General features: G+C 68.3%; 106 protein-coding genes and 2 pseudogenes (1 of these 108 only partly in view). 48 read left to right on the top strand and 60 right to left on the bottom strand.

Translation table 11 applies throughout. The features are described from left to right. Window positions 1–608, bottom strand: the 5' portion of a protein-coding gene (locus BAU06_RS04000; RefSeq protein ID WP_066357934.1) for an MFS transporter. Its footprint begins 562 nt before the window's first position; only the first 608 of its 1,170 coding nucleotides appear in the window; it begins with the start codon at window positions 606–608; the stop codon falls past the left edge of the window. A 76-nt stretch (window positions 609–684) separates the two neighbouring features. Here BAU06_RS04000 and BAU06_RS03995 point away from each other — a divergent pair, with 76 nt between their 5' ends. Then, window positions 685–1,566 (top strand): LysR substrate-binding domain-containing protein, encoded by an 882-nt coding sequence (locus BAU06_RS03995; protein WP_066344570.1) that lies wholly within the window; start codon window positions 685–687, stop codon window positions 1,564–1,566. A 50-nt stretch (window positions 1,567–1,616) separates the two neighbouring features. Beyond that, window positions 1,617–2,918, top strand: a complete 1,302-nt coding sequence (locus BAU06_RS03990) for a UDP-N-acetylglucosamine 1-carboxyvinyltransferase (RefSeq protein WP_066344569.1) — start codon at window positions 1,617–1,619, stop codon at window positions 2,916–2,918. A gap of 82 nt (window positions 2,919–3,000) precedes the next feature. On the opposite strand, the gene BAU06_RS03985 is transcribed toward BAU06_RS03990, so the two are convergent. Then, a complete protein-coding gene (locus BAU06_RS03985) occupies window positions 3,001–3,321 on the bottom strand; it encodes a DUF4148 domain-containing protein (RefSeq protein WP_066344564.1) in 321 nt (106 codons plus the stop codon). Window positions 3,322–3,644: 323 nt separating this feature from the next. Between BAU06_RS03985 and BAU06_RS03980 the strand changes: the two genes are divergently transcribed. The 3 genes from BAU06_RS03980 (at window position 3,645) to BAU06_RS03970 (ending at window position 8,677) form a co-directional block, all read left to right on the top strand. Then, window positions 3,645–4,868, top strand: a complete 1,224-nt coding sequence (locus tag BAU06_RS03980; protein ID WP_066344563.1) for a putative DNA modification/repair radical SAM protein — start codon at window positions 3,645–3,647, stop codon at window positions 4,866–4,868. Continuing rightward, the gene (locus tag BAU06_RS03975; RefSeq protein ID WP_066344561.1) at window positions 4,865–6,427 is read left to right on the top strand and encodes a UdgX family uracil-DNA binding protein; all 1,563 of its coding nucleotides are present in this window, start codon (window positions 4,865–4,867) and stop codon (window positions 6,425–6,427) included. The genes BAU06_RS03980 and BAU06_RS03975 overlap by 4 nt, the downstream gene beginning before the upstream one ends. Before the next feature lie 132 nt (window positions 6,428–6,559). Further along, window positions 6,560–8,677: a protein-L-isoaspartate(D-aspartate) O-methyltransferase gene (locus BAU06_RS03970; RefSeq protein WP_066344559.1), complete on the top strand. Its 2,118-nt coding sequence runs from the start codon at window positions 6,560–6,562 to the stop codon at window positions 8,675–8,677. Window positions 8,678–8,715: 38 nt separating this feature from the next. Here BAU06_RS03970 and BAU06_RS03965 read toward each other — a convergent pair whose 3' ends face one another. Continuing rightward, window positions 8,716–9,636, bottom strand: a complete 921-nt coding sequence (locus BAU06_RS03965; protein ID WP_066344554.1) for a LysR family transcriptional regulator — start codon at window positions 9,634–9,636, stop codon at window positions 8,716–8,718. Between the two features lie 123 nt (window positions 9,637–9,759). On the opposite strand from BAU06_RS03965, the gene BAU06_RS03960 reads away from it, so the two are divergent. The 4 genes from BAU06_RS03960 (at window position 9,760) to BAU06_RS26470 (ending at window position 11,428) form a co-directional block, all read left to right on the top strand. Beyond that, window positions 9,760–10,377 (top strand): FMN-dependent NADH-azoreductase, encoded by a 618-nt coding sequence (locus BAU06_RS03960; protein WP_066344553.1) that lies wholly within the window; start codon window positions 9,760–9,762, stop codon window positions 10,375–10,377. A 75-nt stretch (window positions 10,378–10,452) separates the two neighbouring features. Next, complete coding sequence (locus tag BAU06_RS03955; protein ID WP_066344552.1) at window positions 10,453–10,797, top strand: DUF2322 family protein; 345 nt, start codon at window positions 10,453–10,455, stop codon at window positions 10,795–10,797. Window positions 10,798–10,879: 82 nt separating this feature from the next. After that, a complete protein-coding gene (locus BAU06_RS03950) occupies window positions 10,880–11,140 on the top strand; it encodes a hypothetical protein (RefSeq protein ID WP_156770140.1) in 261 nt (86 codons plus the stop codon). Between the two features lie 99 nt (window positions 11,141–11,239). After that, a complete protein-coding gene (locus BAU06_RS26470; protein WP_156770139.1) occupies window positions 11,240–11,428 on the top strand; it encodes a hypothetical protein in 189 nt (62 codons plus the stop codon). A gap of 51 nt (window positions 11,429–11,479) precedes the next feature. Here the strand turns inward: BAU06_RS26470 and BAU06_RS03945 are convergent, their stop codons facing one another. After that, complete coding sequence (locus BAU06_RS03945; protein WP_066344550.1) at window positions 11,480–12,367, bottom strand: EamA family transporter; 888 nt, start codon at window positions 12,365–12,367, stop codon at window positions 11,480–11,482. Between the two features lie 306 nt (window positions 12,368–12,673). Between BAU06_RS03945 and hpxZ the strand changes: the two genes are divergently transcribed. After that, window positions 12,674–13,048: an oxalurate catabolism protein HpxZ gene (gene hpxZ / locus BAU06_RS03940; RefSeq protein WP_066344548.1), complete on the top strand. Its 375-nt coding sequence runs from the start codon at window positions 12,674–12,676 to the stop codon at window positions 13,046–13,048. Between the two features lie 283 nt (window positions 13,049–13,331). Beyond that, the gene (locus BAU06_RS03935; protein WP_066344546.1) at window positions 13,332–13,694 is read left to right on the top strand and encodes a nuclear transport factor 2 family protein; all 363 of its coding nucleotides are present in this window, start codon (window positions 13,332–13,334) and stop codon (window positions 13,692–13,694) included. Here the strand turns inward: BAU06_RS03935 and BAU06_RS03930 are convergent. The 5 genes from BAU06_RS03930 to BAU06_RS03910 are packed head-to-tail and all read right to left on the bottom strand — an operon-like array spanning window position 13,691 to window position 18,898. After that, on the bottom strand, window positions 13,691–14,833 hold the full coding sequence (locus tag BAU06_RS03930) for a mandelate racemase/muconate lactonizing enzyme family protein (RefSeq protein ID WP_066344542.1): 1,143 nt from the start codon (window positions 14,831–14,833) through the stop codon (window positions 13,691–13,693). The genes BAU06_RS03935 and BAU06_RS03930 overlap by 4 nt on opposite strands. Window positions 14,834–14,852: 19 nt before the next feature. After that, the gene (locus BAU06_RS03925; protein ID WP_082993512.1) at window positions 14,853–15,869 is read right to left on the bottom strand and encodes an NAD(P)-dependent oxidoreductase; all 1,017 of its coding nucleotides are present in this window, start codon (window positions 15,867–15,869) and stop codon (window positions 14,853–14,855) included. Window positions 15,870–15,873: 4 nt separating this feature from the next. Further along, a complete protein-coding gene (locus BAU06_RS03920) occupies window positions 15,874–16,758 on the bottom strand; it encodes a fumarylacetoacetate hydrolase family protein (RefSeq protein ID WP_066344539.1) in 885 nt (294 codons plus the stop codon). A 21-nt stretch (window positions 16,759–16,779) separates the two neighbouring features. Then, window positions 16,780–17,748 carry a tripartite tricarboxylate transporter substrate binding protein gene (locus BAU06_RS03915; RefSeq protein WP_066344535.1) on the bottom strand — a complete coding sequence of 323 codons (969 nt, stop codon included), beginning with the start codon at window positions 17,746–17,748 and terminating at the stop codon, window positions 16,780–16,782. Between the two features lie 40 nt (window positions 17,749–17,788). Then, window positions 17,789–18,898 carry an enolase C-terminal domain-like protein gene (locus tag BAU06_RS03910; protein ID WP_066344531.1) on the bottom strand — a complete coding sequence of 370 codons (1,110 nt, stop codon included), beginning with the start codon at window positions 18,896–18,898 and terminating at the stop codon, window positions 17,789–17,791. A 219-nt stretch (window positions 18,899–19,117) separates the two neighbouring features. On the opposite strand from BAU06_RS03910, the gene BAU06_RS03905 reads away from it, so the two are divergent. Next, entirely contained in the window at window positions 19,118–19,882 is a 765-nt protein-coding gene (locus BAU06_RS03905) for a GntR family transcriptional regulator (protein ID WP_066344529.1), read from the top strand. Between the two features lie 76 nt (window positions 19,883–19,958). Here the strand turns inward: BAU06_RS03905 and BAU06_RS03900 are convergent, their stop codons facing one another. Further along, window positions 19,959–20,714, bottom strand: a complete 756-nt coding sequence (locus BAU06_RS03900) for an SDR family NAD(P)-dependent oxidoreductase (RefSeq protein ID WP_066344528.1) — start codon at window positions 20,712–20,714, stop codon at window positions 19,959–19,961. A gap of 185 nt (window positions 20,715–20,899) precedes the next feature. Between BAU06_RS03900 and BAU06_RS03895 the strand changes: the two genes are divergently transcribed. Beyond that, the gene (locus BAU06_RS03895) at window positions 20,900–21,823 is read left to right on the top strand and encodes an AraC family transcriptional regulator (RefSeq protein ID WP_066344525.1); all 924 of its coding nucleotides are present in this window, start codon (window positions 20,900–20,902) and stop codon (window positions 21,821–21,823) included. Window positions 21,824–21,966: 143 nt separating this feature from the next. Continuing rightward, window positions 21,967–23,067 (top strand): annotated as a pseudogene (locus tag BAU06_RS03890) (NADH:flavin oxidoreductase/NADH oxidase); the annotation flags it as partial. A 138-nt stretch (window positions 23,068–23,205) separates the two neighbouring features. Here the strand turns inward: BAU06_RS03890 and BAU06_RS03885 are convergent. The 4 genes from BAU06_RS03885 to BAU06_RS03870 all read right to left on the bottom strand — a co-directional run bounded on the left by BAU06_RS03885 (window position 23,206) and on the right by BAU06_RS03870 (window position 26,462). Then, the gene (locus BAU06_RS03885; RefSeq protein WP_156770138.1) at window positions 23,206–23,520 is read right to left on the bottom strand and encodes a hypothetical protein; all 315 of its coding nucleotides are present in this window, start codon (window positions 23,518–23,520) and stop codon (window positions 23,206–23,208) included. Between the two features lie 95 nt (window positions 23,521–23,615). Continuing rightward, window positions 23,616–24,215, bottom strand: coding sequence for an Hsp20/alpha crystallin family protein (locus BAU06_RS03880; protein ID WP_082987958.1), 600 nt, complete (start codon window positions 24,213–24,215; stop codon window positions 23,616–23,618). Window positions 24,216–24,299: 84 nt separating this feature from the next. Further along, a complete protein-coding gene (locus BAU06_RS03875) occupies window positions 24,300–26,042 on the bottom strand; it encodes a sensor histidine kinase (protein WP_066668204.1) in 1,743 nt (580 codons plus the stop codon). A 42-nt stretch (window positions 26,043–26,084) separates the two neighbouring features. Then, complete coding sequence (locus tag BAU06_RS03870; protein WP_197509428.1) at window positions 26,085–26,462, bottom strand: response regulator; 378 nt, start codon at window positions 26,460–26,462, stop codon at window positions 26,085–26,087. Between the two features lie 201 nt (window positions 26,463–26,663). On the opposite strand from BAU06_RS03870, the gene BAU06_RS03865 reads away from it, so the two are divergent. The 9 genes from BAU06_RS03865 (at window position 26,664) to BAU06_RS03825 (ending at window position 35,103) form a co-directional block, all read left to right on the top strand. Next, a complete protein-coding gene (locus BAU06_RS03865) occupies window positions 26,664–27,503 on the top strand; it encodes a MurR/RpiR family transcriptional regulator (protein ID WP_066344514.1) in 840 nt (279 codons plus the stop codon). A 52-nt stretch (window positions 27,504–27,555) separates the two neighbouring features. Next, a complete protein-coding gene (locus tag BAU06_RS03860) occupies window positions 27,556–29,181 on the top strand; it encodes an ABC transporter substrate-binding protein (protein ID WP_082993511.1) in 1,626 nt (541 codons plus the stop codon). Continuing rightward, the gene (locus BAU06_RS03855; protein WP_197509426.1) at window positions 29,182–30,009 is read left to right on the top strand and encodes an ATP-binding cassette domain-containing protein; all 828 of its coding nucleotides are present in this window, start codon (window positions 29,182–29,184) and stop codon (window positions 30,007–30,009) included. Beyond that, window positions 30,006–31,007: an ABC transporter ATP-binding protein gene (locus BAU06_RS03850; protein ID WP_066344509.1), complete on the top strand. Its 1,002-nt coding sequence runs from the start codon at window positions 30,006–30,008 to the stop codon at window positions 31,005–31,007. The genes BAU06_RS03855 and BAU06_RS03850 overlap by 4 nt, the downstream gene beginning before the upstream one ends. Before the next feature lies 1 nt (window position 31,008). Further along, window positions 31,009–31,749, top strand: a complete 741-nt coding sequence (locus BAU06_RS03845; protein WP_066344507.1) for a glycerophosphodiester phosphodiesterase — start codon at window positions 31,009–31,011, stop codon at window positions 31,747–31,749. Beyond that, window positions 31,746–32,678, top strand: a complete 933-nt coding sequence (locus tag BAU06_RS03840) for an ABC transporter permease (protein ID WP_066344504.1) — start codon at window positions 31,746–31,748, stop codon at window positions 32,676–32,678. Before BAU06_RS03845 ends, BAU06_RS03840 begins: the two co-directional genes overlap by 4 nt. Window positions 32,679–32,682: 4 nt before the next feature. Next, window positions 32,683–33,567: an ABC transporter permease gene (locus BAU06_RS03835; RefSeq protein WP_066344502.1), complete on the top strand. Its 885-nt coding sequence runs from the start codon at window positions 32,683–32,685 to the stop codon at window positions 33,565–33,567. Window positions 33,568–33,749: 182 nt separating this feature from the next. Beyond that, window positions 33,750–34,769 (top strand): dicarboxylate transporter/tellurite-resistance protein TehA, encoded by a 1,020-nt coding sequence (gene tehA / locus BAU06_RS03830; protein WP_082987956.1) that lies wholly within the window; start codon window positions 33,750–33,752, stop codon window positions 34,767–34,769. 103 nt (window positions 34,770–34,872) lie between these two features. Then, a complete protein-coding gene (locus BAU06_RS03825; protein WP_066344501.1) occupies window positions 34,873–35,103 on the top strand; it encodes a hypothetical protein in 231 nt (76 codons plus the stop codon). A 127-nt stretch (window positions 35,104–35,230) separates the two neighbouring features. Here the strand turns inward: BAU06_RS03825 and BAU06_RS03820 are convergent, their stop codons facing one another. Continuing rightward, on the bottom strand, window positions 35,231–36,163 hold the full coding sequence (locus tag BAU06_RS03820) for a LysR substrate-binding domain-containing protein (protein WP_066344496.1): 933 nt from the start codon (window positions 36,161–36,163) through the stop codon (window positions 35,231–35,233). 102 nt (window positions 36,164–36,265) lie between these two features. Here BAU06_RS03820 and pcaH point away from each other — a divergent pair, with 102 nt between their 5' ends. Genes pcaH through pcaDC form a run of 4 tightly spaced genes read left to right on the top strand, consistent with a single transcriptional unit; the run spans window position 36,266 to window position 40,183 of the window. Then, a complete protein-coding gene (gene pcaH, locus BAU06_RS03815; protein ID WP_066344492.1) occupies window positions 36,266–36,976 on the top strand; it encodes a protocatechuate 3,4-dioxygenase subunit beta in 711 nt (236 codons plus the stop codon). Further along, window positions 36,973–37,509, top strand: a complete 537-nt coding sequence (locus BAU06_RS03810) for a peptidase associated/transthyretin-like domain-containing protein (RefSeq protein ID WP_066344491.1) — start codon at window positions 36,973–36,975, stop codon at window positions 37,507–37,509. Before pcaH ends, BAU06_RS03810 begins: the two co-directional genes overlap by 4 nt. A 55-nt stretch (window positions 37,510–37,564) precedes the next feature. Continuing rightward, window positions 37,565–38,938 (top strand): lyase family protein, encoded by a 1,374-nt coding sequence (locus BAU06_RS03805; protein ID WP_197509424.1) that lies wholly within the window; start codon window positions 37,565–37,567, stop codon window positions 38,936–38,938. A gap of 18 nt (window positions 38,939–38,956) precedes the next feature. After that, the gene (pcaDC, locus tag BAU06_RS03800; RefSeq protein ID WP_066344489.1) at window positions 38,957–40,183 is read left to right on the top strand and encodes a bifunctional 3-oxoadipate enol-lactonase/4-carboxymuconolactone decarboxylase PcaDC; all 1,227 of its coding nucleotides are present in this window, start codon (window positions 38,957–38,959) and stop codon (window positions 40,181–40,183) included. Here pcaDC and BAU06_RS03795 read toward each other — a convergent pair. From BAU06_RS03795 to BAU06_RS03780, 4 genes are all read right to left on the bottom strand, one after another. Next, entirely contained in the window at window positions 40,131–41,093 is a 963-nt protein-coding gene (locus BAU06_RS03795; RefSeq protein WP_066344488.1) for a PDR/VanB family oxidoreductase, read from the bottom strand. The genes pcaDC and BAU06_RS03795 overlap by 53 nt on opposite strands. A 14-nt stretch (window positions 41,094–41,107) precedes the next feature. Continuing rightward, window positions 41,108–41,890: an SDR family NAD(P)-dependent oxidoreductase gene (locus BAU06_RS03790; protein WP_066344486.1), complete on the bottom strand. Its 783-nt coding sequence runs from the start codon at window positions 41,888–41,890 to the stop codon at window positions 41,108–41,110. Between the two features lie 64 nt (window positions 41,891–41,954). Then, complete coding sequence (locus BAU06_RS03785; protein WP_066344485.1) at window positions 41,955–42,929, bottom strand: Bug family tripartite tricarboxylate transporter substrate binding protein; 975 nt, start codon at window positions 42,927–42,929, stop codon at window positions 41,955–41,957. A 59-nt stretch (window positions 42,930–42,988) separates the two neighbouring features. Further along, window positions 42,989–44,278: an aromatic ring-hydroxylating dioxygenase subunit alpha gene (locus tag BAU06_RS03780; protein WP_066344484.1), complete on the bottom strand. Its 1,290-nt coding sequence runs from the start codon at window positions 44,276–44,278 to the stop codon at window positions 42,989–42,991. A gap of 148 nt (window positions 44,279–44,426) precedes the next feature. On the opposite strand from BAU06_RS03780, the gene BAU06_RS03775 reads away from it, so the two are divergent. After that, on the top strand, window positions 44,427–45,185 hold the full coding sequence (locus BAU06_RS03775) for an IclR family transcriptional regulator (protein ID WP_066344480.1): 759 nt from the start codon (window positions 44,427–44,429) through the stop codon (window positions 45,183–45,185). A 57-nt stretch (window positions 45,186–45,242) separates the two neighbouring features. Here BAU06_RS03775 and BAU06_RS03770 read toward each other — a convergent pair whose 3' ends face one another. The 10 genes from BAU06_RS03770 to BAU06_RS03725 all read right to left on the bottom strand — a co-directional run bounded on the left by BAU06_RS03770 (window position 45,243) and on the right by BAU06_RS03725 (window position 57,195). Next, the gene (locus tag BAU06_RS03770) at window positions 45,243–45,788 is read right to left on the bottom strand and encodes a MarR family winged helix-turn-helix transcriptional regulator (protein ID WP_066344474.1); all 546 of its coding nucleotides are present in this window, start codon (window positions 45,786–45,788) and stop codon (window positions 45,243–45,245) included. A 138-nt stretch (window positions 45,789–45,926) separates the two neighbouring features. Then, window positions 45,927–47,108 carry a Gfo/Idh/MocA family protein gene (locus BAU06_RS03765; protein WP_066344472.1) on the bottom strand — a complete coding sequence of 394 codons (1,182 nt, stop codon included), beginning with the start codon at window positions 47,106–47,108 and terminating at the stop codon, window positions 45,927–45,929. Window positions 47,109–47,112: 4 nt separating this feature from the next. Further along, a complete protein-coding gene (locus tag BAU06_RS03760) occupies window positions 47,113–48,078 on the bottom strand; it encodes a PDR/VanB family oxidoreductase (RefSeq protein WP_066344471.1) in 966 nt (321 codons plus the stop codon). A 48-nt stretch (window positions 48,079–48,126) separates the two neighbouring features. Beyond that, window positions 48,127–49,116, bottom strand: a complete 990-nt coding sequence (locus BAU06_RS03755; protein WP_066344469.1) for an ABC transporter substrate-binding protein — start codon at window positions 49,114–49,116, stop codon at window positions 48,127–48,129. 9 nt (window positions 49,117–49,125) lie between these two features. Further along, on the bottom strand, window positions 49,126–50,445 hold the full coding sequence (locus BAU06_RS03750) for a Rieske 2Fe-2S domain-containing protein (protein WP_066344466.1): 1,320 nt from the start codon (window positions 50,443–50,445) through the stop codon (window positions 49,126–49,128). Between the two features lie 69 nt (window positions 50,446–50,514). After that, the gene (locus BAU06_RS03745) at window positions 50,515–51,534 is read right to left on the bottom strand and encodes a Bug family tripartite tricarboxylate transporter substrate binding protein (protein ID WP_082987954.1); all 1,020 of its coding nucleotides are present in this window, start codon (window positions 51,532–51,534) and stop codon (window positions 50,515–50,517) included. Window positions 51,535–51,764: 230 nt separating this feature from the next. Next, window positions 51,765–53,243: a carotenoid oxygenase family protein gene (locus tag BAU06_RS03740; protein WP_082993509.1), complete on the bottom strand. Its 1,479-nt coding sequence runs from the start codon at window positions 53,241–53,243 to the stop codon at window positions 51,765–51,767. A gap of 153 nt (window positions 53,244–53,396) precedes the next feature. Continuing rightward, window positions 53,397–55,121: a RecQ family ATP-dependent DNA helicase gene (locus tag BAU06_RS03735; protein ID WP_082993508.1), complete on the bottom strand. Its 1,725-nt coding sequence runs from the start codon at window positions 55,119–55,121 to the stop codon at window positions 53,397–53,399. 112 nt (window positions 55,122–55,233) lie between these two features. Then, window positions 55,234–56,061 carry an alpha/beta fold hydrolase gene (locus BAU06_RS03730; RefSeq protein WP_066344459.1) on the bottom strand — a complete coding sequence of 276 codons (828 nt, stop codon included), beginning with the start codon at window positions 56,059–56,061 and terminating at the stop codon, window positions 55,234–55,236. A 90-nt stretch (window positions 56,062–56,151) separates the two neighbouring features. After that, on the bottom strand, window positions 56,152–57,195 hold the full coding sequence (locus BAU06_RS03725; protein WP_066344458.1) for a LysR substrate-binding domain-containing protein: 1,044 nt from the start codon (window positions 57,193–57,195) through the stop codon (window positions 56,152–56,154). Between the two features lie 133 nt (window positions 57,196–57,328). Here BAU06_RS03725 and BAU06_RS03720 point away from each other — a divergent pair, with 133 nt between their 5' ends. From BAU06_RS03720 to BAU06_RS03705, 4 genes are all read left to right on the top strand, one after another. Continuing rightward, window positions 57,329–58,330, top strand: coding sequence for a tripartite tricarboxylate transporter substrate binding protein (locus tag BAU06_RS03720; RefSeq protein ID WP_066344457.1), 1,002 nt, complete (start codon window positions 57,329–57,331; stop codon window positions 58,328–58,330). Between the two features lie 3 nt (window positions 58,331–58,333). Beyond that, entirely contained in the window at window positions 58,334–59,857 is a 1,524-nt protein-coding gene (locus BAU06_RS03715) for a UxaA family hydrolase (RefSeq protein ID WP_066344455.1), read from the top strand. Window positions 59,858–59,948: 91 nt separating this feature from the next. Continuing rightward, entirely contained in the window at window positions 59,949–60,713 is a 765-nt protein-coding gene (locus BAU06_RS03710) for an aldolase/citrate lyase family protein (protein WP_066344453.1), read from the top strand. 150 nt (window positions 60,714–60,863) lie between these two features. Then, complete coding sequence (locus BAU06_RS03705; protein ID WP_066344451.1) at window positions 60,864–62,336, top strand: NAD-dependent succinate-semialdehyde dehydrogenase; 1,473 nt, start codon at window positions 60,864–60,866, stop codon at window positions 62,334–62,336. A gap of 151 nt (window positions 62,337–62,487) precedes the next feature. On the opposite strand, the gene BAU06_RS03700 is transcribed toward BAU06_RS03705, so the two are convergent. The 10 genes from BAU06_RS03700 to BAU06_RS03655 form a co-directional block, all read right to left on the bottom strand. Further along, window positions 62,488–63,507: an alcohol dehydrogenase gene (locus BAU06_RS03700; RefSeq protein WP_066344448.1), complete on the bottom strand. Its 1,020-nt coding sequence runs from the start codon at window positions 63,505–63,507 to the stop codon at window positions 62,488–62,490. A 168-nt stretch (window positions 63,508–63,675) separates the two neighbouring features. After that, window positions 63,676–64,245 carry a M23 family metallopeptidase gene (locus BAU06_RS03695; protein WP_066344445.1) on the bottom strand — a complete coding sequence of 190 codons (570 nt, stop codon included), beginning with the start codon at window positions 64,243–64,245 and terminating at the stop codon, window positions 63,676–63,678. A gap of 126 nt (window positions 64,246–64,371) precedes the next feature. Continuing rightward, on the bottom strand, window positions 64,372–66,039 hold the full coding sequence (locus BAU06_RS03690; RefSeq protein ID WP_066344442.1) for a TRAP transporter large permease: 1,668 nt from the start codon (window positions 66,037–66,039) through the stop codon (window positions 64,372–64,374). A 1-nt stretch (window position 66,040) separates the two neighbouring features. Beyond that, a complete protein-coding gene (locus tag BAU06_RS03685; protein ID WP_066344441.1) occupies window positions 66,041–66,676 on the bottom strand; it encodes a TRAP transporter small permease subunit in 636 nt (211 codons plus the stop codon). Window positions 66,677–66,686: 10 nt separating this feature from the next. Continuing rightward, the gene (locus BAU06_RS03680; RefSeq protein ID WP_066344439.1) at window positions 66,687–67,787 is read right to left on the bottom strand and encodes a TRAP transporter substrate-binding protein; all 1,101 of its coding nucleotides are present in this window, start codon (window positions 67,785–67,787) and stop codon (window positions 66,687–66,689) included. Window positions 67,788–68,036: 249 nt separating this feature from the next. Then, on the bottom strand, window positions 68,037–68,819 hold the full coding sequence (gene hpaH, locus BAU06_RS03675; RefSeq protein WP_066344437.1) for a 2-oxo-hept-4-ene-1,7-dioate hydratase: 783 nt from the start codon (window positions 68,817–68,819) through the stop codon (window positions 68,037–68,039). Continuing rightward, complete coding sequence (locus tag BAU06_RS03670; RefSeq protein ID WP_066344435.1) at window positions 68,813–69,691, bottom strand: fumarylacetoacetate hydrolase family protein; 879 nt, start codon at window positions 69,689–69,691, stop codon at window positions 68,813–68,815. The genes hpaH and BAU06_RS03670 overlap by 7 nt, the downstream gene beginning before the upstream one ends. Then, the gene (locus BAU06_RS03665; RefSeq protein ID WP_066344428.1) at window positions 69,688–70,560 is read right to left on the bottom strand and encodes an amidohydrolase family protein; all 873 of its coding nucleotides are present in this window, start codon (window positions 70,558–70,560) and stop codon (window positions 69,688–69,690) included. The genes BAU06_RS03670 and BAU06_RS03665 overlap by 4 nt, the downstream gene beginning before the upstream one ends. Further along, entirely contained in the window at window positions 70,557–70,952 is a 396-nt protein-coding gene (locus BAU06_RS03660; RefSeq protein ID WP_066344426.1) for a RidA family protein, read from the bottom strand. Before BAU06_RS03660 ends, BAU06_RS03665 begins: the two co-directional genes overlap by 4 nt. A gap of 20 nt (window positions 70,953–70,972) precedes the next feature. Next, on the bottom strand, window positions 70,973–71,944 hold the full coding sequence (locus BAU06_RS03655; RefSeq protein ID WP_066344423.1) for a Bug family tripartite tricarboxylate transporter substrate binding protein: 972 nt from the start codon (window positions 71,942–71,944) through the stop codon (window positions 70,973–70,975). 245 nt (window positions 71,945–72,189) lie between these two features. Here BAU06_RS03655 and BAU06_RS03650 point away from each other — a divergent pair. Together BAU06_RS03650 and BAU06_RS03645 are read left to right on the top strand one after the other, a co-directional pair. Then, window positions 72,190–72,816: pseudogene (locus BAU06_RS03650) on the top strand (flavin reductase family protein); the annotation flags it as partial. Between the two features lie 104 nt (window positions 72,817–72,920). Beyond that, the gene (locus BAU06_RS03645; protein ID WP_231933993.1) at window positions 72,921–73,880 is read left to right on the top strand and encodes an IclR family transcriptional regulator; all 960 of its coding nucleotides are present in this window, start codon (window positions 72,921–72,923) and stop codon (window positions 73,878–73,880) included. A 28-nt stretch (window positions 73,881–73,908) separates the two neighbouring features. Here the strand turns inward: BAU06_RS03645 and BAU06_RS03640 are convergent, their stop codons facing one another. Then, complete coding sequence (locus BAU06_RS03640) at window positions 73,909–74,763, bottom strand: fumarylacetoacetate hydrolase family protein (RefSeq protein ID WP_066344420.1); 855 nt, start codon at window positions 74,761–74,763, stop codon at window positions 73,909–73,911. Window positions 74,764–74,851: 88 nt separating this feature from the next. On the opposite strand from BAU06_RS03640, the gene BAU06_RS03635 reads away from it, so the two are divergent. Further along, window positions 74,852–75,748, top strand: a complete 897-nt coding sequence (locus BAU06_RS03635) for a LysR family transcriptional regulator (RefSeq protein ID WP_066344415.1) — start codon at window positions 74,852–74,854, stop codon at window positions 75,746–75,748. Window positions 75,749–75,758: 10 nt separating this feature from the next. Here the strand turns inward: BAU06_RS03635 and BAU06_RS03630 are convergent, their stop codons facing one another. The 11 genes from BAU06_RS03630 to urtA form a co-directional block, all read right to left on the bottom strand. Next, complete coding sequence (locus BAU06_RS03630; RefSeq protein WP_335617492.1) at window positions 75,759–76,703, bottom strand: PDR/VanB family oxidoreductase; 945 nt, start codon at window positions 76,701–76,703, stop codon at window positions 75,759–75,761. Between the two features lie 33 nt (window positions 76,704–76,736). Then, window positions 76,737–77,705: a tripartite tricarboxylate transporter substrate binding protein gene (locus tag BAU06_RS03625; protein ID WP_066344407.1), complete on the bottom strand. Its 969-nt coding sequence runs from the start codon at window positions 77,703–77,705 to the stop codon at window positions 76,737–76,739. 58 nt (window positions 77,706–77,763) lie between these two features. Continuing rightward, entirely contained in the window at window positions 77,764–79,074 is a 1,311-nt protein-coding gene (locus BAU06_RS03620; protein ID WP_066344405.1) for a Rieske 2Fe-2S domain-containing protein, read from the bottom strand. 33 nt (window positions 79,075–79,107) lie between these two features. After that, window positions 79,108–79,896, bottom strand: a complete 789-nt coding sequence (locus BAU06_RS03615) for a hydroxypyruvate isomerase family protein (protein WP_066344404.1) — start codon at window positions 79,894–79,896, stop codon at window positions 79,108–79,110. 131 nt (window positions 79,897–80,027) lie between these two features. Further along, window positions 80,028–80,363: a zinc ribbon domain-containing protein gene (locus tag BAU06_RS03610; protein ID WP_066344401.1), complete on the bottom strand. Its 336-nt coding sequence runs from the start codon at window positions 80,361–80,363 to the stop codon at window positions 80,028–80,030. A 33-nt stretch (window positions 80,364–80,396) separates the two neighbouring features. Then, window positions 80,397–81,626 carry a formamidase gene (gene fmdA, locus BAU06_RS03605; protein WP_066344399.1) on the bottom strand — a complete coding sequence of 410 codons (1,230 nt, stop codon included), beginning with the start codon at window positions 81,624–81,626 and terminating at the stop codon, window positions 80,397–80,399. A gap of 44 nt (window positions 81,627–81,670) precedes the next feature. Continuing rightward, complete coding sequence (gene urtE / locus BAU06_RS03600) at window positions 81,671–82,363, bottom strand: urea ABC transporter ATP-binding subunit UrtE (RefSeq protein WP_066344394.1); 693 nt, start codon at window positions 82,361–82,363, stop codon at window positions 81,671–81,673. A 23-nt stretch (window positions 82,364–82,386) separates the two neighbouring features. Then, window positions 82,387–83,160, bottom strand: coding sequence for an urea ABC transporter ATP-binding protein UrtD (gene urtD, locus BAU06_RS03595; RefSeq protein ID WP_231933992.1), 774 nt, complete (start codon window positions 83,158–83,160; stop codon window positions 82,387–82,389). Beyond that, a complete protein-coding gene (gene urtC / locus BAU06_RS03590; protein WP_066344389.1) occupies window positions 83,157–84,290 on the bottom strand; it encodes an urea ABC transporter permease subunit UrtC in 1,134 nt (377 codons plus the stop codon). Before urtC ends, urtD begins: the two co-directional genes overlap by 4 nt. A gap of 17 nt (window positions 84,291–84,307) precedes the next feature. After that, a complete protein-coding gene (urtB, locus tag BAU06_RS03585; RefSeq protein ID WP_066344387.1) occupies window positions 84,308–85,225 on the bottom strand; it encodes an urea ABC transporter permease subunit UrtB in 918 nt (305 codons plus the stop codon). 115 nt (window positions 85,226–85,340) lie between these two features. Next, window positions 85,341–86,603: an urea ABC transporter substrate-binding protein gene (gene urtA, locus BAU06_RS03580; protein WP_066344383.1), complete on the bottom strand. Its 1,263-nt coding sequence runs from the start codon at window positions 86,601–86,603 to the stop codon at window positions 85,341–85,343. Window positions 86,604–86,805: 202 nt separating this feature from the next. Here urtA and BAU06_RS03575 point away from each other — a divergent pair, with 202 nt between their 5' ends. After that, the gene (locus BAU06_RS03575) at window positions 86,806–90,195 is read left to right on the top strand and encodes an ATP-binding protein (protein WP_066344378.1); all 3,390 of its coding nucleotides are present in this window, start codon (window positions 86,806–86,808) and stop codon (window positions 90,193–90,195) included. Continuing rightward, window positions 90,176–91,102: a response regulator transcription factor gene (locus BAU06_RS03570; protein ID WP_066344373.1), complete on the top strand. Its 927-nt coding sequence runs from the start codon at window positions 90,176–90,178 to the stop codon at window positions 91,100–91,102. The genes BAU06_RS03575 and BAU06_RS03570 overlap by 20 nt, the downstream gene beginning before the upstream one ends. On the opposite strand, the gene BAU06_RS03565 is transcribed toward BAU06_RS03570, so the two are convergent. Then, window positions 91,099–92,031: an AraC family transcriptional regulator gene (locus BAU06_RS03565; RefSeq protein WP_066344368.1), complete on the bottom strand. Its 933-nt coding sequence runs from the start codon at window positions 92,029–92,031 to the stop codon at window positions 91,099–91,101. The two genes, BAU06_RS03570 and BAU06_RS03565, sit on opposite strands and share 4 nt — an antisense overlap. A 247-nt stretch (window positions 92,032–92,278) precedes the next feature. Here BAU06_RS03565 and BAU06_RS03560 point away from each other — a divergent pair, with 247 nt between their 5' ends. After that, a complete protein-coding gene (locus tag BAU06_RS03560; protein WP_066344367.1) occupies window positions 92,279–93,040 on the top strand; it encodes an SDR family NAD(P)-dependent oxidoreductase in 762 nt (253 codons plus the stop codon). 62 nt (window positions 93,041–93,102) lie between these two features. Here BAU06_RS03560 and BAU06_RS03555 read toward each other — a convergent pair whose 3' ends face one another. Both BAU06_RS03555 and BAU06_RS03550 read right to left on the bottom strand, forming a co-directional pair. Continuing rightward, a complete protein-coding gene (locus BAU06_RS03555) occupies window positions 93,103–94,368 on the bottom strand; it encodes an MFS transporter (protein ID WP_066357896.1) in 1,266 nt (421 codons plus the stop codon). 253 nt (window positions 94,369–94,621) lie between these two features. Further along, window positions 94,622–95,224: an ArsR/SmtB family transcription factor gene (locus tag BAU06_RS03550; protein ID WP_066357892.1), complete on the bottom strand. Its 603-nt coding sequence runs from the start codon at window positions 95,222–95,224 to the stop codon at window positions 94,622–94,624. Between the two features lie 171 nt (window positions 95,225–95,395). Here BAU06_RS03550 and BAU06_RS03545 point away from each other — a divergent pair, with 171 nt between their 5' ends. The 3 genes from BAU06_RS03545 (at window position 95,396) to BAU06_RS03535 (ending at window position 99,932) form a co-directional block, all read left to right on the top strand. After that, window positions 95,396–96,772, top strand: a complete 1,377-nt coding sequence (locus BAU06_RS03545) for an MFS transporter (RefSeq protein ID WP_066344365.1) — start codon at window positions 95,396–95,398, stop codon at window positions 96,770–96,772. A gap of 94 nt (window positions 96,773–96,866) precedes the next feature. Continuing rightward, window positions 96,867–97,433 carry an HdeD family acid-resistance protein gene (locus BAU06_RS03540; protein ID WP_066344360.1) on the top strand — a complete coding sequence of 189 codons (567 nt, stop codon included), beginning with the start codon at window positions 96,867–96,869 and terminating at the stop codon, window positions 97,431–97,433. Between the two features lie 225 nt (window positions 97,434–97,658). Beyond that, window positions 97,659–99,932: a response regulator gene (locus BAU06_RS03535; RefSeq protein WP_231933991.1), complete on the top strand. Its 2,274-nt coding sequence runs from the start codon at window positions 97,659–97,661 to the stop codon at window positions 99,930–99,932. Window positions 99,933–99,994: 62 nt separating this feature from the next. Here BAU06_RS03535 and BAU06_RS03530 read toward each other — a convergent pair whose 3' ends face one another. Continuing rightward, the gene (locus tag BAU06_RS03530; RefSeq protein ID WP_066357885.1) at window positions 99,995–100,345 is read right to left on the bottom strand and encodes a hypothetical protein; all 351 of its coding nucleotides are present in this window, start codon (window positions 100,343–100,345) and stop codon (window positions 99,995–99,997) included. A 319-nt stretch (window positions 100,346–100,664) separates the two neighbouring features. Between BAU06_RS03530 and BAU06_RS03525 the strand changes: the two genes are divergently transcribed. Beyond that, on the top strand, window positions 100,665–101,249 hold the full coding sequence (locus tag BAU06_RS03525; protein ID WP_066357881.1) for a TetR/AcrR family transcriptional regulator: 585 nt from the start codon (window positions 100,665–100,667) through the stop codon (window positions 101,247–101,249). A 123-nt stretch (window positions 101,250–101,372) separates the two neighbouring features. After that, window positions 101,373–102,413, top strand: a complete 1,041-nt coding sequence (locus tag BAU06_RS03520; RefSeq protein WP_066344356.1) for an alpha/beta hydrolase — start codon at window positions 101,373–101,375, stop codon at window positions 102,411–102,413. Window positions 102,414–102,482: 69 nt separating this feature from the next. Here BAU06_RS03520 and BAU06_RS03515 read toward each other — a convergent pair whose 3' ends face one another. The 5 genes from BAU06_RS03515 to BAU06_RS03495 form a co-directional block, all read right to left on the bottom strand. After that, complete coding sequence (locus tag BAU06_RS03515; protein WP_197509422.1) at window positions 102,483–102,986, bottom strand: TspO/MBR family protein; 504 nt, start codon at window positions 102,984–102,986, stop codon at window positions 102,483–102,485. A gap of 72 nt (window positions 102,987–103,058) precedes the next feature. Next, window positions 103,059–103,964 carry an SMP-30/gluconolactonase/LRE family protein gene (locus BAU06_RS03510; RefSeq protein WP_197509420.1) on the bottom strand — a complete coding sequence of 302 codons (906 nt, stop codon included), beginning with the start codon at window positions 103,962–103,964 and terminating at the stop codon, window positions 103,059–103,061. Window positions 103,965–104,101: 137 nt separating this feature from the next. Beyond that, window positions 104,102–104,602: a nuclear transport factor 2 family protein gene (locus BAU06_RS03505; protein WP_231933990.1), complete on the bottom strand. Its 501-nt coding sequence runs from the start codon at window positions 104,600–104,602 to the stop codon at window positions 104,102–104,104. A gap of 77 nt (window positions 104,603–104,679) precedes the next feature. Beyond that, window positions 104,680–105,117 (bottom strand): MarR family winged helix-turn-helix transcriptional regulator, encoded by a 438-nt coding sequence (locus BAU06_RS03500; protein ID WP_066344351.1) that lies wholly within the window; start codon window positions 105,115–105,117, stop codon window positions 104,680–104,682. A 53-nt stretch (window positions 105,118–105,170) separates the two neighbouring features. Beyond that, a complete protein-coding gene (locus tag BAU06_RS03495) occupies window positions 105,171–106,133 on the bottom strand; it encodes a DMT family transporter (RefSeq protein ID WP_231933989.1) in 963 nt (320 codons plus the stop codon). 83 nt (window positions 106,134–106,216) lie between these two features. On the opposite strand from BAU06_RS03495, the gene BAU06_RS03490 reads away from it, so the two are divergent. From BAU06_RS03490 to BAU06_RS03470, 5 genes are all read left to right on the top strand, one after another. After that, the gene (locus BAU06_RS03490) at window positions 106,217–107,068 is read left to right on the top strand and encodes a LysR substrate-binding domain-containing protein (protein WP_066344350.1); all 852 of its coding nucleotides are present in this window, start codon (window positions 106,217–106,219) and stop codon (window positions 107,066–107,068) included. A gap of 262 nt (window positions 107,069–107,330) precedes the next feature. Then, window positions 107,331–108,779: an aldehyde dehydrogenase family protein gene (locus BAU06_RS03485; RefSeq protein WP_066344346.1), complete on the top strand. Its 1,449-nt coding sequence runs from the start codon at window positions 107,331–107,333 to the stop codon at window positions 108,777–108,779. A gap of 53 nt (window positions 108,780–108,832) precedes the next feature. Beyond that, entirely contained in the window at window positions 108,833–109,828 is a 996-nt protein-coding gene (locus tag BAU06_RS03480; RefSeq protein WP_231933988.1) for a Bug family tripartite tricarboxylate transporter substrate binding protein, read from the top strand. Between the two features lie 32 nt (window positions 109,829–109,860). Beyond that, a complete protein-coding gene (locus BAU06_RS03475) occupies window positions 109,861–110,847 on the top strand; it encodes a Bug family tripartite tricarboxylate transporter substrate binding protein (protein WP_066344343.1) in 987 nt (328 codons plus the stop codon). Between the two features lie 36 nt (window positions 110,848–110,883). Beyond that, window positions 110,884–112,047 carry an iron-containing alcohol dehydrogenase gene (locus BAU06_RS03470; RefSeq protein ID WP_066344338.1) on the top strand — a complete coding sequence of 388 codons (1,164 nt, stop codon included), beginning with the start codon at window positions 110,884–110,886 and terminating at the stop codon, window positions 112,045–112,047. Window positions 112,048–112,068 lie beyond the last annotated feature (21 nt).

Raw genomic sequence — 112,068 nt, 5'->3', positions numbered from 1 at the left:
GGCGACGCGGGCGCGGGATGCGGCCGGCTGGGCAGGCCGCGCGCCACGGCGATCCCGGCCAGGGCGGCCACGGCCAGCACCAGGAAGATAAGCCGCGGCCCGAATTGGTCCGCCAGCCACGCGCCGGTCGGCAAGGCCAGCACGGGTCCCATGGCGATGACGGCGCGCGACCGCCCATTGCGGCGCGCCGCCGACCGCGGATCCGCGGTCGCCATGGCCTGGGTCGACAGGTTCAGCGCCGCGAAGGCGAGTCCCCACAATAGCCGCAGGGGGACCAGGGCCCAGAAGCCGGACAACGTCGCATAGCCCAGCGCGCTGGCGGCGGCCGCCGCCGCGGCCAGCATGCAGGTGGGCCGGTCGCCATGCCGGGCGTAGAACCGGGCGACCGCGCCGTAGCCCGCGATGCGCACCAGCCGGTTGGCCGCCAGCAGCACACCGGCTTCCGCCAGCGTGACGCCGAACTGCGACGCGTACATGGGCAAGAGCAGGTACAGCACGGTATCGCCGGGCAGGCTCAGGGCCAGCGTGGCCGCGGCACGGCGCGAGTGCAGATCGGTGGCGGACAGGGAAGCGGCCGCGTCGGCGCGCGCCGCATCGGGCGATGTCATGATGGCGCATCGTGCACGCATGGCCGGCGCGTGACAAACGAAATTCGTGCGCGCCATGGGTGATAAAATCTCACGCATGTCCTCTTCCCTGCCGCCCCTGAATGCCGTCCGCGCGTTTCTGGCGGCGGCGCGCCGCCAGAGCTTCACCCTGGCCGCCCAGGACCTTCACGTCACCCACGGCGCGATCAGCCGCCAGGTAAAAAGCCTGGAGGACTATCTTGGCGTGCCGCTGTTCGAACGCCGGGTGCGGCAGGTGCGGCTGACCGCGGCCGGACAACGGTTCCTGGCCGAAGCGGGCCCCGCGCTGGACCAGATCGCGACGGCGGCCCGCCAGCTCATGGCGCGCGCGCCGGTGCGCGCCGTCCGCATCAATGTGCGGCCGTCGTTCGCCGTGCGCTGGCTCATCCCGCGCCTGTCGGATTTCGTCGCGCGACACCCCGGCATAGACCCGCAGATCGTCACCAGCACGGCTCAACCCGATGCGCCGGGCGCGCCCTACGACATCGCCATCCGGCGCGGGCTGGAGGGCTGGCCCGCTTCGCTGCCAACGCATCCCTTCCTGGAGGACGAAGGCCTGCTGGTCGGCGCGCCGCGCCTGATGCGTGGCGTCGACGAGCCCGAAGCGCTGGCCTCGCTGGCGCTGCTGCTATCCAGGACACGCAAGGCCGACTGGGACGACTGGAAGCAGCACGCCGGCATCCCGCGCCTGCGGCCCAAGCGGCAGATTCTGTTCGACCATTTGCATTTCGTGCTGCAGGCCGCGGTGGACGGGCTCGGTTTCACCATCGCGCCGCGATCGCTGCTGTCGAACGATCTGGACACGGGCCGCCTGGCCTGCGCGCTGCCCGCGCTGCGCCTGCCGCTGACGCGCTATTACTACGGCATGTCGCCATCGGCCAGCCGCGAGACGCAATTATTCAGCCGCTGGCTGGACGCACAGGCACACTGCGCACCGTGACGCGTGGCATGATAGGCGCCTTGCATTCCACTGCGCCACCTTACGCGAACATGTCTAATTTGATCGTCCATGGCGGGATCCCGCTGCGCGGCAAGATCGTGCCGTCCGCCAACAAGAACGCCGTGCTGCCCATTCTGTGCGCCACGCTGCTGACGGACCGCCCGCTGCGCCTGGTGGGCGTGCCGGAAATCACCGACGTCAAGAAAATCCTGGATATCTTCCGCACCCTGGGCAGCGACGTGTCGATGGACTTCGACACCGGCGTCCTGGAGCTCCACCACCGCGCCACCGCCTTCGATCCCGCCGTCCACAAGCTGCCGGAAGAGATGCGCTCCTCCATCATGCTGGTGCCCCCGCTGCTGGCGCGCTTTGGCGTCGCGCGGCTGGAAAACGATGTAAAGGGCTGCACGCTGGGGGTGCGTGAGATCGATCCGCACGTCGAGGTCCTGGAGCGTTTCGGCGCGGCCATCGAGCGCACGCCCGACTCGCTCATCGTGCGCGCGGCGGACCGCATGGCCGGCAATCACCATTGGCTGGACTATGCGTCGGTGACGACCACGGAAAACTTCGTGCTGTGCGCGGTGTCGGCAACCGGCACGTCGACGCTGGTCAATGCCGCCTCGGAACCGCACGTGCAGGAGTTCTGCCGCTTCCTGGCGATGCTGGGCGCGGACATCGACGGCATCGGCACCTCGCGCCTGGCGGTGCAAGGCGGAAAGCCGCTGGGCGGCGGGGAATTCCGCTTCAGCGAAGACTTCCACGAGATCGCCACCTTCCTGGCGCTGGGCGCCATCACCGGTGGCGACATCGCGGTCAAGAACAGCGCGCCGGAACAGTTTCCGCTGATCGACCGCACCTTCGCCAAGTTCGGCGTAGAGGTCCTGCATCGCGACGGCTGGTCGCGTGCGGTCAAGGACGGGCCCTTGCGCGTGCGGCGCCCCTTCACGCAAAACATCCTGACCAAGGTGGAAGCCGCGCCCTGGCCCTATCTGCCGGTGGACCTGCTGCCTATCTTCATCGCGCTGGGCGTGCAGGCCGAAGGCAGCGCGATGTTCTGGAACAAGGTGTATGACGGCGCGATGGGCTGGTCGGTGGAATTGTCCAAGTTCGGCGCCCATGTATTCCTGTCGGATCCGCACCGCCTGATCACATTCGGCGGCCTGGCCCTGAGCCCGGCCCGGGTCGAAAGCCCCTACATCATCCGCGTCGCCATCGCGTTGCTGATGGTGGCGGCCAGCATAAAGGGCCGATCGGAAATCATGAACGCGCTGCCGATCCGCCGCGCGCACCCCAACTTCGTGGAGAACCTGCGGTCGGTGGGCGCGCGCGTCGAATGGACCAGCGGCGAATGACCGCCACGCCGGCCGGCTATCCGGCCGCCGGGGTCAACCCGGGAAGGGCATGTCCCGGGCGGGTTTCGCCGGACTCCCCGGATCAACCCTGGAAGGGCATGTTGTCGGTATCGCCGAACTTCAAGTGCGCCATGCCGCTGTAGTCGTGCTCATTGGAGTTGGCGGCGACGCTGGACTGCCCGGCGCTGCTTTCCTTCTGCGGGGTGAAGGGCTGGTTGTCCATGTCGCCGTTGCCGGTCTGGCCGGCGGCACGGGCGGCATGGTATTCCTGCATGACCTGGTCACGCGTCATGGTGCTGTATTGCTTGCCGTAGACGCCTTGGAACGGCGTGGTCTGCGCCTGGGCGGTGCCGATCGCGGCGGCGGAAAGGATAAGGGCGGAAACGATGGTGGCGGCTTTCATGGCGGATCTCCTCGCTGTTGGGTCGGGACGAGCCCCGCGCGCGCCACATCCGGCGCCACCGAGCCCATCCGTATGGCGAGGATTCTGCGCTGCCGCATCCTCCGGATAAACCCTTGGTCGCGAGAATCAATTTTTCAAAAAAATGGGTAATCGGGCGACATGACAGACAAGGGCTGCCGTCCCGTGCTGATTCGCGCGCGGCCAGGACGGCGGCACGCAGCGGAAGGCGCTCGGCACCGGACCACACGCGGCCCTCCGCGCGCGTGGCGGAGGCGCCTGACCGCCGCGCACAATACTGGATAAACATCCAGTATTATTACCCCATGGAACTGTTGACCAAGCTCGAGATCCTGGCGGACGCGGCCAAATACGACGCCTCTTGCGCCAGTAGCGGCGCACCGAAGCGGGATTCGCGCGGCCGCGAGGGCCTGGGCGCCAGCACGGGCGCCGGCATCTGCCACAGCTTCACGCCGGATGGGCGCTGCGTCTCCCTGCTGAAGATCCTGCTGACGAATTTCTGCCAGTACGACTGCCAGTATTGCGTGAACCGGCGTTCCAGCAATGTCCCGCGCGCGCGTTTTTCGCCGCGCGAGGTCATCGACCTGACGCTGGACTTCTACCGCCGCAACTACATCGATGGGCTGTTCCTGAGTTCCGGCATCATCCGCAGCGCCGACTACACGATGGAACAGCTGGTCCAGGTGGCGCGCACCCTGCGCGAAGAACACCAATTCCGCGGCTATATCCACCTGAAGACCATTCCCGACGCCGATGCGCGCCTGATCGCGCAGGCGGGCCAGTATGCGGATCGTCTCAGCGTCAACATCGAATTGCCCACGGACGGCGCCCTTCGGCGGCTGGCGCCGGAAAAGAACGCGCACACCATCAAGCGCGCCATGGGGTCCATCCGCCTGGCCCAGGAAGAAGCGCGGGAAGAGGCGCGCGGCGCCAGGCGGCCGCCGCGCCATGCGCCCGCGGGCCAGAGCACCCAGATGATCGTCGGCGCCGACGACGCCGATGACCGCACCATCCTGCGAACCGCGCAAACGCTTTATGGCTCGTACAAGCTGAAGCGCGTGTATTACTCGGCCTTCAGCCCCATCCCCGACAGTCCGTCCGGCCTGCCCGCCGCCGCGCCACCCTTGCTGCGCGAACACCGCCTGTACCAGGCGGATTTTCTTCTGCGCGGCTACGGTTTCCAGGCCGACGAATTGTTCGCGGCGGCCGGCGACCTGCCGCTGGATATCGATCCCAAGCTGGCCTGGGCGCTATCGCATCGCGAGTCGTTTCCCGTGGACTTGAACCGGGCGCCGCAGGACCTGATCGCGCGGGTGCCCGGCATCGGGATGCGGAATGCCAAGCGCCTGGCGGAGCTGCGCCGCCTGCGCGCCATCCGCTACCAGGACCTGATCCGCCTGCGCTGCGCCATGGACAAGATCAAACCCTTTATCGTCGTGCAGGACTACCGGCCCGGTCTCGCCGAACCGCCGTCCGAACAGCTGCGCCAATCGCTGTCACGCGCGCCGCGGCAATTGGCCTTGCTATGAATGGCACGGACCATCCGACACTGGTGGTCAGCAAGGGCTACGACGGCTGGCGCGAACAGGCCTTGCGCGCGCTGGCCGCCGGCTGGCCGCCGGAGACACTGACCTGGGCGGAACACGCCACCGCGCAGGACGCCACGGCGGAACAAATGGCGCTGGACTATATGCCAAGCTCCGCGCCCGGCGGGGGCCCCGCCGCGACGAAGCTCGCGGAACCGGGGCCCGATAAGTCCCGGCCAGGCGCGGATGACCCGGTGCGCCCCCGTGCCGACGCCAGCGGCGACGCGTCGGTGCGCATCTCGCGGACCCTGGCCGCCTTGCTTCAGGACGCGGCGCTGTATCGTTCGCCGCAGCGCTGGGCCTTCCTGTACCGCGTGCTGTGGCGCTGGCGGCAGGGCGATCGCAGCGTGGAATCCGCCGCGGACGAAGACGGCGCGCGCCTGCATGCCATGGTGAAGGCGGTACGGCGCGCCAAGCACGACATGATCGCCTATGTGCGCTTTCACCGGCGCCCGGCGGATGCCGTGCCGGAATACATGGCATGGTACGAACCGGAACACGACGTCCTGGCCTATGCGGCGGATCACTTCGCGGCGCGCATGGGGGCGTCCTCGTGGCTGATCGGCACGCCGCGCGGCGCGGCCCTGTGGGACGGCCGCACGCTGCGGCTGTCCGATGCGCCGGCCGATGCGGCATCGATACGCGCCGCCGCCGCGGGCGACCAGGCCGAGCCGCTGTGGCTGGCCTATTACAAAAGCATCTTCAATCCGGCGCGGCTGAATGAAAACGCCCTGCAGCGGCAGATGCCGGTGCGCTTCTGGAAGGGGCTACCCGAAGGCCCGCTCATCCCGGGCATGATCGCCGCCGCGCGCAACGGCGCGCGCCGCGTGGCCCAGGCCGATGCGGTCGGCGCCATGGATGGCCGGCGGATCGCCGTCGATGCCCGGCAGGCGCAACCGCGGCGGACCGCGCCGTCCTCCCTGGACGCATGCCGCCGCTGCGAGCTCTGGCGCCATGCCACCCAGGCCGTTCCCGGGCAGGGCCCGGCGACGGCGCGGGTGATGCTGGTGGGCGAACAACCGGGCGACCAGGAAGACCTGGCGGGCCGCGTCTTCGTGGGGCCCGCGGGCCAGGTCCTGGACGAGGCCCTCGTCCGCGCCGGCGTGCCGCGCGACGCGGTCTTCCTGACCAATGCCGTCAAGCACTTCAAGTGGCTGCCCCGCGGCAAGCGGCGGCTGCACAAGACCCCGGCGCAGCAGGAAGTCGAGGCCTGCGCGCATTGGCTGGACGAGGAACTCGCCCGCGTGCGGCCCGCGGTCATCGTCACATTGGGCGCCACGGCCCTGGGCGCCATCCTGCGGCACAAGGCCAGCATGAAAGACTATCTGGATACGCCCGTGCGCTTGGGGGATGCCTGGCTGGTGGCCACCTGGCACCCCTCGTATGCGCTGCGCGTGAACGACGCGGCGGCGCGCGGGAAAATCGTCGAAGGCATCGCCGCCGCCATCGAACGCGGCTGGCAACTGGCCGCCGCCACGCCCGGGCAACCGCCGTCTCATTGATCAGCACGAAGCGCCACCCGGGGCAAGGCCGTTCCGCCGCGCCCGCGCCACCGGGCGCCCGGCACGGCCGTTGCGGCCCGCGATCCAGCGCACACCCGCGCGCCAACACGGATCGCACCGCGAGGAAACATCATGAGCGACAGCACGGCAAAGCAGCGCAACATGGTCGAACGCCAGTTGCGCGCGCGCGGCATCCGGGACGAACGCGTCCTGGCGGCGATGGAAAAGGTGCCGCGCCACGCCTTCGTTCCGCCCCCGCTGGTCGAGTTCGCCTATGACGACGCCCCATTGCCGCTGCAGTCGGGGCAGACCATCTCGCAGCCCTACATCGTGGCCATGATGGCGCAAGCCGCCCGGCTGCAACGCTCCGACCGCGTCCTGGATATCGGCACCGGCTCCGGCTATGCGGCCGCCGTGCTCGCCGAGCTGGCGGACCGGATCGACAGCGTGGAACGCCTGCCCGAGCTGGCGGAGCAGGCCCGGGCGACCCTGGGTTCGCTCGGCTACGAACGCATTTGCGTCCATATCGGCGACGGAACGCTGGGCTGGCCCGATGCCGCGCCCTTCGACGCCATCCTGGCGGCCGCCGCGGGCCCGGACGTGCCGGAGGCCTGGCGCCAGCAGCTCGCGATAGGCGGGCGCATCGTGATGCCGGTCGGCCGCAGCCGCGCGGGACAGCGGCTGGTCCGCGTCACGCGCGTGGGGCGCGACGAGTTCGACGAGGAAGACCTGGGCGGCGTGGCCTTCGTCCCGCTGGTGGGCGAGCAAGGGTGGCCCGACCCTTCGGCGGGCGACGAGACGGCGGCGCGCAAGAACGATACGCCGGCACATCCGGACGACGATACGGACGGCCCCGCGCCGCCCGCCGCCGCTGCCGCATCGGCCGGTTCCCCGCCGTCGCGCGCAGGCCGGAAACGCCGCCCCGCGGCGTCGGGCGGCGACATCCCGCCGGACGCCCTGTCCGATGCCATATGGGAAGCGGCCGAAGCCCTGCCCGACATCGACGACGCCTTGTTCGCGCCCTTGTTCGACCGCTTCGCCGACAAGCGGGTGGTGCTGCTGGGCGAGGCCAGCCATGGCACCACGGATTTCTATCGCGCCCGCGCGGCCATCACGCGCAGGCTGGTCGAAGCCCATGGCTTCGACATCGTGGCGGTAGAGGCCGACTGGCCCGACGCGGCGGCGATCGACCGCCACGTCCGCCATCGTCCCCATGCCCCGCGCGAGGAAGCGCCCTTCCGCCGCTTCCCCACCTGGATGTGGCGCAATACCGATGTCGACGCCTTCGTCGAATGGCTGCATGCCTACAACGGCGTGCTGGAGCCCGGCGAGCGCGCCGGCTTCTACGGCCTGGACCTGTACAGCATGTCCGCATCGATCGCGGCGGTGTTGTCCTATCTGGACCGCACGGATCCCGAAGCGGCCAGCGTGGCCCGGGAACGCTATGGTTGCCTGATGCCGTGGCAAAAGGATCCGCGCGTCTATGCGCGTGCCGTGGCCAGCCAGGGATTTCGCCGCTGCGAAGAGGCCGTGCTCGGCCAGTTGCGCGATTTGCTGGACAAGCGGCTGGATTACGCCCTGCGGGATGGCGACAACTTTCTGGACGCCGCGCAGAATGCCCGCCTGGTCGCCTCGGCCGAACGCTATTACCGCACGCTTTACCAGGGGCCCGCGCAAAGCTGGAACCTGCGCGACACGCATATGTTCGAAACCCTGGCCCATCTGCTGGAGGCGCGAGGCCCCGCTTCGCGGGCCGTCGTGTGGGCGCACAACTCCCATATCGGCGATGCGTCGGCCACGGAGATGGGCCGCGTGCGCGACGAGATCAACATCGGCCAGCTGTGCCGCGAACGATACGGCAGCGAGGCCGCGCTGGTCGGCTTCGGCACCTACGCCGGCACGGTCGCCGCCGCGGAGGACTGGGACGGCCCCATGCGCCTGATGCGCGTGCGGCCGGCGCGGCCCGACAGCTACGAACACATCATGCACCGCACGGGCCAGCCGTGCTTCCTGCTCGACCTGCGTCCCGGCGTGCACGATACGCTGCGCGCGCTGCTGGAGGAACCGCGGCTGCAACGCTATATCGGCGTGACCTACCGTCCGGACACCGAGCTCTACAGCCACTATGCGGAGGCCTCGCTGTCCCGGCAATACGACGCGTACGTGTGGTTCGACGAGACCGCCGCCGTCACGCCGCTGCCCACGCAGCCGCGCGCCGGCATGCCGGAAACCTATCCTTTCGCGGTGTAGCGGGGGACGCCCCTAGGGCCTGTTAACGCTAGAAGGCCCTAGGCCTGCGCCAGCACCTGCTGCTGGGACGCCTTCAGTCGCTCCGACAGGAAATCCAGCAGCACGCGCACCGCCGGCGTCATTCCATGGCGCGAGGGATAGATGCAGTGCAGGATGCCGCTGGGCGAACGCCACTGCGGCAGCACCGGCACCAGCCGGCCGTCGCGGCGTTCCGCGTGGGTGGCCGTGGTCGGCAGCAAGGCGATGCCGCGGCCGCGCAGCGCGGCTTCCACCAGCACGGTGAAGTCGTTGCACACCAGCGCCGGCTTGATCGGGACTTCCAGCCGTTGCCCATGCTCGTCCAGCAGGGTCCATTGCGAGGGCTCGCCCGGCGCGGCGAAATGCAGCGCTACGTGCTCCGCCAGTTCTTGCGGCGTGGCGGGCTGGCCCCACCGCTGCAGATAGCCGGGACTGGCGACCAGGGCCACCGCCGTCTGGCCCAGGTGCCGGACGACGAAGTCCGCATCCGTGTTCAGTTGCTCGCGCACCCGGATGGCCACGTCCACGCCCTCGGCGATCAGGTCGACGCGGCGATTGGTGACCATCAGCTCCACCGTGATGTCCGGCCAGGCATCCAGGAATTCGGGCAATACCGGCGCCACCATCCACTGCGCGATGGCGACGGGACAACTGACGCGCACCGGCCCCGACGGCGCGGCTTTCAGGTGCTGCATGGCCTCGTGCGCGGCGCGGGCGGCAGCGGAGACCTCGCGGCAATACTGCAGGTAGCGTTCGCCGGCCGTGCTCAGCCGCAAACGGCGCGTGCTGCGCTGTAGCAGGCGCACCCCCAAGGACGATTCCAGTTCGGCGATCCGCCGGGAAAGCCGCGATTTGGGGATGTTCAGGGCACGGGCGGCGGCGCTGAAACCGCCGTGTTCCACCACCTGGGAGAAGTAATAGAGATCGTTCAGGTCCTGCATGGCGGCCCTATTGTTCTATGGATGGAACGAGCCGTTCATCTTAACCCCCTTTTTGGGTCGAATCATCCTGCGTAAAGTTTGCCCATCGCAGGACACCACCCCATTCCATTCAGGAGATCCGCCATGAACATGCTCGTCATCCATTCCTCCATCCTGGGCAGCAACTCCAAGTCGCGCCTGGTCGCCGATCAGCTGGTCAGCCGCCTGGCGGAGGCCGATCCCGGCATGACGATCCGCACCCGCGACCTGGGCGAAAACCCGCTGCCCTATGTGGATGCCGGCCACATCGGCGCCTTGTTTACGCCGGCCGAGCAGCGTAACGACGAGCAGGCCCGGGCCGTGGCCCTGTCGGACGAGCTGGTCGCCGAGATCGCCCAGGCCGACCGCGTCGTGATCGCCGCCCCGATCTACAACTTCAACGTGCCGGCCCAGTTGAAGACCTATATCGACTACATCGCCCGCGCCGGCGTGACCTTCAAGTACGGCGCCGACGGCAAGCCGCAAGGGCTGTTGACGGGCAAGAAGGTGTACGTCGTGACCGCGCGCGGCGGCAAGGCGGTGGGCACCGAGTTCGACCAGGCCACCTCGTATCTGCGCGTCGTCCTGGGCTTCCTGGGCATGACCGACATCGCCTTCATCCACGCCGAAGGCCTGAACATGGGCGCCGATGCGGCGGCGGCCGGCCTGGAGAGCGCGCGCAACCAGATCGACCAGCACGTCGGCGAACTGGCCATGGCCTGAGCGCGGGCGGGACGCGGGGCCGGGCGGGCATCGTCGGATAAGATGTCGGTCCGCCAGCCATACAGGGAAAGAAGCATGCTTTCGACGATCCAGCCGGGCCCCGTGTTCAAGGACAACCTGCGGCAATTGCCGCCCGTCGACGGCATCGAACGCATCGATCTCATCGATGCCGCGGGCACGGTCGTGGCCAGCATCGAGAACCAGCCGGGCAAGCAAGGCTCGCTGGCGGTCTACAACTACCTGTCGCGCGCCTTCGGCGCCCTGGACGCCAAGGCCGCCCGGCACGGGCTGGAGGTTTTCGGCGAGCACACGCCCGATGCCCGTGCGCGGCCGGGGGCGCATCCCAACGTGGACCGCCTGTTCGCCATCGTCGACGGAGCCGACGCCTTGCGCATCGACGTCAAGGCCGCCGGCCGCTGAGCCCCTTTTCCCCGGCACAGCGATTGCGGCCTGTCCGTGCAAGGGGCGGTATCCACCCGCCCGGCACAGACAGGAGTCCGCAATGCTTCCTCAACCAGACCCCAACCGGCAGGCGCCGCGGCCTTCCAGGAAGACCGACCTTTCCGACCCGCGGCCGGACATGGACCATCCCCCCGCCGCGCAAGCCCAGGACCAGCCGGCCTTCGACCGCGCCACCGCGGCTGCCGAGGATGACGCGCGCGACGGCGCGCCCAACGCCAGGCAGAACCCCACGCCGCCGGAAACCGGCCGCCACAACAAACGCGGCACGCTGCGCCGTTCCGGCGACGACGAAACGGGCTGATCGGGGATCGGCCCATCCGCGCACAGCCATCCGCGGCAGGACGCCGTATCGAAACACGGCGCCTTCCGCGCCTTGCTACCCCAGCAACAGGAGGAAACCATGGCACCTCAACAAGGCGGCAATCCCATGGCGCCGCATATCGTGGACAAGCTCAAGGAAGACCGGCACCAGATACCGCGCGACGCGCCGCCCCGCGACGAATACAACCCCAGCGACGGGCACACCGGCTCGCGCGATGAAGGCGATGAAGAAGACCAGAAGCCCATCGACACCAAGGACGAGCTGTAGCGGCTGAAGCGCGGGCCGGCATGGCCCGCGCGGGCCTGCCCTGGCGCCGCATTACGATCCCAGGCAGACGGCGCCCGCCGCGACGACCGCGCAGGTCAGCCACCGGCGCGCGCTGACCGCCTCGCCCAGGAAGACCCGCCCCAGCAGCACCGCGAACACCACGCTGGTTTCGCGCAGCGCGGACACCGCGCCCATGGCGCCCCACTGCATGGCCCATATCACGATGCCGTAAGCCGCGATGGACACCAGCCCGCCGGCCAGCGAGGAAGCGACCGCCATGGGCGCGCCGCGTACCGGCAGCCACAGCGCGGCGGCGCCGCGCATCGCCACGAACAGCACCGGCATCAGCCAATAGAAAAGGAACATCCAGGCCGTGTACGACCACGCCTGCCCGCCTGACACGCGCACGCCGATGCCATCGATGACCGTGTAGAGCGCGATCGTGGCCCCCGTCGCGAGCGCGGCCAGCGCGACGTGCACCGAGGCATGCCGCGACGCCGCGTTGCTTGCATCGGCGCCGCGGCGCGGGCCGGCCGGGCCCGCCATCGCGAGCGCGACGATGCCGCCCGATATCATCGCGATGCCAAGCAGATGTAGGGGCCCGATGCTTTCCCGCGCGAAGACCGCCGCGCCCAGGGTAACGAGCAAGGGCGACGATCCGCGCGCGATGGGATAAGCCTGCGTCAAATCCCCGCTGCGATACGCATACACCAGGCTGATGTTGTAAAGAATGTGCGTCAGGCCGGAGGCGGCCAGGTACGGCCAGGCCGCCGGCGCCGGCAAGGGCGCGTACACGGCCACGACGGTGGCCACCGCCGCGATGGCGACGCTCATCCAGGTCATGGACAGGAAGCGGTCGCGGTTGCCGTGCAACAGCGCGTTCCAGCTGGCATGGAGCAGGGCCGCGAACAGGACGGCGGCGCCGGTATAGCTGAACATAGTCGGTCCGAAGGTCGGCAGGCATCGGGGAAGCAAAGCGAGGCACGCCAGCCAGTTGCGCCATCTTCGCGACAGGATATCCAGCGGGCGCGGCGGGGGACAACCGATATAAATTGCCCACGCAGGTCAGTTTTTCTAGCGCGAAACCCCGCGCCGCCACGCCGGCATCCTCCCTGCCTGTTGCCAGGCGTGCGCGGCACAGGCGGGCCGAATCGGTGTACAACTGGGCCGCCGCGCCACGAAGGGCCGCGGTGCCGGCCCAGGCCGGCAAGGCGCCCCCGTCACCCGATCTTCTGGAAACACCCGATGGACATCAACCTTCCCGACGTACTCGCGGAAATCCAGGCGCAGTTTGCGCGCTACGAGCAGGCATTGACGCACAACGATGTGGCGGTGCTAGACGAGCTGTTCTGGGACAGCCCGCACACCCTGCGCTACGGCGCCACGGAAAACCTGTATGGCTACGAGGCAATCCGCGCCTTCCGCGCGGCCCGCCCCGGCCAGGGCCTGGAGCGCGAAGTCCTGCGCACGGCCATCACGACCTACGGCCGCGATTTCGCCACCGCGAACATCGAGTTCCGCCGCGCCGGCTCGCCCCGCATCGGGCGCCAGAGCCAGACCTGGATGCGCACGCCGGCCGGCTGGCGCGTGGTGGCGGCACATGTCAGCCTGATGGCCTGAGGCGACCGCGCCCGGCATCGCGGTGGCGGCGCATGGCATGCCCCGGGACGCAGCCCCGGCGGTCACAGAACACTTCGGCGGGCCCGGTCAGGTCCAGCTGCGTCAGCCGCGGATACAGCACCAGGCCTATGGATAGTGCGGGCGCGTCCATTTCTTTTCCCCAAGCAGGTATGACCGCCCGAGTGTATCCGGGCGGCCGGTGCGCGAGCGTGTCGCGCCCGGCTTCCGGCGAACGAGGCGGATCCCTTAAGCTAACGGCCTTTCAACCCCAGGGTACCGCGACATGACGCAAGACTCCCCCGCCGCCGTCGTCCAGAAGCAGCTGGATGCCTACAACGCCAAGGACCTGGATGCGCTGCTGCAGGCCTATGCGCCGGACGCCGAGCAATATGCGCTGCACGGCCCCCTGCTGGCCAAGGGCCACGAGGCCATGCGCGCGCGGTTTGCCGCGCGATTGGCCGAACCGGACCTGCATGCGCGCCTGCTGGCCCGCACCGTCATGGACAACATCGTCACGGACCTGGAGGTGGTCACGCGCAACTTCCCGGAGGGCGTGGGGACCATGGAAATGCTATGCGTGTACGAGGTGGTGGACGGGCGCATCCAGCGCGCGTCCTTTGCCCTCGGCAAGCCGCGCCTGTCCTAGACGTAGCACGGTCCTTCGATCAGGGGATGGGCGGCGATGAAGGCCGGATCGATGCGCAGGCCTATGCCCACCCCTTCCAGCGCCCGCACGCAGCCGTCGGCATCCAGGACATAGGGCGGCTGGTCCGTCATGTCGTCCCGGAAAGGGTTGTACGGCGTCAGGTCGGCCTCGAAATAGCCGGGGTTGTCGATGCCGCACAGGAAGCCGATGGACGTCGCCATGTTGATGGCGGTGGCGGACGTATGCGGATGGATGGCGATGCGCCGCGCGCCCGCGATGGCCGCGATCTTCAGGCACTCCGTGATGCCGCCGGCCTTGGACAGGTCCGGCTGCGCGAACCCTATCGCTTCCGACGCCAGCAGCGGATCGAATTCGTAGCGGGTGTAGTGGTTTTCCCCCGCCGCCAGCGGGGTGCGGCCCAGCCCGGCGGCGCGGCGGTACAGGGCCAGGTCGTCGGCGGGAAAAGGTTCTTCCAGCCAACCCACGCGCAGCTCGTCGTAGGCCGGCATGACGCGCCTGACGTCGTCCAGCGTGTAGCTGGTGTTGGCGTCCACCAGGATATCGATATCGTCGCCCAGCGCCTGGCGCACGGCCGCGACCCGGGCGATATCGCGGCCCACCGTGTCGCCGACGCGCAGCTTCACGGCCCGGTAGCCCTGCTCCACATAGCGACGGGCCTCTTCGGCCAGGGACTCGGGGGCCTGCCATCCCAGCGATATGCCGCCGGCGTAGGCCTTGACGGGCCGGTTCCTGCCGCCCAGCAGGGCATACAGCGGCAAGCCGGCCGCCTGGCAGCGCAGGTCCCATAGGGCCAGGTCCAGGCCGCTGAGCGCCAGCGCGGCGGCGGTGCCCATGCCATGGCTGCCGATCTGCATCTTGTACACGCGCGCCCACACGCCGGAAACGTCCATGGCATCCATGCCCAGGACCAGTTCGCGCATCGTGGTATCGATCAGCCTGGCGATGGCGCCGGGGCAGCGGCCATGGTGCGCCTCGCCCCAACCCACCCGGCCGTCGTCGGTGTCGACGCGCACCAGCACGGCGTCGCGCTTGACGCTGCGGCCTATGCCCAGGGTGACGGATTTGTCGGGGGGCACGGGAACGGAAACGGGATAGGCACGGATCTGCGTAATCTTCATGGCGGTCTGCGTGTGGCGATTATTCGTATACCTGCGGGTTGACGGGGTTGGCGTAGCGTTCGCCACGCAGCAGGCGCAGCACCTCGTCCACAGTGCCGCGGCTCATGCGGCGCATGCTCGATCGGGTGATGCCCGCCACATGGGGCGTCAACAGCAGCCTGGGCAGCGCGCGCGGATAGAGATCCGCAGGTATCGGCTGCACGTCGTGCACGTCCAGCGCGGCGCCGCCCAGGCGGCCGGCCTGCAAGGCCTGCATCAAGGCCGCGGTGTCCACCACGGCGCCGCGCGACACGTTGATCAGCAAGGCGTCGGGCTTCATCGCGGCCAGCGTCGCGGCGTCGACCATGCCGCGCGTTTCCGGCGTCAGCGGGCAGGCCAGGACGACCACGTCGGCGCGGCCGAAGAGCGTGGGCTTGTCCACCGCGCCGACGCCGTCCGGCAGTGTTTCCGGCCGGCGGGTCAGGCCGCATACCTTCATGCCCAGGGCCAGCGCCACGCGCGCCAGCGCGCCGCCTATCGTGCCCACGCCCACGATGCCCAAGGTGCGCTCATTCAGCTCCAGCGTGCCGTCGGCGGCCGCGCGCCGTCCCGCCCAGTCGGCAACCGGATCCCGCAGCGCGAGCGCCTGCATGTCGCGCGACAGGTGGAACATGGCGTTGATGCAATACTCGACCACGGACGCCGTGTTCGAGCCGGGCATGTTGGCGACCGGAATCTTCAGCGCATCGGCACGCTGCATGGGAATCAGGTCCACGCCCACGCCATGGCGGACCACGCCCTTCAGGCGCTTCGCATGGTCGAAGATGTCGTCCGGCAAGCGGGAGCGCACGACCAGGACGTCGGCCTCGGCCACCAGCGCGCGCAGGGTATCCGGCCGGCTGTCGGGCGCCACGATGACGCGCGCATGCCGGGACAGGCGGGCATATTCATCGGCGTGGATGGGGTCGGTCAGCAGGACGATGGCGGTGCCGCCCCGCGGCGGGGTTCCGTCGCGTGTCGGCGCATCGTCGCGCGGGCCTGGCGTATCGGCGGCCATGCCTTTATATCTCCACGATAGGGTTGCTGAGTTCTCCCAGGCCGCTGATGCGCAGGGTGGCGCGCTGGCCATGCCGCAGCCAGGCCGGAGGAACGTGGTTCACGGCCACGCCCGCCGGCGTGCCGGTGGCGATGATGTCGCCCACGTCCAGCGGCATGCGGGCCGACGCATGCGCCACCAGCTCGTCGATGCGGAACAGCATCTGCGATGTATTGGAGGCTTGCAGCGCGACGCCGTCGACATCCAGTTCCACGGCCAGATCGTGCGGGTCCGCGATGTCGTCGGCGGAAACGATCCACGGCCCCAGCGGCCCGGAAGTCGCCTGGTTCTTGCCGCGCACGAAACCGCAATCCTCGCGCACCATATTCGTATAGCTCACGTCGTTGAAGATGGCATAGCCGCAGACATGGGCCGTGGCATCATCGCGATGGACGCGCAATGCCGGCTTGCCGATGACGGCCGCCAGTTCGGCCTCGTAGGTCACCTGGTTGCCGGGGATGAGCCGGATGGGCGCATCGGGACCGACGACCGTCGCGCGCGACTTGACGAAAAGCACGGGCTCCTCCGGCAGCGGCCGGTTGCCGGCCGCCAGCGCATCCAGGTAATTGAACGCCGCGCCGACGATCTTGCCGGGGCTGGGCAAGGGCGCCAGCAGGCGCACCCCCGACAAGGGCAACAGGCAGGATGCCGCGGGCGGCGACGCTTTCAGCGCCCGGGAAAGCGCCACCAGGCCGGCCTCGATCCACGCCTGCATCGAGGCCGCCAGCGGCTGCAGCGGGGCGGGGCGGGCCGGGTGCGCGCCGTCGATGACGTGCTCCGGCTGGCCGGCCGGCGGCCACAGCGCGCCGGCGCGGACCTGGCCCTGGTGTTCGAAGGTAACGAAACGCATGGCTATCGAGCTCCGCCGCGGTCAATCGGCGGAAGCGCCGGAGGACTGGACCAGGTCTTTCCACAGCACGACTTCGCGATCCAGGAAAGTCTTGAATTCCTGCGGCGTGCTGCCCACCGCCTCCGACCCCTGGTTTTCGATGGCCTGCCGCATTTCCGGGCTGCGGGTGACGGTGACGATGTGCCGGGAAAGCGCGTCCACCACCGCGGGCGGCGTCTTGGCCGGGACGAACACCGCGTTCCAGGTCGATATGTCGAAACCCGGCAGCGTCTTGGCGATGGGCGGCACGTCGGGTATCTGGGGGGCCGGCTTGCTGGTGGTAATACCCAGGGCCTTCACCTTGCCGCTGCGTATGAACGTCAGCGCGTCGATCAGCGGCGCGAACATGATCTGGATGTTCCCGCCGATGACGTCCGACATGGCCGGCGCAGCGCCCTTGTAGGGCACATGGGTCATTTCCACCTTGGCGAGCTTGGCGAACATGACGCCGCCCAGGTGCTGGGAGGTGCCCGGACCGCCGGAACCGTAGTTCAACTGGCCCGGCCGTTCCTTGGCCAGCTTGATCAGGTCCGACACGTCGTTGGCCGGCAGGTTGTTGTTGGCCACCAGCACCAGCGGCGTATTGGCGATCTGCGAGACCGGAATGAAATCCTTCAGGATGTCGAAGGGCAGCTTCTTGAACAGCGCGATATTGGCGATGGACGTGCTGGTGCCCATGAACAGCGTGTAGCCGTCCGGGGCGGACCGGGCCACATAGTCGCCCGCGATATTGCCGCTGGCGCCCGGCTTGTTCTCCACGACCACGGGCTGCCCCAGCGCCTTGCCCAGGTCGCGCGCCAATATGCGCGCGACGATATCCGTGCTGCCTCCGGCGGCGAACGGGACCACGATGTTGATATTGTGCTCGGGCCAGGCGGCCCTGGCGGCCGCCGGGCAGATCGCCAGTGCCGCCAGCAGCGCCGCGGCCATGCCCTGTTTGAACGTGCGCATGTCTTCCTCCTTGTTTTGTTATCTCGTGGCGGCGGATCGCCTATGACAGGACGGCGACCCGTTTCCGCTCGATCAGGTCGAAGTCGATATCCGCGCCCAGGCCGGGGCCGGTGGGCGCGTACACATAACCGTCGGCATCGGCCTGGATGTCCGTCGCCAGGCCGTACTTCTGCGCGCCGTCCGGCAGCAATACCTCGAAGAACTCGGTGTTCTTCAAGGCCATGATCACATGCAGGCCCGCCACATTGTTCAGCGAATTCCCGCCGTGATGCACTTCGTAGTTCATGCGGAAGGATTCCGCCAGGTGCGCCGTCTTCATCATGGTCGTGATGCCGCCTTTCAGGGCGACGTCGCCGCGCAGGAAATCCGTGGCCTGCTGCAGCACCCACGGCGCGTAGGAGTCCAGGCCCGCCGCCGGGAATTCCGTTGCCATGATGGGGATGTGCAGCTGCTGCTTCAGCTTCACATAGTTGTACACATCGGCGTCGTGCAGGGGGTCTTCGTACCAGTAGTAATTCAGCTCCTGCAGCGCGCGGCCCACGCGCACGGCCTCCGGATACTGATAGCTCCAGGCCGCGTCCAGCATGACCAGGTAGTCGTCTCCCACCGCCTCGCGCACGGCCTTGCATACCTTGATGTCCTGCTGCCAGGGATGGGGCGGATGGATTTTGTAGGCCGCCCAGTTCAGCGACTTGTAGTGCAGGGCTTCCTCCGCATAGGCCTGCGGGCTGTCCAGGATCATGGAGCTGGCATAGGCCTTGACGCGATCGCGGTAGGAGCCGAGCAGGCGGTGGATGGGCATGCCCGCCGCCTTTCCGCAGATGTCCCACAGGGCCACGTCGCAGGCGCCTATGGTGCGCACGGTGGTGGTGCGCGAACGGCGCCACAGGGCCTGGTTCAGGCGCTCCCGGTCCAGCGGATCCTCGCCCATCAGGATGGGTTTCAGGTACTTGATCAGGTTGGGGCCGTCCAGGTCCCCGCCGTAGTAGGCGGATCCCAGGAAGGCATGGCCCGTGATGCCTTCGTCGGTCTCGATCTTGAGCAGGCCGATCTTGCTGGACCCGGCGAACTTGCCCGTATGCGCGGCATAGCTGGTGGGCGGGATGTCGTCCCAGGCGAACAGGGTGAGCGTGACGTCGACGATCTTCATTGCGCGTTCCGTTGGTGGGGGAAATTTGAATTACTATAGTCCTATATAGGACTAAGTGTCTTGCAAAGCTTCCGCGCTGTCAACGGGCGCCGATGAAAAAACCGCGGCAAGCGAGCTGGCCGCCCGACGACCGGTGGGCGCGGCGCCCTGGCCGTAGGCGCACGATCACGCGGCGGCTGCCCCCCGGTCCATGTAACGGCTTGGAGATAAACTGTCGCGATGCCAAAAAATGCTGCTTCCCGCTCCCTGCCTCGCATCCGCCTTGCCGGTCCGGAGGGACTGCCCAAATATCTGCAACTGAAGAATGCGCTCGCCCAGGAGATCTCCGGCGGGCAATGGGAACCCGGCCAGCAACTGCCGCCGGAGGACATGCTGGTGGAAGCGACGGGGCTGAGCCTGGGAACGGTGCAGCGGGCGCTGCGTATGCTGGTGGACGAAGGCGTGCTGGTGCGGCGCCACGGCGCGGGCACCTACGTGGCCAAGCGCCGGTATCCCATGGGCGGGCCGTTCCAGCATTTCCGTTTCATCGACGACACGGGCGAAGGCATATTGCCTATCTACACCAACGTGCTGAAACGCTACGCGGTGGAGGACTACGGCCCGTGGACCGAGCTGCTGAAGACCGAGAACATCACCTGTATCGACCGCGAATTCTCGATCAATAACGAGTTCTCGCTGTACGTGCGGATCTACTTCAACAGCAGCCGCTTTCCCGAACTGACGTCGGTCAATCTTGCCGAACTGAACGGCGTCAGCTTCAAGGACCTGCTGGCGCGCAAGTATGGCCAGCCGACGGCGTCATATACGGAGCGCATGAGCGTGGCCAAGCTGCCGCCCTTCGTCGTCCAGGCCTTGAAGCTGCCGCGCAACACCGTGGGCGTGCGGCTCGACATCGTGGCCGCGGACCAGAACGGCGAGGCCATCTACTTCCAGCACGCCTACATACCGCCCAACGCGCGGCAATTGCTGATGCAGGATCACTGAAGGGACGCCCGGTCAGGGACGCCCGGTCAGGGTCCTCCCGTCAGGGTCCTCCCGGTCAGGGACCCGCGGGGGAACCCTAGATCCCCTGGCCGCCGGACACTTCGATACGCTGCGCGTTGATCCAGCGGTTGTCCTCGGACAGCAGGCTGGCGATCATCGGGCCGATGTCGTCGGGCACGCCCACGCGGCCCAGCGCCGTCATGCCGGCGAACAGGCGGTTGAAGTCCGGCGTGTCACGCACGGCGCCGCCGAAGAAGTCGGTCTCGATCGCGCCGGGCGCGACCGCGTTGACCGTAATCCCGCGGCGGCCCAGTTCCTTGGCCATGTACACCGTCAGGACCTCGACCGCCCCTTTGGCGGCGGCATAGGCGGACCAGCCTTCGGCCGAGACGCGCGTCAGGCCGCTGGACAGATTGACGATGCGGCCGCCGTCCGCCAGGAGCGGCAGCAGTTTCTGCGTCAGGAAGAACACGCCCTTGAAATGCACGTCGACCAGTTTGTCGAAGGCTTGCTCGCTCATCTCGGCCAGGGGCGCCATGTCGCCATGGCCCGCATTGTTGACGAGATGATCGAAAGTGTCGCGCCCCCAGGCCTGCCCCAGGGTGTCCTTCAGGCGCGCCGCGAAATCGGCGAATGTGGCGGCGTTGCCGGCATCCAGCTGCAGCGCGGCCGCCTTGCGGCCCAGCTTGCCGATTTCGGCGACGACGGCCTCGGCCTCGGCCGCGCGGCTGTGGTAGGTGACGATGACGTCGCCGCCCTTGCGGGCGATGTTCAGGGCGGTGTTGCGGCCCAGGCCGCGGCTGCCGCCGGTCACGAGGGAAATCGTGGTCATGGAATGGCTCCTTGGTTGACGATGCGAACAGGGAGCATTCTGCGGCCGATGGCGGCGCCGGGCTTTGCCTGAATCTAGACCTTATTGGCCTATTCCTGCACCGACGATATGCTTGGCGCCGGGAGCCGCTACGATGCAGGCCTGGACCGCTCTCGTGAACTCCTGGACATTCCCGGCACGCCACCATGAACCCTGCCTTGCTCGATACCGTGCGCCGCTACGCCGAGGCCTGCGCCGATCCCGCCGGCGTGGCCCGCACGCCCGTGCCGGGACTGGCGCTGATCCGGGCCACGTCGCCCAGCAGCATCGAATACGCCATCTCGCGGCCCCTGGCCTGCCTGGTGCTGCAGGGAAGCAAACGCGTCACGACAGGCGCGGAAACCTTTTCCTTCACCGCCGGCGATTCGCTGCTGATCGCCGCGGACGTGCCCACCGTCAGCCAGATCACGCGGGCCAGTCCGGCGCAGCCTTATTTTTCGCTGGTGCTGGACCTGGACCTGGCCATCCTGGGCGAGCTCGCGGTGGAGATGAAGCTGGACCGGGCGGCGCCAGGCGCCGCCGTCACGGTGGAGCCCACGGACGGCGAAGTCGCCGACGCGGCGCTGCGCCTGATGCGCCTGGTGGAGCGCCCGGCCGCGCTGCCCGTGCTGCAGGCCCAGTTGCTGCGCGAGATGCACTATTGGCTGCTGGCCGGCCGGCATGGCGCCGCCATCCGGCAACTGGGCGGGGCCGGGAACCACACCCGGCGGGTGGCGCGCGCGGTGGCGTTGCTCAGGAAGGAATACGCGCAAGCGCTGCCCGTGGCGCGGCTTGCCGAGGCCGCGGGCATGAGTCCCTCCGCTTTCCACAAGCATTTTCGCGGGGCCACGTCGCTGACGCCGCTACAGTTCCAGAAGCAGCTGCGGCTGATCGAGGCGCGGCGGCTGATGACCGCCGAAGGCCTGTCGGCCAGCAGCGCCGCCTTCGCGGTCGGCTACGAGAGCGTGCAGCAATTCACCCGGGAGTATCGCCGCATGTTCGGCCTGCCGCCGGCCAGGGACGCCGAGGCGGTGCGCGACGCGGCGCGGCCGGCGCCCGCCACCGTGGCCGCGTCCGGCATGCCCGGCTGAGCGGGCCGTTTCACGCCAAGCAGGACCGCCGGTCTCACGGCATCGCGGGACGGCCGCGCGCGGATGCGAGCGGCACGGTTCTTGTGACCACGGGCCGGATGCGGGCGCGCGGGCGCCTGCCCCGCGGCGCCAGGAGACCCACCATGCCCAATCCCGTTCTGTTCCAGCCCATTCGCGTGCGCAACCTGCGCCTGCCCAATCGCATCGTCATCGCGCCCATGTGCCAGTACTCGGCACAGGACGGCTGCATGAACGATTGGCATCTGATCCACCTGGGCCATCTCGCCCTGTCCGGCGCGGCGCTGCTGACCATCGAGGCCACCGCCGTGACGCCGGAAGGCCGCATCACCTGGGCGGACGTAGGGCTGTGGAACGATGAAACCGAGGCCGCGATGAGCAAGGTATTGCAATCGCTGCGGCGTTGGTCGGATATGCCCATCGCCATCCAGCTGGCGCACGCGGGCCGCAAGGCCTCCACCGAAGTGCCCTGGGCGGGCGGCGCCCAGCTGCCGCCCGGCGATCCGCACGGATGGCAGACCGTGGCGCCCTCGGCCATCCCGGGCGGCGAAGGAGAACACCCGCCCACCGCCCTGGATCGCGACGGCCTGCAAAGGCTGAGGCTCGCCTTCGTGGAGGCCGCCCAGCGCGCCCATCGCCTGGGCATCGACGCGGTGCAGATCCACGCCGCCCACGGCTACCTGCTGCATCAGTTCCTGTCGCCGCTGTCCAACCGGCGCGACGACGAGTACGGCGGCTCGCTGGAGAACCGCATGCGCTTTCCGCTGGAAGTCTTCGATGCCGTGCGCGCCGCCTTCCCGGCCGACAAGTCGGTAACGGTACGGGTGTCCGGCACCGATTGGGTGGAAGGCGGATGGGACATTGGGCAGACCATCGCCTTCGCGCGCGCCCTGGAATCGAACGGATGCGACGCGATCCACGTCTCCAGCGGCGGCCTGGACCCGCGCCAGCGGATCCCCGTCGGCCCCGGCTACCAGGTACCGCTGGCGCGGGCCGTGAAGGCAGCGGTCGGTATTCCGGTGGTGACGGTAGGCCTGATCACCAGTCCGGAACAGGCCGAAACCGTGGTCGCCACCGGTGACGCCGACATGATCGCGCTGGCCCGCACGGTGCTCTACGACCCGCGCTGGCCCTGGCATGCGGCGGCGGAGCTGGGCGCCCACGTGCGCGCGCCCAAGCAGTACCTGCGTTCGCAGCCTTCCCGGCACAAGGCCCTGTTCGGCGAATCGGGGCCGGTCAGCCCCGAGCCGCGCTGGACGCAGGGCGACAACAGCCGCATCAGCCTGGAAGAGGACGTGGACGCGTCTTCGGCGGCGGCGCCGCGCCGGCGCTGACAGGCGGCACGGCGGATGCGGCGCCGCCGGTCAGGCGCCCTTGGCGCCTTCCTCGAATTCGCGCCGCAAGGCGCGCAGTTCTTCGGCCTCTTCATCGGAATCGACGCCCAGCCGCAGCAGCATGTCCAGCTCGTCCACGCCCTGCGAGCGGGCGTAGTCGGCGATCTCGCGCTCGATTTCCGCTTCGTAGAAGGCGATGCGCTGGTCCTGGGCGGCCCCGGCCTTCTCGGTCGCCCGCGCATCGGCATTGCGCGCGAGCTCGGGCTCGGCCCCCAGCAGCCGCTCCCTGCCCTTGGCGATCGCCACTTCTATCCGTCGTTGAGCCGTATTCCGGTTATCAGCCATGTCGTTTCCTTGCGCGTTACCCGTCCACCCCCGGGGGCCCGCCAACACGGCGCACCCGCGGGATCCTGTCCTGCCCCGATCCTGCCCGATCCCCGTCATGGCGGGGTCTGACCGCCGTCTTCGCTGCCCGCGCTGCCCGTGCTGCCCGCCGCGCTGGCGGCGCCCGCGCCGCCGGCCGGCGTGGCCGCGCCCTGGCCTTGCATCGGCACGGCGGACTGCCCGGCGCCCTGGCCCGCCCCGCGGACCTCGATGCGCCGGCTGCCGGCGTTTTCCGGCATGCGGCCCAGGCGTACCGTCAGCACCCCGTTTTCCAGCGCGGCCTGGGTGCGCTCCGGATCCGGGGTGAAGGGCAGGGTCACTTGGCGCTGGAAGCGCCCGTAGCTGCGTTCCGAGACATGCATACCGCCTTCCCGCTGCGCATTACTGCTCTTCTTTTCACCGCTGATGACCAGGGTGTCGCCCATCAGCCGCACGTCCAGGTCTTCCTGCCGCACGCCGGGCAGCTCCACCGAAACGCACAGCTCCGCGCCTTCTTCGCAGACCTCCATCTGCGGCATGGCGCCCATCGCGGCAGGACCGCCCGTCCCCCATCCACCCAACATACTGCCAAAAAGCCGATCCAGTTCCTGGTGCAGCTCCATGATCGGCGAAGCGGGCCACTGACGGCCCGATAAAGCGACGTTGCGTGTTGCCATGGTTGCCTCCGTAAGGGTGCAAGAGCCCGGAGGGCGCCGCAATCGATGTTCCCGTCCGGCGGCCGCCGGCGCGGCGGGCGGACGTCACGGCGTGCTGGCCGACACGGGAATCGACAAGGTGCAGTGCAGGCCGTCCCCGCCGAAGTCGCAGGAAGTCCTGGCTCCCAACTGGTAGGGCAATGCCTGCTCGATCAGCTCGCGCCCATGTCCCATGCGGGTGGCGGCCTGCGGCGGCATCCGGACGCCCGTCTCGCGCCAGTCGACGTGCAGCCACGGCCCGCCGTCCGGCCCGGCGCGCTCCAGGGACCACTGCACGGCCAGGCGGCCCGACGGCTGGGCGAGCGCCCCGTATTTCATCGCATTGATCGCCAGCTCGTGCAGGGCCATCGCCAGCGTCTGCACCGTGGAAGAACGCAGGCGCACGCCGGCCGGGCCGCGCCGGGTCACCCGCCCGGCATCCGCCGCCAAGGCGGCGATCTCGGTATCGAGCAGTTCGTCGAAGGTCACCCGGTCATACTCGTCCAGCCGGGACAACAGGCCCTGGACGCGGCTCAAGGCGGCCAGGCGGTCGTCCAGGCGGGCCCTGAAATCGTCCAGGCTGGTACTGGCCCGGGCGGTGCGGTCGGCCAGCACGCGGACCACGCCCATCAGGTTGCGGGTGCGGTGCTGCAGCTCCGCGATCAGCACCTTCTGCCTTTCCTCGCTCTCGCGCACGGCCGCGTACATGCGCTTGGACTCGGTAACGTCGATGTGTGCGCCGACCAGCCGTACCGCCCTGCCGTCGGCATCGCGCTCGATATCGGCGCGGGCATGGATCCAGCGCACCTCGCCATCGGACGGCCGCACGATCCGGTACTCGCTGTCGTAGCCGCCGGATTCGCCGTTCAAGGCGTCCATCAGGGTGCGCTCCGCCTGGTCGCGGTCCTCGGGATGCACGCGGGCGCGCCACTGGGCGTGGGTTTCCTCGCGCGCGTCGGGCGGCAGGCCGTGCAGCCGCAGGTACTCCGGCGACCGCCAGGCGCGCATCCCGTCGGCCACGTCGATGTCTATGCCGCCGACGCCGCCTATGCGCTGCACGCGCGCGAGATCGGCCTCGCGCTCGCGCAGCCGGGCTGCCGCCAGCCGGTGCTCGTCGCGATCCAGCGCCGCCTGCATGGCCTCGCTGCCATCCAGCATCAAGGCCGCCAGCGCCGGATCGCGGCCCATGCAGGCGATCGCGTCCGGCTCGTAGTTCAGTTGCGGATACATCTCCGTCCACCAATGCGCCGCCCGCACAAAGGCCAGGAAGCCGGTCAGCAGCTCGAGATTGGCCGCGCCGACCAGCTTCGCCACGCCCTCGCGGACGCGGCCGGCCTGCGAGGGCGCCAGGAACAGGACGGTCAGCGCATCGAAAAGCCGGGCTTCGTCGGCGGTGTCCGGTTCCGGCAGGCCCGCCGGCCCGGTGCGGGCTTCCATCTCGCGTATCGCGCGGTCCAGCTGCGCCGCGACGGGCACCGGCCGGCGCAGCAGCCGCATTACCTGCTGCACAGTCAGCGGCGGAACATGCGCGTCGCCCGCCGGGCGGCCCGCCCCGATCAGGAAGCCGACATGGCGCACGATGCAATAGCGGACCTCGCAGAAGCGCGATAAATGCACGAACAGCCGTTCCTTCAGCAGCGAAGGCAGGGGGATATCCAGGTACGCGGCTTTGGCGAAGGCCCATAGCGCGGCGGCCGGACCGGCCGGCAGCGCGGCCGAGCCGTAGAAGTCCGGCAGCAGGCCGAGACGGCTGGCCACTTGCGCATGCAAATCGTCATTGTCGGGCGGCATCATGTCGCTTGAAGTCATACGGGTCACCTTGCAGGCAGCCGGCGCATGGGCATGCGCCGATCAGGCCGGCATGGGAGCGACGCCGTGGATGGCGTGCAAGAGCTGCCGCATATCGATCGGCTTGCCGCAGCGGGGGGCGCTTCGGTATCGCGGCGGAATCGCCGATTCGTCATAGCCGGTGGCGAACACGAAGGGAACGCCGCGCGCCAGCAGGGCATCGGCCACCGGCAGCACGGATTCCCCGCCCAGATTGATATCGAGTACCGCGCAATGCGGAGAGCGGGCCGATTCCACCATGGCAAGCGCATCCCGCACATTACCCGCCAGCCCGATGACGACCGCGCCGGCGTCTTCGAGCTCGCTGCGCAAATGGCTGGCAAGCAGGTACTCGTCCTCGACGATCAATATGCGCCGGTCATGCAGGATCTGCTCGCCCATGGTTCCCTCCTGGATGCCCAAAGCCTAAGCAATTTCTCCGCCTTGCGGTGCAACTTTGGGTAATACGGTTCAGCGCGCCGGCCCACCCCGGCCACGCAATTTTTGCTGCACTGCAAGTTTTCTTGCAACTGTAAAGATGCTGCAATATGGCTTGCATACCATCCCATCCATCGCTCGCCCCGCCCTTCCCGGAACACCAGGATGCGCTTCGAAGACCTCATCGCCGAAAAACACGACGCCCTGACCGGGTCCGACCGCAAGCTGGTGGACGTGTTGCTGTCCGACACCACCATCGGCAGTTTCATGCCGGCCCACAGGATCGCCGAACGCGCGGGCGTGCATCCGTCCACCGCCGGGCGTCTGGCCCGCAAGCTGGGTTTCGACTCCTACCGCGCCATGCGCGAGGCCATGGTGTTCGAGCTGGACGCTTCGGCCCGCGTGCGCAAGCGCATCGACAACGCCACCGGGCGCACGCTGCTGGAATCCCTGGTCGCCGGAGAGATCGCGGCGCTGGCCCGCCTGGCCGAGCAGGTCAGCCAGAAGGAGATCGTGGCCGCGACCGATCTGCTGCGCCGGGCCCGCCGCATCGTCGTCATGGGCGAAAGCCACGCCGGCAGCCTGGCGGAACTCTTCGCCCGCCGGCTGAAGCGGTCCGGCTATCACGCCGTGGGCCTGTCGCACGCCGACTGGCAGGCGGCCGATGAGCTGATCAGCGTGACCGGCAAGGATCTGGTGTTCGGCATGATCTTCCGCCACGAAAGCCCGGGCGTGGCGCGGGCCCTGGCGCTGGCGCGGGAAGCCGGGGCCGGCACGGTGCTGCTGACGGACCTGACCTTGCCCGCCATGGCGAAGCTGGTCATCGCCGCCCGGCGCGGCGAACCGGGCGAGTTCCAGTCGCTGACGGTGCCCATGGCCATCTGCAACACGCTGATCCTGGAGCTGACACGGGTGGACCACGGCCGCTCGCTGGAGGCCCTGGGCAAGCTGGAAGACCTTCGGCTGAGTTTCGAAAAGGCCGGCAGCCGGCCGCGGCGGGGTTGACCCGCCATTCCTGGCATCCATCCTGTCACCCATATACCGCGCGGGGAATCGTATGTTCAAACTAAACCGGTATGCCGCCCAGGGCATTCTCCTGTGCCTGCCCGTCCTGGGCATGGCGATGGCCGCGGGCAGCGCCGCGCGGGCCCAGTCCGCGCCCGACACCCGCCCCACGCTGACGGTGGCGGTCAACGAACTGGCGCGCACCCTGGACCCGGCCACGGGCAACGGCAACGTCGACGTCCGCATTTATTACTCGATCTACGACACGCTGATCCGGCGCGACTTCGACCATCCGCAGGCCAATGGCGGCGCCAGGCTGGTGCCGGGGCTGGCAAGCAGCTGGGCGTGGACCACGCCCACCACCTTCGAGGTCAAGCTGCGGGCCGGGGTGACCTGCCATGACGGCAATCCCTTCAATGCGGACGACGTGCTGGCGACTTTCTCGGCCGAACGGCTGTGGGGGCCCGATGCCTATTACGCGGAAGGCCCCGCCTATTTCGGCAACCTCAGAAAGGTCGAAAAACTGGACGACATGACGGTGCGCTTCACGACGGCCGAGCACGACGCCGCCATCGAGCAGCGGCTGTCCAGCTATATGTCCTTCGTGATCTGCGACGAGGCCTGGAACAAGTACCGGAAGGACGGCGTCCCTGCCAAGACCTGGATGGACGAGGCCGCCAAGGCGCTGCGCTTCAATCCCGTCGGCACCGGTCCCTACAAGTTCGCCGGCTACCAGAAGAACGACCACATCACGCTGCGGGCCTTCGACGCGTACTACGAAGGCAAGCCGGCGGCCAAGGCCGTTGTATTCAAGTCGGTGCCGGAGGTGGCGGCGCGCATCGCCGGGCTGGTGTCCGGTGAGTACGACATCGCCGCCGAAATTCCGCCCGACCAGTGGCAGGGCCTGGCCTCGTACAAGGACCTGGCGCTGAAGACCGTACCGCTGGAAAACAGCCATGTCGTGGTCTTCAATACCAACGACCCGGTGCTCTCGGACAAGAACCTGCGCCATGCGCTCAGCCTGGCCATCGACCGCAAGGCCTTGATCGACGCCTTGTGGAAGGGCAGGACCTACGCGCCCAACGGCTACCAGCTGCCCAGCTTCGGCGCGCTGTACGACAAGGAGCGCGCCGGCTATCGCTACGATCCCGAACAGGCGAAGAAACTGCTCAAGCAGAGCCGCTACAAGGGGCAGGAGATCTCCTACCGGCTGATCCCCAATTACTACCTGTACAACGTCGAGGCCGCGCAGATCCTGCAGGAAATGTGGCGCGCGGTCGGGATCAACGTGCGCATCGATTTCGTCGACAGCTTCAAGGAAGTGCGCAAGCCCGGCGTGCAGATGTATGCCTGGTCCAACACCTACCGCATCCCGGATCCCACCGGCTCGCTGCTGATCCTGTGGGGGCCGAACTCCGAGGTGCAGAAGTCGCAGAAGATCTATACGCCCAATCCCGAGTTCAACACGCTGTCGCAAGGGCTTTACACCGCCACCGATGTGGCGCGTCGCGCGGCGACCTACCGCAAGGTGCTCGATATCTTCGAGGACGATATGCCCATGACCATGCTGTATAACCCGGTCACCGGCTACGCGATGAAGAAAAACGTCCAGTGGCAGCCGTACTCGCAGTACTACATGGACTTCCGGCCCGACAACTTCTCCTTCGGGACGCGCTGATTGGACACGATTCTTCACGTCGAGGATCTGCGCGTGGGCTTTCGCACGTCGGCGGGCTTCGCCGACGTATTGCACGGCGTCGGCTTCCAGGTGAGCCAGGGCCGCACGCTATGCATCGTCGGCGAAAGCGGCAGCGGCAAGAGCATCACCTGCCAGGCGATCCTGGGCCTGCTCGCGCGCAATGGCCGCCAGACCGGCGGGCGCATCCTGTTCCAGGGCCGCGACCTGGCGGCGCTGTCCGAGCGCGAGCTGCGGCAGGTGCGCGGCGGCGGCATCGGCATGGTGTTCCAGGATCCGCTGGGATCGCTCAATCCCGTGCACACCGTGGGCAGGCTGCTGGACGAAACGCTGGCCCTGCACACGCCGCTGGACCGGACGCGCCGCGCCGCGCGCTCCATCGAGCTGCTGGAAATGGTGGGCATAGCGGAGCCCCGCCAGCGGCTGGCCTCGTATGCGCATCAGTTTTCCGGCGGCATGGCGCAGCGCGTGATGATCGCCATGGCGCTGGCGTGCCGCCCGCAATTGCTGATCGCCGACGAACCGACCACCGCGCTGGATGTGACCATCCAGGCGCAGATACTGGAATTGCTGAACCGCCTGAAGGCCGAACTTGGCATGGCCATGCTATTCATTACGCACGACCTGGGCGTGGTCGCGGAAATGGCCGACGACGTGGTGGTGATGCGCCATGGCCGCGTCGTGGAAAGCGCGCCCGCCAGGCAGTTGTTCGACGCGCCGCGCGACGCCTATACGCGCGAACTGCTGGCGGCGATGCCGCGCCTGGATGCGCGCGCGCCCGTCTACCGCTGGCGCGAGGAATGGGCATGACCCCGCGCGCATCCATACCGCCCCTGCTGGAAGTCAGCGGCCTGCGGCGCTATTTCGACGGCGCGCGCACACTGTTCGGCACGGGCGCCGGCATACGCGCCGTGGAAGACGTGTCCTTCTACGTGCGGACCGGCGAAACCCTGGGCCTGGTGGGCGAGAGCGGTTGCGGCAAATCCACCACCGGCCGCCTGATCGTGGGCCTGGACCGTCCCACGCGCGGCGCCATCCGGTTCAAGGGCCAGGACCTGGCATCCCTGGGCGCCGCGCAATGGCGCGCCAAGCGGCGCGAGGTCCAGATCGTTTTCCAGAACCCCTTGTCCGCGCTGGACCCGCGCCTGTCCATCGGCCGGCAATTGCGCGAGCCGCTGGACCTGCACGGCATCGGCCCGGCCGCCGGACGCGACGCCGCCGTCGACGGGCTGATGCAGGCGGTCTCGCTACCCGCGGCATTGAAGGACCGCTTCCCGCACCAGATCAGCGGCGGCCAGGCCCAGCGCGCGGTCATCGCCCGCGCCCTGGCGCTACAGCCCAGCCTGATCGTCTGCGACGAACCGGTTTCAGCCCTGGACGTGTCCGTGCAGGAAACGGTCGTCACGCTGCTGGAACGGCTGCAGCGCGAGCGCGGCATCGCCTACCTGTTCATTTCGCACGACCTGCGTGTGGTGCGCCGGCTGTCGCATCGCGTCGCCGTCATGTACCTGGGCCAGATCGTGGAGGAAGCGGACACCGACGATCTCTATGAAACGCCGCGGCACCCCTACACGCAGGCCCTGCTGTCCGCCATCCCGGACATCTCGGCGGCGTCCCGGCGCGGCGGGACGCGGCGCATCGTGCTCAAGGGCGACCCGCCCAGTCCCGCGCGGCCGCCTGGCGGCTGCCATTTCCACACCCGCTGCCCTTATGCCCGGGAACGCTGCACGAAAGAGATGCCCACCCTGCGGCCCTTGGCCATGGGGCACGCGGCGCGCTGCCATTTCGCGGAAGAGATAGGCGCCTGATATGAACACGAACCGCCCCCTGGTCATCGCCCACCGCGGCGACTCCGCCCACCATGTCGAAAACACGCTGACCGCGTATCGCGGCGCTGTCGACATCGGCGCGGACGTCGTCGAAAGCGACGCCCGCCTGAGCCGGGACGGCAGCGTGTTCGCCTGCCACGACGCGACCCTGCAGCGTATCGCCGGCGACGCGCGCGCGGTGGCCGACATGACGGCGGCCGAACTGCGGGCGGTCGCCCTGGCGGGCGGCGAGCGGCTTGCGCCCTTGCCACGGACACTGATGGAAATCGCGCCGCGCCGACCGGTGCTGATCGATGTGAAGACCCCGGACCTGCCGCTGATCGAGGCCATCGCGCGCGACGTGAAGGGCAGCGATGCCGCGGCCAGGGTATGGATAGGCGTGCGCGATCCGGCGCAGATGGCGCTGGCCCGGGTCTTGTTGCCCGGCGCGCGCCTGCTTGCCTTCCTGCCCGATTACGGCCGCGCGCAAGAATTCGAGCGTGCCGGCGCCCATGCCTACCGGGTGTGGGAGGGCGACATCGACGACCCCGTCGCGCGCCGTGTGCTGGCCGAACGGCCCGCCTGGATCACGCTGGGGGGCAAGGGCACGCCGTGCGCGGTGGGCGACACGAGCACCGCCCGGCTGTCCCGGATCCTGGCGCTGCGCCCGCGCGCCGTGCTGTTGAACGATCCCGGCTTGCTGACACGCGCGGCGGCGCCATCCCTGCCGGAGGCCACATGAACGGGCGCCTGCTGGCACGCAAGCTGGTGCGCGCCGTGCTCACCGTATGGGTCGTCGTCACCTTTACCTTTGTGGCGCTGAATCTGTCGGGCGACCCCATCGAGGCCCTGGTCGGCGACCAGGCCTCGCCCGAGGTCATCCAGCAGTATCGCGCCCGGTTCGGGCTGGACCGGCCGCTCTGGGAACAATACGTCTCGTATCTCGCCAATCTGGCGCGCGGGGATTTCGGCCTGTCGCTGTCGGACCAGAAGCCCGCCACGCAATTGATCGAGGCCGCCCTGCCCTACACCCTGCGCCTGGGCCTGACCGCCTTCGGCATCGGCCTGGCGCTGGGCCTGGCACTGGGCATCGTCGCGGCGCTGAACCGCAACCGCGCGGTGGACCGTTTCGTCATGAGCTTCGCGGTGCTGGGCTTCAGCCTGCCCAATTTCTTTTTAGGCATCCTGTTGATCCTGCTGTTCTCGCTGAAGCTTCGCCTGCTGCCCAGCGCCGGGGCGGACACGCCCTGGCACCTGGTCCTGCCGGCGATCACGCTGGGCACGCACTTCGCGGGGGTATTCGCCCGGTTCACCCGCTCGGCGATGCTGGAGGTCCTGAATCGCCAATACATGGTGGCGGCCCGCGCCAGGGGCACGCCGCGGATGCGCCGGGTGCTGTGGCACGCGCTGCCCAATGCCGCCATCCCCATCGTCACCATCGCCGGCCTGAAGCTGGGCGACCTGGTCGCGGGATCCATCATCGTCGAGACGGTGTTCGGCTGGCCAGGGGTGGGACGGTTGCTGGTCGGTTCGGTCACGTCACGGGACTTCGCCGTGGTCCAGGCCATTCTGATCCTGACCGCCGTCACGATGGTCCTGACCAACCTGGCCGTCGACTTCATCTACACGCTGCTCGATCCGCGCATGCGCGCGGCGCGCAAGGACGGTTAGCCCCATGCTGTTCGCATTGCCCTGGCGCAGAAAAAAAGCCGCCGCCGTTCCGCTCGGCAAGCGCTACCCCGCGCTGGTCGTCGCGGCCCTGGTCTTTGTCGTGGTCCTGCTGGCCGTCGCCTGCCTGGCCGATGTCCTGGCGCCCTACGACTACCGCACGCAGGCGCTGCGCCTGCGGCTGGCACCCCCGGTTTTCCTGGGCGGCACAGACGCGCATTGGCTGGGCACCGACGAACTGGGCCGCGACCTGTTCAGCCGCCTGCTGTATGCCATCCGCTTCAGCGTGCTGGTGGCCCTGGGCGGCACCGCCATCGGCGCGCTGGCCGGCACCCTGCTGGGTTTCCTGGCCGCGCATTTCCGCGGCTGGGTGGAAGAACTGGTCATGATGCTGGCCGATGTACAGGCCTCCCTGCCCTTCATCCTGATCGCGCTGGCGCTGATCGCCGTCTTCGGCGGCAGCTTCGTCCTGTTCATCGCGATCATGGGCTTCTACGGCTGGGAAGTGTTCGCGCGCCTGACCCGCGGCGTGGTCATCGCCGCCAACGGCCAGGGCTATGCCATGGCCGTCAAGGCCCTGGGCGCGCCGCCGTGGCACATCTATGCCCGCCATATCCTGCCCAATATCCTGAGCGTGCTGATCGTGCAGTTCACGCTGAACTTCCCGCAGGTCATCCTGCTGGAGACCTCGCTGAGCTTCCTGGGCCTGGGGATACGCCCGCCGCTGACCAGCCTGGGCCAGATGCTGGGCGCGGGACGGGCCTTCCTGACCACGGCCTGGTGGATCGCCATCTTTCCCGGCAGCGTCATTTTCCTGACGACGATGTCCATTTCCATCCTGGGCGACTGGCTGCGCGACCGGCTGGATCCCGCGCTGCGCGACGCGGGATAAATGGCGGGCCGCCGGCGTCCGGCGCCCCACCGGCCATGCCCACGGTCACCGGCCAGCCGCGACTCCGCCCGCGGTCATCGGCATCCGCCGTGCGCCTTCCGCCGTTCGCGGTAGTCGATGTCATCCTGGACGGGTACGATTGCGGCCACGAACGTGTGCGCAATCATCCACGGAGGAAAAAAATGGCTCAAGACCCCGCATCGCGCGCGCTGCCGCTGGTGCCTCCCTCGTTTTTCGGCATCGTCCTGGGACTGGCCGGCCTGGCCGGCAACTGGCGTGCGGCGCATGCCGTCTGGTCGCTGCCCGCGGCCGTGGGCGAAGCGCTCTATGCCGCCGCCTTCCTGGCCTGGCTGGCCATCGCGCTCCTTTACGCACTGAAGTGGTTGGCGGCGCCCGCCGTCGCCCGGGAAGAGGCCGAACACGCGGTGCAATGCTGCTTCATCGGCCTGGCCGGCGTGGCGACCATGCTGGTCGCGCAGGGCGCCTTGCCTTATTCGCGGCCGCTGGCCATCGGCCTGTTCCTGCTGGGCGCCATCTTCACCATCGGCTTCGGCCTGTGGCGCACCGGCATCCTGTGGCGCGGCGGACGCGACGCCACCGCGACCACGCCGGTGCTCTATCTGCCGCTGGTGGCGGGCGGTTTCGTGACCGGGACGGTATCGGCATCCCTGGGCTGGGCGGAATGGGGGCAGCTGGCATTCGGCGCGGCGTTCTTCGCCTGGCTGGCCATCGAATCCGTGCTGCTGCATCGCCTGTATACGGCCGCCCCCCTGGCGCTGCCCCTGCGGCCCACGCTGGGCATCCAGCTGGCGCCGCCCGCGGTCGGCGCGGTGTGCTATCTGTCGGTGGGCAACGGCCACGCCGACCTGTTCGTCCATATGCTGATCGGCTACGCGCTGGTGCAGGCGCTGCTGCTTGCGCGCATGGCGCGCTGGCTGGGCCAGCAGCCTTTCGGCGCGTCGTACTGGGCCTACACCTTCGGCGCCACCGCGCTGGCCGGGGCAAGCATCCGGGTGTCAGGCGATGCCCAGGCCGCCGCGCTGGCGACGCTGGCGCCCGCCCTGTTCGTGCTGGTGAACATCCTGGTGCTGGGCATCGCCGCGGGCACGGTCGTGCTGCTATTGCGCGGAAAGCTGCTGCCCGCGCCGCAGCCCGCCGCCTCCATGCCGGCCGCGGTTCCGCCCGCTGCCAAGACGCCCTGAAGCCGCCGTCCCCGCCGGCGGACGCAGGCAAACGCCACGCCGCCGGTACGGCCCTTGCTGCGCTGTGGCCTCTTCCAACGGACCACCCAGCAAGGAGATCCCGATGAGCGACCGATCGACCCCAGGCCCCAAGGATCTGCCGCCCGCGCGGCCGGGCGCGCACGAAAAGGCCCCCGGCGAACAGATACGCAGCCGCAGCGCCGACCCCGGCCAGAGCAGCTATGGCGGCTTCAAGGGCGAAGACCCGGGACGCCAGGCGCAGGACCTGGCGGACACGCCCGACGCCGACGTCAACCGGACGGACAGGGACCCGGCCGGCAAAGCGCGGGAATAGGTCTCGCGGGCGCCGGCCCCGATGCGCGGCCTGCCGCGGGGCCGGGCGCCCACTCGACGCGACGGGCACACCATCGAGGGAGCCCGACCATCCCGGCGCCGCCGCCCCGCGAGCCGGGCCGCCCGGATCAAAGCTTCCGCGCCGCCGCCTCCCGCAGGTGCTCCATCAGCGATCGCGACGCCGGGGCCAGCGCGGCGCCCCGCCGCGTGGTGATGCCGACCCGCTCCTCGCTTCCGGGTACCGAGCCGGGCACGACCGCCAGCGAATTGCTGGCGATATCGCGGGCCACCGCGCTGCGTGGCACCAGCCAGATGGCATCGTGTTCCAGCGTCATCGCGCGTGACATGGACATCGACAGCGTCTGCAGCAGCATCCGCGGTTTGCCGGCGCCTGCCTCGTCCAGCAAGCGGTCCGCGGACTGGCGGATCAGGGTGCCGGCGGGCGGCAGCAGTACCGGGAACACCCCGCTGGACGCGGCTTCCCGCAGCCCGGCGCGCGAGGCCGGATGGCCGGGCCGCGCCACGACCACCAGCGGATCGGCAAACAGGTATTCGAAGCGCAGCCCTTCGGACAGCTCCGGGTCCGCCGCCCGGTTCACAGCGAAGTCCAGCTCCCCGCCGCGCACGCCCGCCAACAGCTCGGAATTGGAGGCCGTCACCGCTTCCAATTCCACGTCGCGCCATGCCTGGCGCATAGTGGCGTAGGCCGGCGGCACCAGGATCGCCGCCAGCGTGGGCAATACGCCGAAGCGCACCTCCGCGCGCTGGGGGTTGTCGGCGACGGCCATCATCCGCAGGCCCTCGCGCAGGGTCTCCAGCATTTGCGTGGCGTAGGGCAGCAGGCGCTGGCCCTCGCGGGTGAGCTTCGCGCCCTGCCGGCCGCGCGTGAACAGCGCCGTGCCGACGATGTCTTCCAGCTCCACCAGCCGCTTCGAGATCGCCGGTTGCGAGATCGCCAGCTTTTCGGCCGCGCGCAGCAAGGAGCCGCTTTGCGCGATGGCGACGAAGCAGTGCAGGTGGCGCAGGTTGACGCGGCCGCCCGCCAGGTCATGTATATCCATAGGTTATGGAAACAATCCAAAAAATTCACTTTTCATAATCTTAGAGAAATTCCAGAATCCCTGTCACCACAATCGAGAACAGCAGGGCAAGGAGACACCGCCATGGCGCACAGCCGGGTCGAAGCGTTCGACTGGGGATCGCACCCCCCCTACGATTACCCACCCTATCGCTCCACCGCCAAGCGTTCGCCGCGCGAAGCGCTGCAGCCCATGCCCGAGCGCATGCGCAACATGCGGGCGCCCGTCTATGGCGCGCACCAGCTGGGCGCCCTGGACCACGACCTGACCCGCAACGCCGTGCGGAACGGCGCGCCGCTGGGCGAGCGCATCATCGTGACGGGCCGCGTGCTGGACGACCGCAACAAGCCGGTCGCCAATACGCTGGTGGAGATCTGGCAGGCCAATGCGGCGGGCCGCTACGTACACAAGGGCGACCAGCACGACGCGCCGCTGGACCCCAACTTCCTGGGCGCCGGCCGCTGCCTGACCGACGCCAACGGGGTGTACCGCTTCCTGACCATCAAGCCGGGCGCCTATCCCTGGGGCAATCATCCCAACGCCTGGCGCCCCAACCACATCCACTTCTCGCTATTCGGGGAATGGTTCGCGTCGCGGCTGGTCACGCAGATGTACTTCCCGGGCGACCCGCTGCTGGCATTCGATCCCATGGTGCTGGGCGTGCCCGAGCATGCCCGCGACAGGCTGATATCGCGGTTCTCGCCCGACGTGACGGAGGATGGCTACGCCCTGGGCTACGTCTTCGACATCGTCCTGCGAGGCGCGGACGAGACGCCGATGGAGCAACGCCGATGAGCCGCCAGACCCCTTCGCAGACCGTGGGCCCCTACTTCGCCTATGGCCTGGTGCCCGAACAGTACGGTTTCGACCTGAAGAGCGCCTTTCCCGCGCGCCTGATCGAGCCGGACGATCCCGCGCCGCGCGTGACGCTGACCGGCCGGGTGCTGGACGGCGACGGCGAGCCGATACACGACGCCTTGCTGGAGTTCTGGCTGGAGCGCGATGGCGAGCCGCCCGCCATGTGCCGCATAGGCACGGGGACCGACCCACGGTTCCGCTACGTCGTGGACCTGCCGCGGCCGCGGGCCGGGGCCGGCGGGGACGCCCCGCATGCGGACATCGTCGTCACGGCGCGCGGCATGCTGCTGCACGCCATCACGCGGGTTTACTTCGGCGACGAAGAAAAGGCCAATGCCGCCGACCCGACCCTGGCCGCCATAGCGCCGGCGCGGCGCGCCACGCTCATCGCGCGGCCCCTGTCGGCCCGGCATTATGTTTTCGACATACGGCTGCAAGGCAAGGACGAGACCGTCTTTTTCGAGCTGTAGCGTCCGCGCCTTGCGCGCGCAACCGGAGCCGCAACCGATGTTATCGATACGCGCCATGTTCTCCACGGACGCCATGCGCGCCCTGTGGACCGACGCATCGGTATACGCCGCCATGCTGCGCTTCGAGGCGGCGCTGGCGCACACGCAGGCGGGCCTCGGCATGATTCCGCCCGCGGCGGCGGAGAGCATCCAGGCGGTTTGCGCGCGCCCGCAAGCCTTCGACTGGGCCGCCATTTCCGCCGAGGCGCGCAAGGCCGGCACGGCCGCCATACCCTTCATCAAGGCGCTGAAGCAGGAAGTCGCCCGCCTGGCGCCGGCGCATGCGGCCTGCGTGCATTACGGCTCCACCAGCCAGGACGTGTGCGAGACGGCCCTGGCCCTGCAGACCCGCGCGGCCTTGCGCCTGGTCCATGCCCAGCTGCTGGACCTGGGCGACGCCCTGGCAGCCCTGGCCGCGGCGCACCGCCGCACCCCAATGCTGGCGCGCACCCTGATGCAGCCGGCCGCGCCGGTCTCGTTCGGCTGGAAGGCCGCGGGCTGGCTCGATGCGCTGGCACGCTGCGCCGCCGCCTTGCGGGATGCCGGCGAGGCATCCCGCGTCATCCAGTTCGGCGGGTCGAACGGCGCCTGCTCGGCCCTGGGCCCGCAGGGCCAGGACCTGGCCGCCGGCGTGGCCGCCATGCTGGGCCTGCGCGCCACCGCCATCGCATGGCAAAGCGCCCGGGACCGGCTGGCCCGCCTGGGCAACGAGCTGGCGCTCTGCTGCGCCATGCTGGGCAAGATAGGGCGCGACATTTCGCTGCTGATGCAAAGCGAAGTCGGAGAGGCCTTCGAACCGGAGGGCGCCGGCCGTGGCGGATCTTCCGCCATGCCGCATAAGCGCAATCCCATGGCCAGCATGCATATGATCGACGCCGCCCTGCGGGCGCCGCCCCTGGCCCTGGCCCTGGTCTCGGACATGAACGCCGAACAGGAGCGGGGACTGGGCAGTTGGCCCAACGCGCTGCCCCTGCTGGCCGACTTGTTCATGCTGCTGGACAATTCCCTGTCCATGGCGGTGGAAACCCTGCGCGGACTGCGGGTCAGTCCGGCCGCGATGCGCGCGAACCTGGCACGGCAGCACGGCGTCATCCACTCGGAGAGCCTGGGCATGCTGCTGGGCCGCGAGCTGGGGGCCGACACCGGCCGGCGCATCGTCGATGCCCTGTGCCGGCAGGCACTGGAGACCGGTGTCGATCTGGACGAACTGGTGCTGCGTCATCCCGAAGTAAACGGCCGGATTTCCGCGGCGCGGATCGCCCAGGCCTGCAGCGTGGAACGCTGCCTGGATGCCGCCGATACGCAGTGCGCCGCCGTGCTGGCGCAGTGGAGCGTCCGCCGCGCGGACTTGCGCGCGCACACCCTGGGCGCCGATGATTCCCTTCCCTGAGTCTTCCAAAGGAACACCATGCCCTTTGCCCTGAACGGCACCACGCGCATCTATTGGCGCGGCGATGGTTCCCGCTCCCTGCCCGCCCTGGTGCTCGGCAATTCGCTGGGAACGGACTTTACGTTGTGGGACCCCATCCTGCCGCGCCTGATGCGGCATTTCCGCGTGATCCGCTTCGATATGCGCGGCCACGGCGCCTCAGACGCGCCGGACGGCGACTACACGATGGCGCAGCTGGCCGGCGACCTCGCCGCTGTCGTCCAGGCCGCCGGCCTGGACGGATTCCACTACTGCGGCGTCTCGCTGGGCGGCATGGTGGGTATGGCCTACGCACAGCGCCCGGACCATCGCCTTCGCAAACTGGTCCTGTCCAACACCGCGGTGCGGTTTCCGCAAGGCGTTTGGGAGGGCCGCATCGCCGACGTCATGCGCGGCGGCATGGCGTCCATCGCCGATGCCGCCCTGGGCCGTTTCTTCACGCCCGGCTTCCTGGCGCTGGGCGACCCGCGCGTGGAGCGGGTAAGGGAAACCTTGCTCTCGCTCGAACCGCATGGCTATGCAGGCTGTTGCGCGGCCATCCGCGACATGGACATCGCCGGGGGCCTGCCCGCCATCGGCGTCCCGACCCTGGTGCTGACCGGAGCCCAGGATGCATCCACCCCGCCGGTCCGGGGGACTGAAATCGCGGCCGCCATTCCCGGCGCTACCGTGTCCGCCCTGCCGGGCGCCCACATCCCGATGATCGAACTGCCGGTGCAATGGGGCGATGCCGTCCTGGATTTCCTGCTGCCCCGGGAAGACCTGGCGGAGAGCGCGCGCTACGCGCTGGGGCTGGAACGGCGCCGCGAGATCCTGGGCCGCGCCTATGTCGACGAACGGCTGGCCGCGCGCACCGAGTTCAACACCGCATTCCAGGAAATGATCACGCAGCTCGCGTGGGGCAGGATCTGGACTTCCAGCCGCATCGACGACGTGACGCGGCGCATCGTGGTCATCGCCATGACCGCCGCCCTGGGCCGCTGGGAAGAATACGAACTCCACGTGGGCGCGGCGCTGCGCGCCGGCGTGGAGCCCCGCATCATCGAGGAAAGCCTGTTCATGGTCAGCGTCTATGCGGGCGTGCCCGCCGCCAATACGGGCTTCGCCATCGCCGGCAAAGTGCTCAAGGCCGTGCGGGAAGACGCCGCCGCGGCTACAGATCCAGCACCAGCAACGGCGTCCTCGCCCGCGAACAGCAAGGGGTGAACTGGTCGTTCCTGGCGTGCTCCTCGGGCGTCAGGAACAGGTCGCGGTGGTCGGGCTCGCCCTCCAGCACGCGCGTCACGCATGTGCCGCAGATGCCTTGCTCGCAGGCGACGGGTATTTCCACACCGGCGTCGTACAGGGCGTGGACCACCGAGCGATCCGCCGGGACTTCGACAAGCCGGCCGGTGCGGGCCAGCTTCACGGCAAAGCCGCCGTCGTCGCGCACGGGCGTCTGTCCGGCCGTGAAGAACTCGTAATGCAGGCGCTCCTGGGGCCACCCGCGCTCGCGCGCGGCGCCCAGGACCGCATCCATGAAGCCTTTGGGGCCGCACACATACAGGTGCGTACCCGACGCCGGCCTACACACGGCGTCCAGGTCCAGCCTTTGTTCGGCGGCGCCGGCGTCCAGGTGGAAGTGAACACGGCCGGCATAGGCGGACGCCATCAGCTCCTGGCGAAACGCCGTGCGCGCGACGCTGCGCGTGCAATAGTGCAGCGCGAAGTCCGCGCCGATCGCAGCCAGCCGCTGCGCCATGGACAATAGCGGCGTCACGCCGATACCGCCGGCCAGCAGCAGGTGGCGCGTGGCGCTTTCTTCCAGCGCGAACAGATTGCGCGGCGCGCCGATGCGCAGCAGGTCGCCCTCCCGCACCTGGTCGTGCATGGCGTGGGAGCCGCCGCGCGACTCCGCCTCGCGCAGCACCGCGATGCGATAGCGGTGGCGTTCCGCCTGGTCATTGCACAAGGAGTACTGCCGGGTCATGCCGTCGGGCAAATGGACGTCGATGTGCGCGCCCGCCGCGAACGGCGGCAGCTCGCCGCCTTGCGGATCCACCAGTTCGAAGCTGCGGATATCGTCGGCTTCCAGCTGCTTGCGGGCCACCCGCACGGTCAGGCTATTCATGCTCATACCGCTACCTCTTGCTACATGGCGGACAGGCCGCCGTCCACCATCAGCGTCGTGCCCGTGATGTAGGAAGCCTCGTCGCTGGCCAGCCACAGGATGGGCCAGGCGATCTCGGCGGGATCGGCCCACCGGCCCAGCAGGGATGTGTCCTGGCGCTGGGTCTTCAACTGCGCCACGCTCTTGCCGGCCGCCTCGGCCCGGCCGACGTGGAAATCCGTCAGCGTCGAGCCGGGACACACGGCGTTGGCCCGTATTCCATGCCGGGTTTCCTCGAAGGCCAGCGTGCGCGTCATGGCCAGGATGCCCGCCTTGGTTGCGTCATACAGCGCCATGCCCTTGCGGCCGGTCTCCGCATAGCAGGACGACACATTGACGACGGCCCCCTTGCCGGCGCGGCGCAGGGCCGGCAGCGCCGCCTTGCAATAGTTCGACGTACCGATCAGGTTGACCGCCACCACGGCCTGCCATTCTTCCGGGGTGACGTCGGCCAAGGCCGAATAGTTGCGCATGGCGGCGTTGTTGACCAGGATGTCCAGCCCGCCATGCGCCCGCGTTGCCGCCTCCACGGCCTGCACCGCGCGCCCCGGATCCGATACGTCCGCCACGAAAGTGGCCAGCCGGGCGGCGGGCTGCTCCCGCGCGATCCGTTCCGCCGTGCGGGACAGCGCCGGTTCGCTGGCGTCCACCAGCATGACCGCCGCGCCCTCGGCGCAGAACAATGCCGCGACTGCCGCGCCTATGCCCCCGCCGCCGCCCGTGATCAGGGCGGATTTGTTCGATAGCCTGGGTTTTCCTTGCATAAGGGATTCCTGTCGGCCACGCCGCCGCCGCGATACGCGGCGACCGCCATGGCCAGCGATTGAGTCAATTGGCTTTGATGTCGGCGGCCTTGATGACCTTGGCCCAGCGCTCGGTGTCTTCCTTGATCCAGTCGGAGAACTCCCGCGGACTGCTGGCGACCACTTCGAACTCCATGTCCTCCAGTTGCTTGCGCACCTTGGGGGACTTCAGGATGCGCACCATTTCCGCATTCAGGCGATCCATCACCGGCTTGGGCGTGCCGGCCGGCGCCAGGAATCCTATCCATGACGTGGCGTTGAACCCCGGGTAGCCGCTTTCCGCGACGGTGGGCACGTCCGGCGTGGACGGAAAGCGCTTCAGTCCCGACGATGCGATCAGCCGCGCCCTTCCGTCCTTGGCGTAGTCCTGTATGTTGCCGGGGACCAGGAAGGCGGCGTCGACCTGTCCGCCGATCAGGTCCACGACGGCCGGACCCGCGCCGCGATAAGGCACGTGGGTAACGTCGATATGCGCCGCCTGTTTCAGCATCTCCATGGTCAGGTGCGAAGAGCTGCCGACGGACACGGACGCATAGCTCATGCGATGGGTTTTGGCGTAGTCGACGAACTCCCCAAGGGTCTTGACGGGAACCTTGGGATTGACGACCAGGTATTGCGAGGCTTTCACCGCCAAGGTGATGGGCGCCAGGTCCTTGACCGGATCGTAGGGCGTCTGCGGAAGCAGCGTCGGATTGATGGAAATGGGCCCGTTGTAGCCCACCAGCAAGGTATATCCGTCCGGAGCGGACTTGACTACATCCATCGTGCCGATCAGGCCGCCTCCGCCCCCCTTGTTTTCGACCACGACGGGCTGGCCCAGCGCCGCGCCCAGTCCCGGGGCGACCAGGCGCGCCAGCACGTCATTGGTGCTGCCCACGATGGGCACGACGATGCGTATGGGCTTGACCGGATTCCATTGCTCGGCCTGTGCGGCCGGGAACGTACAGCATGCCGCCAGCGCGGCGGCGATCAGGGCCGCGCGCCCTTTGTTCTTGATCATGGGTATGTCTCCTTTGGTGGGGCGTGGGGATGATCCGCGCGCCGGCCGCTCCGTGCCGGCTAGATGGAATACACCTTCTGGTCCTTGGCGTCTGCAAGATGCACGACCGCCCATTCCTGCGGTTTCTGGTCGCGCGGAAGCAGGACGCCGGCCGCGCGCACCCGCTGCTGATCGGCCCCGATGGCGGGCGGGTCGGTCTCCGGCCGCAGGGAGGTGGCGGCTTCGAAAAGCATGCGCCTGGCCATGACGATGGCCCGATCGGTGGGCAGGAGTTTTTCGTTGGCGTGGTCCTGGATGGGACCCATGCTTTCCTGCAGCGAGGCGTCCTGCATGGCGAAGCCGAAGACGCCCGAATACGCGCGCTTTTCCTTTTGCGCCTGGCGGTCGATCAGGTAGTCGTTGTCCTTGTTGGCCTTGGGCCGGAACGTTCCGCCCGGCACGTTGGTGCCGGGTTCATAGGCGCAGTGCACGCCCTTGCCTTCGTTCAGGTCGCGCAGTTCTTCTTCGTTCAGCGGGCGATCGACCCGGAAGTTGATGCTCCAGGCCCAGCAGTTATGGTCGTCGATGGGAACCCAGACATGGCCGCCCAGGGCGTGGTCGCCGAATGGCGGGATCAAGGTGAACCATGGGAACAGCCATTGGGTTACCCGCCAGTAATAGGAGTCCGGCTCGCCGTTGCGGCGTCCGAACAGCGTCAGCCCGAAGGGGGTTTTCTCGATCTCGAAGATGACGTTGCCGTCCGCCTTGATGTAGTCCAGCGCCTTGGTGCCCTGGTGCAGCGGATCCTGGTCGACTTCGTAGCGGTGCACGTAGGAAACGTGGCTGGTATCGATGCCGCCTTCCATCGCCTGCAGGTAGTTGCACTCCTGCAGGCGCTTGGACACAAAGACATGGTCGGCCGGCAGGGTGCACCACTCGACGTCCGGCAGCTCCGGCTTCTTGTCTTTCGGGCCCATGTAGGCCCATACCATCCCGGCCATTTCCACACAGGGATAGGCCGTGATGCCCATGTGCTTGCATGCCTGCGGCGCGGACGGCACGTCCACGCAGTTGCCGTCACGGTCGAACTTCAGGCCGTGGTAGGCGCAGCGGATGCCGTTTTCTTCGTTGCGGCCGAAGTACAGGGAAACGCCGCGATGCGAACAGAACTCGGCGATCAGGGCCGCCTTGCCTTCCGTGTCGCGGAATGCCAGCAGTTTTTCTCCCATGATCTGCACACGCACCGGCGGGCAATCGGGCTCGGCGATTTCGCTGGCCAGCAGCACCGGAACCCAATAGCGGCGCAGCAGGTTGCCCATCGGCGTGCCGGGCCCGGTCCTTACCAGGGTTTCGGCCATGTTCTTTTCCATGCGTTTCCTCCATCCGCCCGATCCAGGCGCGTCTCGAATGTTGTCCGTACCGTAATACTTGAGTCCATTGTACGGACTGAATTCGGCGGGGGTCAAGCGGGTTTTGAATACAATCCGCACAACGAAACAGAGGCGATATCGAGCACGAATGGAAAACGACAAGCGCCAGGAAGGGGTCCGCGCGGTGGACCGAGCGCTGGACATCCTGCTGGCCTTCCGGCCAGGCGACGACGGGCTGACCGCCGCGGAACTGCTCAAGCGTGTCGATCTGAGCCGCCCTACCCTGTACCGGTTGCTGGCCACCCTGGAACACAACGGCTTCCTGGTCTCGTCGGGCGATCCCCAGCAATTCCGCCTGGGCGCCTCGGTGGCGCGGCTGGCGCACGTCTGGACGTCCAGCCACAACATTGCCGATCTCGCCCACCCGTCCTTGCAGCGCCTGTGGGAAGCCACGGGCGAAACCGTGGCGCTTTTCGTGCGGGAAGGCATCTACCGTGTCTGCGTCTCGGAGCTCGCGAGCGCGCAGCCCCTGAGCTTTCGCCGCGGCGTGGGCTATCGGGAAAAACTGGTGCTGGGCGCCAGCGGACGCACCATCCTGGCCCGCATGGACCTCACGGAAAAAGACCTGAAAGCGTATGCCACCGATACCAGGCTGGATATCGCGGCGTACATGGCCGAACTGGAACGCGTGCGCAAGCAGGGCTACGCCATGAGCCGCCACGAGCTGATAGAGGGGGCCGTCGCGGTGGCGGCGCCCTACTTCAACGGGGCGGACATGGTGATGGGATCCCTTTGCATATTCGGCCCCAGCGTGCGCATGACGGCGGAACGGGTCAAGGCCTGCGGCGCGCTGCTGCTGGAAGAAGCCAGGGTTTTGTCGGCCGCCCTGGGACAAGCCCAGGACTGAACGCCACGCGATACGCCTTGCCCGCGAGCCCGGGCAGGGAGCGGCAGCCGGCCGCGGTCAGGCGGCCTTGTTGATACGGCGCGAGAGCTCGCGCGTGGACGGCACACGCCGCTCGGCGTTTTCCACCGAGGTCTCGTCGTCGGCCATATTGGCGATGATGGTCAGCAGCACCTTGCGCGCCACCTTGATTTCGGCGTCGGTCAGGCCCCGGGTACCGATGGCGTTGACCTCTTCGGCCAGCGGCACCAGCTTTTTCTTCAGGGCGCGGCCATTGCGGGTAAGAAAGACGTGGACGTTCTTGTTATTGCCGGGCAAATGGCGGCGCTCGACATAGCCCAGCGTTTCCATGGCCTTGATTGCCGCGAACGTGGTGGGCTCCATGACGCCCGCGAGCTCGCTCAGTTCGCGCTGCGTCTGCCCATCCTGTTCCCACAGGATGCGCAGGAAAGCCCAGTGCCCGAAGGAAACGTCGTAGTCGGCCAGCCGCATCTGCAGTCCACGCACCAGCGCGCGTGTCGCGTCCTTGATGAGGTGGGCCAGGCGGTCGTCCGGAACTGCCTCGCGCCAGTGATCCAGCAGCTTTCGTGTTTCTTTTGAAGTCATCGGCGAGTGTAGGCGAATCGCGAAATCACGGGGATCATACCGCATGTATGCGTGCCTTCCCGGCTGCGCGCGAGGTGCCGCGACGGCCCACGCGCACGTGCGGCGGCAGCCTCGCGCACGCCGTCGGCCGACGGGGGATTACACCTGGTGATGCAGGAGGACGTCGCGTCCCTCGGCGTCAGATTGCAGCATCGCCAGGCATATCTCCAGCGTCGCCTTCGCCCACCGCCCGTCGTGCAGGCACGGTTTCCCGCCATGGATGGCCGCGTGCAGTTCGTCGATGACTTCGTGGCGCGGCGCCGCCGGTACGGGCAGCGGCCGCCGTTCCCGCGTCGCATCGCCGTACACCAGGATATCCTGGGCCATGGGGCGCAGGTCCGCTTTCTCGCACGACACCAGGATCGGGCCGAAGTGCTGGTGCGATGCCGGCGGCCGCGACGCCCGCGGCGCGACATACGAGGATCCGCCATAGGTCCCCGCCGCCTTCAGGTCCGCTTCTTCATCCGGCGATCGCAGCGTCGCCAGCCTGCGGCGCGCCTGTCCATAGTCGTCGGGGTTCTTCGCGCCGCCCATTTCGCCTATCCATTCCATCCATTCGTCGGAATCGAAATGGGCGTAGCCGTTGTAGCTGAGCGAGGCGTATGCCCCCGACTCGAACCACAGCAGCGCGCTGTAGGCGCCCTCCGTCGGCCGTCCGGGATGCCAGTTTCCCAGGGCACTACGCAAGCGGACCGGCCGTTCTCCGGCCAGCATGCGGACGATGTCCACCTGGTGCGCGGCCTGGCTGAAGATCGCGCCGCCGCCGCGCGCGGTCTCCAGCTCTTCGGGACGCCTTGGCCGGAAAAGATAATCCGTGTAGTTCAGCGCGTGGATCATCTTCACCGCGCCGAACTCGCCGCCGGCGATGAGTTCGCGTGTCCTGAGGTAAGGCGTGTCGAAACTGTGGCAGTGGCCGACGATAAGGCGCACTCCCGCGGCGCGGCATGCGTCGATCATGTCGTCGCATTCCTGCAGGCTCAGCGCCATGGGCTTCTCCACCAGCACGTCCTTGCCGTGCGCGGCGGCGACGCGCGTGTGCGCGGCATGGAATTGATGGGGGCTGGCGACATAGACGACCTGTACCCGCGGGTCGCGCGCCAGCGATTCGATATCCTGGTAGACGGGGCAGCCGAAGTCGCGCCGGAACCGTTCCCGCGCCGCCTCGCGCGGATCGCAGGCCGCGACCAGCCTTACCCGGGAATCGGCCAGGAAGGTCGGCAACATGACGGAAAAGGCGCGGCCCAGGCCCGCGACGCCGATGCGAAGAATGGCTGTTTCCATGGCGCTATAGATCCAGGACGAGCTTCTCGCAGTTGGCGCGGGATACGCACACCATGATCTGCGATTCCTGTTCTTCCGGCATCAACACCATGTCGCGATGATCGGCCGTCCCGGCCAGCATGCCGGTGCGGCAGGATCCGCAGGTGCCGCTTTCGCACGAATACGGTACCTTGACGCCGGCCTGGCGCAGTACCGCAAGAATGGACCGGCCCACCGGCACGGGCAGCGAAATTCCGGAGCGGGCCAGCTCGACGGTGAACGGCCGGTCATCGGGCTTGACGCCGCCGCCCTCCATGAAGCTCTCGAAGTGGATGCGGCCGGGCGACCAGTGGCCCGTCATATCGCGCACCGCCTCCATCAGGCCGCGCGGACCGCAGCAGTAGACGTGGCCCCGATTGGGCTTTTCCAGAACGGGCCACAGGTCGTAGGCCTCGGCCGGGTTGCCATGGTCGTGGTGGATCGTGACGCGCGATCCCGGGTCCAGTTCGCCCAATTCCCGCAGATAGGCAGTGGTTTCCGGCGCCTGGCTAAGGTAGTACAGCTTCCAGGCTGGCCCGGGGGCGTCCGCCAGCGAGCGGATCATGGACAGGATGGGCGTAATGCCTATGCCTCCCGCGATGAAGGTCAAGCTGCCGGGCGCGTCGACCAGCGGAAAGGCATTGTCCGGCTTCGACGCCGGCAGGATATCGCCGGCGCATGCCTGGTCGACGAGGCTGATGGATCCGCCGCGCCCGCCATCCTCGCGCTTGACGGTGATGACATAGCGCTTGCGTTCGCCCGGGCTGTTGCACAGCGAATACTTGCGCACGTCTCCACTGGGCACCCGCACGCGGATGTGCGAGCCGGGGCTGAATGCGGGCAGGTCATCGCCGTCGGGATGCACGAGCTCGAAGGCGCGGATACCGCGGGCTGCCTCGGCGATGGAGGCGATGCGCAGCGACATCGTGATTTCGCTTGCGGTGTCGGTCATGGCGGATCTCCTGCCCGCGCGCGCCCGGTGCGCGGGCGCGGGGCGGCGCTAGAGCTTGAAGGTTTCATAGGTGCTGGGGTGGAACAATTCTTCCACCGCCACGCGGCGCGGCGACAGGCCCTGGGCGTGATGATGGCGAGTGAATGCCTCCAGCGTCGGCCGGCTGCTTTCCACGCCATAGGCCCAGTAGTCCTCGCCCATGGTCTCGCGCGCGGCCTTGAGCTGCTCTTCGACGAAGGGCAGCGTCACCTTGGTCGCGGACGTATCGGACAGCTTGGCGAGCGCCACCGCCTTGGATTGCTGGAAAGCCTTCAGCAGCGTCCCGGGCAGCCAGGGGTGTTTTTCCGCCAGCGTTTTGCGCAGGCCCACGACATGCATGATGGGGAAGATGCGGGTGCGCTGGTAGTAGTCCTTGGCCACGGCCGTCGGGTCGTCGAACAGCCACCCTATGTCGGGGTTGTCGCGCGCCGCGCCGAACGGCGCGCGAGGCGCCATGAATCCCTCGATCTCGCCGCGATCCAGCATGTCCGATATGGTCCTGTCCGCGGGCGCGTCCACCATCCTGACATCGGCCGGGAGCTGGATCCTGATCTTTTCCTGCCGGCCGGGCTGGTCGATGCCGCCACGCACCCAGGTCACGTCCGCTGGCCGCACGCCGTAATCGTCCTCCAGGATCGCGCGCGCCCAGACGTTGGCGGTCAGCTGGTATTCGGGCACGCCGATGCGCTTGCCCTTCAGGTCCCGCGGCGTCTTGATCTTGTCCTTGCGGACATAGATGGATGTGTGGCGGAATGCGCGCGACAGGAAGACGGGCAAGGCGATGTAGGGACAGTCGCCCTGGGCATGCTTGACCAGGTAGCTGGAAAAGGAAAGTTCGCTGACGTCGAAATCCTGGTAGCGGAAAGACCGGAAGAACATTTCCTCCGGCGTCAGCAGGGTGAACAGCGGATCGACGCCATCGATCTGCACCGTGCCATCGTACAAGGGCCTGTTGCGGTCGTAGTCGCCGACGGAGAAAGAGAGTTGCAGCTTGGCCATGTACGGCTCCTAGGCGGTGGTTTGGTAGTTGGTCTCGAGTTCCGGGTCCGCCGCCTTCGGCGCGCCTGTCGGCAAGGCCCGGAAATCGCGCCAATCGACGCTCTTCGGGACGATGGCCTGGAACGCGCACACATCGCCGGGTATGCGCCGGTCGCCCGTGCCGATGGCGGGGCGGCCCTGGCGGAAATCCTGGACGGCCTGCAGCATCTGCTTGCGGAACTCGACGATCGCCAGGTCGCTGGCGCCCAGCCTGTCATCGGACCGGTTCGCGATGGGTCCCATGGTGACCCACATCGCGATATCCTGGTTGGGAAAGCCCTTTATGCCGGTGAAGTTGCCCGCCTTCATGGCCTGGCGGTCCTGCCAGAAACGGTTCTCGTGGTTGCGCAGCGGGCGATAGCGCTCGTCCAGGTCGCGCCCGATGCTGGTACCCAGGAATTTGCGCCAGGTTTCGGTGTCGGGCGTGCCGGCCTTTTCTCCCCAGGCGATGAAGTAAAACGCCGTCGCTGTATCGTTCATGGGAACGTTCACATTGGCGACGTTGTACAGGTTGTTGGGCGGTATCAGGACGGTAGCGGGCGCCACGAACACCGTCGAGCGCACGTAGTCGGTCTGCGCGGCGTTGACGATGGGACGGCGGATCGCGGCATAACGGAATCCGTAGTCCGTGCGATGGACCTGCATGCGCGGCGCCTTGTCCGTGGAGGGGCGCAGCCAGTTCTTGTCGGTGGCTTCCGCGCCGCCGACACGGGCGGGGACGAAGTCCGAGGAGTGCAGGCTGGAGCTATGCGCGGAATCTATCGCCCCTTCCAGTATCTGCGCCCAGTTGCAGGGAACGAGCACCTTGGCGATGCTGACCTTGGTTTCCGCCGATGGCGCCCACGGCGGCGGCGTGAATTCCGGGACGTCGTCCGGCGGCCCCATATAGGCCCAGACCACGCCTCCCCATTCGCGTACCGGATATGCCTTGTGCTTGATCTTCTGCGCCATGACGCTGGCCGCGGGCTCCGATACCATCTCCACCACGTTGCCCTGCACATCCATTTTCCAGCCGTGGTACAGGCAGCGCAGCCCGCATTCCTCGTTGCGCCCATAGACCAGGGAGACGCGGCGGTGCGGACAGTATTCGTCCATCACGCCGACCCGCCCTTCCGTATCGCGGAACACGACAAGGTCTTCGCCAAGGACCTGCGCCTTGACGGGGTCGCCGTCAGGCTCGCTGACTTCTTCGATCAGGCAGACGGGAAGCCAGTGCCGGCGCATCAGCGCGCCCATCGGCGCATCGCCCTCCACGCGGCAAAGCAGGTCGTTTTCTTCCGGGGTCAACATACGTACTCCTGTTCGTGATGGCGGGATCCGCCGGCACGTGCCGCCCCACGCGCCGGTCCCTGAGGTTCTTCATTCCGCCCTGATGTTGGCGGCCTTGATCGCGCTCTCGTAGCGCCGCGCTTCGTCATCGATCGCCAGCGCGTACTCCTTGGGCGAACCCCCCACGGGTTCTATGCCCAGCGTGTCGAATTGCTTGATGACGGCGGGATCCTGCACGGCCTTGGCGATCTCCGTGCTGAGCTTGCGCACGGCGTAATCGGGTACGCCCGTGGCGGCCAACGCTCCCACCGTGACGGCGAAGTTGAAGCCCGGGAGGATTTCGGCGATCGCCGGTATGTCGGGCGCCAGCGTCGACCGCTTGCCCGCGTTCGTCGCCAGTATCCTTACCTGTCCTTTCTCGGCGAAGCCGGACAGCGACGGCAGCGCCGCGAACACCACATCGACCTGGTTGCCCACCATCGCCGGGACGGATTGGCCCGAACCCCGGAAGGGTACGTGGGTCAGTTTGGTGTGCAGGCCCAGGGCCAGGGCTTCCATGGTCAGATGGTGGGAGCTCCCTACCCCGGAAGAGCCGTAGTTCATCTTGCCCGGCGCGGCGCGCGCCCGCTGCACGAAATCCTGCAGCGAAGTAATGCCGGTCTGCGTACTGGTCGCCAGGAACAAGGGCGAGGTGGCGATCAATGAAACGGGCACGAAGTCCCGTTTCGGATCGTACGAAAGGTCCTTGTACAGGGCCGGATTGATGGACATCATCGAGCCATCGGTCACCAGATAGGTATAGCCGTCGCGCGGGCTGCTCATGAGCGCCTGGGCGGCGATCACCCCATTGGCGCCGGGCTTGTTCTCCACCACGACGGACTGTCCCAGGCTGGCGGTGACACGTTGCGCCACCACGCGGGCCACGGTGTCCGGCAAGCCGCCGGCGGCATAGGGGACGATGAAACGGATGACGTGGGATGGAAATTGCGACGCGGTTTCCGCCGCATGGGCGATACCGCTCAACAGGCCCAAGGTGGCCGCCGCGGCAAGCAGATGGGCGCGACGAAGCAAACGCGGGCCTGGCCAGGCCGCCGTGCAAGGGGTGGTCATGGTTGTCTCCTGGATTTTGTTCTCGCGTTCTATTCGACGGCCGGCGTTGCTCCGATGAGCCGGTGAGCGCGTGAGGGAATAATATTAGAGGTCTAATTAAATGGCAAGACTTAGTTATCTAAGTAAATTCCATTAGACGAGCGGCGTCCACGCGCTGCGACACGGCGCGGCGCGCGGCGAACAGAAGCGCTCAGGTGCGGGGCACTATGCCAGTTGGACGGAATGCGGGGTCAGGCCCGCGCGGCCGGGATCCATGACCCATGCAGCCCGGCGGGTACGCGTCGCGGCAACTCGACGACAGCGACCGGTCCGGCGTCGAGGCGCCGGGCATCCAGGATGACGAACTGCCCCGCGCGGCTTGCCGCGTCGTGGACAAAGGTCAGGATGTAGCCGTCGGCTTCGCCCGCACCGTCGGGATCCGCCGCGAATACCGGCTCGCATATCGTCATGCCGGGACCGAAACGGTGCACCGTCCGCTCGCCCGTCTGCAGGTCATACCGGGCGATGGCCTCGAACGCCCCCGGCTGGAAGGCCTCGCCCGGCCGTGGCGTTCGCAGGCCCACATACCCGTACCGCGCCTTGCGGCCCAGATAGGCGTCGTTCACGCGGCCGAACTCGCAGACCTGGGCGTCTATCGTCTCGTCGCCGACCCGGCCCGTCCGGATATCGATCGCCAGCCGGTGCAGCTCCAGCCGATCGGGCTTGGCGGTCAGCGAGTACGAGTCATACCAGGGCAGCACGATCTCGATGCGGCCGTTTTCCTCGTAGGCATTGACGGTATGCCAGTTAAAGAAGGGCGCGGCCTCGATCCACCGGATTTCCTCGGCGCGCTCGGCGTCGCGCGGGATCAAGGCCACGCGGGTTCCCCTGTCGGGTTCCCATTGCGCCGGAATGCCGTGCCGCGACCAATCGAAGACCAGCGGACACAGCAGCACCACCACATGGCGTTCCGTCAGGGCGATGTCGTGCACCATGGCCGCCCAGGGCGCCCGGAATGTCAGGCTCCTGTCCAGCCGTCCCGACGCATCGGCGCGCAGATAGGTCAGCTTGCCATCCAGCAGGTCGTAGGAAACGGCCAGCAGCTCGCCGGTGCGGGGATCGATCTTGGGGTGGGCCGACATCCTGCCCGCCAGCTTCCCCTGGTAATCGAACACCCCGCGGGTGGCGATGTCGCCATCCACCTCGTACGGCATGTCGCCTTCGTACAGCGCCAGGTAGCGGCCGCCGTGATACACGATATTGGTATTCGCCAGGTTGGCCTGCGGCGGCGGACTGAACGTGGAGTTGTAGATGCGATGTCCCGCCTGTATTTCCGCGCGCAGTTCCGCGGTCCGGATCCAGCGGTTGCGGTAGCGCGCCCGCCCGTCCCGCAGGGTGATGGCATGGATCATGCCGGTTCCGTCGAAAGGATAGGCGTAGCGGGCGTCCGGCTCGAAATAAGGATTGGGGCCGTTGCGCATGAACACGCCGGCCAGGCCCGCCGGAATCGCGCCGCGCACGGGCAGGTCGGCATCGTCGCGTTCGTCGAACACCGGTTCGAAGGCGCCCCGGCACGCGGGGTTGTCGCTGCGCCAGGGCGGCGCACCGGCCGGTCCAAGGTCCGGGACGGCCGGTGCCGCATGGGACGGCATGACGTGCAAGCCGCGGCTTCCCAGTAATCCCAGGCCCAGCGCCAGGATGGCGCGACGGCTGAAGGTCGGATGGATCATGGCCCGTCTCCCTTGTCGATGACGCCGGCAGGCACCCGCGCGTCCCGGCCGGGCCGCGGGTTCATGCGATCACGACATTACTCGCTTGACGGTGGATTGGGTCGATGTGGAAGCGGCCCTGGTCCATTCGATGGTGTCTCGGCGCGCGGAGCGTCATCCCTGCCGATGCGCCGCGCCGCCCGTGCCGGCGGCGGGCTCCGGCACGGGCGGCACGCCCTTGAGCCGGGTCACATAGCCGGGCAGGAAACGCCGCAGGTCGCCGTTCGGAAAGCGGATATCCACCCGTTCCCGGGTGACGGCCTCCACCACGCCGGCGCCGTAGCGGCGCACGCGCACGCCGTCCCCGATCCGCAGGCGCGCCGGCTTGCCGTCGGGCCGCGGCGGGGCGTCGCCCGCCTTCTCCACCGCCTCGGCCTGCCGCGCGAGCTCGCAGCTGTCGCAGTGGCCGCAACGGTCCCACTCCGGGATGTCGCCGAAGTGTTCAAGCAGCATGTGCCACCGGCAACGGCCGCTGCGCGCATACGCCACCATGGATGCCAGCGTTTCGCGGTCATGTTCGGCGCGCCGTTCATACTGTTCCGCGGCCACGGACGCCCGCTCGCGCGCGTCGGCTTCGCCCCGCGCGCGCACGCCGCCCCGGTCGTCGCGCTCGATCAGTCCGGCATCGGACAGCAGCTTCAGGCCCACCCGCAGCTTGCGCGCCCCCACCTTGCCCAGGGCCTGGCCCAGGGCTTCTTCGGACAGCGGCGCCCGCGCGTCATCCAGCACGGCCAGCACGCGCAGCAGCATGTCGCGGGTGGGATAGCGGTTGGACAGGAAGAACTGCTGGATGCGCTTGTCCTTTTCTTCGTGGATCAGGACGCAGCGGGCGGACTCGCCGTCGCGGCCGGCGCGGCCCGACTCCTGGTAATACGCGTCCAGGCTGCCCGGCAGTTGCGCGTGCACCACCAGGCGCACGTCGGGCTTGTCTATCCCCATGCCGAAGGCATCGGTGGCGACCATGACCGGGGTGCCGCCGGACATGAAGGCATCTTGCGCCTCGCGCCGTGCCTTGGCGCCCAGGCGCCCGTGATACAGGGCCGCGTCGACCCCTGCCTCGCGCAGCACCTGGTGCAGCACTTCGGCTTCCTTCACGGTGGTGCTGTAGACAATGGCCGGGCCCTCGGCTTTCCGCACCAGGTCCAGCACGGCGTCCTGCTTGCGTTCCTCGTCGCCGACCTGGCGCACGGCGTAGCACAGGTTCGGCCGATACACGCCCACCTTGATCACGCAGGCGGCCGCCAGATCCAGGGTCGCCGCGATGTCGTGGATGACCTCGTCGGTGGCCGTGGCGGTCATGGCCAGCACCGGGGGCGAGCCGACGGCGCGCACGGCCGCGGGAATATCCAGGAAGGCCGGCCGGAAGTCGTGGCCCCATTGCGAGATGCAGTGGGCTTCGTCGACAACGAACAGGCCCACGGCCTGGCGGCCCAGCCATTGCATGAATTCCGGGTCGCCCAGCCGCTCGGGCGTTGCCAGGATGATGGGTTGGCGGTCCCCGCGCGCATTGCGCAGGTAGCGCGCTTCGTCCTCGGCCGAGGTCGTGCTATTGAACACGGCGGCATCCACGCCGAATTCGCTCAGCTTCTCGTCCTGGTCCTTCATCAGGGCGATCAGGGGCGACACCACCACGGTCAGGCCGCTGCCGCACAGCGCCGGCACCTGGTAGCACAGCGACTTGCCGCTGCCGGTGGGCATGACGGCTATGGTGTGGTGGCCGCGCAGCACACTGGCCATGACCTCCGCCTGCCCCGGCCGCAGGCTGTCCAGGCCGAAACGATCGCGCAACAGGCGCCGGGCTTGGGCCGGCAAGGCAGAAGGAAATCGGGATCCGGGCATGGCAGGCAGGCAAAGCCCGCGCTGCCGCAAGCGCCGTGCCGCCACGCCGATGGATGAACGCGGATCAGGCGCCGCGGCCCCCCAGCGCCATCCCCTGCCCCGCCATGACGCCCTAGCCCTGTGCCTTGCGGGCGGGACGGTGGCCGGCCGCCTCCAGGATCAGCGCGGTAATGGTGTCCGGATGCGAGATCAGGGACAGGTGGCTGGCCTTGACCTCTATGGTCTTGGCGCCCATGCGCTTGGCCATGAAGCGCTCCAGGTCCGGATTGATGGTGCGGTCCTCGGTGGACACGGCGTAGAAGCTGGGCTTGGACCGCCAGGCCGCGTTGGTCGTCTTGCCCGCCAGCAGGGCCTTGTGGAACGGCTGCTGCACGGCATACAGCACCATGGCCTTGGCACGGGGCAGGTCGCCGGCGAAGTCGCGCAGGAAGGCCTCCTGGCTCAGGCGGCCTTCGTCGCCGTCGAAGACGATGCCGGCGGACGCCGGCGGCGTGGGGAACTTGGCGGCGAGCTGGGAATAGTCCTCGCCCGCATCCGGCGCGCGCGCCGCGACGTAGACCAGCGACGACACGTTCGGGTGGACGCCGGCTTCCGTCACCAGCATGCCGGAGAACGAGTGGCCCACCAGCACGGTCGGGCCATTCTGCCGCGCCAGCACCCGTTGCACCGCCTCCACCGCCTCTGGCAGCGTTGTCAGCGGGTTCTGCACGGCGGTCGCGTTCATGCCGGCGGCCTGCAGCCGCGCGATGACTTCGGTCCAGCAGGACCCATCGGCGAACAAGCCATGCGCCAGGACTACGTTCTTGGCCTGGACGACAGGCCCCTTGGCCGTGCCTTCCGTGGCGGGCGCGGCCTGCGCGACCTGCCGCATGCCGGGAAGAATGGTGGAAGCCGCGGCGCCAGCCAGCGCGGCGGCGAACGCGCGTCGATTCATCGTCATGGTCAATATCCTTTTAAGCGAGGCCCGGCCAGCATACGTGGATGAGCGGGCGCCGTTATTAAATTTCCCGTGAGATTCTCGACAGGAAGCTTAACGGCGCGGGGATGCCGGCTTCCTCGGCGCAACCCGTGGCGATGCCGGCTTTTCCGGTGCGGCCCGCCGCGGCGATGCCGGCTGCCGCGGCTCCGCCTTGCCCGGGGACGGTCGCCCCTTTGCCGCCCGCCGCAGGCAATGCATCAACTGTTCGGATACCGCCGTTGGAACGACGTCGCGCAGGGCGATGATGCCGACGGCCGGCAGTTCTACCTCCACGGCCAGCCCCAGCACGGACAGCGTGCCGGCCTGTTCGAACTCGCGCGCCGCGCTCTCCGCCATGAAGCCGACCGCCCCGCGCCGGCGCACGAAGCCCGCCACCGCCTGGTAGGACCAGGACTCGATGATGTCCTCCGGCGGCTGTACGCCATAGCGATAGAACTGCTGTTCCAGCTTGACGCGCAGCGAAGCCCAGGGTGGCGGCATCACGCAGGGCATGGCCGCCAGCTGCGGCCAGGACAATTTGCGGCGGCCCGCCAGCGGATGGCCGGGCGCGACCACGGCCACCATGGGTTCGTCGTACAAGGCTTCCGTCGTCAGATCCGGCGCGGCATAGCCCGGCTCCAGGCGGCCGACGAACAGGTCGATCTCCCCCAGGCGCAGCTTGGGCAGCAGATTCGTCAGGTCGCCCGTTTCGACCAGCACGGTGGCGCGCGCGCTGTGGCGCTTGAGCAGGTCCACCGCATCGGCCAGCAGGGGCGACAGGGCCACACCCATGGCCCCCACGCGCACCCGGCCCGCGGCGCCGCTTTCCAGCGCGGCGATCTCGTCGCGCGTGCGCTCGTACTGCGCCAGCACGGACCGGGCGAAGCGCACCATCGCCACCCCGGCCTGCGTGGGCTCGGTGCCGCGCGTCGACCGCATGAAAAGCACCTGGCCCAGCATGGCCTCGATTTCCGTCAGCATGCGTGACACGGCGGGCTGGCTGACGGACAGGAATTCCGAGGTGCGCCCCAGGTGGCGGAATTGGTCCAGCGCCACCAGCAGTTGCAGATGCCGCAGCTTGATGTTGCTACGCAGGACACGGTCGAGTTGGGCCATGCCAGCCAGTGTACTTAACCAACATGTTATGCAGCAATACGGTTTCCTGATTGGAATGTTATGCAATCGGCCGCCACAATGCGGGGCAAGTCCGGGCGGCAGATCCGGGCCATCAACCGAAAGCGAGGAGACGATGAAAAAAGACCCTGCGATCCAAGCGCTGCGCCGCACCCTGCTGCTGGGCGCCGCCGCCACCGCGGCCGCCGTCCTGCTGCCGCGCGGCGCGCGGGCGGCCGGCTTCCCCAACCGCCCCATCACCTTTATCTGTCCCTGGGCCGTGGGCGGCACGGCCGACCAGTCCATGCGCGTGCTGTGCCAGGCCGCGGCCAAGGCGCTGGACCAGGCCATCGTGGTGGAGAACCGCGCCGGCGCGTCGGGCATGATAGGCGCGAAGGCGCTGGCCAGCGCCAAGCCGGACGGCTACACCATCGGGCAGATCCCCATCTCGGTGACACGCTTCTCGCAATTGGGCATGCTGGCCGCGGATCCCCGCACCGACTTCACCTACATCGCGCGGACCTCCGGGCAGACCTTCGGCATCGTGGTCAAGGCGGATTCGCGATTCAAGACCCTGGCGGATATGGTGCAGTACGCCAAGGCGCATCCCGGCGTGGTGACCTACGGCCATGCCGGCGTGGGCGGCGCCACGCACGTGGGCATGGAGCAGTTCGCCCTGGCGGCCGGCATCCAGCTGAACGCCATCGCCTACAAGGGCGGCGCCCCGGCCCTGCAGGACCTGCTGGGCGGCCAGATCGATATGCTGGCCGACTCCAGTTCCTGGGCCCCGCAGGTGGAAGCCGGCAATCTGCGCCTGCTTGCGACCTGGGGCGCGCAGCGGCCGCCGCGCTTCAACAACAGTCCCACGCTGAAGGACCTGGGCTACGACGTCGTGGTCGATGCGCCCAACGGCGTGGGCGCGCCCAAGGGACTGGATCCCGCCGTGGAACAGGTCCTGCGCGAGGCCTTCCGCAAGGCGGTCGCCAGCGAGGAATTCAGGCAGATCGCCGACAAGCTGGATGCGCCGGTCATGTACCTGGACGGGCCGGACTACCAGCGCTACGTCGCCCAGGTCTATGGCCAGGAAACCCGATTGATCGAACGCCTGCGCCTGAAGGCCATGCTGCAGCAGAGCTGAACCGTGACGCCATCCCCGCTTATCCGCTTGCATCCCAACGACAATGTGCTGATCGCCCGCGAGCGCCTGGGCCTGGGCCAATCCGTGCCCGGCCACGATCTGCGCATACGCGCCCAGGTGCCGGCGGGCCACAAGATCGCCGCCCGGCGCATCGCCCGCGGCGAAGCCGTGCGCAAGTACGACGTCATCATCGGCGTGGCGGGCCGCGACATCGAGGCCGGCGACCACGTACACACCCATAACGTGGAGCTGGCCGATTTCCATCGGGATCCGGCATTCGGACAGGACGCCGTGCCCGTGGCCCTTCTGCCGGAAGCGCGACAGGCCCGCTTCATGGGGTACGTGCGCGCGGACGGCCGCGTGGGGACGCGCAATTTCATCGGCATCCTGTCGTCGGTCAATTGCTCCGCCACGGCGATCAAATCCATCGCGGCGCATTTCGACGCCGCGCGGCTGGCCGGCTATCCCAATGTCGACGGCGTCGCGGCCTTCGCGCACACCAGCGGCTGCGGCATGTCCTCGCCCAGCGAGCACTTCGACGTGCTGCGGCGCACGCTGGCCGGCTACGCGCGGCATCCCAACCTGGCCGGCGTGCTGATCGTCGGCCTGGGATGCGAGCGCAACCAGGTCGACGCGCTGGTCGATACCCAAGGCCTGGCCGGCGATCCCCGCGTGCGCACGCTGGTCATGCAGGACACCGGCGGCACGCGGGCGACCATCGCGGCCGGCATCGCGGCCATCCAGGACATGCTGCCCGCCGCCAACGCCTGCCGCCGCACCGAAGTCCCCGCGCGCCACCTGAAGATAGGCCTGGAATGCGGCGGCTCGGACGGCTTCTCCGGCATCACGGCCAACCCGGCGCTGGGTGCGGCGATGGATATCCTGGTGCGGCACGGCGGCACGGCCATCCTGTCCGAAACGCCGGAGATCCATGGCGTGGAATACCTGCTGACGCGGCGCGCCGTCAGCCGCGAGGTCGGCGAAAAACTGCTGGCCAGGCTGGCATGGTGGGAACGCTACGCCGCGGGGCAGAACGCCCAGTTCAACGGCAAGGTCGGCCATGGCAACCAGCAGGGCGGCCTGGCGAATATCTTCGAGAAATCGCTGGGCTCGGCCATGAAAGGCGGCAGCACGCCCTTGCAGGCGGTGTACGAATACGCCGAGCCGATAGACCGGGCCGGCCTGGTCTTCATGGATTCCCCGGGCTACGACCCGGTCGCCGTCACGGGACAGATCGCCAGCGGCGCGAACCTGATCTGCTTCACCACCGGCAGGGGCTCGATGTTCGGCTCCAAGCCGGCGCCGACGCTGAAGCTGGCCAGCAACACGCCCATGTACCGCCGCCTGGAGGAAGACATGGACATCGATTGCGGCCCCGTGCTGGACGGCGCGCTGAGCGTCGCGCAGATGGGCCAGGTCATCTTCGACCGGATCCTGCAGGCCGCGTCGGGGCAGCGCACCAAGAGCGAGCTGCTGGGCCTGGGCGACCATGAATTCGTGCCCTGGCACCTGGGCATCGTCAGTTGAACCGAACGGCGCGCCGCGCGGCGGGCCACCGACGGCCGGCCCCGGCAACGCGGCGCGTTTCCCCCATCGTCCTATTTGTCGAGGCGCATCCATGCCTGCCCTGAATCCCTTCAAATCCGCCCTGGCGGCCGGTACGCCGCGCATCGGCCTGTGGCTTTCCATGGCCGACCCCTATCTGGCGGAAGTCGCGGCCACCGCGGGTTTCCACTGGCTGCTGATCGACGGCGAGCACGCACCCAACGATATGCGCAGCACGCTGCAGGCGCTGCAAGCCATCGCCGCCTATCCGTCGCAGCCCGTCGTGCGCGTGGTCGACAGCGATCCCGCGCGCATCAAGCGCATGCTGGATATCGGCGCGCGCACCCTGCTGGTGCCCATGGTGGACACGGCGGAACAGGCCCGCGCGCTGGTCGCCGCCACGCGCTATCCGCCGCGCGGCGTCCGTGGCGTGGGCAGCGCGGTGGGGCGCGCATCGCAATGGAGCTTGCGCGGCGATTACCTGGCGGTGGCGGACGACGAAATCTGCCTTCTGGTGCAGGCGGAAACCGTCACCGCCCTGCAGAACCTGCCCGCGCTGTGCGGCACCGACGGCGTGGACGGCGTATTCATCGGCCCCGCGGACCTGGCCGCCTCCATGGGGCACCGCGGCAATCCCGGCCATCCGCAGGTCCAGGCAGCCATCGAGGCCGCGATGCGCACCATCGTGGCCTCCGGCAAGGCCGCCGGCACGCTGACCTCCGATCCCGCGCTGGCGCGGCGCTACCTGGAACTGGGCTGCACCTTCGTGGCGACCGGCGTGGATGTCCTGCTGTTCGCCGGCGCGGCGCGCAAGCTGGCGCGGGATTTCGACTGCTGACCGCGGCCGCCCGACACAAGTTGCCGGTCGCACAGTGCCGCGGACGGACCGCCGGTGTCCGCCGGCCGCGCCGGATCCGCTACATTGTGGGATCCGCCGCCCGCCATCCCCCCGCGGCGCCAACCCGCCCCCATAACGGAGACACGCAGCATGACCACACACGCCGACGCAGGCAGGCTGATACGCGAGGCCAATTTCATCGATGGCGCCTGGGTGCCGGGACGCGGCCAGCGCCGCTTCGCCGTCATCGACCCCGCCACCGGCAGACGGATCGCCGACGTTCCCGATAGCGGCCCGGACGATGCCCGCGCCGCCGCCGATGCGGCCGCGGCCGCCCTGCCCGGCTGGCGCGCCCGCCTGCCGCGCGAGCGCGCCGAACTGCTGCGCCGCTGGCACGCGCTGATCCTGGACAACCAGGACGCCCTGGCCACGCTCATATCCACGGAACAGGGCAAGCCCCTGGCGGAGGCGCGTGGGGAGGTCGCCTACGGCGCCTCCTACGTGGCATGGTTTGCCGACGAAGCCACCCGCATCTATGGCGACATCATCCCGGACCAGCAGCGCGGCAAGCGCATGACGGCGATCAAGGAGCCCATCGGGGTGGTGGCCGCCATCACGCCGTGGAATTTCCCGCTGGCCATGATCGCGCGCAAGATCGCGCCGGCCCTGGCCGCCGGCTGCACCGTCGTGGGCAAGCCGGCCGAGGACACGCCGCTGACCGCCCTGGCCCTGGCGCAACTGGGACAGGAAGCCGGTTTTCCGCCCGGTGTGCTCAACCTGCTGACGGCATCCCGCGAGCGCGCGTCCGAGACCGTCGGCGCTTGGCTGGAGGATACGCGCGTGCGCAAGATCACGTTCACCGGTTCCACGCCCGTGGGCAAGCACCTGGCGCGCGAATCCGCCGCGACGCTGAAGAAACTGTCGCTGGAGCTGGGCGGCAACGCGCCCTTCATCGTGTTCGAGGACGCCGACCTTAAAGCCGCCGTCGCCGGCGTCATGGCCGCCAAGTTCCGCAATGGCGGCCAAACCTGCGTCTGCCCCAATCGCGTCTATGTGCATTCCGCCGTGTACGACCGCTACGCGGAGATGCTGTGCGAGCAGGTAGCGGCCCTGCGCGTCGGTCCGGCCACGGATGCCGCCAGCCAGATCGGCCCCATGATCAACGCACGCGCGGTCGACAAGATCGCGCGCCATGTGGACGATGCGCGCGAACGCGGCGCCCGCGTGCTGACGGGCGGCAAGCGGCTGACCGAGCTCGGCCCCAACTACTACGCCCCCACGGTGCTGGGCGAGGCGGACGCCTCCATGGTCCTGTGCGGCGAGGAAACCTTCGGGCCGGTCGTCCCGCTGTTCCGCTTCGACGACGAAGCCCAGGCCGTGGCCGCCGCCAACGATACGCCCTTCGGGCTGGCCTCGTATTTCTACACCCAGGACCTGCGGCGCATCGAGCGCGTATCGCGCGCGCTGGAATCGGGCATCGTCGGCATCAATGAGGGAGCGCTGGCCTCCGAAGCCGCGCCCTTCGGCGGCGTGAAGGAATCGGGCTACGGCCGCGAGGGATCGAAGTACGGCCTGGACGACTATCTTTCCATCAAGTACCTGTGCCAGGGCGGGCTGGCATAGCGCGAGCCGGCGCCGCGCGGTCCGTCACGGCAGGACATTGTCCTGGATGACGGCGCGGCGCACGCCGGCGCGGCGCACCCCGGCGCGGGCGCCGGCCAGCCCTGGCGGGCCGGTCCGCCCGCCAGGGTCCGCCCGCCCGGGTCCGCCCCCTTCATCCGCCCGGCGTCAGCACCACCCGAAAGCGCGCCTTGCCGCTCATCATCCGCTCGTAGGCCTCGGCCGCGCGGGACAGCGGGAATTGCTCGATCATCGGCTTCACCCCGGACAAGGCGCTGAACGCCAGCGTTTCCTGCGAGTCCGCCGCGGTGCCGGACGGCCAGCCCTGCACGGTGTTGCGGCCCATGATGAACTGCGCCACGGGGACCTCCACCGGCTCCTGCGAAATGCCCACCATGATCAGCTTGCCGTTGCGGCCCAGTCCGCCGATGGCGGCGCTCATGGCCTTGCCGCTGGTCACCGTGGCCAGGATCACCCGGGCGCCGCCCAGGGCGCGCAGGGCCTCGCCCACGTCCTGGGCCGCGCTATCGACATAGTGATGCGCCCCCAGTTCGCGCGCCAGCGGCGCCTTGTCCTGGCCCCGGGCAATGGCCACCGTGACGAATCCCATCTTGCGCGCGAACTGCACGCCCAGATGCCCCAGCCCGCCGATGCCCAGGATGGCTGCCACGTCGCCCGCGCGCGCGCCACTGTTGCGCAAGGCATTGAAGGTCGTGATGCCGGCGCACAGCAGCGGCGCGGCGTCGACATCGGCCAGGTCGTCGGGCATGCGCGCCAGCGCTTCCTGGGGCGCCACCATGTATTCGGCGTAACCGCCGTCGTAGCTGATGCCCGGCACCTGCCCGTTCTCGCACAGCACGAAATCGCCATGGCGGCAGTTTTCGCAATGGCCGCAATGGCCGCCGTGCCAGCCCACGCCGACGCGCTGGCCGGCCTGCCAGCCCTGCACGCCGGTGCCCAGCTTGTCGATCACGCCGGCGATCTCATGGCCCGGCACGCGGGGATACCGCAAGCCCGGCCACAGGCCTTCCTTGGTCAGCGAATCGCTATGGCATATTCCGCAAGCCTGCACCTTGACCCGCACCTGTCCCGCGCCGGGCTCCGGCAACTCGCGGTCGACGAGCTCCAGCGGACCGTTCGCTTGCGCTACCTGCACTGCCTTCATGGTCGGCATCGTTCTCTCCTGTTGTGAAAGAATGCCGCGGCGCCCCCGGCGTGCCGGTATCCGCGGATACCCGGCCGGGCGGCCAATGCCGCGCCCTCGCCCCGGGGCCACGATAGCGCCATTTGGCGGCGCATGGCAGCACCGGCCGCGTATCGCCCCGGACGCCGGGACGGATCCTCAATCGCTATCGGAAGGCGGAGGCGGCGCCGAGGCGCGCGCGCTGGGGCCGGCCAGCAAGGGATAGGGATTGATGGCGCCGCCCGCCGGATAGATGCCGTAGTGCAGGTGCGGCGGCGTGCCCTGGGCGTTGCCGGTATTGCCGACATAGCCCAGGACGCTGCCCGGCATGACGTGCGTGCCCCAGCGGACATCGGCGTAGCCATCCAGATGGGCGTAGTAATGCATCTGGCGGCCCGGCCCCAGCACCCACACCACCTTGCCGCCCAGCCGGTTGGTGCCCACCCGCGTGACGATGCCTTCGGTGGTGCTGGTCACGGGCGTGCCGCGCGGCGCGAAGATGTCGACGCCCTGGTGCCGGCGGCCCTCGGAACGCGCGGCGTTCCAGGTATCGGCCAGTTGGCGCGGCGCGACGCCGCGCACCGGCACGGGCAGCGACGCGGGCGGATCCTGCAAGGCAAGGCGGGCCATATGCCAGGGCGCGCGCCAGGGGTCGGGCAGGCGCGGCCAGGCCCACCACGCCGCCACGGCCAGGACGGCGAACATCAGCAGGCGGATCGAGGCTGCCATGGCAGTGCACAAGCGGGTTCCGGGACGTCCAGTGTACGGCCCCGGGCGCCGTGGCACCGCAAAGAAGAACGGCGGCGGGGCCGCCTGCCCCGCCGCCGTTCGCGGCACCGCTACGCCGTGGCTGCCTTACTTGAAGGCCGCCCCCGGATCGTCCTGGCCGCCGCCGTAGACGCTGCCGCCGTAGCCGCCCTGCACGTCTATCTTCACGGACGCCGGATCGACCTGGGACTGGTCGCCCTTGTAGTGCATCACCATGGCGGGCATCAGCATCACCGCGGCCACCATCAGCAGCTGGATGACGATGAACGGCACCGAGCCCCAATAGATCTGCCCGGTGGTCACCGGCGCGATCGTGCGCCCGGTCACCTTGTCGCGGTACGGATCCTTGGGCGCGACCGAGCGCAGGTAGAACAAGGCAAAGCCGAAGGGCGGATGCATGAACGAGGTCTGCATGTTCACCGCCAGGATCACCCCGAACCAGATCAGGTCTATGCCCATCTTGTCGGCCACCGGCCCGAGCAGCGGCACGATGATGAAGGCCAGCTCGAAGAAGTCCAGGAAAAACGCCAGCACGAAGGTCAGCACGCTGACCACGATCAGAAAGCCCCACTGCCCGCCCGGCAGGCCGGTCAGCAGGTGCTCCACCCACAGGTCGCCGTTCACGCCGCGGAAGGTCAGGCCGAACACCGTGGAGCCCACCAGGATGAACACCACGAAGCACGACAGCTTGGTGGTCGTGTCCATCGCCTGCTTGAGCAGGTTCAGCGTCAGCCGCTTGCGCGCCACCGCCATGGCGATCGCCCCGACCGCGCCCATCGCCCCGCCCTCGGTGGGCGTGGCCACGCCGATGAAGATCGTGCCCAGCACCAGGAAGATCAGGAACAGCGGCGGGATCATCACGAAGGTGACCCGCTCGGCCAGCGCCGACAACAGCCCCAGGCGCAGCACCTTGTTGACGATGGCGATCACGAAGGCCGTCAGCCCCCACAGCAGCAGGCTGAGCACGATGCGCTCGTCGGCCGGCGCCGTGTCGTTCTCCATCCACTGGCCCAGCGCCCAGGCCACCGCCACGGAGATGGCCATCAGCACCAGCAGCGAGCGGCCCCCGCGCGTGCCGTTGGCCTCGCGAAAGCGCCGCGCCTCCTCGGGCAGCGCCGGCGCCGAGGCCGGCTTGATCACGCACATGATGGCCACGTACACCACGTACAGCCCCGCCAGCACGAAGCCCGGCACCATGGCCGCGCGGTACATGTCGCCGATGGACCGGCCCAGCTGGTCGGCCAGGATGATCAGCACCAGCGACGGCGGGATGATCTGCGACAAGGTCCCCGAAGCGGCGATCACCCCGCTGGCCAGCCGCCGGTCGTAGCCGTAGCGCAGCATGATGGGCAGCGAGATCAGCCCCATGGAGATCACCGAGGCCGACACCACGCCCGTGGTGGCCGCCAGCATCGCGCCCACGAACACCACCGCGAAGGCCAGGCCCCCGCGGATGGTGCCGAACAGCTGCCCGATGGTCTCCAGCAGGTCCTCGGCCATGCCGGATCGCTCCAGCACCAGCCCCATCAGCGTGAAGAACGGCACCGCCAGCAGCGTGTCGTTGGAGATGATGCCGAACACCCGCTGCGGCAGCGCCTGGAACAGCGCCGGCGTCAGCAGCCCCAGCTCGATGCCGATCAGCCCGTACAGGATGCCGTTGGCCGCCAGCGCGAAGGCCACCGGAAAGCCCAGCAGCAGGAACACCACCAGGGTGGCGAACATGATGGGCGCCAGATTGGCGATAAAGAATTCCATCTCAACGCCCCCCGTCGCGCGGCTGCGCCACCGCCGCGGCCGCGGCCGCTTCGCGCGCCTGCGCCTCGCGCGCGATTTCCTCGGCCAGCTCTTCCTCGGCCGAGCGCGCGCCTTCGCGCCGCGTCGGGTCCTCGCAGCGGCCCAGCAGGAAGCCCACGCACTTGATCAAGTGCGAGACCCCCGCCAGCACCAGCAGCGCGAAGCCCGCCGGAATCAGCAGCTTGACCGGCCAGCGCACCAGCCCCCCGGAGTTGGAAGACTGCTCGTTGGTCAGCCACGATTCCGTGAACACCGGCCAGGACAGCACCAGGATCAGCACGCAGGCCGGCAGCAGGAAAAACACCACCCCGAAGATCTCGATCCAGATCTGCTTGCGCCGCGACAGCCGCGACGACAGGATGTCCACCCGCACGTGCTCGTTCTTCAGGAGCGTATAGCCCGAGGCCAGCAGGAACATGGCCCCGAACATATACCACTGCAGCTCCAGCCAGGCGTTCGAGCTGGTGTGCAGCACCTTGCGCACCACCGCGTTGCCCGCGCTCACCAGCACCACCAGCAAGGTCACCCACGTTACCGCGCGGCCCACGCGCAGGTTTATCGCGTCGATCAGACGCGATATGGCAAGTAATGATTTCATTGCTGCTCGCTTACTTGCCGCCGTTGCGTCCTATCGTGCCCATGTAGCCGTCGAAGCTGCCGTCGGCGACGCGGAACCAGGGGATCTCGTTGTCGCGGAAGGCCACCATGCTGTCGTAGAGCTTCTTGAACATGGGGCTCTTGGCGCTCATTTCCGCATAGACCTTTACGGACTCGGCATAGCACGCGTCCATCACGGACTTGGGGAAGGCGCGCAGCTGCGCGCCGTTGGCGATCAGGCGGCGCAGCGCGGCCGGGTTCTCGGCATCGTACTTGGCGATCATGTCGTTGGTCGCGGCGGCCGAGGCCTGCTCCAGCACGGCCTGGTAGTGCTTGGGCAGCTTGTTGTAGGCCTCCTGGTTGACATACAGGGATACCTGCAGCGTGCCTTCCCACCAGCCGGGGAAGTAATAGTATTTGGCGACCTTGTTGAAGCCCAGCTTTTCGTCGTCGTAGGGGCCGATCCACTCGGCGCCGTCGATCGTGCCTTTTTCCAGCGCGGGATAGATGTCGCCGCCGGCGATCTGCTGCGGCACCACGCCCAGGCGCGACAGCACCGCGCCCGCGAAGGCGCTCATGCGGAATTTCAGGCCCTTCAGGTCGTCCACCGACTTGATCTCGTTGCGGAACCAGCCGCCCATCTGCGTGCCGGTGTAGCCGCAGGGGAAGTTGACGATGTTGTAGGTCTTGAACAGCTCGCGCAGCAGCTTCAGGCCGTCGCCATGGCGCATCCAGGCGTTCATCTGGCGGGTGTTCAGGCCGAAGGGCACGGCGGCGTCGAAGCTAAGCGCCGGATCCTTGCCGAAGTAGTAGTACGAGGCGCTATGGCCGCACTCCACCGTCCCGTTCTGCACGCCGTCCAGCACCTGCAGCGCCGGCACGATTTCTCCGGCCGGGAAGGCGCGGATGTTGAACTTGCCGCCCGTGGCTTCGCCCACGTACTTGGCCAGGTTCTCCCCGCCGCTGTAGATGGCGTCGGCGCTGCGCGGAAAGCTGGAGGCCAGCCGCCAGTTGATGGTGGGGGATTCCTGGGCGAAAACGGGAGAGGCGAGGGTCGCGCCACCGGCGGCGGCGCCAAGGGTGGCCTTTTTCAGGAAGGAACGGCGTTGCATCGAGGATGTCTCCTGGGTGTAGGACGGAATGGCTACGGGCCGCCGTCCGGGTAGGGCGGGGCCCGATTATGGATTGATTGTGTAGACAAGCTTTCGGGAAGCTGTCTTTTGGGGCGTCATCTTAAGGGGGAGGACGCCCGCTCGCGCTTGCGGATAACCCTTAATAATTGTTAATGGCGCACCATATTGGTGCTTTCTTTGGGTTTAATCCGCTGTTTCCGCCCCGTTCCGGGCCGTGACGGCCCAGTCTCAGGAGAAATGAACCGAAATCCCGCCCAGCTTGCCGTAGTCGGCATGCAGGGTGTCGCCGGCGCGCACCGCCACCGTGCGGGTGAAAGACCCGGCCAGGACCACGTGCCCCGCCTGCAGGCCGGCATCGTGCTGCGCCAGCTTGTTGGCCAGCCAGGCGATGCCCAGGCCGGGATGTCCGAGTACCGCCGCCGATACGCCGGACTCCTCGATCACCCCATTCTTAAGCAGTATCGCGCCCACCCAGCGCAGGTCGATGTCCATGGGCCGCACCGGCCGGCCGCCCAGCACGATGCCGGCGCAGGCGGCGTTGTCCGCGATGTTGTCGACGATGGTGCGGGGATACTTGCTGCGGCCGTCGATGATCTCCAGCGCCGGCACCACGTAGTCCGTGGCGTCCAGCACGTCGAACAGCGTCACGTCGGGGCCGCGCAAGGGCTTGCCCAGGACGAATGCCAGTTCGACTTCCACGCGCGGCACGATCAGGCCGGCGGTGGAAATGGTCTGGCCGTCCTGGAAGAACATCGTGTCCAGCAGGTGTCCATAATCGGGCTCGTCGATGCCCACGGTGCTCTGCATGGCCTTGGACGTCAGGCCGATCTTGTGGCCGCGCAGGCGCGCGCCCTGGGCCATCTTGCGATCGATGACGCGCTTCTGCACCGCATAGGCGTCGGCGATCTCCATGCCGGGGAAAGTCTGGGCCAGCTGCGTGGCCGGTTCGCCGCTACGCTCGGCCGCCAGCAGCAATTCGGCCGCGCGGTCGCGGTCCTGGTCGTTCAGCATGCGGGTTCCTTGTCATGGGCCTGTTCGTCGGCCACGGGATTGGACAGGATGCCGATACCGGGCACCTCCACCTCCACCACGTCGCCCGGCTTCAGAAAACGCGGCGGATCGAAACGCACGCCCGCGCCCACGGGCGTGCCCGTGGAGATCACGTCGCCGGGCTCCAGGGTGGTCCAGATCGAGATGTAGCGGATCAGCTCCGCGAACGGGAACATCAGGTTCGCGGTGGTGTCGTGCTGCCGCTGCTCGCCGTTGACGCGCGTGGTGACGGTCAGCGGCGCGGCCGGATCGAAGGCATCGGCCGTGACCATCCACGGCCCCATCGAGCCGCTCGCATCGAAGTTCTTGCCTTGCGTGACGTTGAACTTGCCATGCCGCAGCCAGTCGCGCACCGTGCCCTCGTTGGCGCAGGTCAGCCCGGCGACGTGGGACCATGCATCGGCCGCGGCGATGCGGCGGCCGCGCCTGCCGATGACGATGGCGATCTCGCCCTCGTAATCCAGTTGCGCCGATTCCGGCGGGCGCAGCAGGGGCTGCCCATGCCCCACGAAGGAACCCGGAAAGCGCGGGAACACGCTGGGATAGGCGGGCGGCGCGCTGCCGTCCTTGTATTCCTCGTTGCGGTTGCCGTAGTTGACGCCGACGCAGATGATTTTTTCCGGAGCGGGGATGGGCGGCAGCAGCCGGACCTGGTCGATCCGCAGGGTGGCCGGCAGGCCGGCGGCGCGCTCGGCCAGCGCGGGCAGTGCCTGCGCGGCGAGCGCCGCGCGCAGGTCGGCATGGCCCTGCCCGCCCAGGTCGACGATATCTTGCTCGCCGCGCAGCAGGCCGAAGCTTGCGCGGCCCCGGTGTTCGAAGGAAAGCAGTTTCATTTGTCGAATCCGAAGAGTTCGGCGGGGTTGTCGACCAGTATCTTGCGCAAGGTGGCCTCGTCGCCGGCGTAGCGCGCAAGCTGGTCCACCAGGCGGCCTTCGTCCGGCGTGGCCTTGACCGAGACCGGATGCGGCCAGTCGCTGCCCCAGATCACGCGATCGGGATTGGCCTGGATCAGCGCGCGTGCCAGCGGTACGACATCGTCCCAGGGCTCCCCCTGACGGGAGAGTTTCTCCGTCAGGGACAGCATCACCCAGAAGTTGCCCCGCTTCAGCAGCTCTTCCAGCGTGCGCCGGCTGGGATCGTCCGCGCCGGCGGCCGGATCGGCGCGGCCCATATGGTCGATCAGCACCGGGATATCCAGGTCCTGGAACTGCGCGACCTGGGCCATGATGCCGTCCGGCTCGGGCTGGAATTTGGCGTACCAGCCCAGTTCGCGCAGGCGCGCGATGGAGCGCTGGAACACCGCGGGCTCCATGCTGATGCCCAGGCCTTGCCGGGTATAGCGCGCGCCGCGCACGCCGGCATCGTGCAGCCTGGCGATATAGGCGTCGTCGCGCTCGGCCAGGACGGCCGCATTGGCGCAGCCGCGGTATCCCGGGCCGGCCACGGCCAGGCCGTCCAGGACCACCTGGTGGTCGGCGCCGTAGGTCGTCGCCTGCACGATCACGCCGCGCTGTATGCCCAGCAGGCGATGCAGGCGCAAGGCCACCTCGATGGTGGCGCCCGGCATCTCGTAGGCCGCGCCGGGGCGCACCGGATAACGGTCGGCCGGCCCGAAGACATGGAACTGGCTGTCGCAGGCGCCGGCGGGCAGCCGCGTGCGCGGCGCGGTGGGCTGGGGCTGGAAGGATTGATACCGCGTCATGCCGCGTCCTCCAGGCCCACCACGGCGATGAAGTCGCATTCGACCAGCTTGTCGCCGTCCAGGGCGGCCTGCATGGTATGGCGGGCCGGCCGGTTGGCCGGATCCGGAAACGCCCGCAGCCAGGCGGCGTTCAGCGCCGCGCGCTGGCCGCGGTCGCGCATCCACACCGTCATCTTGATGATGTCGGCCAGCGAACCGCCGCCGGCCTCGACGATGCGGCGTACGTGATCGAACATCAGTTCGCACTGCCGTTCCAGCGTGTCGCCATAGGCGCCGCTGGCCGGGTCCGTGCCCTGGATGCTGCCCGAATAAATCATGCTGCCGATGCGGCAGGCGGCCGGGATGGGGTTCTTGTGGCTGAAGCCCTCGGCGTAGATGCTGCGTCTCGTCATCGCGTCGTCCCTTTGCGTGTTCAGTTGGCCGTGATGCCCGCGCGCTCGATGATGGGCGTCCAGCGCGCGTCCTCGGCGGCCAGGTAGCGGGTGAATTCCTCCGGCGTGCTGCCGCGCGCTTCCGCCCCCAGTTCGTCGAAGCGCTTGACGATGTCCGGCTGCTTGAGGATGCCGGCCAGCGCGCGGCTCAGCTTGTCCAGCACCTCCGGCGGCGTGCCCTTGGGCGCCAGCAGGCCCGTGAAGGTCGATGCCTCCATGCCCGGTATGCCGGCCTCCGCGAAGGTGGGAACGTCGGGCAAGGACGGCACGCGCTTGGCCGCGGTCACGGCCAGGGCGCGCAGCCGGCCGTCCTTGATGAACGGCGAGGCCACCGAAATCTGGTCGAACTGGAAGTCCACCTGCCCGCCCAGCAGATCGGTGTTGGCGGGCGCATTGCCCTTGTATTGCGCCGTGGTCCAGCGCGCGCCCGTCACGTGCTGCAGCAGCTCGCTGACCAGGTGGTTGGTGGTGCCCGCGCCCGGCGAGGCCATGGTCAGCTTGCCCGGCTCCTTCTTCGCCAATGCGATCAGCTCGCCCACGCTCTTGACCGGCAGCGAGGGCTTGACCTCCAGCACGAGCGGGGTATACGAGATCGAACTGATGGGCGCGAAGTCACGGTCCCATTTGTAGGCATTGCGCTTGAAGATCAAGGGGCTGAACAACAGCGGCCCGTTGGCGGCCATGAACAGCGTGTAGCCGTCCGGATCGGCGCGGGCGACGAACTCGCCGGCGATCATGCCGCCGGCGCCGGGCTTGTTCTCGACGATGAAGGGTTGCCCCAGCGCGGCCTGCAGGCCGGGGCTGATCAGCCGGGCCGCCACATCGACGTTGCCGCCGGGCGGATAAGGCACGACGATGCGGACGGGCCGTTCGGGCCAGGCGGCGTGCGCGGAGGAAGCCAGGCCGGCCAGCGCGATGGCCGCGCAGGTTCCGGCCAACAGGGTACGGATCATGAAGGTGTCTCCGGTCGTCGGGTATGTCGATCTTGTGGGAAGACACTCTAGGAACTCGCCGCCGCCACGACAACGCCAAACTCGAAAAAAAGTCCGTATATTGGACTTAATCGCCGAATCGGCGGGAGACCCGCTTCGGATCGAGCTGAAGAAACACCGAAAATATCCGGCCGGACGTGCTAGCCTTGCAGCACAACGCCCCCACGGATAGTTCAATAGTTGGACACCATTCAGCCGACCCCGCCATGCATATCGCCGCGCCCGATCTCACGCCCGAACAGACCTACAAGCTATTGAGCGGCATCGTCGTGCCACGGCCCATCGCCTGGATCAGCAGCCTGGGCCCCGGCGACCGGGTCAACCTGGCGCCCTTCAGCTGCTTTACCTTCCTGTCGAATACGCCGCCCATGCTGGGCGTGAACATCGGCCGCAAGGCGGGCCAGCGCAAGGACACCGCGCGCAACATCCTGGCCCACCGCCATTACGTAGTGAATATCGGCGACGAAACCCTGCTCGACGCCATCCACGCCAGCGCGGAGGAACATCCGCCGGAAATCAGCGAGGCCGATCTCCTGGGCCTGGAAGTATTGCCCAGCGACGTCATCGCCACGCCGCGCCTGGCCGCCGCACCCATCAGCATGGAATGCCGCTTCCACAGCGTCACGCCCTACGGCGACACCGGCGCGGAATTCTTCGTCGGCGAAGTACTGGTCTTCCATATCCGCGACGGCCTGGCACGCGATGGCAAGATCGATACGGAGCAGCTGCGGCCGGTGTGCCGCATCGGCGGACCCAACTATGCATCGCTGGGACCCATCGTCAGCAAGCGGACGATACGGCAGACGCCGAAGTCCGTCATGACGGCCGAAGCGCGCGCCGCGACGGCGCCCGCCGATCCGCCCCAGGCGGTGGCCGGTACCGTCGCGACGCCCGGTGCCGGCGCAACCCGTCCGGCCGCCTCGGACAAGGCCCGGCCATGATGCGCGGCGCCTCCGGCACGGCTGCGCGGGCATCGGCCCGTCGCCAGCGCGGCGGCACCACCGCGGACGCGAAGGCGCAGGACGGGAAAACGGCAAACGTCGACACGCCGGGCGTCGATACGCCGGGCGGCGATACGTCCGGTGACCACACGTCCGGCGTCGATACGCCGGGCGTCGATACACCGGCGGGCGCGCAGACGGTCCGGCGCGCCGTGGCCCTGCTGCGCCTGGTGGCCTGCGGGCAGGAGCGTGGCACCCGGCTTATCGATCTGGTGCGCATGTCCGGCCTGAACCGGCCCACGGTGCACCGCCTGCTCAAGGCCCTGATGCAGGAAGGCGCCATCGAGCAGGATGCCGGAACGCGCCGCTACCTGATCGGTCCGGAAATCAGCTTGCTGGGACTGGCGCGCACGCGCCGCTTCCCGCTGCTGACCCTGGCCGAGCCCTACCTGATCGAACTGGCGCATGACGTCGGCGACACGGTCTTCCTGAGTATCCGCCACGGCCATGACTCCATCTGCATCGGCCGCCGCACGGGGCATCACCCCATCCAGGTGCTGTCCATCGAAGTGGGGGTGCGGCGCCCGCTCGGGGTGGGCGTGTCGGGCGTGGCGCTGCTGGCCAGCCTGCCGGAACAGGAAAGCGCCGCCCTGATCGCCGCCAACGCCGCCCGCCTGGCGGTGCTGGGCGAAAAGCCGGCGGACATCCAGGCGCGCGTCGCCAAGGCGCGCGCCAGCGGCATCGCGCACGCCCCCGCCGGCCTGATGCCGGGCACCAGCGCCGTGGCCGTGCCCATCCCCGGCCCGCGCGGCGGCGCGCTGGGCGCCGTCACGGTCACCGCCATGGCCAACCGGCTGACGGCCGATCGCTACACCGAGGTCGTCGAACGGATGCGCGTGGCCGCGCGGGCCATCGCGCGCCGGTATTCGGAGGCCGCCGCAGGCGCCAAGGGCTGATGGCCGCGGCGCCCGCCGGCGCCTGCTTTCATTCGCCGCGCACGGGATTGGACAGGCAGCCCACGCCGCTTACCTCCACCTCCACCACGTCGCCCGCCTTCAGGAACACGGGCGGATTGCGCTTGAAACCGACGCCGCCCGGGGTTCCCGTGACGATGACGTCACCCGGCTGCAGCGTCGTGAAGCGCGAGGCATAGTGCACCAGGCGCGGGATATCGAAGATCAACTGCGCGGTCGTGGCGCGCTGCACGACGGCTCCGTTCAGCCGCGTCTCCAGGCCGAGCTCGGCGCCGTCGGCGATTTCGTCGCGGGTCGTCATCCAGGGCCCGAAAGCCCCGGTCCCATCGAAGTTCTTGCCCGGCGTCCACTGGGTCGTGTGCTGCTGCCAGTCCCGCACCGAGACATCGTTGTACGGCGCATAGCCGGCGATATGCGACCAGGCGCGATCCTGCGCGATATGGCGGCCCGGCCGGCCGATCACGATCGCGATCTCGCCTTCGTAGTCCACCTGGTCCGAGGCCCGCGGAACCACGATGGCATCGCCATGGCCGATCTGCGAGCTCGCCACGCGCAGGAACAGCGTCGGTTCGCCGGTGGGCGCGCGGTTGGTCTCGCGCCGATGTTCCTCGTAGTTCAGGCCCACGCAGAGAATCTTGCCGGGATCGGGAATCACCGGCAGCAGGCGCAGCCGCTCCAGCGCGATGCGCGGATGTGCCGGGTCAGGCGCGCGCAGGCCTTGCCACGCATCGTTCCCTTCCGCCAGCAGCGACTTCAGGCTCGCATGCCGCCCGCCCGTCCATGCCTGTCCGTCGACGACCTGGCCGTCGCGGTCCAGCATGCCCCAGCCGGGCCGGCCTTCATGGATGTAGCTCAGTAGTTTCACGTCTTGCTCCTGGTCGAATTGATGGCATGCTTGCCGGCACGCCGGGTTGCGCGGGCAGGCCCCCGGCAAAAAAGGAGGGGACACGCCCATGAATGTCACGATCAAGCAGCTGCGGGCCTTCATCAATGTGGTCAATGCCGGCAGCTTCACGGAAGCGGCCAAGCGCATGTACGTCACGCAGTCCGCGCTCAGCCTGCTGCTGCGCGACCTGGAGGCCGAGCTCGGCTTCCGCCTGCTGGACCGCAACAGCCGCCGCATGCAGCTCTCGACCATGGGCGCGGAGTTCTATCCGCTGGCGATCAAGGTCGTGGACGACCTGGACGCCGCCATCAACAACACCTTGCAGCTGCACGAGCGCCAGCGCGGCAGCGTGGTCATGGCCTGTACGCTGCTGTACGGCCAGGCCCTGATGCCGCAGATCCTGGCCGCTTTCGCGCAGCGCTATCCCGCGATCAAGGTGCGCATGCTGGATCTTCCCAACGAGCAGGTGCTGGCCCGCGTGGCGGCCGACGAAGCGGATCTCGGCGTCGCGCCGCAGCGCCCCACCCCCGCCGGCCTGGTGCAGGAACGCCTGTTCCAGGACCGCATCCAGTTGATCTGCCCGCAAGACCACCCGCTGGCGCGCCGCAAGCGCGTGACGTGGGCCCAGGCCCTGGCCCATCCCTTCATCAGCCTGCCGCTGGACTTCACCGTGCGGCTGCAGGCCGACCTGCTGGCGTGGTCGAAATCGCTGACGCTGAATCCCAGCCATTCCGTGTCCTACCTGACCACCGCGCTGGGCATGGTGAAGTGGGGCCATGGCCTGACGGCATTGCCGTCGTATTCGACGCCGCTGCTGACCGCGTACGGCCTGGCCGGCGTCCCGGTGCGCGACCCGGTCATCCACCGGCAGATCTCGCTGTTCACCAAGCGCAGCCGCAGCCTGTCGCCGGCCGCGGCCAGCCTGATGGACTTCATGCACGAATTCATGGCGCGGGCGGAATGACCGGCACGGACTACATGTCCAGCACCAGCTCCGGATCCAGGCTGCCGGAGCAGCAGATCATCATGCTGGCGCCGGCGGCTTTCTCGGCCTCGCTCAATACCTGGTCGCGGTGGTCCGGGCGGCCGGCCAGCACGGCCGTTTCGCAACTGCCGCAAACGCCCTGTCCGCAGGCATGCGGCGGCTGCAGGCCGGCCTCGATCAGGGTTTCCAGGATGCTGCGGCCCGGCATCACGCGCACGGACCGCCCGCTACGCGCCAGCCGCACGGCATAGCCTTCGCCCACGGCCGGCGCCGCGGCCGGACCGAACTGTTCCAGATGCACGCGCTCGGCCGGCAGCGCCGCGGCATGCAGGCGGAAGGCCTCCAGCATGGGCGTCGGCCCGCAGCAATAGACGTGCGCGCCGGCGGGCAATGCCGCGAGCGTGGCCGCGATATCCAGGCGGCGCGGCGACGGTACCGCGTCGAAATAGGTGTGCACGCGCGGGTCGCCTTGCAGTTCTTCCAGGTAGGCGGCGGCGCCGGGATGCCGGGCGCAATAGTGCAGTTCCCAGGGCCTGCCGAGCGTTTCCAGCCGCCGGATCATGCAGCGTATCGGCGTGATGCCGATGCCGCCCGCGATCAGCACCGACGCCTGCGCCGCTTCGTCCAGTTCGAACAGATTGCGCGGCGGATCGGCCGCCAGCACCTGCCCCACCCGCGCCGCCTCATGCAGGTAGCGCGATCCCCCGCGGCTGTGCGCATCCCGGTTCACCGCGATGACATAGCGATGGCGCTCGCCGGGGCAGTTGGTCAGCGAATAGCAGCGCGACAGGCCCACCGGCAGGTGCAGGGTCAGGTGCGCCCCCGCCGTGAAAGCCGGCAAGGGGCCGCCGCCGTCGTCCACCAGTTCATAGCTATGGATGGCCTGGGCCTCTTGCGCGATGGCGCGGATGCGCAGCTTCAATCGGGCTTCCATCGTCATGCCTGCCTTGTCCCGGAACCGGAGCGGTCAGCCCGCCTTGATACCGGCGGCACGCGCGACGCGCCCCCACTTGTCGTACTCGGACAGGAAAAAGCGCCGGAAGTCGTCGGTGGAACCGCCGGCCACTTCGGCTCCCTGCGCGACCAGCTCCTTGCGCAGGGCGGCCTGCGCCAGGACCTGGTCCGCCGCCTGCGACAGGCGCGCCACCACCTCCGGCGGCATGCCGGCCGGCCCCAGCAGGCCGAACCAGGTACCGGCCTCGAATCCCGTGATGCCGGCTTCCTGCATGGTGGGCACATTGGGCATCAGCTGGGACCGCTCGCCCAGCGTGATGGCCAGCGCGTCCAGCTTGCCCGCCTGCACCTGCGGCAGCGCCGACACCAGCACATCGAACATCACGTTGACCTGGCCGCCCACCACATCGACCAGGCCGGGCGCGCTGCCCTTGTAGGGCACGTGGACCATGTCCACGCCCGTCAGCGACTTGAACAGCTCGCCCGCGAGGTGTCCCGCGCTGCCGATGCCGAAGGACGCATAGGTCACCTTGCCCGGATTCTTGCGCGCGGCCTCGATCAGATCCTGCACGCTCTTGAAGCCCAGCTTGGGATTGGCCACCAGCACCAGCGGCGCCTTGGCGATCAGCTTGATCGGCGTGAAGGCCCGCACCGGGTCGTAGGGGACTTTTTCATAGGCATGCGGGGTCACCGTCAAAGGCCCCGCGGCGCTGAGCAACAGCGTGTAGCCGTCCGCCGGCGCCTTGGCCACCAGATCCTGCCCTATCATGCCGCCCGCGCCGGCGCGGTTCTCCACCACCACCGGCTGCCCCAGGCGTTCGGCCAGGCCCTTGGCGACCAGGCGCGCGGTACTGTCGGTGGAGCCGCCCGCGGCATAGGGCACGATCAGGCGGATGGGCTTGTCGGGATAGCCCGCCGCGCCGGCACAGGCGGCGAAGGCCAGCGCCAGGCCGGCGCAAAGACCACGCATCAGGGTTTTCATAGTGTCTCCTCGGGATGGATGCGATGCGGCGCCTCTGTGGACGCTCGCGAAGTTGCGCTCAGGCGTCTGCCTGCTCGACGCGGCCGGTAATACTGCCGAAACGTTCCTGCATGATGTCCTCGAACGACCGCCCTTCGCTGGCGACCCAGCTGCCGGAACGCAGGCGATAGGCCTCGTGGCACCAGGGCGCCCGCGGCTCCGTTCCCTGCGCCAGGGCGCGCGCGCCCGCCAGCAGCGTGCGGCGCAAGCGCACGATGGCGGCGTCCGTGGCGGTCAGGTGTTCGCGGGTGCGGTCGGCGATGCGGCCCTGGCTTTCCTGGATCATCGCGTCCTGTTCCGCCACGCCGCGCACGCCGGTATAGGTCTTGTGCTTTTGTTCCTGCCGGTCCAGCAGGTAGCCGTTGGACAGGTTGCGCAGCGGGATGAAGCGTTCGTCCACCTCGGCCACCACGCCGTGCCCGCCCTTGAGCTGGGCGATTTCCGCGGGCGTCAGGTCCCGCTCCGGGTTCCACACGTAGGTGTAGATCCAGCAGGCATGGTCGTCGATGGGCACGAAGGTGTAGCCGAAGTAGTTTTCGCCCGGCAAGGTGGAAGGCGTGGTGCTGTGCGACGGCAGCGCGAACTGCGCCGTGCGCCAGTAGATATCCTGCCCGTCGGCGCGCCGCGCCCCGCCCACCACGAATCCCACCTCGTGATCCAGGATGGAGAACCGCGGCATGGGATCGCGCCGTATCCAGGCCAGCCGCCTTTCGTCGGCCGGCGCATCGGCATTGTCGTTGGACGGGACGTTCGGCGCCGGCATGTGCAGGAAGGAAAAGTGCGAGGTATCCAGCGCCCCTTCCAGCGCCTGGGCCCAGTTGCACTCCTGCCGTTTCTTGGTCACGTAGCGGCGGCTGGCGGGCAGCGTGCCGAACTCCAGCCGCGGCACCTCCGGCAGCGTACCGTCCTGCGGCACCGGCCCCAGATAGGCCCAAACGATCTCGCCGAATTCGCGGGTAGGATAGGCCTTGATGGCCATGGTCTTGTGGTAGTTGGAATCCGGCGCGACGTTGGGCAGGTCCATGGCCTTGCCGTCGACCCCGAACTTCCAGCCATGGAAGACGCAGCGCAGGCCGCAGTCCTCGTTGCGGCCGTAGTACAGGTCCGCGCCGCGATGCGGACACACGGGCTCCACCAGCCCGACCCGTCCGCGGGTATCGCGGAAGGCCAGCAACTGCTCGCCCATGATTTGCACGCGTATGGGCGGCCCGTCCGGCTCCGGCAGTTCGCGCGACAGCGCGACCGGCTGCCAGTAGCGGCGGAAGTACTGCCCCATGGGTCGGTCGGGGCCGGTCAGCGTAAGCAGGTCGTTATCGGCGGCGGTCAGCATGGCTAGTCTATCGGCGTGTAGGGGGTCGGGGGTTCACGCGGGGCGGCGTATGCCGTAGGGCTCGCCCCATTCCAGGCAGTCGTCGGTGGGCCCGGTGGGCTCGAACTCGCAGCCCACCCAGCGGTCCCAGCCCAGTTGTTCGAGCTGCGAGAAGAAGAAGGGGAAATGGATCTCCCCGGGCCCCGGCTGATGGCGGCCGGGCGCATTGCCGATCTGCACATGGCCGATATGCGGCCACGCGGCGCGCAGGGTATTCGTCAGGTTGCCCTCTTCCATCTGCACGTGGAAGGTGTCGAAGCACAGCTTCACATTGGGCTGGCCCAGGGCCTCGATCAGCGCGACGCCCTCGTCGATACGGCTGTAGAAGTAATCGGCGAAGCGGGCCCGGCAACAGGGTTCCAGGATCAGGGTCAGCCCCTCGCCGGCCAACAGGGGCGCGGCGTACTCCAGGTTGCGCAGGAAGGTCTCGCGGCAGCGGGCGCGGTCCGTGCCGGCCGGGACGTTGCCGGCCATGGCGTGGATCATGGGCTTGCCGACCTGGACGGCGTAGGCCACGGCCACGTCCACGCTGCGGCGGAAGTCGTCCTCGCGGCCGGGCAGCGCGGCGATACCGCGCTCGCCCGCGGCCCAGTCGCAGGGCGTCAGCACCTGCACCAGCCGCAGGCCGTTCTCACCCAGCAGGTCGGCGATCTGGCGGGCGGAGTACTCGTACGGGAAGGCCACCTCCACGCCCCGGAAGCCGGCACGCGCCGCGGCGCGGTAGCGGTCCAGCATCGGCAGTTCGGTGTACATCCATCGTAGATTGGGATCGAAACGCAGCATCGTCGCGGCCTCCTTGCGCGCCCTTCCCCGGCGATAGGGAAGCAGGGCGTACTGTAGGCAGGCCGCGCCGGCGGATCAATGCAGGTCGTCCAATCCTTGAATGAGGAAAGCTTATGGATGCGCGGGACCGTTCAGTGGCCGATCATCCAGGGACGGCTGTCGGCAAATGTCTTGCCGCCGTCCGCCGTGCGCCGCGTCTTGCCACCGGAACGCGCGGTGCCGCCGCAGCAGCCGCAGTTCATGCCATGGCCGCCGCGTGTGCTGCGCGGCTCGCTGGCATTGCGCTCGTTCATGGCGTGGGCACGGCGCACCGCCGATGACAGGGCACCCAGCGCGGGCGCCCCCGCCACGATGCGGTGCGCGGCGGCGCCGCATTCCGGACAAGGCGCGGGATCGCGCCAGCGCGCCATGGGCCGCATGGCGGCGAAGTCGCCGCACTGTGCGCAGGAATAGTCGTACAGGGGCATCTCGCGTCTCCGGATAGGTGGCTCTGGCCAGGATCAAAGATCCGGGGACAGCGGCATGTCCACGCCGCCGCTTACCGCCTTCACCGGGCCGCTGGCCGAAGGCTGTATGTCGAATTCGAAGATCTCGGTCGGCAGCCACAGCGTGGCGCAGGCATTGGGGATATCCACGACGCCGCTGATATGCCCCTGCACCGGCGCGGTACCCAGGATGGAATAGGCCTGCGCGCCGGAATAGCCGAACTTCTTCAGGTACTCGATGGCATTCAGGCAGGCCTGGCGGTAGGCGATATGCACATCCAGGTAATGCTGGCCGCCGCCCTCGTCCACGGAAATGCCCTCGAAGATCAGGTAGTCCTTGTAGTTGGGCGTGACCGGGCTGGGCTTGAATATCGGGTTCCGGATGCCGTACTTGGCCATGCCGCCCTTGATCAGCGACACGCGCATGTGGATCCAGCCCGCCATTTCGATGGCGCCGCAAAAGGTGATCTCGCCGTCGCCCTGGGAGAAATGCAGGTCGCCCACCGACAGGCCGCCGCCCTTGACATAGACGGGGAAGAACACCCGCGAGCCGCGCGACAAATCCTTGATATCGCAATTGCCGCCATGCTCGCGCGGGGGCACGGTACGCGCGCCCTCGGCCGCGGCCTTGTCGCGCGCCGCGCCCTGCAGTCTGCCCAGGTGGGCCGTCCGGGGTGCCGGCGGATTGGCCAGCGGCGGCACACGCGTGGGATTGGTGTCGATCAGCGCCTGCTCGCGCTTGTTCCAGGTATCGAGCATGGCCTGGTCCGGCAGGCAACCTATCAGGCCGGGGTGGATCAGGCCGGCGAAGCGCACGCCCGGCACGTGCCGCGAGCGCGTGAACATGCCTTCGAAGTCCCAGATGGACTTCTGCGCCTGCGGGAAGTGTTCGGTCAGGAATCCGCCGCCGTTTTTCTTGCTGAAGAACCCGTTGAATCCCCACAGACTCTCGGGCTTGGCGCCGATATCCAGGAAGTCGACCACCAGCAGGTCCCCGGGCTCCGCCCCCTCCACCCCGACCGGACCGGACAGAAAATGCACGGTGGAAAGATCCACGTCCCGCACGTCGTCCGCGCTGTCGTCGTTCTTGATGGCGCCGCCGGTCCAGTCATAGGTTTCCAGCACGAAGTCGTCACCGGGCTTCACCCACGCCGCGATGGGAATATCCGGGTGCCAGCGGTTGTGGATGTTCTCGTTCTCGTAAGGCGATTGCGCGAGGTCGACCTTGATCAGGGTTTCGGGCATGGCTTGCTCCTTTGGTTGACGGAACCTGGGCCTGTGGGCAGGCCTTAAACGGACAGATAGCGGCTGATGGTCCGCTCGTCGACCTGGTCGCGCGCGTCCTCGTGCACGAAGCGCCCCTTGTCGATGACGATCAGCCGGTCGGCGATCTGCATGGTGAAGCTGAGCACCTGCTCTGACACCACGATGGCCAGATCCTTGAGCTTGCGGATCTCCAGCAGCGTGCGGGCGATGTCCTTGATGATGGAGGGCTGGATGCCCTCGGTGGGCTCGTCCAGCAGCAGCACCTTGGGCCCGGTCACCAGCGCCCGCGCGATCGCCAGCTGCTGCTGCTGGCCGCCGGACAGGTCGCCGCCGCGGCGGCGCCGCATCTCGTGCAGCACCGGGAACAGGGCATAGATGTCGTCCGGAATGGGGTCGCGCAGCGCCCGGCCGGGCAGGCCCGTGCGGATGTTCTCCTCCACGGTCAAGGTCGGAAAGATCATCCGTCCCTGCGGCACGTAGGCCACCCCGCTGCGCACGCGCTGGAAGCTTTCCATGGCGGATATATCCACGCCGTCCACGCCGACCTTGCCCTGCATCGCCGGCAGCACGCCCATCATGGTCTTGAACAGGGTGGTCTTGCCCATGCCGTTGCGCCCCATGACGGCGACGATCTCGCCCTTGGCCACGCCCAGGTCCACGCCGTGGATCACGCGGCTTTGCCCATACCCCGAAACCAGGCCGGAAACAGTGAACATGCGGATTCTCCAGAGCGCGGCGGTCAATGACCCAGATACACTTCGATGACGCGCGGGTCGGATTGCACCTGGTCCATGGGGCCTTCGGCCAGGACCCTGCCCTGGTGCAAAACCGTCACCTTGTGCGCGATGTTCTTCACGAACTCCATGTCGTGCTCGATGACGATCATGGAACGATCCCGGCTGATGCGGTTGAGCAGCTCCGCGGTCTTCTCGCGTTCGGACACGCTCATGCCGGCCACCGGTTCGTCCAGCATCATCAGTTCGGGCTGCTGCATCAGCAGCATCCCGATCTCCAGCCACTGCTTTTGCCCATGCGACAGCAGCTCGGCCGGTTTCTCGAGCATGTCGGCCAGGAAAATGTCCTCGGCCACTTGCTCGACGCGCTCGGTGACGTCGGCCGTACGCCGGAAGGACAAGGCACCGAATACGCTGCGGCCGCGCGGAAAAGACACTTCCAGGTTTTCGCGCACCGTCAGGGTTTCATAGATGGACGGTGTCTGGAACTTGCGCCCGACGCCGGCGCGCACGATCTCGTGTTCCGCCATGCGCGTCAGTTCCGTATCCTTGAAGCGGATGGAGCCCGAGGTCGCCTTGGTGCGTCCGCAGATCAGGTCCAGCACGGTGGTCTTGCCGGCGCCATTGGGGCCGATGACCACCCGCAGTTCGCCCTTGTCCACGTACAGGTTCAGGTCATTGACGGCGACGAAGCCGTTGAAGGACACGGTCAGTCCTTCGACGTACAGGGCGAATTCCCGCCCGCCCGCCGGCCGCGTATTCATCAGGGGCGGATTCATGCGGCCTCCGTGGAAGAAGCGCCCTCGGGCGGAACGGCCTTGGCGCGCGGGGCCCGCGCCAGCCGCGGCTGCACGTAGCGGCCGTAGAGCCCGGCCAGGCCATTGGGAAAGGCCATCACCACGGCGATGAACAGGCCGCCCATCAGGAACAGCCACAGCTGCGGAAAGCTCTCGGAAAAATAGCTCTTGCCGAAGTTCACCAGCAGCGTGCCGTACACCGCCCCCAGCAGGGACAGCCGGCCGCCCACGGCGGCAAAGATCACCATCTCGATCGAAGGCACGATGCCGACGAAGGACGGCGACATGAATCCCACCTGCAGCGTGAACATTGCCCCGCCGATGGCCGAGAACACCGCCGCCACGCAGAACACGAACACCTTGAAGCTGGCCACGTCGTATCCCGAGAAGCGCACGCGTTCTTCTTTGTCGCGCATGGCCACCAGCAGCTTGCCCAGCTTGGAAGACAGCAAAAAGCGGCCGAACAGCAGGCAGGCGAACAACAGCGCGCCATTGACGAAGTACAGGATGACGCGCGCCGAATCGGTGCGGATGTCCCAGCCCAGCAGGGTCTTCAGGTCCGTAATGCCGTTGACGCCGCCGGTCAGGCCCTGCTGCCCGATGATCAGCACCGACAGGATCAGGGCGATGGCCTGGCTGACGATGGCGAAGTAGGTATCGCCCACGCGGCGCTTGAACATCGCCACGCCGATGACCAGGGCCAGCAGGGCCGGCACGACGGGCACCGCCACCAGCGTAAAAATGAAGCTCTTGAACGGCACCCAGAACCACGGCAGCGCGGTGATCTGGTTCCAGTCCATGAAATCGGGGATGCCGGGCGTGGACTGGATTTTCGTGGCCTCCACGGTAGAGGCCTCCAGCTTCAGGAACATGGCCATGCAATAGCCGCCGATGCCGAAGAACACGCCTTGCCCCAGGCTCAATATCCCGCCATAGCCCCAGCACAGCACCAGTCCCAGCGCCACGAAGGCGTAGGTCAGGTATTTGCCGACCAGGTTCAGGCGGAAGCCGTCCAGCAACAGCGGAAAGACAGCGAAGATAAGCACCGCCAGGATGGCCAGGCCTATCATGCCCTGGCGCCCGCCCAACACATTTTTGTAGACCCGTTTCATCTCAGCCTCCTGCCGCCTTACTTGCGGACCTTGATCGTGAACAGACCCTGCGGCCGCAGCATCAGGATGACCACCACCGCGGACAAGGTCAGCACCTTGGCCATCGAGCCGGTCATGAAGAACTCCGATACCGATTGCGTCTGGGCGATGACGAAAGCCGACGCGATCGTGCCGTACAGGCTGGCCGCGCCCCCGAACACCACCGTCAGGAAGGTATCGACGATGTACAAGGACCCGCTGGTCGGCCCCGTCGAACCGATGGTGGTAAAGGCGGCGCCGGCGATGCCGGCGATGCCGCAGCCCAGGGCGAACGTCACGCGATCCACCTTGCGGGTATCGATGCCCACCGAGCCGCTCATCGCGCGGTTCTGCACGGTGGCGCGCACATGCAGGCCCCAGGTGGAACGGAACAGCCCGAACAGCAGCGCCGCCGTCAGGATGACCGTGATGGTCATGACCACCAGGCCGTTTATGGGAATATCGACGCCCGTCAGCGGCTGGACCGAGCCCATCAGCCAATCGGGCAACGTGGGACTGACCTCGCGCGGGCCGAAGATGGATCGCAAGGCCTGCTGCAGCACCAGGGACAGGCCCCAGGTGGCGAGCAGCGTGTCCAGCGGCCGGCGGTACAGGTGCCGGATCATCAGCCATTCCACCAGCCAGCCCAGTGCGAAGGTCACGGCGAAGGCCGCGGCGATCGCCAGGAAGAAGTAGTACGGCATGGCGCCCGGCGCATATTGCTGCGTCAGTTCCGAGAACAGATAAGTCGTGTAGGCGCCCACGGCCAGGAACTCGCCGTGCGCCATGTTGATGACGCCCATCTGCCCGAAAATGATGGCCAGGCCCAGGGCCATGAGCAGCAGCACGCTGAACACGGACAGGCCGTTGAAGCCTTGCATCAGGAGAATGGCGCCGAGATCGGAGAAGGATTCCATAGGCTGGCCTGTAGGCTGTGCGGGAATGGCGACGGCTGGACGATGGGCGGAGAACCTGCACGCACGAGCGCGGGGCGCCGTCCGGCGGCCCGCGCGACCGGCAGGGCCGGGGGATTTACTGGTAACCCTCGGGGAAGGGGTCCGGCTTGATCAGGTCGGGCGTCTCGTACACCACGTCGAACTGCCCGTCCTTGCGGATCTGGCCCACGCGCGTGCGGCTCCACAGATGGTGATTGGGGTCGACCTTGACATAGCCCTCGGGGGCCTGCTTGAACTCCAGGTTGGGCGAGGCCGCCACGACCTTGTCCACGTCGAAGCTCTGGGCCTTTTCCACCGCCATCTTCCACAGCCAGGGGCCCAGGTAGGCGGCCTGCGTCACGTCGCCGATGACGGCATTCGGCCCGTACTTGGCCTTGAAGGCCGCGACGAATTTCTTGTTGTTGTCGTTGTCCAGGCTCTGGAAGTACTTCATGCACGACCAGAAGCCTTCGGCGTTTTCGCCGCCTATGCCCAGCAGCTCGTCCTCGGTGACCGATATCGTCAGCAGCTTCTGCTTCTGCGCCGTCACGCCGGCCGCCTTCAGCTGCTTGTAGAAGGACACATTGCTGCCGCCGACCACGTCGGCGAACACCACGTCGGGCTTTTTCAGCTTGATCTTGTTGATCAGCGAACCGAACTGCGTGTGGCCCAGCGGGTAGTATTCCTCGCCCACCACCTCGCCCTTGAGCACGTTCTCGATGTGCTTGCGGGCGATCTTGTTGGAGGTGCGCGGCCAGATGTAGTCGGAACCCACCAGATAGAAGGTCTTTGCCTTTTTCTCCTTGGCCAGCCAGTTGAGGCTGGCCAGGATCTGCTGCGTGGCCTCCTGCCCGGTATAGAACACGTTCTTGGATTGCTCCAGGCCCTCGTAGAACGTGGGGTAGTACAGCAGCCCGTTCTCCTTCTCGAAGACAGGCAGCACCGCCTTGCGCGAGGCCGAGGTCCAGCAGCCGAACACGGTGGCCACCTTGTCGCTGACCAGCAGCTTGCGCGCCTTTTCCGCGAAGGTGGGCCAATCCGAAGCGCCGTCTTCCTGGATGATCTTGATCTGGCGGCCCAGGATGCCGCCCATGGCGTTGATCTGGTCGATGGCCAGCCGCTCGGCCTGGATGGATCCCGTTTCGCTGATCGCCATGGTGCCCGTGGCCGAATGCAGCTGGCCCACCGTCACTTCGGTATCGGTGACGGCCAGTCCCGTGGTGTTGACGGCGGACGTCGCCGGGCCCGCGGCGCGGGCGAAGGCCGGGAGGCCCATCAGCGGCAGCGAGGCCAGCGCCAGGGCCGCGCGACGCCGCGACGGCGACGCGAGGTCTTGTTCGAAGGGAGGTTTGCGGGACATCGAGGGCTCCTTGCGGATCGGTCGCTTCAGGGGAAACCCGATGCCGCAAGGCGCTGCCGCGCGGTGCCGCATCCGGGGGTTCGATGCGATACTAGGTGCCCGTGCCGCAGTGCAACATACGTTGATTGACGTAGTGGCCGTTACCTCCACAGCGGGTAAAAACACGGCATACGTCGATTGACGCATACCGGAGACCTCCAGCGTGGACGCGAGCGCACCTCAACGCATCGTCAAGATACGGCGGGACTACAACACCTGGGTCGCCAACGAGACCCTGGAGGACTACGCGCTGCGCTTCACGCCGGTGTCGTTCCGCAAGTGGTCGGAGTTCCGCGTCGCCAACACCGCGATCGGGGCGATCTCTTTCCTGGCGCTGGAAGCCATAGGCGGCGCCCTCGCCCTGAACTACGGTTTCGTCAACGCCTTCTGGGCCATCGCCGCCGTCGCGGTACTGGTTTTCTTCACCGGGCTGCCCATCGCCTACTACGCCGCCCGGCATGGCCTGGACATGGACCTGCTGACGCGCGGCGCCGGGTTCGGCTATATCGGATCGACCATCACGTCGCTGATCTACGCGTCCTTCACTTTCATCTTCTTCGCCCTGGAAGCCGCCATCATGGCGCTCGCCATCGAGGTCTGCACCGGCTTGCCGCTGTGGCTGGGATACCTGGCGTGCGCGCTCGCCATCATCCCGCTGGTCACCTACGGCATCACGCTGGTGAACCGCCTGCAATCCTGGACCCAGCCGGCGTGGGTACTGCTGCTGGTACTGCCCTACGCCTTCATCCTGTACAAGGATCCGGACGCGCTGCGCGGACTGCTGGACTTCGGCGGCCGCCATGGCGCGGGCGGGCAATTCGACCTGCTGATGTTCGGCGCCGGGGCCGCGGTGGCCGCGTCGCTGATCACGCAGATCGGCGAACAGGTGGATTTCCTGCGCTTCCTGCCCGAGAAAACGCCACGCAACCGGGTGCGCTGGTGGACCGCCCTGCTATGCGCCGGTCCTGGCTGGATCCTGCCGGGCGCGGCCAAGATGCTGGGCGGCGCCTTCCTGGCCTGGCTCGCCCTGAGCTACGGCCTGCCCGCCGCCAAGGCGGCCGATCCCACCCGGATGTACCTGCATGCCTACGGCTATGTGTTCTCGCATCCCGGCTGGGCCGTGGCCGCCATGACGCTGTTCGTCGTGATCTCGCAGGTCAAGATCAACGTCACCAATGCCTACGCCGGATCGCTGGCCTGGTCCAATTTCTTCGCGCGGGTGACGCACAGCCATCCCGGCCGCGTGGTGTGGCTGGTGTTCAATGTCCTGATCGCCATCGGGCTCATGGAGATGGGCGTATTCGACGCGCTGGAACACGTGCTTGCCGTGTTCGCGCATGTCGCCATCGCCTGGATCGGCTCCCTGGTCGCCGACCTGGTCATCAACAAGCCGCTGGGGCTGAGCCCGCGCGGCATCGAGTTCCGGCGCGCCTATCTGTACGACATCAATCCGGTCGGCGTGGGCGGCATGCTGATCTCGATGGCGGCGGCGTTCACGGCCTGCAGCGGCGTGGCCGGCGCCACCGCGCAGGCGCTGTCGCCCTTCATCACACTGGCCGCCGCCTTCATCGCCGTGCCGGCCATCGCCTGGGCCACGCGCGGCCGCTACTACCTGGCGCGCCAGCCGCGAGACCTGCACGGCCATGGCCTGACCTGCGTCATCTGCGCCAAATCCTTCGAGACGCAGGACATGGCCCATTGCCCGGCCTACAACGGCGCCATCTGCTCGCTGTGCTGCACGCTGGACGCACGCTGCCAGGACCGCTGCAAGACCGGCTCGCGCCTGCAGGACCAGCTGGGGGCGGCGCTGCGGCGCATCCTGCCGGGCGCCGCCACGCCGCTGTTCCACAACCGGCTGGCGCATTACCTGGTGGCGATGGGCACGATAGGCGGACTGTTCGCCGCCATCCTGGCGCTGATCTACTACCAGGAGGCAGTGACGTTCGCGCACGTCGGCGGCGACATCGCCGTGCTGCGCGCCTCCTTCCTGAAACTGTTCGCCGCCCTGCTGCTGGTGGGCGGCGTGGCGGCGTGGTGGCTGGTACTGACCAACGAAAGCCGCCAGGTCGCGCAGGAGGAGTCCGATCGCCAGACCCATCTTTTGCTGCGCGAAATCGAGGCACACCGCCAGACCGACGCCCAGCTGCAGCGGGCCAAGGAAGCGGCCGAGGCAGCCAATCTGGCCAAGAGCCGCTTCATGGGCGGCATGAGCCATGAGCTGCGCGCGCCCTTGAACAGCATCCTGGGCTACGCGCAGATCCTCCAGCGCGATACCGCCATTCCCGCGGGCCGGCGCGAAGCCATCGACGTCATCCACCGCAGCGGCAAGCATCTTATCGGCCTGATAGACGGCCTGCTGGACATCGCCCGCATCGAGGCCGGCAAGCTGCGCCTGGAGACCGCCGAGCTGCGGCTGCCGGAATTCCTGGAGCAGATCGTCAAGATGTTCCAGCCGCAGACGGCGCTCAAGGGCCTGCGCTTCGAGTACGAGGCCGCCGCCAACCTGCCCAAGATCGTCCATATCGACGAAAAGCGGCTGCGGCAGATCCTGATCAACCTGATGAGCAACGCCGTGAAATTCACCCGCGTGGGCCATGTCGCGCTGCGCGTGCGCTACGCCGCGGACATGGTGCAGATGGAGGTGGAGGACAGCGGCGCGGGGATACCGCCCGAAGACCTGGATCGCATCTTCATGCCCTTCGAGCGCAGCTGGGCCGCGGCCGACCAGGCGGATACCGGCACGGGCCTGGGGCTGACGATCTGCCGCATGCTGACCGGCATCATGGGCGGCGAATTGACCGTGCGCAGCCAGGTCGGCGTGGGCAGCGCCTTCACGCTCAAGCTTTTCCTGCCCGAGGTGCGCTCGCCCCGCGGCGACATGCGGCCCGGCGGCGCCATCGTCGGCTATGCCGGCGAGCGCCGCGCCGTGCTGGTGGTGGACGACCAGCCCTCGCAACGCCGGATCCTGCGCGACATGCTGCAGCCACTGGGCTTCGACGTGCTGGAGGCCGGCAACGGGCCGGAATGCCTGGCCTGCGTGCACACCCTGCGCCCCGCCCTGATCCTGATGGATATCTCCATGCCGGGACTGACCGGCTGGGAGGTCTGCCGCCTGCTGCGCGACCAGGGCGTCGGCGTGCCGGTAATCATCGTTTCCGCCAATGCCTACGGCGTCGACCCCAAGGAAGCGGTGCAGTGCGGGCTGACCGATTGGCTCGTCAAGCCGGTCCTGCTGGACGAGCTGCTGGCCAAGGTCGGCATGCACCTGCGCCTTGAATGGATGGTGCAACCGGCCGCCACGCCGCTCCGGCCCGCCGGCGGCGTCCTGCGCGATGTGCGACTGGACCGCGAGGACGCGGAATCGCTGCTGGAACTGGGCGCGATGGGCTACGTCAAGGGCATCTGCGCGCGCCTGGAGGAAATCCGTGCGCGTGCGCCGCATACGGCGCCGCTCATCGACCATCTGGCCGCGCTGGCCCAGGATTTCCGGCTGGCTGACTACAACGCATTGTTGAAGGAGCACGTACAGCATCATGCCGCCGCCGTCCGATAACAACGTGGTCCTGCTGGTGGACGATACGCCGGACAACCTGAAGATGCTGTCCGACGCGCTGGACGAGGCCGGCTATATGGTCATCGTCGCCACCGACGGCCATTCGGCCCTGGAGCGGCTGGACTTCGTGGTGCCGGACATTGTGCTGCTGGACGCGGTGATGCCGGGCCTGGACGGCTTCGAGACCTGCCGGCGCATCAAGGCGCATCCCGCCGCCGGCCATGTACCCGTCGTATTCATGACGGGCCTGACCGAGCCGGAAGATGTCGTGCGGGGTTTCCGGGCCGGCGGCATCGACTATGTGGTCAAGCCCCTGGACACGGATGTGGTGCTGGCGCGCCTGCAGGCCCATCTGCGCAATGCACGCATGATGTCGGTGGCCATCAACGCGATGGATGCGGCCGCCAATGCGGTGGTGGTGCTGGACGACACCGGCGCCGTCACCTGGAAGACGGCCAAGGCGCGGCTGTGGCTGGCCGAGTACTTCGGCATGGCCGACGAAGCGCAGGGCTTGCCCGCGCCGCTGTCGGCGTGGGTGTCGCGTTACCTGGCCGGCACGCTTACCGGCGAGTCCTCCGCCTTCCTGCGCCAGGCCGGCGACCGGGAACTTCGGGTGCGACCGGCGGCCTCGCGCAAGCCGGGCGAGCACGTGCTGCTGATGGACGAGCGCCGCGCGCCGGCGCCGGCAGCATCCAGCCTGGCGACGGCATACCAGCTGACCGCGCGGGAACACGAGGTATTGCTGTGGCTCGCCAAGGGCAAGACCAACCGCGACATCAGCGAGATCCTGGGCATGAGCCCCCGCACCGTCAACAAGCACCTGGAGCACGTCTACGTGAAGCTGGGCGTGGAAACCCGCGCCGCCGCCACCGCCCTGGTCCTTACGCACATTCACGGTCGGGCCTAGAACCCTTCGAATCCCGCTGCCGAGGACAGCTGGAAGGACGCCTTCATCTCGCGGGCCTCGTCGGCCGGCGGCCTGCCGAAGAAGCGCTTGAACTCGCGGCTGAATTGCGAAGGGCTCTCGTACCCCACCCGCGCGGAGGCCGCGGCCGCCGTCAAACCGTCCCGTATCATCATCAATCGCGCGTGATGCAGCCGCGTGGACTTGATGTACTGGATCGGCGACGTGCGGGTCACGCGCCTGAAGTTGGCATGGAATGCCGGCACGCTCATCTCGGCTTCGCGCGCGAGATCGCCGACGTCCAGCGGTCGGGCGAAGTCGGCGTGGATGCGCCCCAGGGCCTTGGCGATCCTGCCGAAGCGGCCCTGATGGGCGAGCGCCGCGCGCAAGGCGCCGCCGCGCTCGCCCATCAGCACGCGGTAATGGATCTCGCGCACGATGGCCGGCCCCAGGGCATGCGCATCCAGCGGCGAGGTCAACGCGCGCAGCAGGCGCAGGGTCGCTTCCGCCAGCACGCCCTGCAATGGCGTGGACATGATGCCCAGCGGCGCGTCCGCGGCATCCTGGCCCCCGGCGCGGTCTATCAGCAGGACCAGCTCGGCCAGCTGCGTCAGGTCAAGGCGGATGGCAACGGCGAGCAGGGGCGTATCCCGGCTGGCCTCCGTCTCGGTATAGAACGGCAGGGGCACCGATAGCACCAGATAGTTCTGCGCGTCATACAAGTAGACCTCGTCCCCCAGGAAACCGCGCTTGCGGCCCTGGCAGACGATCACGATACTGGGCTCGTACAGCACCAGGGTCCGCCCCAGCGGGCGGTCCGAGCGGACGAGGCGGACACCATCCAGGGCGGATTGCGTGTAGCCCTCCTCCGGGGCCAGCTTTTCCAGCAGGCGCACCATCTCGCTGGAAGCGGTGATGTCGACGTCGTCCATGCGGCCTCCTTGCCATCCGTGAAGCGGCATCCCGCGGGCGCCGACCGCCCCACGTGGATTTCCGGCACGCGCCCCCGGCCCGCCCACCCTGCGGGGCAACGGCGTTATATCGCGTGGCAATAGGATCAGGCAAGGACAGGAGCGGTCCGTGCATTCACGCGCATGCCCGGTTTCCCTAGAATTTTTCCATGGCGCGGGTGCTGTGGCCCGCGCCGATTCGCGGGACAACCTGATAGGAGAACCCACCATGACCATGCAAGAGCACGTAGACCACACCTTCGCCGGCAAGACCGCGATCGTCACCGGCGCGGCCAGCGGCATCGGCCTGGCGACCGCCGAATTGCTGCACGAACGCGGCGCGCGCGTCATCGCGGTGGACCGGGGCCCCAACGTCCAGGACCTGGCGCGGCCCGGCATCGTGCCGCTGGTGGCGGACGTCGCCCGGGAAGAGAGCGCGGCGCGCGCCGTGTCGGCGGCGCTGGAGCACACCGGGCGGCTCGATATCCTGGTCAACAACGCCGGCATCATCATCAACAAGCCGGTCGTCGACATGACGCTGGACGACTGGAACGGCATCCAGGCCGTCAATTCGACGGGGGCCTTCCTTTTTTCGCGGGAGGCGCTGCGGGCCATGATGCCCGCCGGGCGCGGCGCCATCGTCAACGTCGGCTCCTATGCCTGCTACCAGGCCTTCCCGACCATCGCGGCCTACGCCGCCAGCAAGGGGGCGCTCGCGCAGCTGACCCGCGCCATGTCCCTGGAGGCCATCGACCACGGCATACGGGTGAACGCCGTGGGATCCGGCGACGCGGTGACGAACATCACCAATCACATCCATGAGGATGGGCGCGCCTTCCTTGCCGAACACGGACGCAACGCGCCGATCAAGCGCGCCGCCGATCCGCGCGAAATCGCCGAGGTGATCGCCTTCCTGGCCTCCGACAAGGCCAGCTACATCGTCGGCGCGGTGGTGATGGCCGACGGCGGGATGAGCGTCGCGCTCAAGTAACGCGCCCGCGGTGCGCGTGCCGCCAAGCGTCCCCGCCGATCCGGCCCTGCCCGCCGTGCCGCTCAGGCCGTGCGCGCGGCGGCGCCGTCCCGGGCATCGTAGGCATAGGGCCGCACCCTGCCCACCCACCACATGGCGAACACGATGCAGGCGCAGCACAGCCAGCCGTTGGCGCCGTAGCCGGAAATCCGGCCGCTGGGAGACGTCGACAGCATCAATCCGCCTATCCAGGCGCCGGTGCCGGTGGCGATCTGCTGCACGGCCGAATTCACGCTCATGAAGGCGCCGCGGCGATGGGCTTCCGGAACCGTCGTCAGCAGCGCCTGGACGGGGATCATGCGCGAGTTCGCCGTCACCAGGAAGAACGGGAAGAACACGATCAAGGCCCACAAGGGCAACTGTGGCAGATGCGTGATGAACAGCGCCGGCAATAGCGAAGCCAAGGCCGCGGCGCGGAACACTTCGCGGGTGCCGAAGCGGTCCGCCAGCCGGCCGACGGCGCGCGCGCTGAAGAAGGTGGCGAAGCCGCCCGCCATGTAGATCAGCGAAATATCCTCGGGCCGCACGCCCAGGTTGCCGACCAGCGTCGGCGAGATGAACGGCACGATCATCATGTGGGCGCCCATCACGATGGCGGTCAGGCCGTAGCCGCGCAAATGCGCCGGTTCGCGCATTAGCGACCGCAGCTCCGGCAACGTTCGCGAGAGCGGCACCGCGGGAACGCGGATATGCGCCGTGAGCGAGGGCACGATTTTCCAGGCGCCGCCCCAGATCAAGGCCGACAGCAGCACCAGCTCGAAGAACGGCGAGCTCCAGCCGTAGTGCGCGCCCAGCACCACGCCCAGCGGCACCCCCGCCACCGCGGCCAGGGAGAACGAGGTCATCACCACGCCCATGGCCGCGCCGCGGCGCTGCGGCGGTATCACGTCCCCGATGATGGCCAGCACCAGCGAGCTCAGGACCCCGCCGGTCAACCCGGCGAAGGCGCGCGACAGCAGCAGTGCATGGTAGTTGGTGGCCAGGGCGCAGATCAGGTTGGACAGGGCGAACAGGGCATAGACGGCCAGCATCATCTTGCGGCGGTCGAAGCGGTCGATATACGTGGCCGCCAGCAGGCCCGAAATCCCGGCGCACCACGAGTATGCCGACACCGCGGCGGCGAAGGCCGCCGGGCTGATGGTGAAGGCCTGCATGATCTGCGGCCCCAGCGGCATCATCACCATGAAGTCCACCACGATGGTGAACTGTGTCAGGGCCAGCAGCCACAGCAGGCTGCGCTCCCTGCCCGGTGTCAGCAGCGGTGCGGGAATGGCGGAAGAGGAAGACATGATGCGGGAAAGGTGTACGCGCCGGTTCGCCGGCGGATGGCAAGCCGGCGCGGCGGCCGCGATCGGCAATGGTCCACGCGAGCGTCGGAAGCCGCCTCGCGCTGGCGCGGATTGTACCCACCCGGTCTTGTAAGGCGCCTGAATGCCGCCAGGAAACCGGCGGCGCCACGCCGGGCCGCGTCAGGCCGGGCCGCGTCAGGCCGGGCCGCGTCAGGCCGGGCCACGTCAGGCCGGGCCGCGCCAGGCCGGGCCGTCAGTCGAAGGACAGCGCCTTCTCGCCGCCGCGCGTCAGGCGCAGCGCGCGCGAATCGGGTCGCCTTTCCACCCAGCGGCGCGCGACGAAATGCGCCAGCAGCGCGTCGCCCAGCGCGCCGCCGATGTGCGGGCGGCGGGCGCTCCAGTCCAGGCAGGGATGGGCGAAACTGCGTCGCGTGGTGCGTATGGCGGCCAGGTCCATGCCGATGCGGCGCAGGTAGGCTTCGCCCTCCGGCGTCAGCGCATACCGGCCGTCCAATGCCTGCAGATAGCCCCGTTGCAGGAAAGCGTCGTGCATGCGCACGGCCACGGTCCCCGCCATGTGCTTGTAGCAGGTACGTGCCGCGCACAGGTCCGGCGGCGTGTGCGGCTTGAACGGCGGGGCGCCGACGCCTGCCACCACCAGCAACGCTTCCAGCGCCGCGGCGACCTCCGGATTGGCCAGGCGGTAATAGCGGTGCTTGCCCTGGCTGGCCAGTTCCACCAGGCCCTGTTCGCGCAGGCGCGCGAAATGGGTGCTGGCCGTGGACGCGGCCACTTCGCCCACCGCCGCCAGCTCGGTGGCGGTGCGCGCGCAGCCGTCCAGCAGGCTGCACAGCATGCGGGCGCGCACCGGGTCGCCAATGGCCGCGGCGACCGCGGCCAATTGCGTATCTGGCGTATAGCCCCCTTCGTCGCGGGGCTGCATGTCATCCATTATTCGACCCATCCCGAAGCGTGCATTTCACACCGCAGCATACTGGGCGCGTCTCCATTCCGGCAAGAGGAACATATGCCAGTCAGCCCGGGCGCGACGCCGCGTCCCTTCTTCGGCCCGCGGGTCGTCGCGGCCACATTCGTACTGGCGGTATTCGGCTGGGGCGTCGGCTTCTATGGACCGCCGGTCTATCTGCAAGCGGCCTTGCATCGCGGCGTGGGCGACATGGCCTTGGTTTCCGCGGCGATCACCTTCCACTTCGTGCTGGGCGCCGTGGTGGTCGCCAATCTGCCACGGCTTTATCGCCGGTGGGGGCTGCCCCGGGTCACGGTACTGGGCGCCCTGGTCCTGGCGCTGGGGGTGCAGGGATGGGCCCTGGCCGCCACGCCGGCGCAGCTGTTCGCGGCCGCCGCCCTCAGCGGGGCGGGCTGGGTCGCCATGGGCGCCGCGGCCGTCAATGCCCTGATCGCCCCCTGGTACGCCGCGCGGCGGCCGGCGGCGCTGGGCATGGCCTACAACGGCGCCAGCATGGGCGGCGTACTGTTTTCGCCCTTATGGGTACTGCTCATCGCGCACTTCCAATTCGGCGGCGCGGCCGCGCTGGTGGGCGTTGTCATGGTGGCCGTCGTCGCGGTGCTGGCCGGCACGGTTTTCCGGCATACGCCCGAGTCCATGGGGCAGGCCGTGGACGGGCAGGCTCCCGGCGCGTCGATCCCTGCCGCGATGGGGTCCCGCGGCCACTCCCCGCACGGCGGAAACGCCGTTTCCGGCGGCGCGGCGCCACTGGCGCCCCTATCGGCGGGACCGGCCTCTTCCCCCGCGCCGGATTGTCCACGCCCTTTGCGCACGCCATGGCGGGAACGCCGCTTCCTGACGCTGTGCGGCGGCATGGCGCTGGGGCTTTTCGCGCAGATCGGCTTGATCGCCCATCTGTTCTCCCTGCTGGTGCCCGCGATGGGGGAGCAAGGGGCCGGCGCCGCGATGGGCCTGTGCACCGCCTGCGCCGTGCTGGGCCGCTATGCCGTGGGCCGGCTGATGCCGCCGGGCGCGGATCGCCGGCGCATTGCCGCCATCGCCTATGGCCTGCAAGCGGCGGGCGCCGTCGCGCTGCTGGCCGGCATGTCGGCGCACGCGCCGGCGTGGGCGGCCGGCGCATTGTGCTGGGCGGGCCTGCTGCTGTTCGGCTCCGGCATCGGCAACGCGACCTCGCTGCCGCCGCTGATCGCCCAGGCCGAATTCCGCCGCGCCGACGCGCAGCGCGCCATACCCCTTATCGTCGCGGCCTCGCAGGGCACCTATGCCTTCGCCCCCGCCGCGTTCGGCCTGTTGCGCCTGGACGCGGGCGCGACCGGCCTGTTCCTGGCGGCCGCCTTCATCCAGGTGGCGGCGGCCGCCAGCCTGCTCCTGGGCCGCCCGGCCGCGGCGGCGTCCCGGTCCCTCGCCCATCGGTAGACCACCGTTTCGCGCGCTCACGCCGCATCGCTATGGTACGGTGTGCCTACCGGACACACCGGTCAACGGCAATCCTTGCTGCAAGGAGTGAACGATGAATGGTGTCATGAGCAATGCCTGGTGGGTGCTCGCCGTGCGCGGCGTGCTGGGAATCGTGTTCGGCGCCCTGGCGCTGATGTGGCCCGTACTGACGCTGCTGGTGCTGGTGGCGCTGTTCGCCGCCTATGCGCTGCTGAGCGGCATCGCCGCCGTGGTGGGCGCCTGGCGCGCCCGCGCCGCCGGGCCCGGCCGCGGCGAAACCTGGATGATCGTCGTGCTGGGCCTGGTGGCCATCGCCTGCGGGGTCGTCGCCGTCGTATGGCCGGCCATTACCGCGCTGGCGCTGGTGCTCATCATGGGCGTCAATGCGCTGGTCGCGGGCGTGCTGGATATCGCCGTCGCCATACGCCACCGCGATACCGTCAAGCACACCTGGCTCATGGTGCTGGCCGGCGTCGTTTCCATCGTCTTCGGCGTGGGCGTACTGGTATTCCCCGGCGCGGGCGCGCTGGCGCTGGTCTGGATGATCAGCATCTACGCCATCGCCTCCGGCGTGCTATTGCTGGCGATGGGGATCCAGGCACGGCGCGGCCAGGGTCCCTACGGCCACGCGCCGGCCTGAGTTTTCCACGACTGACCGCATGGCCGACGGATGGCCGGCCATGCATGCCCGCTGGTGTCCGGGGAGGCACGCAGCGACGGTGGCGTGCGGTAACGTGCGTTACCATTCGGGAGACAGACATACTGGGAGTGCGCAATGTCCGGATCGGAGACTTCCGACCAACGCTCACTACAGCCTCCTGACCATCGCCGCTTTGTCGAATGTATTCGCCGGTATGCCATGTTCATGGCGTCGCCGGAAGGGATCGTCCTGAGCTGGAACGAAGGCGCGCGGCTGATGACGGGCTGGGACGCCGCGGAAGTGGTCGGCAGGCATTACTACAAGGTATACCCTGCCGTCGCCGCCGATGCCATGGATACGGCAACGCTGCTGCGCGAGTCGGCAAGCGGCCAGACGCTGCTGCGCAACGGCTGGATGCAATGCAAGGACGGGCCGCAACTGCGTGTCGCCACCACGATAGACTTTGTGCGCGATGGCGCGGGCATGCTGCTCGCATTAGCCTTCGTGTCGCGCGACGTCGCCGACGCCACGGCCTCGGACGAGGCCCTGCGCCAAAGCGAGGAACAATTCCAGCTGCTCATGCGCGGCGTCGTGGATTACGCGATCTATATGCTGGATCGCGATGGGCATATCACGACCTGGAACACCGGCGCCGAACGCATCAAGGGCTATTCCCGCGACGAGATCCTGGGCAGCCATTTCTCCCGCTTCTACACCGAGCCGGACCGCGCCGCGGGCATACCGGCGCACGCCCTGGCAACCGCGCTGCGCGAGGGCCGTTACGAGAGCGAGGCATGGCGCCTGCGCAAGGACGGCACCGCGTTCTACGCGCACGTCGTCATCGACCCGATTTTCGACCCCGCCGGCAACCACGTCGGTTTCGCGAAGATCACCCGGGACATCACCGAGAAGCAGGCCGCGAAGGAAGAACTCGAACGAACCCAGCGGGCGCTGCAACAGTCGCAAAAGCTGGAGACCATCGGCAAGCTCACGGGCGGCGTCGCCCACGACTTCAACAACCTGCTGCAGGTAATAGGCGGCAACCTGCAGCTACTGGCGACCGACCTCCAGGACAGCGACGCCGCGAGACGCCGCTTGGCGAACGGCCTGGCGGGCGTACAGCGCGGCGCCAAGCTGGCCAGCCACCTGCTGGCCTTCGGGCGCCGGCAACCCCTGACGCCCAGCGTGGTGAATATCCGCAGTTTCCTTCGGGGCTTCGACGACATGCTGCGGCGCAGCCTGGGCGAAGCCATCGAAATCGAGACGGTAGTGGCCGGCGGCCTGTGGAACACGATGATAGACACGGCGCAGCTGGAGAACGCGCTGCTCAACCTGGCGATCAATGCCCGCGACGCGATGAACGGGAGCGGAAAGCTGACCATCGAGATCGGCAACGCCTACCTGGACGATGCCTACGCGCGCAGCCATGCGGAGGTCAGGCCCGGGCAATACGTCATGCTGGCGGTAACCGATACCGGCGCCGGCATGACGCCCGACGTGATGGCGCAAGCCATCGAGCCTTTCTTCTCCACCAAGCCGGAAGGCCAGGGAACCGGCCTGGGGCTGTCCATGGTCTACGGATTCGTCAAGCAATCCGGCGGTCACCTGGCGCTGTACAGCGAATTGGGCCACGGCACCACGGTCAGGCTATACCTGCCGCGCTCCTTCGAAAAAGAAGAAGCCGTGGCGGAGTCGGTTTCGATGACCGTCGCGGGCGGCTCCGAAACCATCCTGGTCGCCGAAGACGACGAGCAGGTCTGTACGACCGTGGTCGAGCTCCTGAAGGGCCTGGGCTACCAGGTGCTTCGCGCCGCCGACGGCGAAAGCGCCCTGGCGATCGTCGCCAGCGGCATCAAGATAGACCTGCTATTCACCGATGTCGTCATGCCCGGCCCTCTCCGCAGTCCCGAGCTGGCGCGCAAAGGGCAGGAGCTGCAGCCCGACATGGCGGTGCTGTTCACGTCCGGGTATACGCAGAACGCCATCGTCCATGGCGGACGCCTGGATAAGGGCGTGGAGCTGATCACCAAGCCTTACACGCGGGAAAACCTGGCGGGCAAGATCCGGCACGTGCTGGCGAACCATAGGCAACGCCGTGCGCGGCGGGCAGGCAGTGCCGGCCCGGCCCTGGCGCCCCTGCCGCAAGTGGCGGCACGCCCGCTCACCATTCTGCTGGTGGATGACGACGAACAGGTCCGCGCCACCACCGCCGAGATCATCGAGGCCCAGGGTCACGTGGTGCTGCAGGCCGCCGACGCGGCCGCGGCCCTCGCCCAGCTGGATCGCCACGCGGCGGATGTCATGCTCGCGGATGTCGGTTTGCACGGCATGTCCGGCCTGGAACTGGCCGGCGAAGTACGCCGCAAATGGCCCCGCGTCGGCGTCATTTTCGCGACGGGCCAGGACGTTCCGCCCACGGCGGAGTGCGATGCGGTGCTACGCAAGCCCTATGGCGCGGAGGCGATCGCGGCCGCCCTGAAACCGTTCCAGCGGACATAGCCACCGGGCAGGGCGCGCGGCCAGCCGCGCGCCCCTCGGTCACCGGATGGCCGGTACGCGGTTTACTTGCCGTACTTGGCCTTGACGTCGGCCATGCAGGAGTCCTTGGCGTTGCCGCTCATGGCGTCGCACTTTTCCTTGGCAACCTTGTAGTCCGCATCACGCTTTTCCTTGTTGGCGTCGTGGCGGGCTTCGGCCTGCTCCTTGCCAGCCTTCGCATCGGCCTTGGCCTTGTCGCGGGTGGCCTTGGCTTGCTGCTCGCAGACATCCTTGTCATTGCCCTTCATGCCATCGCACTTCTTCTGGTCGGCGCGATACTGGGCATCGATGGCTTTCTCCTTCGCGCTCTCGGCGTGGACACCCACGGAGAAAGCGGACAGGGCGATCAGGGCACTTGCGAGAACCGGCTTCATGGCGTTCATGTATTTCTCCTTATGTCATGGCGCCCCGGCATTTCCTCTTTTTCACAGCGAGGATGCCGCGGCACGGATGCGGCCCTATGCCGCACCGCGGATCAGGAAGAGCAAGTGCTGTGCCACGTTCCAACGCGCCTGGCGCATCGGCGGCGTCGGGACCGCAGGCGGTACGCGCATGCCGTCGCGTCGTGTGCGCTTGCAGCGGCCCGGCCGGACGATGCGTGGCGCGGGCCGCCAGACCTGGAAAGCCGGCTCGATGCGCCGGCGCGAAAATAATGCTTGCGCTATCTATCTGGTAGTAGATAGAATGCAGTCCATGGAAACGACGACCGTCCGCGAACAGCTGTTGAACCACGCCAGGGTGCTATTGATGACCCGCGGGTACAACGGCTTCAGCTACCGCGATCTTGCGACGCTGGTGGGCGTAAAAACTTCCAGCATCCATTACTACTTCCCCACCAAGGAAGACCTGGTGCTGGAGGCCGTCAACACCTATAGCAGCGAGGTCCTCGGCCACGTACGCGCCATCGATGGCAAGCAGTCCGCCGCGCGCCAGCTGGAAGCCTACGCGCAGGCATTCGGGATGTTGATGCACGATGGCGACCGCATCTGCCTGTGCGGCATGCTGGCGTCGGACATCGCATCCCTGCCGGACAACATCCGGGGTGCCGTGCAGGCGTTCTTCCAGGCCAACGAACGCTGGCTGGAAGGCGTACTGGCGCTGGGCCGCGACGATGGCACGCTGCGCGTCAGCGGCGACCTGGGGTCCGCCGCGCGCGCGCTGTACGCGGCCTTCCAGGGCAGCGTGTTGGCGGGACGGCTGTTCGGGTCCAAGGCAAGATTGCAGGATGTGGTCGCCAGCATACGGCAAGGCGGCCACAAGAAAGACCGCCGGAAATAGCCGCCGGCAAGGATTTGACCAAGGTACGCGGGTCCGCGTACCGGCCTCGCTCGCCGCGAGGTTTTTTTAGACCCAGTTATCTATCTATAGATAGATAGAATCATTCATCCACGGAGTACCGCCATGAAAGCCTTCAAGAAACTGATCCTCGCCAGCCTGGCCGCCAGCCTGTCCACCGCCGCTGTCGCGGCCGGAACCGCCGGAAGCGACAACGCCAAACTCCATCCCAACGCCAAGGTGTCCGGTTTCCTGCACGTGCTGAATAGCAGCAAGGGACCCACCATCGAGACCCTGTCGCCCGAGAAGGCGCGGGCGGTGCTGGTCGGTGCGCAGGAAAGCGTGAAAGTGGACCTGTCCGGCATCGAGGTGTCCGAGAAGACCATCGCGCAGGACGGCCTGACCGTACCGCTGACCATCGTGCGCCCCGCCGGCGCGACGGGCACCCTGCCGGTGTTCATGTTCTTCCACGGCGGCGGCTGGATCCTGGGCGACTACCCCACGCACCAGCGGCTGGTGCGCGACCTGGTGGTGCAGTCGGGCGCGGTGGCGGTATTCGTGAACTACACGCCCTCGCCGGAGGCGCACTACCCCGTGGCGATCAACCAGGCCTACGCGGCGACCAAGTGGGTCGCGCAGCATGGCAAGGATATCAATGTGGATGGCAGCCGCCTGGCCGTGGTGGGCAATAGCGTCGGCGGCAACATGGCGGCCGTGGTCAGCCTGATGGCGAAGGACCGCCAGGGCCCGGCCATCCGCTTCCAGGGCCTGCTGTGGCCCGTCACCGACCACAACTTCAATACCGGCTCGTATAAGGAGTTCGCCGACGGATACTTCCTGAGCCGCTCGATGATGCGCTGGTTCTGGGACGCCTATACCCGCGACGAAGCGCAGCGCAACGAAAAGTACGCCTCGCCCTTGCGCGCATCGCTGCAGGACTTGAAAGGCCTGCCCCCGGCGCTGGTCCAGGTCGCGCAGTTCGACGTACTGCGCGATGAAGGCGAAGCCTACGGCGCCAAGCTGGACGCCGCCGGCAACGAAGTGACGGTCACGCGCTACAACGGCACCATCCATGACTACGGCCTGCTCAATGCCCTGGCCGACGACGCCGTCACGCGCACCGCGCTGGCACAGATGGCAAACGAAATCCGTGCCCGCCTGCGCTAAGCGCCCGGTCCGCCGCCGGCCACCGCCCCTGGCAGGCGGTGGCCGGCGGCGATACGCCCCGAGCCCGGCCTAGCCCAGCAGCTGGGGATTCGACCGCCATACCCGATAGCACAGCACGCTGGCGAACGCCACCCATGCCAGGTAGGGAATCAGCAGCACACCCGCCAGGGCGCGGACCCGCCAGAAGGCCGCCAGGGTCATGACGATGAGCACCAGCAACACGCAGATGTCCGCGAAGGCCCACGCGCCGCGGTGCCAGGCAAAGAACAGCCAGCTCCATAGTGCATTGATGGCGAGCTGTACCAGGAACAGCCCCAGGGCCCGCGCATGGACATGCCAACCGCCCTCGCGCCAAACCAGCCACGCGGCAACGCTCATCAGCGCATAGAGTACGGTCCAGACCGGACCGAAGACCCCGGCGGGGGGCGCCCAGTCCGGCTTGGCCAACTGCGCATAGAACTCGGCGGCGTGCATGGACGCGATGGCGCCCAGGGCGCCGGCCACGAAACCCGTGGCCAGCCAGCCGGCCAGGCCGAGTATTTGTCGTCGCGAGGAAAAGGGCGGGATGGGCAATTAGGGTCTCCGATGCGGCCCGGCCTGGCCCGGCCGGGCCTAAGGTGGCGGACATTCTCCCGCCCCTTCGCATCAGGAGTGCCCGGCCTGCCGCGCCACCGGATTGGGCACGCGATACAGGGCCCCGACGGCATCGTCTATCGTGCCGTAGACCCATTTCCCGTCCGGGGAGATCGCCAGATTGGAGTGATGGCTGCCGGGCACGCTGCGCGTGGCCAGCAGCGCGCCGTCGGGCGCGAAGACGGCGAAGCCATCGCCGTTGTACAGGCTGACGAAAAGACGGCCGGCCGCGTCGGTCCGCAAGCCATCCGGCGTATGGCGGCCGGACCCGGAAAGGCGTTCGTCCAGCCGCAGGAATTCCCGTTTCCCGGACAGCGTGCCATCCGGCGCCACGTCGTAGCGCCAGACGGTGTCGGTTGCGCTCTCGCCCAGGTACAGCACGCTGCCGTCGGGCGACAGCGCGACCCCGTTCGCGTTCCGGATGCCGTCGGCCACGCGCACAACATGATCCAGCGTGGCATCCAGGTGGTACAGGCGACCCGGCGTGCCGTCGCCCCCCGACGCGGTGACATATGCGCCGCCATGGCCATCGGCGGCCAGGTCGTTGGGGCGGTCCAGCGGCTGGCCGTCGCTATCGCGGTCGATGACCTTGCGCAAGCTGCCGTCCATCCCGCGCAGCTCGAACGCGCCGCCGTCGTAGCAGGCAACCAGCATCGCATCGGCGAAGGGCAGCAGGCCGTTGGCGCCGCAGCCCGGAATGGACCATGCCAGAACGGCCTGCCCGCCGGCCAGCCGCAGCACCGAAGACGCGCCGTAGTCCACGAAATACAGCTCATCGCCGGCGAACACGGTGCCTTCGGGAAACTGCAGGCCCGCGGCGTAGCGCGTGAAATCTCCCGCCGCCCGGGCCGAGGTCGCGATAGCCAGCACCAGCAGCAGGCTGTGGCCGATGTGGCGGAACAATCGAGGGATACGCATAACCGGAAACTCCTTCATGGCGGCCGACGGGCGGCCGCACGTACGCCGGCCCACGCCGGACCGGGTGGACCGGTGGACCGGCGCCGTCCTGGCCCAGGGCCAACGGACCCGGGCTGTTGTCGCCATTCCGACGCCAGTCATTGCGCCGGCACCGGAACGATGGACGCGATCCGCCAACCTTGCGGTGTACGGATGGCCGTTTCATAGACAAGGAAGGAAGCGCTGCGCGCGTCCTCGGGCTTATGCCCCAGCGTGATACGGGTTGGCGCGTAGATCTGCGCCGCATCGGCGGTCAGGGGCTGTATGCGGATGGCATCGCGGTCCGGCTCGAACTTCCATACGCCCTTGAATGTTTCCTGGAAGTGCGCCAGCAGCGCCGGGCGGCCCCAGAACTGGTACGCGCGGGCCACGAAGACGACAGGATCGGCCTGTCCGGGCGCGGCATGGACCAGCACCGCGTCGAAGGCCTGGAGATCGTGCGCGGTGGCGGCCGCCGCCTGCGCCAGGAAGACCGCGCGAACGGCATCGCGGTCCCTGGCGTCGAAGCCGCTGGCCGCCGCTTGGGCGGGGGGAGCCGACACCGCCAGGACAGCGGCCAGCCCGGCGGCAAGCGCCATTTGCGGAACGGTAGATCGCATAGAAAGCCTTATATGCCCGTATACGGTGGGATGGCATCGCCAGTACGGACGCGGCTGGCGATGCGAGCGAGGGAAGATCAGACAGGCAGGTCCAAGTCGACGATCCGCGCCATGAGCTGGCGCATGGCTTGCGCGTCCTGGGCGCCGAAGGCGGCTTCGAAGCCTGCCTGGGCGGTGCGCCAGGCGGCCCTGCCCTGCTTTTCCAGGGCGGCGCCCCGTGCGGTCAGCGCGACATCGCGGGCGCGCCGGTCGTGCTGGCCTATCCGGATGGTCAGCAGTCCATCGCGCTCGAGCGGTCGCAGGTTGTGCCCCATGGTAGCCCTGTCCATGCAGAGTGCGGCAGCCAGTTCGGCCATCGTCGCCGAACCCCGATTGGCCAACAGGCTCAGGATCGCGTACTGCGTGCTGCGCAAGCCGGTACGCGCGAGATGCGCGTCGTAGAAGCGGGTCACGCTGCGGGTGGCTTTGCGTAGCGCCGTGTTGTTGCAGACGCCGGGTGGAATGGTGTCGCCCATGGCATGCGGAAAGAAGCGGTTCCCGGCAACATTACGGGCATATAAGATTATTGTCAAACCTGTCCCTGCGACTGCCGTGCCTGCCGGAGCGGGGAGCGGCCGCCGCCCTCCCCGGCCCGCATGAACCACACGCCCGATCCGGAGATCGCGGTGCCGGCCAGTATCGTCCAGGACAGCGGCTCGCCGAACATCGCCCACGCCCAGACCAGCGTGACGGGCGGACTCAGGAAGAGGACGCCGGTCACGCGGGCCGGAGAGGATCGGCGCAGGCATGCCCAATACAGGCCGTAGCCGCCCAGCGTCGCGAAGACCGCCGTCCACGCGACACTGGCCGCGAAGCCGCCCGACGGGATAGGCCAGACGCTACCCTGCGCGGCCTGCAGGCCGGCGAACACCGGGCAGGACACCAGGCTTTGCAGCCACAGCATGGCCAGGGGACTCAAGCCGCTCTGGCCCGGCGACGACCGCTGCTGCCAGACGGTCGCGAGCGCCAGCGACATCATGCCCGCGACGGGCAGTACATAGGCCCATGCCGGCGCGCTGCCCACCGCGATGACGTCGCGGCAGACCAGCAGCGTGCCGGCCAGCCCCAGCGCCAGTCCGCCCCAGACGCCCGCGGGGTTGCGCTGGCGAAAGATGCAGCTGGCGATCAGTACGGTTCCTGCCGGCACCAGGTCCGCCACGAGCGCGGCCAGACCCGTGGGCACGCCCGCCTCGATGCCCTTGGACACCCCGGCCAGATACCCGGCCACGGCCAGCACGCCCACCAGCGACTGCCGTATCAGCAGCGGCCAGGGCGCATGCCGGATCTCGCGCGCGACCAGTGGAAACAAGAGGAGGACAAGCGCGACAAGCCGCCAGAGGATGACCAGGAATACGGGTGCGTAATCGGCGGAGAACCGCATTCCGACGAAGCCCGAGCTCCAGGCGAGCACCATCAATGCTTCCAGCACCGGCAGCGGCACGCGGGCGCGCCGGCGCGGCGCAAAACGGGGCTTCGATCGGGAAGTGGGCATGCCTGTCATCCAGTCAGGCTAGCGGCTCCCCGGCGATCAGAAAATCAAAATATACTGATCGCGTCATTTAACGGTTTTTAATCATGTCCACCGTCCTCGATATCGATCTGCTGCGCACCTTCCACGCGGTGGCGCGGCTGGGAAGGTTCCGCGCGGCGGCCGAACTGGTCAGCAAAAGTCCGGCCGCCGTCAGCATCCACATCCAGCGGCTGGAAGCCATCGCCGGCGGCCGGCTGTTCGACCGCGATAACCAGGCCGTCACCCTTACCACGCTGGGCAAGCGCCTCTTGTCCGGCACCGGCGAGATCCTCAAGGCACACGACCGCGTCCTGGGAGAGATACATGGGAAGGCGCTGGCCGGCCGCGTCGTCCTTGGCATACCGGATGAATACGCCGCGCACGTGATACGCGACATCCTGCCCGGGTTCTCCGCCACCTCGCCGAACCTGGTCCTGGAAGTCCGGACCGCGCCCAGCTTCAAGCTTCGGGACCACGTCGCCCGCGGCAAGCTGGATCTGGCGGTGGTCGTGCAACCGCTGCACGAGAGCCGCTCCAAGGACCTGCTGGCGGTGACGACGCCCGTCTGGGCGGGCGGCCGATCTTTCGTGATGGACCCCACGGTCCCTTTGCCATTGGCCCTCTACGCCGAGCCCTGTCCCTATCGGGCGGCGATGACCGCCGCGCTCGATGCCGCCGGACGGAAGTGGCGCGTGGTGCTGGATAGCGCGTCGACACAGGCCATAAAAGCCTGTGTCGACGCAGGACTGGCGGTAACCCTGGTGGACCGCGCACGGGTCGACGGCGCCATGCGCGTCCTGGACGGGCTTCCTCCCGTCATGGACCACGAGGTCGTCCTGATGCGCGGCAACCGCGCCGGCACGGCGGCGGCCATCGACCTGCTGGCGGCGACGTTGCGGCAACAGTTCCGCCTCTGAAGGTCTCCCGGCTTTCCGGCGCGACGCCCCCCGCAGCGCGCCGACGGTCCGGCGCGCACCGACCGCCGCGCCGGCGCATACGCCCCGCCATTTTCACTTTCCCTGAATACCTGTTCACCCATGCAGGATGGCGCGACCTTCCCGCCTGCTTATAATCCCAGCCAGTTCAAAATAACGTTTCATTGACAAACACCACAGGCTGCGTAGAGAACTGCTAAACAAGCATCCTGGCAACTAGTAACGTTTCACCAAAGGAATCGCCATGACCGCAACACCCCTGCATATCGAGGGCCTGCCGCCCACCGGCGCGCTGATCGACGGACGCTGGCTGGATGGCGGCCCGCGCTTCGTCGTCGACGACAAGTTCACCGGCCGGCCGGTGGCCGAGGTCGCCGCCGCCACGCGCGCGCAGGTCGCCGAGGCCGTGCGCGTCACCCGCGCGGCGGCCGACCGGGGCGCGCCGCCGCCGCACGATCGCGCGCAGGTGCTGCGCCGCGCCGCCGAGCTCATGGCGTCCTACCGCCAGCGCCTGGTCGATGTGATGGTGGCCGAGGCCGGCTTCACGCTGGCCGACGCCAATGGCGAAATCGACCGGGCAATGGTGACCCTGAGCCTGTCGGCCGACGAGGCCCTGCGGCTCGTCGGCGACGTGATCCCCTTCGGCGCCAGTCCGGGCGCGCATCGCCGCATCGGCTTCACGCAGCGCTTTCCGGTGGGCGTCGTCTGTGCGATCACGCCTTTCAATTCGCCGCTGAATACCGTGCTGCACAAGGTCGCGCCCGCGTACGCGGCCGGCAACGCCGTCGTGCTCAAGCCCTCGGCCTTCACCCCGCTGACGGGGGCGCTGCTGGCCCAGCTGCTGCTGGAGGCCGGCATGCCGCCCGCCTTCCTGGCCATGGTCCAGGGCGAAGGCGACAGCGTGGGAAGCTGGCTGCTGGAAGAACAGGACATCGCCTTCTATACCTTCACGGGCAGCACGCGGGTGGGACGCATCATCCAGCAGGCGGCCGGCCTGCGACGGACGCAAATGGAGCTGGGCAGCATCGCCAGCACCATCGTCTGCGCCGACGCCGATCTCGATCGCGCGATACCCAAGATCGCCAACGCCGGTTTGCGCAAGGCCGGCCAAGTGTGCACGTCGGTGCAGCGGCTGTACGTGCATCGGGACATCGCCGATGAAGTGGGACGCCGCCTGGCGGACTACGCGGCGACGCTGAAGGCGGGCGACCCGCGCGACCCGGACACCAAGGTCGGGCCGCTGATCAGCGAACAGTCGGCGATCCGCGCCGAAAGCTGGCTGCGCGAGGCCGAACAGGGCGGCGCGCGCCTGCTGTGCGGCGGCAAGCGCGAGCGTTCCGTCATCACGCCCGCGGTCGTGACGCAGGCGCCGGATGGCGGCCGGGTCTGGTGCCAGGAAGCCTTCGCGCCGCTGCTCGCCTTGCGGCCCTTCGACGATTTCGAGGAAGCGATGCGGGACGCCAATTCGACGCCCTTCGGACTTTCCGCCGGCGTCTTCACCCAGGACATCGATCGCGCCCTGCGCGCGGCCGCGGTGCTGCGCTTCGGCACGGTGCAGATCAACGAGACCTCCAGCGCGCGTTCCGATGTGATGCCATTCGGCGGCGTGAAGGACAGCGGTTTCGGCAAGGAAGGCCCTGCCCACGCGATCCGCGAGATGACGGAAGAACGCCTGGTCGTTTTCAACCCCTGAGATCCATCGCTTGAAACATGAAAAACAACAATCCTTTCCGGAGTGAGACACATGTGCCGCGGCGCCGCCTGCTGATCGGCGCGGCGGCGGCCATGGCGGGCGCCGCCCTGCCGCTGGCCGGCGCGCGCGCCGCCGCGGGAGCCTATCCGGCCCGGCCGATTGTCCTGATCGTGCCTTTTGCCGCCGGCGGCCCCACCGACGTGCTGGCACGGGTGATCGCCGAAGGCATGTCCAAGGACCTGGGCCAGCCCATCATCGTCGAGAACACGCCGGGCGCCGGCGGCACGGTGGGCACCGCGCGGGCGGCCCGCATGCCGGGCGACGGCCATGCCGTGCTGATCGGCAACGTCGGCACGCTGGCCGCGAACGCCACGCTGTACAAAAAGCTGCCTTACGACATCCTCAAGGACTTCATCCCGCTGGGCTCCGTCGGCGATGCGCCGCAGGTTCTGTCCGCACGCAAGGACCTTGCCGTGTCGGGGCTGGACGAGTTCGCCGCCTACGCCCGCGCCCATGCCAAGGAAATGAACTTCGGCGCCGCCGGCGTCGGCTCGGGCTCGTTCCTGGGCGGCATCCTGCTGAACGAGCGGCTGGGCCTGAAAATCAACGCGGTCAATTACCGCGGCGCGGGCCAGGCGCTGAACGACGTCATGGCGGGGCACCTGGATTACCTGGTCGACAGCAGCACGACCTCGGTCGGCTACGTGAATTCGGGCATGGTGCGCGGCGTGGCCGTCCTGCGCGCGCGGCGCATCGCCGCCCTGCCCGACGTACCGGCGGCCGGCGAGTCTTCCTTCGCGGACCTGCACTACGACATCTGGAACATGATGCTGGTGCCCGCCGGCACGCCCGCCCCCATCGTGGCACGCCTGAACCAGGCCTTGCGCACTGCCGTGGCCGCGCCCGCCACGCGCGAACGCCTGTCGGGCTCCGGCATCGAGGCGCCCAGCGACCGGAACCAGACGCCCGATGGCGCGGCCGAATTGCTGGCGACGGAAGTGCACCGCTGGGCCCCCATCCTTGCCAAGCTCAACATCAGCGTCAATTGACCGCCACAACCCATAACCACACCGGAGACACCATGTATCCCCAGCCTTTCCGCCGCGGCCTGCTGGCCGCCACCCTGGCCGCCTGCGCCGCCATCCTGATCCCGGCGTCCCCGGCCGCCGCCGCCGACTGGCCTGAAAGGCCGATCACCCTGGTGGCGCCCTTCACGCCCGGCGGCACCACCGACATCGTGGCGCGCGCCGTGGCCATGCAGCTGCAGCAACAGCTGGGGCAGCCCGTGGTCGTGGAGAACAAGCCGGGTGCCGGCGGCACCGTGGGCGCGGGTATCGTCGCCCGCGCCAAGCCGGACGGGTATACCTTGCTGCTGGCCAACGTCGGCCATACCGCCGCGGGCGTCCTGTACAAAAACCTGCCGTACGATTTCGAGCGCGACATGACGCAGATCACCACGGTGGCGAACGTACCCAATGTCCTGGTGGTCGCCAAGGACCTGCCGGTCAACAACGTCCGCGAATTCCTCGACTACGCCAAGGCCCATGCCAAGGAAATCAATTACGGCTCCGCCGGCATCGGCACCACGCAGCACCTGTCCGCCGAACTGCTGAAAAAGCAGACCGGCATGCAGGCCCTGCACGTGCCGTTCAAGGGCGCGGCGCCCATGATGACCGACCTGATCGGCGGCCGCCTGACCTTCGCGGTGGATTCGGCGGCCTCGGCCGCGGCGCAGATCAACGGCGGCGGCGTCAAGCCGCTGGCGGTCACCAGCCTGCAGCGGACCCGCTTCCTGCCTGACGTGCCGACGCTGGACGAGTCCGGCGTGCCGGGCTACCAGATGACCACCTGGTACAGCCTGGCCGCGCCCAAGGGCTTGCCGCCGGCCATCGTCGACCGCATCTGGCGCGCCGTGCAGGCCAGCATGGACGACCCCGTCATGCGCAAGGCGCTGGAAGGCATGGCCGCCGAGCCCGGCGGCATGGAGCCGGCCAAGTTCCAGGACTTCGTCCACCGGGAAACCGTGCGCTGGACCGAACTGGCCCACGGCTGGGACAGCAATCACTGAACGCACGCAAGGCGCGACACCCCGAGACCGATCACCATGACAGCCACCGATATCAGCACCTTCTTCTGTCCCACCCGCCTGCACATGGGCGCAGGCTCGCATCGCAAGCTCGGCGATATCCTGCGCGCGCAGGGCTGCCAACGGCTGTTCGTCGTCATCGACGGCGCGCTGCTGGAGGGCGAGTTCTACGCCGGCATACGCGGCATGATGGAGGACCTTGGCATCGCGGTGTCCAGCTATTCGGAGATCGAGCCCGACCCCAGCGCGATCACGGTGGAACGCGCCTTCGCCGCCTGCCAGGCCCACGGCGCCACCGCGCTGCTGGCGGTGGGCGGCGGCAGCGCCATGGACGTCGCCAAGGCGGTGGGCATCCTGGCCACCAATGGCGGCCGCATCCACGACTACGAAGGGATCGAAAAATTCAGCACGCCGCCCCTGCCCCTGGTCGCCATTCCGACCACCGCGGGCACCGGCTCCGAGGTATCGGGCTCCTGCGTCATCACCGATACCGAGAAGAACCTGAAAATGTCGATCCGGCACGCCTCGCTGAACCCGGCGCGGTTCGCCATCCTGGATCCGCTGGCCTTGCGCACGCTACCGGCGCACGTCGCCGCGCACTCGGGCATGGATGCCTTCGTGCATGCCTTCGAATCCTACATATCGCGCCAGGCCAATCTGGTGACCGATGCGATCAACATCCAGGCCATCGAACTGCTGGCGGCCAATATCCGCCCCTTCGTCGCCAACCGCGACAACCTGGAAGCCGGGCTGAACATGCTGGTGGGCTCGGCGCTGGCCGGCATTACGTTCGGGCAGACCGGCCTGGGCAACGTCCATTGCATGGCGCGTTTCGTCGGCGCCTACTGGCATTTGTCGCACGGGCTGTCCAACGCAGTCTGCCTGCCCCATGTGGCGCGCTTCAATCTGCCCGCCAACCCGCGCAAGTTCGCCCGGGTGGCCGCCGCCATGGACCGGCCGGTGCGCGGGCTGCCGGAGATGGACGCCGCGCGCGCGGCGGTCGACGCCATCGAAGCGCTGTGCCGCGACCTGGCGATCCCGGCACGGCTGCGCGATGTCGGCGCTACCGAGGACAAGTTCGACGAGATCGCCGAACTGTGCACGCAGGCCAACTACAACCGCTGGAATCCGCGCACGACCACCACCGCCGACTTCCGCGCGCTGTTCGCCCAGGCTTTCTGATGCCGGCCCCGGCAGGGCGGA

The sequence above is a fragment of the Bordetella bronchialis genome (genome assembly GCF_001676705.1).
GTDB lineage: Bacteria > Pseudomonadota > Gammaproteobacteria > Burkholderiales > Burkholderiaceae_B > Bordetella_C > Bordetella_C bronchialis.
The sequence above is the reverse complement of the archived record's forward strand: the minus strand, read 5'-3'. Positions and strand labels throughout refer to the sequence as shown.

Bases quoted from the DNA above. Each gene is read 5' to 3' on its own strand.
- BAU06_RS03865 (WP_066344514.1), top strand. From the start codon at position 26,664: ATGCGCTTCGAAGACCTCATCGCCGAAAAACACGACGCCCTGACCGGG.
- BAU06_RS03660 (WP_066344426.1), bottom strand. From the start codon at position 70,952: ATGACGAGACGCAGCATCTACGCCGAGGGCTTCAGCCACAAGAACCCC.
- BAU06_RS03985 (WP_066344564.1), bottom strand. From the start codon at position 3,321: ATGAAAGCCGCCACCATCGTTTCCGCCCTTATCCTTTCCGCCGCCGCG.
- urtE (WP_066344394.1), bottom strand. From the start codon at position 82,363: ATGTTCACTGTTTCCGGCCTGGTTTCGGGGTATGGGCAAAGCCGCGTG.
- BAU06_RS03500 (WP_066344351.1), bottom strand. From the start codon at position 105,117: ATGGGCGACACCATTCCACCCGGCGTCTGCAACAACACGGCGCTACGC.
- BAU06_RS03505 (WP_231933990.1), bottom strand. From the start codon at position 104,602: ATGCGATCTACCGTTCCGCAAATGGCGCTTGCCGCCGGGCTGGCCGCT.
- BAU06_RS03930 (WP_066344542.1), bottom strand. From the start codon at position 14,833: ATGAAGATTACGCAGATCCGTGCCTATCCCGTTTCCGTTCCCGTGCCC.
- BAU06_RS03775 (WP_066344480.1), top strand. From the start codon at position 44,427: ATGGAAAACGACAAGCGCCAGGAAGGGGTCCGCGCGGTGGACCGAGCG.
- BAU06_RS03935 (WP_066344546.1), top strand. From the start codon at position 13,332: ATGACGCAAGACTCCCCCGCCGCCGTCGTCCAGAAGCAGCTGGATGCC.
- BAU06_RS03810 (WP_066344491.1), top strand. From the start codon at position 36,973: ATGAGCCGCCAGACCCCTTCGCAGACCGTGGGCCCCTACTTCGCCTAT.
- BAU06_RS03555 (WP_066357896.1), bottom strand. From the start codon at position 94,368: ATGTCTTCCTCTTCCGCCATTCCCGCACCGCTGCTGACACCGGGCAGG.
- hpxZ (WP_066344548.1), top strand. From the start codon at position 12,674: ATGGACATCAACCTTCCCGACGTACTCGCGGAAATCCAGGCGCAGTTT.
- BAU06_RS03690 (WP_066344442.1), bottom strand. From the start codon at position 66,039: ATGGAATTCTTTATCGCCAATCTGGCGCCCATCATGTTCGCCACCCTG.
- BAU06_RS03625 (WP_066344407.1), bottom strand. From the start codon at position 77,705: ATGAAAACCCTGATGCGTGGTCTTTGCGCCGGCCTGGCGCTGGCCTTC.
- BAU06_RS03895 (WP_066344525.1), top strand. From the start codon at position 20,900: ATGAACCCTGCCTTGCTCGATACCGTGCGCCGCTACGCCGAGGCCTGC.
- BAU06_RS03925 (WP_082993512.1), bottom strand. From the start codon at position 15,869: ATGGCCGCCGATACGCCAGGCCCGCGCGACGATGCGCCGACACGCGAC.
- BAU06_RS03730 (WP_066344459.1), bottom strand. From the start codon at position 56,061: ATGACGATGAATCGACGCGCGTTCGCCGCCGCGCTGGCTGGCGCCGCG.
- BAU06_RS03760 (WP_066344471.1), bottom strand. From the start codon at position 48,078: ATGACCGACACCGCAAGCGAAATCACGATGTCGCTGCGCATCGCCTCC.
- BAU06_RS03695 (WP_066344445.1), bottom strand. From the start codon at position 64,245: ATGGCAGCCTCGATCCGCCTGCTGATGTTCGCCGTCCTGGCCGTGGCG.
- BAU06_RS03470 (WP_066344338.1), top strand. From the start codon at position 110,884: ATGACAGCCACCGATATCAGCACCTTCTTCTGTCCCACCCGCCTGCAC.
- BAU06_RS03525 (WP_066357881.1), top strand. From the start codon at position 100,665: ATGGAAACGACGACCGTCCGCGAACAGCTGTTGAACCACGCCAGGGTG.
- BAU06_RS03670 (WP_066344435.1), bottom strand. From the start codon at position 69,691: ATGAAACTGCTTTCCTTCGAACACCGGGGCCGCGCAAGCTTCGGCCTG.
- BAU06_RS03665 (WP_066344428.1), bottom strand. From the start codon at position 70,560: ATGACGCGGTATCAATCCTTCCAGCCCCAGCCCACCGCGCCGCGCACG.
- BAU06_RS03905 (WP_066344529.1), top strand. From the start codon at position 19,118: ATGCCAAAAAATGCTGCTTCCCGCTCCCTGCCTCGCATCCGCCTTGCC.
- BAU06_RS03540 (WP_066344360.1), top strand. From the start codon at position 96,867: ATGAATGGTGTCATGAGCAATGCCTGGTGGGTGCTCGCCGTGCGCGGC.
- BAU06_RS03520 (WP_066344356.1), top strand. From the start codon at position 101,373: ATGAAAGCCTTCAAGAAACTGATCCTCGCCAGCCTGGCCGCCAGCCTG.
- BAU06_RS03920 (WP_066344539.1), bottom strand. From the start codon at position 16,758: ATGCGTTTCGTTACCTTCGAACACCAGGGCCAGGTCCGCGCCGGCGCG.
- BAU06_RS03950 (WP_156770140.1), top strand. From the start codon at position 10,880: ATGCTTCCTCAACCAGACCCCAACCGGCAGGCGCCGCGGCCTTCCAGG.
- BAU06_RS03780 (WP_066344484.1), bottom strand. From the start codon at position 44,278: ATGGAAAAGAACATGGCCGAAACCCTGGTAAGGACCGGGCCCGGCACG.
- BAU06_RS03635 (WP_066344415.1), top strand. From the start codon at position 74,852: ATGAATGTCACGATCAAGCAGCTGCGGGCCTTCATCAATGTGGTCAAT.
- urtC (WP_066344389.1), bottom strand. From the start codon at position 84,290: ATGAAACGGGTCTACAAAAATGTGTTGGGCGGGCGCCAGGGCATGATA.
- BAU06_RS03720 (WP_066344457.1), top strand. From the start codon at position 57,329: ATGAAAAAAGACCCTGCGATCCAAGCGCTGCGCCGCACCCTGCTGCTG.
- urtD (WP_231933992.1), bottom strand. From the start codon at position 83,160: ATGAATCCGCCCCTGATGAATACGCGGCCGGCGGGCGGGCGGGAATTC.
- BAU06_RS03740 (WP_082993509.1), bottom strand. From the start codon at position 53,243: ATGATCCATCCGACCTTCAGCCGTCGCGCCATCCTGGCGCTGGGCCTG.
- BAU06_RS03820 (WP_066344496.1), bottom strand. From the start codon at position 36,163: ATGGATATACATGACCTGGCGGGCGGCCGCGTCAACCTGCGCCACCTG.
- BAU06_RS03510 (WP_197509420.1), bottom strand. From the start codon at position 103,964: ATGCGTATCCCTCGATTGTTCCGCCACATCGGCCACAGCCTGCTGCTG.
- BAU06_RS03995 (WP_066344570.1), top strand. From the start codon at position 685: ATGTCCTCTTCCCTGCCGCCCCTGAATGCCGTCCGCGCGTTTCTGGCG.
- BAU06_RS03845 (WP_066344507.1), top strand. From the start codon at position 31,009: ATGAACACGAACCGCCCCCTGGTCATCGCCCACCGCGGCGACTCCGCC.
- BAU06_RS03765 (WP_066344472.1), bottom strand. From the start codon at position 47,108: ATGGAAACAGCCATTCTTCGCATCGGCGTCGCGGGCCTGGGCCGCGCC.
- BAU06_RS03700 (WP_066344448.1), bottom strand. From the start codon at position 63,507: ATGCCGACCATGAAGGCAGTGCAGGTAGCGCAAGCGAACGGTCCGCTG.
- BAU06_RS03770 (WP_066344474.1), bottom strand. From the start codon at position 45,788: ATGACTTCAAAAGAAACACGAAAGCTGCTGGATCACTGGCGCGAGGCA.
- BAU06_RS03805 (WP_197509424.1), top strand. From the start codon at position 37,565: ATGTTCTCCACGGACGCCATGCGCGCCCTGTGGACCGACGCATCGGTA.
- BAU06_RS03870 (WP_197509428.1), bottom strand. From the start codon at position 26,462: ATGGGCGAGCAGATCCTGCATGACCGGCGCATATTGATCGTCGAGGAC.
- BAU06_RS03785 (WP_066344485.1), bottom strand. From the start codon at position 42,929: ATGATCAAGAACAAAGGGCGCGCGGCCCTGATCGCCGCCGCGCTGGCG.
- tehA (WP_082987956.1), top strand. From the start codon at position 33,750: ATGGCTCAAGACCCCGCATCGCGCGCGCTGCCGCTGGTGCCTCCCTCG.
- BAU06_RS03705 (WP_066344451.1), top strand. From the start codon at position 60,864: ATGACCACACACGCCGACGCAGGCAGGCTGATACGCGAGGCCAATTTC.
- BAU06_RS03755 (WP_066344469.1), bottom strand. From the start codon at position 49,116: ATGGCCAAGCTGCAACTCTCTTTCTCCGTCGGCGACTACGACCGCAAC.
- BAU06_RS03570 (WP_066344373.1), top strand. From the start codon at position 90,176: ATGCCGCCGCCGTCCGATAACAACGTGGTCCTGCTGGTGGACGATACG.
- fmdA (WP_066344399.1), bottom strand. From the start codon at position 81,626: ATGCCCGAAACCCTGATCAAGGTCGACCTCGCGCAATCGCCTTACGAG.
- BAU06_RS03680 (WP_066344439.1), bottom strand. From the start codon at position 67,787: ATGCAACGCCGTTCCTTCCTGAAAAAGGCCACCCTTGGCGCCGCCGCC.
- BAU06_RS03550 (WP_066357892.1), bottom strand. From the start codon at position 95,224: ATGCTGTGCAGCCTGCTGGACGGCTGCGCGCGCACCGCCACCGAGCTG.
- BAU06_RS03685 (WP_066344441.1), bottom strand. From the start codon at position 66,676: ATGAAATCATTACTTGCCATATCGCGTCTGATCGACGCGATAAACCTG.
- BAU06_RS03960 (WP_066344553.1), top strand. From the start codon at position 9,760: ATGAACATGCTCGTCATCCATTCCTCCATCCTGGGCAGCAACTCCAAG.
- BAU06_RS03750 (WP_066344466.1), bottom strand. From the start codon at position 50,445: ATGTTGACCCCGGAAGAAAACGACCTGCTTTGCCGCGTGGAGGGCGAT.
- BAU06_RS03560 (WP_066344367.1), top strand. From the start codon at position 92,279: ATGACCATGCAAGAGCACGTAGACCACACCTTCGCCGGCAAGACCGCG.
- BAU06_RS03880 (WP_082987958.1), bottom strand. From the start codon at position 24,215: ATGGCAACACGCAACGTCGCTTTATCGGGCCGTCAGTGGCCCGCTTCG.
- BAU06_RS26470 (WP_156770139.1), top strand. From the start codon at position 11,240: ATGGCACCTCAACAAGGCGGCAATCCCATGGCGCCGCATATCGTGGAC.
- BAU06_RS03490 (WP_066344350.1), top strand. From the start codon at position 106,217: ATGTCCACCGTCCTCGATATCGATCTGCTGCGCACCTTCCACGCGGTG.
- BAU06_RS03545 (WP_066344365.1), top strand. From the start codon at position 95,396: ATGCCAGTCAGCCCGGGCGCGACGCCGCGTCCCTTCTTCGGCCCGCGG.
- pcaDC (WP_066344489.1), top strand. From the start codon at position 38,957: ATGCCCTTTGCCCTGAACGGCACCACGCGCATCTATTGGCGCGGCGAT.
- BAU06_RS03825 (WP_066344501.1), top strand. From the start codon at position 34,873: ATGAGCGACCGATCGACCCCAGGCCCCAAGGATCTGCCGCCCGCGCGG.
- BAU06_RS03565 (WP_066344368.1), bottom strand. From the start codon at position 92,031: ATGGACGACGTCGACATCACCGCTTCCAGCGAGATGGTGCGCCTGCTG.
- BAU06_RS03745 (WP_082987954.1), bottom strand. From the start codon at position 51,534: ATGACCACCCCTTGCACGGCGGCCTGGCCAGGCCCGCGTTTGCTTCGT.
- BAU06_RS03485 (WP_066344346.1), top strand. From the start codon at position 107,331: ATGACCGCAACACCCCTGCATATCGAGGGCCTGCCGCCCACCGGCGCG.
- BAU06_RS03645 (WP_231933993.1), top strand. From the start codon at position 72,921: ATGATGCGCGGCGCCTCCGGCACGGCTGCGCGGGCATCGGCCCGTCGC.
- BAU06_RS03530 (WP_066357885.1), bottom strand. From the start codon at position 100,345: ATGAAGCCGGTTCTCGCAAGTGCCCTGATCGCCCTGTCCGCTTTCTCC.
- BAU06_RS03850 (WP_066344509.1), top strand. From the start codon at position 30,006: ATGACCCCGCGCGCATCCATACCGCCCCTGCTGGAAGTCAGCGGCCTG.
- BAU06_RS03965 (WP_066344554.1), bottom strand. From the start codon at position 9,636: ATGCAGGACCTGAACGATCTCTATTACTTCTCCCAGGTGGTGGAACAC.
- BAU06_RS03900 (WP_066344528.1), bottom strand. From the start codon at position 20,714: ATGACCACGATTTCCCTCGTGACCGGCGGCAGCCGCGGCCTGGGCCGC.
- BAU06_RS03790 (WP_066344486.1), bottom strand. From the start codon at position 41,890: ATGCAAGGAAAACCCAGGCTATCGAACAAATCCGCCCTGATCACGGGC.
- BAU06_RS03885 (WP_156770138.1), bottom strand. From the start codon at position 23,520: ATGGCTGATAACCGGAATACGGCTCAACGACGGATAGAAGTGGCGATC.
- pcaH (WP_066344492.1), top strand. From the start codon at position 36,266: ATGGCGCACAGCCGGGTCGAAGCGTTCGACTGGGGATCGCACCCCCCC.
- BAU06_RS03495 (WP_231933989.1), bottom strand. From the start codon at position 106,133: ATGCCCACTTCCCGATCGAAGCCCCGTTTTGCGCCGCGCCGGCGCGCC.
- BAU06_RS03955 (WP_066344552.1), top strand. From the start codon at position 10,453: ATGCTTTCGACGATCCAGCCGGGCCCCGTGTTCAAGGACAACCTGCGG.
- hpaH (WP_066344437.1), bottom strand. From the start codon at position 68,819: ATGCTGAACGACCAGGACCGCGACCGCGCGGCCGAATTGCTGCTGGCG.
- BAU06_RS03615 (WP_066344404.1), bottom strand. From the start codon at position 79,896: ATGCTGCGTTTCGATCCCAATCTACGATGGATGTACACCGAACTGCCG.
- BAU06_RS03915 (WP_066344535.1), bottom strand. From the start codon at position 17,748: ATGCGCACGTTCAAACAGGGCATGGCCGCGGCGCTGCTGGCGGCACTG.
- BAU06_RS03735 (WP_082993508.1), bottom strand. From the start codon at position 55,121: ATGCCCGGATCCCGATTTCCTTCTGCCTTGCCGGCCCAAGCCCGGCGC.
- urtA (WP_066344383.1), bottom strand. From the start codon at position 86,603: ATGTCCCGCAAACCTCCCTTCGAACAAGACCTCGCGTCGCCGTCGCGG.
- BAU06_RS03860 (WP_082993511.1), top strand. From the start codon at position 27,556: ATGTTCAAACTAAACCGGTATGCCGCCCAGGGCATTCTCCTGTGCCTG.
- BAU06_RS03990 (WP_066344569.1), top strand. From the start codon at position 1,617: ATGTCTAATTTGATCGTCCATGGCGGGATCCCGCTGCGCGGCAAGATC.
- BAU06_RS03535 (WP_231933991.1), top strand. From the start codon at position 97,659: ATGGCGTCGCCGGAAGGGATCGTCCTGAGCTGGAACGAAGGCGCGCGG.
- BAU06_RS03795 (WP_066344488.1), bottom strand. From the start codon at position 41,093: ATGAGCATGAATAGCCTGACCGTGCGGGTGGCCCGCAAGCAGCTGGAA.
- BAU06_RS03910 (WP_066344531.1), bottom strand. From the start codon at position 18,898: ATGAAGATCGTCGACGTCACGCTCACCCTGTTCGCCTGGGACGACATC.
- BAU06_RS03620 (WP_066344405.1), bottom strand. From the start codon at position 79,074: ATGCTGACCGCCGCCGATAACGACCTGCTTACGCTGACCGGCCCCGAC.
- BAU06_RS03875 (WP_066668204.1), bottom strand. From the start codon at position 26,042: ATGACTTCAAGCGACATGATGCCGCCCGACAATGACGATTTGCATGCG.
- BAU06_RS03710 (WP_066344453.1), top strand. From the start codon at position 59,949: ATGCCTGCCCTGAATCCCTTCAAATCCGCCCTGGCGGCCGGTACGCCG.
- BAU06_RS03630 (WP_335617492.1), bottom strand. From the start codon at position 76,703: ATGGAAGCCCGATTGAAGCTGCGCATCCGCGCCATCGCGCAAGAGGCC.
- BAU06_RS03475 (WP_066344343.1), top strand. From the start codon at position 109,861: ATGTATCCCCAGCCTTTCCGCCGCGGCCTGCTGGCCGCCACCCTGGCC.
- urtB (WP_066344387.1), bottom strand. From the start codon at position 85,225: ATGGAATCCTTCTCCGATCTCGGCGCCATTCTCCTGATGCAAGGCTTC.
- BAU06_RS03610 (WP_066344401.1), bottom strand. From the start codon at position 80,363: ATGCCCCTGTACGACTATTCCTGCGCACAGTGCGGCGACTTCGCCGCC.
- BAU06_RS03725 (WP_066344458.1), bottom strand. From the start codon at position 57,195: ATGGCCCAACTCGACCGTGTCCTGCGTAGCAACATCAAGCTGCGGCAT.
- BAU06_RS03980 (WP_066344563.1), top strand. From the start codon at position 3,645: ATGGAACTGTTGACCAAGCTCGAGATCCTGGCGGACGCGGCCAAATAC.
- BAU06_RS03655 (WP_066344423.1), bottom strand. From the start codon at position 71,944: ATGATCCGTACCCTGTTGGCCGGAACCTGCGCGGCCATCGCGCTGGCC.
- BAU06_RS03840 (WP_066344504.1), top strand. From the start codon at position 31,746: ATGAACGGGCGCCTGCTGGCACGCAAGCTGGTGCGCGCCGTGCTCACC.
- BAU06_RS03945 (WP_066344550.1), bottom strand. From the start codon at position 12,367: ATGTTCAGCTATACCGGCGCCGCCGTCCTGTTCGCGGCCCTGCTCCAT.
- BAU06_RS03975 (WP_066344561.1), top strand. From the start codon at position 4,865: ATGAATGGCACGGACCATCCGACACTGGTGGTCAGCAAGGGCTACGAC.
- BAU06_RS03970 (WP_066344559.1), top strand. From the start codon at position 6,560: ATGAGCGACAGCACGGCAAAGCAGCGCAACATGGTCGAACGCCAGTTG.
- BAU06_RS03835 (WP_066344502.1), top strand. From the start codon at position 32,683: ATGCTGTTCGCATTGCCCTGGCGCAGAAAAAAAGCCGCCGCCGTTCCG.